Genomic DNA, 113218 nt, shown 5'->3' with positions numbered 1-113218 from the left:
GCCTGATCGCCTTGGCGGAGGACCTCCTCGACCGAGCCGGTTCCGGGGGTCCTTCGTTGCCGATCGAATCGCGTCCGGTCGACCTGGTGGACCTGGCCGCGCGCGTCGTGGAGCGGTTCCGGCCAGCCGCCGGGAACCGTGGCATCGAGCTGACGGCGCCACGACCCGTCGAGATCCACGGCGACGTCACCCGGCTCGACCGGGCCCTGTCGAACCTCGTCGACAACGCGATCCGGCACGGCGCCGGTGACATCGAGGTCGCTGTGAGTGCAGCGTCCGGCAGTGCGGTCATCACCGTCACCGACGAGGGCGACGGCTTTCCTGCAGACGTCTCGTTGCGACCCGGAGACTCCGGCCTCGGCCTGAAGATCGTCCGTGAGATCGCCCAGGCACACGGCGGCACGATCGACATCGATCGCGTCGGCGATCGCACCTGCGTACGGCTGGTGGTTGCGTCGCCGCAAGATCACTAGCCGGCCTCGATCGGCTGGCGTCGATTGCAGGTCACGCTCCTGGCATGGGGACCGCAGGTCGTTCGCGCCCGCTCATGGTCTCGGCGGACAGATCAGGATCGTCGCGATGCGGTGAGTCCAGATCCAGGCCGAGCCGATGTGGGTTTGATCGAGGCGGCTTCGGTCGAGGGTTGGGTCGCCCTGCCGAGACTCAAGCGATGATAAGGTTCCCTTATGACCGTGTTGGCTGCGTACCGCCAAGCGCGACATGAGGAAGAGGTCGCGCGGCTTCGGCGTGTGCTTGCGCTACGGGCGATGGTGGCATCGGGGATGAGCCAGCGGGAGATCGCCGCCGAGCTCGGAGTGAGCCAGCCAGCAGTCAGTCAGCAGCTGAAGGTGGCACCGGACCTCGCGCGGATTCACCCCGAAGCTCTGGTCGAGGCTGCTGGGCCGGTCCTCCGAAGTGTCGCCGAGGAAGCGGGCTACCGCAGACTCGCGGTCTTCGGATCGGTCGCTCGTGGCAACGCACGGTTCGACTCCGACATCGACCTGGTTGTCGAGGCGCCGGACGGAACGTCGTCATTCGGGTTCATCCGGTTCAAGAGGGTGCTCGAGCAGATCCTCGGCCGGGAGATCGACCTCGTCGACTACGGCGGTCTGAAGCCGCGGCTTGACGACGACATCCGACATGATGCGGTGCTGCTCTGATGGATCTCAAGGGGGCCAAGGAACTGCTGCCCGAAGGGAACGGCGAAGCCATGAACATGAACGAACCAGGTGTGGATCTGAGCATCGACGGTGTGGTGGCGACGGTGCTGCTGGACCGTCCCGACGTACGCAATGCCCAGCATCCGGCGATGTGGGCGGCGATCGCCGAGTTCCTCGAGTCCCTTCCGGCCGAGGTGCGGGTCGTGGTGGTGCGCGGGGCGGGCGGCACGTTCTCCGCGGGGCTGGACCTGTCGCTGGTCGACCCGAGTCAGACCGAGGTGGCGGGGAGCCTGGTCTCGACGCTGGCGCGGAGCGACCAGGAGGTCATCGACCTGATCGGGGAGTATCAGCGGCCGTTCGCGGCGCTGGCGGACCCGAGGTTCATCTCGATCGCAGTCGTCGAGGGGTACGCGATCGGGGCCGGTTTCCAGATGGCGCTGGCCTGCGACCTGCGGATCATGGCCGACGACGCCTGGGTCTGCATGAAGGAGCCTGCGCTGGGGCTGGTTCCCGACCTGGCCGGCACCAAGCCCCTGGTCGATGCCGTGGGCTACTCGCGAGCGCTCGAGATCTGTGCCACCGCGCGCAGGGTGGGCGCTGCCGAGGCCGAGTTGATCGGGCTCGCGCAGAGCGTCTTGCCGGCCGCTGAGATGGACTCGGCCCTCACCGACCTGGTCGGGTCGCTCGTCGCCCACGATGCGACCGCGGTGCGGCGTACGCATGAGCTCTTGGCGGCTGCGTCGAGCCGGAGCCTCGACGAGCAGCGTCTCGCCGAGCGCACCGCCCAGGTGGGCCGGCTCCGCGCCGTGCTCGGGCGCTGAGCCTGCGCCGAGCGCTGGCGGGAGCCGGCTACGACACCGGCTGTCCGTGGTCGACGAAGTCGATTCCGAGGGCCAGCTGGCGCAGCCGCGTGCCGAACCAAGCGGCGGCGAGGCAGATGACGAGGTACATCGAGACGGCCTGGGTCGCGTAGTTGGGGTAGTGGAGCACCCAGATCACGTGGTCGTCGCGCGAGGCCGGGTCGGCCCAGATGTAGGGCATCATCCAGGCGATGAAGCCACCGGTGAGCTGGGACGCGACGAAGATCAGCAGGGCCTCACCGGCGCGGCCCCACCACTGGCGAGGCAGCTCGCGACGGAGCGCGGGACCGACCTTGCGGACGAGCCCCGGCCGCCAGCCGTCGCCGGGCGCGACCCGGGCCGAGAGTCGTGGCGCCACCGCGATCAGCAGGAACGACAGCACCAGGAACGCGGTGATGCCGAACGAGGTGACCCCCGGGACCAGGGCAACCCGGCTCCGCATGAGCCCCGGGGTGAGCAGCAGTGCGGCGAGCGGAGCTCCGACGAGCAGTGCGGCGACGTAGCACCGGAGCAGGGCGCCGGCGAAGGTAAGTGAATCAGTGGTCGTCCGGGGTGGCGAGAGCTCGATCTCCATGGCTGGAGAATAACCTGTTATTTCACTAAGGTGAAACAAATTTCGGGAAGACGGGAGGGGCCGCATGTCCGAGGACGGAAACCGGCTCGGCTCCGAGCTGAGCCTTCGTGTGGTGATGTTCCACGAAGCCATCGCCCGCCGGCTGGGTGTCAGCAACAGCGAGCACAAGATGCTCGATCTCGTGGCCCGCCATCCCGACGGCATCACCCCCGGCGAGCTCTCGGCCGCGACCGGCCTCAGCAATGCGGCCGTCACGAAGATCGTCGACAAGCTGGTCGCCGCCGACTACGTACGGCGTGAGCGCAGCTCACGTGATCGCCGGTCGTTCCGGATCCACACCACGCCTCACTTCCAGCAGACCTCGCGCCCGACGGCCGCCGGGCTCGCTGGGCGGATCGAAGAGATGAACCAAGGATTCGATCAGGACGAGCTGGCCGCCATCGGACGATGGATCACCGGTGTGATCGAGGCGCTGAAGGCCGAGACCGAGCGACTGGAGTCTGGGGACGCCTGAGGGGGCGTCAGGCCGTGAAGGGTGTTGGTCCGAAGCGGCCGACGGCGATGAAGACGGCCAGGGCGAGGTAGACCACGTTGACCATGACCAGCTTCGCCTGGCCGAGACGGCCGTGGGTGATCATCGCGCCGATCATCAACGCGATCCAGCAGGCCGCGGTGATGGGCACGACAACAGGTGCGACACCGAGCAGGGCGGGAAGGGTGAGCCCGATCGCCGCCAGGATCTCGAGTACGCCGAGGGTCCTGACGAAGGACGGCCTGGAGTTACGGATCCATTCGGCGCCGTCGTGCTGGGCGAGCTTCTCCAGTGGCATGAAGGTCTTGGTGATGCCTCCTGCGAGGGCGACGAGAGCCAGCAGTCCGGCAGTGATCCATAGAGCGATGTGCATCAGTTCTCTCCTTGTCTGTGGGTTCACCACTGGAGACGAGACGGCACCACGCCGTGTGACACGACGGCGAGCCTTCCGCTCCGGTCGCGGTCAGAGAGAAGGAGGTCAGCGCTGCTTCTGGGAGATCAGGGCCGCAAGGGTCCGCGCGCCGGCCACGATGTCGTGGCCGAGGCGTACGGCGGGTTCGGGAGCATGTCCCTGCTGGGCTCCGCCGACGGCCACGAGGAGATCGGGGCGGTGGTCGTGCAGAGCGGTGATCACCGCGGAGGTGGCGATGATGTCGGCGGTGGTGGGGATCACGAGCACCGCGGCGGCGAGGTCGGGATCGTCGACGACGCCGAGCCAGTCGTCGATCGGCAGGTCGGCACCCAGGTAGTCGGTGTCAATGCCGTGCCGTCGGGCGGCGACAGCGAAGGCGAAGAGACCGATCTCGTGGCGAGCGTTGGGGGCCGTCCCGAGGGCGATGCGGGGCCCGTGGCCGTGGGCGGCCGCCGCCTCGTACGCAAGGGCGAGGCGCCGCATCAGCGCATTCGAGGCCAGGTGCTCGCCGGCGATGCTGACCCGGCCGTCGGCCCAGGCGTCCCCGAGCTCCTCCAGGGCGGGGAAGACGTGGTCGGTCATCACCGTCTCGAAGCCGCCGAGGGCGAACACCTGGTCCAGGGTCGCGGCCAGGTCGGTGGTGTCGAGTGCTGACGCGGCGGTCGTCAGTCGCTCCGCGAGGTCGGGAGAGGGGTTGGCTCCGTTGCCCCGCCCGTCCATGCCGATCTGGTGAGCGGGCTGCGCGCGATCGAGCCGGATCGCCTCGGCCGCGGCCAGGCCGGCCGACCATCCCTGGTCCACGAGCTGCTTCATCGAGCGCAGCACGGCGACGTCGTGGTCGCCGTAGAGGCGGTAGCCGCTCTCGGACCGGTGGGGAGCGATGACGCCGTACCGGCGTTCCCAGGCACGAAGCGTCGCGGTGGTGATGCCGACCCGCTGCGCGGCGTGCTTGATGGTGTACATCTGCTCGGCTACCGGCCCAGTCGATCCAGGGTCGTGCGCATCTGCTCGGACGCGGAGTCGCCCAGGCGGGTGAACGCGGGGGTCAGCAGTGGGGCCACCATCCTGGCCATGCCTTTCAGCTCGAACTCGGCCACGTAACGCACAGAGGTGCCGCCCGTGGCTGTCGGTAGGAAGGTCATCGTGTCATGGGCCACGACCGTCTTGTTCTCGCCGCGGAGCACGACGCGCGCGCCGGGTTCGTAGACCTCCACCACGTAGGTGAGATCGGTGTTGCGCCCGAGGAAACGAGAGGTGTTCGCGTACGCCGTGCCCACCCCTCCGTCTCCGGAGATGCGGTCGGTGCGAACCGTGCCCGGATCCCACTCCTCGGTGTTGGTGAAGTCGGCCAGGAAGTCGAACACCTGGGCGGTCGGTGCGGAGGTCTCCACGGTTCGATCGATCCTCATGTCGTGCCCCTTTCAAACCTTTGACATACCTTGTACAAACATTGTACGTTCGATCTCAGAAACTAGCCAGCGGCCATGCCGTTTGCCTGACGAGGGAGTTCCCATGAGCCGAGCGGCCCAAACACCGCGGCCAACGGTTGCCGTGATCGGTGGCGGAGTCTCGGGCCTGACCGCGGCGTACCTCCTCGGCCGCAGTCATGACGTCACGCTCTTCGAGGCCGAGCGGAGGCTCGGTGGCCACGCGCACACCCACGATGTCCCGACCGCGTCGGGTGCCGATCTCCGGGTCGACAGCGGCTTCATCGTGATGAACGAGCGCACCTATCCGAACCTGCTCCGCCTCTTCGGAGAGCTCGGCGTCGAGACTCGGCCGACCGAGATGAGCATGAGCATCGACTGCGACGACTGCGGGCTGTCGTACGCCGGCGGCAAGGGGCTGGGCGGCATCCTGGCCGACCCGCGTCGCCTCGGTGACCCGCGCTTCCTTCGCATGCTGGCGCAGGTGCCGCGGTTCCACCGTCGCGCCCGCCGTCTTCTCGAGACCGACAGCGACCTGACGTGGGGGCAGTTCCTCGACGAGGGCCGTTTCAGCGACTACTTCGTCCAGCACTTCGCCGTGCCGCTGGTCTCCTGCGTCTGGTCGTGCGGTGACGAGGACGCTGCCGCCTACCCGGCGCGGCACCTGTTCGCCTTCCTCGACCACCACGGGATGCTCCAGGTGACCGGGTCGCCGACGTGGCGCACGGTCGTGGGCGGCTCACGTGCCTATGTGGACAAGATCGCCGAGCAGGTGGGTGAGGTCCGTATCGGCGCAGCGGTGACCGCCGTGGAGCGGCACGCAGACGGGGTCGAGGTGCGCACCGAGGCCGGGTCCAGGCACTTCGACCGCGTGGTCCTGGCGACCCACGCCGACCAGACCCTGCGGCTCCTGGCCGATGCGTCCCCGGAGGAGAAGGCGGACCTGGCGGCGATCGGGTACTCGCGGAACGAGACCTGGTTGCACCGCGACGCCACCCTGCTGCCGGCCTCGCCCCGTGCCCGGGCATCGTGGAACTATCGCCTCGCCTCGTGCGGCGGTGGCGCCGACAAGGTCGTCGTCAGCTACTGGATGAACCGGCTCCAGGGTCTCGAGGACGACGACGAGCATGTGGTGACGCTCAACGCCACCGAGCACGTCGACCCGGCCAAGGTCACCGCACGGATGAGCTATGAGCACCCGGTCTTCACCACCGAGGCGGTCGCGGCAGCGGCCCGGCTGCGTACGGCCGGCGGACCTCGCCTGGCCTTCGCCGGTGCCCACCTCGGCTGGGGCTTCCACGAGGACGGCTGTCGCTCGGGCGTGGAGGCGGCAGAGTCGTTCGGGGTGACGTGGTGATCCCGTCGCCGGTCTTTCCTGAGGTTCCCGCGCTGGTCGTCGGTCATGTCGGCCACACCAGAGAGGTGCCGCTGCGGCACGCGTTCCGTCACCGCAGCTACCAGTGGCTCATCGACGTCGACGATCTGCCTCGACTGCCGTTCTGGCTGCGTCCCCTGGCCGGGTTCCGGGCCGAGGACCATCTCGACGGGGGCTCGTCAGGACGTGGTGTCCGTGGCGACCTCGGCGTGTTCCTCGCCGGCCGCGGCGTCGACCTCGCGCCGACCGACCGGGTGCTGATGCTGGCGAACGCCCGCGTTCTGGGCCATGTCTTCGACCCCCTCACCGTCTTCTGGGTGCAGTCGGACGACGGTGTGCTGCGCGCGGTCGTCTTCGAGGTGCACAACACCTACGGCGGCCGTCACGCCTACCTGCTCGACATCGATCGAAGCGGGCACGCCAGCACCGACAAGGCCTTCTACGTCTCGCCGTTCAACGACATGGCCGGGACCTATGACATCCGGCTACAGGTCGACCCAGGACACGTCTCAGTGACCGTCGGCCTCGACCGCGACGACGCCCGCGTGCTGACCGCGACCACCCGCGGGACCGCGGAGCCCGCGACGTGTCGTGCGCTGCTGCGGGTCAGCCTCACCCACCTGCTGATGCCCCACCGGGTCAGCGCGCTCATCCGGTTCCACGGGATCCGGCTGTGGCTGCGCAGGTTGCCCATCGTCCCCCGTCCTACCCCATCGAAGGAGGTCACATCATGAGTGCAGAGCCGGTCTCGCTCGAGCTGCCGGTGCAGAGGGAGCCCGCGGCCGCCGCGGGCCTACGAGCCGGTGTCGCCAAGCAGATTCTGCGTCTGGTCACCCGGCAGGTCCCGGTCGACCTCGTGCTCCCGGATGGCAGCCTGCTCAACCAGCGAGGCGGGTCGCGTCCGGAGGGGCGGCCGGGCATCGTCCTGCAGCGCCCGGAGTCGCTCTACCGACGACTCGCGGAGAACCCGAAGATCGGCCTCGGCGAGGCCTACACGGCCGGAGACTGGCACGCGGCCGAGGACACCGACCTCGCGGACGCGCTGGCGCCGTACGCCGAACGCCTCTCCGGGCTGGTGCCGGGCTGGATGCTGCGGCTGAGCCGCCTCGTCGACCTGCCGATCCCCGCCGACCAGCGCGGCGCCGTCGAGCACACCCAGGAGAACATCTCCGCCCACTACGACCTGGGGAACGACATGTTCGCCGCGTTCCTCGACCCCAGCCTCAGCTACAGCTCGGCGCTGTTCGACCGCAGCCGTCCGGTGGCCGATCAGGACTTGGAAGAGGCGCAGCTGCGCAAGGTCAACGCGGCCCTCGACCTGGCGGGCGTCGGTGCCGGTGACGAGGTCCTGGAGATCGGTACGGGGTGGGGGACCCTCGCGATCGAGGCAGCACGCCGCGGCGCCCGGGTCACCACCATCACGCTGTCGGTCGAGCAGGCGGCGCTGGCCCGGGAGCGGATCGAGGACGCGGGGTACACCGAAAGCGTCGAGGTGCTGGTGCAGGACTACCGGCACGTCGTCGGCACCTTCGACGCCGTGGTCAGCATCGAGATGATCGAGGCGGTCGGCGAGCGCTACTGGCCCGACTACTTCGCCGCCCTGTCCCGTCTGGTCCGTCCCGGCGGCGCCGTCGCCCTGCAGGCGATCCTGATGCCGCACCAGCGCTATCTGGCGACCCGGAACTCCTACGGCTGGATCCAGAAGTACATCTTCCCGGGCGGCCTGATCCCGTCCACCAGGGCGATCTCCGAGCAGGCCGGCCTGGTCGGCCTGAGCGTGACCCGCACCGACAGGTTCGGCGCCGACTACGCCGAGACGCTCCGCCGCTGGCGCTCCGCCTTCCTGGCCGCGTGGCCGGCGATCCGGTCCGAGGCGTTCGACGAGGAGTTCCGTCGCACCTGGGAGTTCTACCTGGCCTACTGCGAGGCGGGCTTCCGAACCGGAGCCATCGACGTCGCCCAGATCCGGCTGGAGGCCGGGGAACGGGACCACTCATGACGACGTCGGTGATGTGGTTCCGGCGGGACCTGCGGCTGGGAGACCATCCCGCCCTGCAGGCCGCAGCCGCCGAGGGGCCCGTGGTGCCGCTGTTCGTGCTCGACCCGCGCCTGGCCGGCTCCGGGCGGAGGTGGGAGCGGCTGCTCGCCTCGCTCGCCGCGCTGCGCGAGGAGATGGGCGGGGCACTGGTGATCCGTCAGGGCGACCCGGCCGAGGTGGTGGCCCAGGTCGCCGCCGAGGCCGGAGCGGGCCAGGTGCACGTCTCGACCGAGACGACTCCCTACGGCCGGCGACGTGATGAGGCCGTGGAGCAGCGGCTGGCGGATGCTGGCATCGGCCTGGTCGGCACCGGCAGCCCCTACGCCGTGACCCCGGACAGGATCCGGAACGCAAGCGGGGCCCCCTACCGCGTCTTCACGCCCTTCCTGCGGGCCTGGCGCGAGCACGGGTGGAGGGCGCCGGCCGGTGACGCCCAGGTCGAGTGGATGACGAAGCTCGAGTCGGACCCGCTGCCGGAACATCCCGAGCATCTGGACCAGGAGGCCGGCGAGCGGGCGGCACTCCACCGCTGGGAGGACTTCTGCGCCGAGGACCTGGCCGGCTACGCCTCGGCCCGGGACCGGCCCGACCTCGACTCGACCAGCCGCATCTCGACGGCCCTGAAGTTCGGCGAGATCCATCCGCGTACGCTCCTCGCCGATCTGGATCAGCACGGCAGCGGTGCCTCCGGAGAGGACGTCGAGCGCTTCGTCGCGGAGCTGGCCTGGCGCGAGTTCTATGCCGACGTGCTCTGGCACGACCCCGGGTCGGCCTGGCGTGACCTGCGGGACGGGCTGAAGGGCATGCAGTACGACGATGATCCCGAGCTGCTGGAGGCCTGGAAGGCGGGCAGGACCGGCTTCCCGTTCGTCGATGCCGGCATGCGTCAGCTGCTCGCGGAGGGCTGGATGCACAATCGGGTGCGGATGGTCGTCGCGAGCTTCCTGATCAAGGATCTGCACATCTGGTGGCCGGCTGGCGCCCGGCACTTCCTCGACCATCTCCTCGACGGCGACCTGGCCTCCAACAGTCACGGCTGGCAGTGGGTGGCCGGGACCGGAACCGACGCCGCGCCCTACTTCCGGGTCTTCAACCCGATCACCCAGGGGCTCCGGTTCGACCCGCAGGGTGACTACGTCCGGCGCTGGGTACCTGAGCTTCGCCACCTTCCGGGGGCATCCGCCCACGAGCCGTGGCGCCACTCCGAGGGCTTTACCAACGGCTACCCTGAACGCGTCGTCGACCATGCCGAGGAGCGCCGCGAGGCGCTGGCCCGGCTGACAGAGCTGAAGGACTCGACCCTATGACTTTGTTGCGTACGACGACCCACGAGTTCCGGCACACGGTGCCGGACGCGGCCGACGTCGTCTTCGGCTGGCACGGCCGATCCGGCGCGTTCCAGCGGTTGGTGCCCCCGTGGCAGCCGGTCCGGATCGCGGAGGAGGCCCAGGATCTCGCCGGAGGCACGGCGGTGCTCGACTTCCCGGCCGGCCGGCGCTGGGTGGCCCAGCACCTCCCCGAGGAGTACGTCGCCGGGCACAGCTTCGCCGACCGCCTGGTCTCGCGTCCTTTCCTGGTCCCGGTCTCATGGCACCATCGCCACGACTTCGACAGCGTCGGTGAGGGCACCACAGTGATCGACAGGGTCACGACGACATTGCCGAGGCGGCTGCTCGAGCCGATGTTCGCCTACCGGCAGCGTCAGCTCGCCGACGACCTGGCGGCTCACCGCTCAGTTGCCGGCACACCTCGGCTCACCGTGGCGGTCACCGGCGCATCCGGCCTAGTGGGAAGTGCGGTCTCGGCCTTCCTGACGACCGGCGGACACACCGTGGTCCGCCTGATGCGCCACCGGCCGACCGCTCCGGACGAGCGTGCCTGGGACCCCGACGATCCCGATCCGGCGTCGCTGGCCGGAGTGGACGCCGTCGTCCACCTGGCCGGGCACAGCATTGCCGCCCGCTTCACCGACAGGCACAAGGAGCTGATCCGCGGCTCACGCATCGGACCCACCCACCTGCTCGCCCGGGCCAGTGAGAAGGCCGGCGTGGGTGTCTTCGTCTGCGCGTCCGCGATCGGGATCTACGGAGCCGACCGCGGCGAGGAGGTCCTCACCGAGGACTCCACGCCCGGGGACGACTTCCTCGCCCGCGTCGTCCGCGACTGGGAGGAGGCGGCGCTGGCCTCGGCCGATGCCGGGATGCGGGTCGTCCCGGTGCGCACCGGGATCGTGCAGAGCCCGCGAGGGGGAGCTCTGCGGCTGCAGCGACCGCTGTTCGCCACCGGCCTCGGCGGCCCGATGGGGTCAGGGGAGCAGTGGCAGTCCTGGATCGTCATCGACGATCTCGTCGACATCTACCACCGGGCTCTGGTGGACGAGGGCCTCTCGGGCGCGGTCAACGCCGTCGCGCCGGAGCCTCTGCGGCAGCGTGCCTACGCCGCTGCCCTAGGCCGAGCGCTGCACCGTCCGGCGATCCTGCCGACGCCGTCGTTCGGTCCCCGTCTGCTCCTGGGCAGGGAGGGCGCGCAGGAGGTGGCCTTCGCCAACCAGCGGGTGGTCCCGCAACGACTTCTCGGGCTCGACCACCGCTTCCGTTTCGTCGAGGCCGAGCAGGCGCTGCGACACGTCCTCGGGAGTGTGCGCGCATGAGCGGGGCCTCAGCACCCGACCAGGGTCTCGACCGCCTGCTTGACCGCACGGTCGTGCTGGGCTACTCCCGCCTCGGCTACGCGATCCGTCGCCGTCGCTGGGCCGAGGGTGACCCGCGCCCCGAAGCGCTGGCAGGGCGGACCGCCGTGGTCACCGGCGGCGGTAGCGGTCTCGGCGAGGCCACCGTGCTGGGCCTGGCCAGGCTCGGTGCACGCGTCCACATCCTCGTACGCTCGCCCGAACGCGCCGCACCCGCGGTCGCACGGATCGAGCGTCTGCTGCGCGTCGAGGGGCGGGCCGCCGAGCTTCGGACGGAGCGCTGCGACGTCTCGGATCCGGCCATGATCGACGCGTTCGCCGAAGAATTCTGCGCGCGTGACGGCGGCCGCACCGCTCTGGACGTGCTCGTGCACAACGCGGGGGTCATGCCGCCCGAGCGGACCGAGTCGGTCGAGGGCCACGAGCTGTCCGTCGCCACCCATGTGCTCGGGCCGATCCGGCTGACCGAGCAGCTGCTGCCGGCCCTGCGCCGCTCGGAGCGCGGCGCCAGGCAGGTCTTCGTCGCCTCGGGCGGGATGTACACCCAGCCCCTTCCCGTGGACGACCCGGAGTTCGAGCAGGGCACCTACCAGGGCGCCGTGGCCTACGCGCGGTCCAAGCGCATGCAGGTGGAGCTGGCGCCGATCCTCGACCGGCGCTGGTCACCGGACCGGATCTCCACCTTCGTCATGCACCCTGGCTGGGCGGACACACCGGGCCTCGCCAGCTCGCTCCCCGCCTTCCGTACGCTGACCCGACCGTTCCTGCGACCGCCCGAAGCCGGCGCGGACACGGCGGTGTGGCTCGCGGCCACCGAGCCCGCCCCGCCGTCCGGCACCTTCTGGCACGACCGTCGCCAGCGGCCCACGAGCTATCGGTCAGCGACCCGCCCGGGTCGCGGCGAGGCCGAGGCGCTGTGGAGATGGGCGGCGGCCGCCGCCGGCCTGGAGAGGCCCTAGCTCCGATGTCACCCGACGCTTTCACCACCCCTACTGGAAAGGCCCGACCATGCGCTCCGCGCTAGCAGCTCTCGCACAACTCACCACGAGAAAGGCCACGGCATGGCTGGTCCTGGTGATCACCGTCCTCCTGGCCGGTGCGGTGATGGTCGTCGGATCTTCCCTGGAGTCCGCCAGCTCGGCGCCTGACCCGCTGCCGGCGGACGCCGAGTCGGCTCAGGTCGCCGAGCTCCAGCAGAGCTTCCAGGGCGGGGACGTGCTGCCCGCGGTTGCGGTGGTCGAGCGTGACGGTGGGTTGACCGCGGAGGACCGGGCGTGGGTCGCCGAGGTGTCGCAGCGTTGGGCCGAGATCACCGGGAACGAGGTCTCGCCGCCGATCCCGGCGACCGACGGCGATGCCCTGATCGTCGCCATCGACGTCGACGCCGACGTGACCGGACTCGATCTCACCGAGCTCGTCGGCGAGCTGCGGGAGACGGTCGACGAGGACCGGCCCGACGGCCTCACGGTCCAGCTCACCGGCGGTGCCGCCTTCGCCGCCGACATCTCCTCGGCGTTCGAAGGTGCCGACGTGCGGCTCCTCCTCGTCACCGCCGCGGTCGTCGCCATCCTGCTGATCCTGACGTACCGCTCGCCGGTGCTGTGGCTCGTGCCCCTGATCGTGATCGCGGTCGCCGATCGCACCGCCTCGGTGGCGACCCAGATCATCGCGGACTGGACGGGCAACGGGCTCGACGGCTCGACGTCGGGGATCACCAGCGTGCTGGTCTTCGGTGCCGGCACGAACTACGCGCTCCTGCTGGTCTCGCGCTACCGCGAGGAGCTCCGGCGACATGAGCACCACCGCGATGCCCTCGCCGCCGCGGTGCGCGGTTCCGCCGAGGCGATCGTGGCCAGCAACCTCACCGTCGTACTCGCACTGTTGGCACTGGTGTTAAGCGTCGCTCCCAACACCCGGTCCCTGGGGGTCTCGGCTGCGATCGGCCTGCTGGTCGCCCTGCTCTTCGCTCTCTTCGCCCTGCCCGCCGCGCTGTCGTTGTTCGGTCGTGGCCTGTTCTGGCCGTTCGTGCCGCGCAACGGCGAGGACGAGAAGTCTCGCGACGGCGTCTGGTTCCGGATCGCCCGCACCGTGGTGAGCCGACCGGCAGTGGTGCTGGCCGTGGCCGCGGTGATCCTCGGCGTACTCGCCTCCGGGCTGCTGGGCGTCAAGGTCGGGCTCTCGCAGACCGACCAGTTCCGTGTCGACGCCGAGTCCGTCGACGGTCTGGACACCCTCTCGAAGCACTTCCCGCCCGGTGCCTCCGATCCGGTGACGATCGTGGTCGGCGCCGACGAGGCCGACGCGGTTCTCGCGCAGGTCAACCAGATGGACGGCGTCGACAGCGCTCGCCCGTCGGGCGAGAGCGGCGACCTGGCGAAGATCACCGCGACGCTGGAGGACGCACCGGCGACCCCGGAGAGCATCGAGACGATCGAGACGATGCGCAGCGAGCTGGCCGGCACCGGCGCTCTGGTCGGTGGCAGCGTGGCCAAGGACCTGGACAGCCGCAACGGCGCCGAGCGTGATCTCAAGGTCGTCGTGCCGTTGATCCTGCTGGTGGTGCTGCTCGTGCTCTTCGCGGTGCTGCGGTCGATCGTGACGCCGCTGGTGCTCGTCACCATCAGTGTGATCGCCACCTTCGCCGCCCTCGGCCTGGGCGCCTGGATGAGCACTCATGTCTTCGGTTTCCCGGCGCTCGACGTCAGCACACCGATCTACGCCTTCCTGTTCCTGGTGGCGCTCGGCGTCGATTACACGGTGTTCCTCGTCCTGCGAGCGAGGGAGGAGACCGCCGAGCACGACACGGTCGATGCGATGGTCATGGCGGTCGGGCTGACCGGTGGCGTCATCACCAGCGCCGGCATCGTGCTGGCCTCGGTGTTCGCGGTGCTGGGTGTGCTGCCCCTGATCACGCTGACCCAGGTGGGCCTGATCGTGGGCCTGGGCATCCTGCTGGACACCTTCCTCGTCCGCACCGTGGTCGTGCCGGCGGTCTTCGCCCTGGTCGGCGACAAGATCTGGTGGCCTGCCGCGATCTCCCGCCGGCACACCAAGGAGGCGGCTGTCAGTAGCCCGCGGTGAGCACGCGGGCTGCCTCCCGGCCGGCGTCGGCGTTGAGGACGCCGGCACGGGAGCCCGCGAGCTTGGCGGCGATGTGCTCGTCGACGGTGACGTCGCGGTAGAGGCGGGGGTGCTCGGCGTCGACGAACCCCGGCAGCGGGCCGATGATCGCCTCGGCGTCGCCGTCGAAGAAGTACGCGGCCGACCGGCGTCGCTGGATGGTGCCGGCGACGATCGGCGGCTTGACCCGGTGCAGGGTCGAGAGCCACTGCTCGTTGGTCAGCCGGGTCGTGAGGTCGCCGAGGTTGATCAGCAGCGCCCCCTCGGCCGGGCTGACGTCGTGCCAATCGCCGCCGTGCAGGACCTGGAGACCTTTGACCCGGTCGGCCCACAGGATCGTGACGATGCCGTAGTCGGTGTGCTCGCCCATCCCGATCATGTCCTCGTCGACCTCGACCCGGGTGCCTTCCGGGAGGGCGTAGTTGTTCATCCGCAGGACCTCGATCGGGTGGGCCGCGAGGCTCGCGATCGCGCCGCGCTCCAGGTCGAGCGCGTCCTCGAAGATGGTGACCATGGTGCGCGCGACCCGGGCGGCCTCGGCGCGCCAGGCGTCGATGCGCGCCTGGAAGTCCGACACCGACGGCCAGGTGTTCTCCGCGTAGTGCGCCGCGACGAGATCGGCGTCGGGGTGGTCGGAGACCGACGAGCCGACGTTGAAGGCCTCGAAGAAGTCCTTCATCCGCGTCTCGGACTGGACGCCGGCGCTGAGCGCGAGCGTCTCCGACTTCGGCGGGGTGTAGCCACGGTTCTCGGCGGCCGGTCGGCGCCACCGGCCCTTCTCTGCCGGCGGCAGGGCGAAGAATTCGTCCATGGCCGTGGCGAGACCAACGGCCGCGGACGTAGCGACGCCGTGACCGAGGATCTGGATGAAGCCGACCTCACGGCAGGCGGCGTCGATGGCGGCCGCCACGGCCGCCTTCTCCTGGGGCGTTCCGCCCTGGACGTACGCAGCGATGTCGACGGCGGGGACGTGGAAGGTGCTCACGGGTGTTCTCCTTGCTCGGAGCAGACGGTGGTCGTGCCCGGAGGTGTCCGCTTTCCCGGCCAGGAGGCCTTGCTTTCCGTTGAACTCGGGCGCCTCTCACCATAAGGCGATGATGTTTCCATGCCATTTCCGCGTCGACGAGCACCCCAGGGAGGCTATTTGTCGACTTGGACAACAAACCTCCCGCTGATGTTAGTGTCGCTGCCATGACGAGCCAGACGACGGAGCATCTGCGTCGGCGCAACCTCTCTCGGGTGCTCACCGTGCTCCATGAGGAGGGTGAGCGGTCGCGAGCGGAGCTGACTCGAGAGGTGGGACTGAGTCGGTCCACGATGGCAGGGGTCGTCGCCGAGCTGGTGAGGCTCGGCCTGGTGACTGAGTCGACGCCTGCTCTCACCGGCGGAGCGGGGCGGCCGAGCGGCGTCGTCCGGTTCGCGGACGACGTTGCCGTGGTCGCGGTCAACCCGGAGGTCGATGCCGTGCACGTCGGGCTGGTCGGTCTCGGCGGGCGGGTGCTCAAGCACGCCCGGATCGAGACGCCGGACACGGACGTGGCAACCGTCGTCGGGCTCGCCGCGGCAACGGTCACGGGCATGCTCGCCGGCGACCCGGTCCGCGTGCTCGGCCTTGGGCTCGCGATCCCTGGTCAGGTGCGCATGCGCGATGGTGTCGTGCGCCAGGCCACCCACCTGGGCTGGAGCGAGGTGCCCATCGTCGAGGAGGTCGCCAAGGCGACCGGCCTGAGGTCGTGGGCGGCCAACGCGGCGACGCTCGCGATGCGCGCAGAGAGTCGTTTTGGTGCCGGGAAAGGCGTCGCTGACCTCGTATATCTGATAGGCGGGGCGAGCGGCGTCGGCGGTGGTGCGGTGATGGCGGGGCGGCTGCTGACCGGCGCCGCCGGGTACGCAGGCGAGTTCGGCCACACCGTCGTGCGACCGGGCGGAGCTGCGTGCCATTGCGGTGCCTCCGGCTGCCTGGAGGCCGAGGTCGAGCAGGCGACCTTGTTGAGCGCGGTCGGCCTCGACGCCGCCGAGGCCGGTCGCCTCGGTGAGCGGATGGCGGAGCGACTTGCGGGCGACGGCGATGCGGAGCTCGCGGCCCTGGTTGCCGAGAAGGCGGGGCTGCTCGCGGTGGCGGTACGTAACGCCGTCAACGTGCTCAACCCCCAGGCCATCGTGCTGTCGGGCTTCCTGGCCGCGCTGCATGGCGCGGCGCCCGTCGATCTGGTCGGTGACGCTGTGGCGGCGATCCGCGAGGGGATCGAGGTTCGTGATGCCGCGCTGGGGGAGGAACAGTTGATGATCGGTGCCGCCGAGCTCGTATGGGCCGAGCTGCTGGCGGATCCGGCCGGCTTCCTGGCAGATCCCTGATTGCCGACGTTGACGTACAAACTTCGGTAAATCCTTCGAGACTCTGGCTGCATGTGTCTTGCGTCACATGAACTCCGCCATTATGTTCTAGTCACGAACAAATGGCGGCGGTGCGCTGAGGACCGCCAGACGATGGAGGTACGCCATGCGCAGCACCAGACCCAGACTCGCGCTCGGTGCGGCCGTGCTGGCTGCAGCGCTGGTCCTGTCAGCCTGTGGCGGCGGGGGCACCAGCACCGACAGTGACGACGTCGACACCGCTGTGGACGGGAAGGGCCGCACGCTCACGCTGTGGCACTACGAGAACGAGACCAGCGCCATGGGCGTGGCCTGGAAGGCCGCGATCGAGCAGTTCGAGAAGGAGACCGGCGCGAAGGTCGAGTTCGAGAACAAGGCATTCGAGCAGATCCGCACCACCGCCAGCCAGGTGCTCAACTCCGACAAGGCGCCCGACGTCATGGAGTACAACAAGGGCAACGCGACGGCGGGCCTGCTCGCCAGCCAGGGCCTCCTGACAAACCTCGACGGTGCCGTCAACGCCTACAAGTGGGAGGACAAGCTCGCCCCGAGCCTGCAGACCACCGCGACGTACGACAGCAAGGGCGTGATGGGGTCGGGCAGCTACTACGGCATCCCGAACTACGGCGAGTACGTCGAGTTCTTCTACAACGAGGACCTCTTCAAGAAGCACGGGGTCGAGGTGCCCACCACCTTCGAGGAGCTCGAGCAGGCGATGGCCGCGTTCGAGGCCAAGGGCATCACGCCACTGGCCGAGTCGGCCGCGGAGTACCCGCTCGGACAGCTCTGGTACCAGCTGGCCCTGACGAAGGCCGACCGTGACTGGGTCGACAGCTACCAGACCTACACCGACAAGGTCGACTTCACTGGACCCGAGATCAGCTACGCCACCGAGACCATCAAGGACTGGACGGAGAAGGGCTACATCTCCGAGAACGCCACCGGACTCAAGGCGGAGGACGCAGGAGTCAGCTTCATCAACGGCGAGGCGCCGATGTTCTTCTCCGGCAGCTGGTGGTACGGCCGGTTCGTCGAGGAGGCGAAGTTCAACTGGAGCACCGGGCTGTTCCCCGGCGCCGAGATCTCGCCCGGCTCCTCCGGCAACGTGTGGGTCGTACCGACCCAGGCGAAGGAGAAGGACCTGGCCTACAAGTTCATCGACATCACGATGAGCCCGGAGATCCAGAACTTGATGGGCAACAACGGCGGGGTGCCGGTGGCCGCAGACCCCGAGGCGATCACCGATGAGAAGAGCAAGGAGCTCATCGCCAACTTCAACACCCTGACCGAGCAGGACGGGCTGGGCTTCTACCCGGACTGGCCGACCCCGACGTTCTACGACGAGCTCAACGCGGGTCTGCAGGAGGTGCTCAACGGCACCAAGACGCCCGACGAGGTCAACGAGGAGCTCGGCGGCCTCTACCAGGACGGCGTCGACAGCATCACCGGCGGCTCCTGACCTGATGACGCCCACGAAGACCCAGCAGCCGGCGGGCTACTGGTGGTATCTCCTGCCCGGGCTGCTGCTGGTGTCGGCGATCGTGATCATCCCACTGGGGATGAACATCTACTACAGCTTCACCTCCTACCGCGGCATCCTGCCGCCGCAGTGGATCGGGCTGGAGAACTGGCAGCGGCTCTTCGCCGACGCCAAGTTCTGGACGTCGTTCCGCAACAGCATCGCCATGATCGTGGCGATGGTGGTCGTGCCGACGCTGCTGGGCCTGCTCATCGCCTCGGTGCTGTTCGACCTGGTCGGGAAGCGGTTCGGCGGGAAGGTGGCCAGCTTCCTGCGGGCCACCTACTACATCCCGCAGATCATCCCGATCGTCGTGGCGGCCATCGTGATCGGCTGGATCGCGCGTCCCGACGACGGCGCCCTCAACTCGATCCTCGACACGATCGGCCTCGACGGCGCCGAGCAGAACTGGCTCGGCGACCCGACCTGGGCGTTGCCGACGATCATGGTGGTGCTGATCTGGGTGCAGATCGGCTATCCGGTGGTCGTCTTCATGGCGGCGCTCGCGCGGGTCGACCCCGAGCTCTACGAGGCCGCCGAGCTCGACGGGGCCAACTGGTGGCACCGCTTCCGGGCGATCACGGTCGCGGTGATCCGCCCGGAGATCTTCGTGGTGGCCCTGACCTGCACGATCGCGGCGCTGAAGGTCTTCGCCCCGGTCTACGCGCTGACTCGCGGCGGTCCGGGCACATCGACGATCGTGCCCAGCTACTACTCCTACAGCGAGTTCTTCCAACGTACGCAGGTCGGCTACGGCGCCGCGATCTCGACCGCGCTGACCGTGGTGATCATCGCCGTTTCACTGGTCTTCCTGATCGCGCAGCGGCGGGTCGAGCGAGAAGAGGAAGAGCGATGAGAAGCTCGAGGAACCAGAAGCCGCTGGACTGGGTGCTGCTGTGCCTCGCCGTGCTCGGGGCACTGGTGGTGGTCGCCCCGCTGCTGCTGATCGTGCTCAACTCGTTCAAGTCGCCCGACGACTACAACCAGGGTGGCCCGCTGCAGCTGCCCTCACACCTCTACTTCGACGGCCTGGCGCGGTTCTGGGAGGCCTCGGACTTCCCCACGAAGGTGTGGAACAGCATCTTCATCTCCGCGATGGTGGCGGTGCTGGGTGTGCTGGTCTCGCTGTTCAATGCCTACGCCCTCGGAATCGGCCGGGCCCGGGGCAGGTTACCGCTGCTGGTCGTGTTCCTGCTGGCCAACATGCTGCCGCAAGAGGCGCTCCTCTACCCGCTCTACAACATGTCGAAGGCGGTCGGGCTCTACGACAGCCAGTGGTCGGTGATCATCATCTTCACCGTCATCCAGAGTGCGTTCGGCACCTACCTGCTCACCAGCGTCTACAGCGGGTTCCCACGCGAGCTGCTCGAGGCGGCCTCGATCGACGGCGCCGGCCGATGGCGCACCCTGTGGCAGGTGGTCGTGCCGGTCTCGTGGCAGACGCTGTCGGTGCTGCTGATCTTCTTCTTCATCTGGACCTGGAACGAGTTCCTGATCCCGACGACCTTCCTGGTCAGCAACGACAAGCAGACCGTGCCGCTCGCGGTGGCCGCACTCCAGGGCGAGAAACTGATGGACGTCACCACCACGAGCGCCTCGGCCCTGCTCGGCCTGATCCCCACCCTCGTCTTCTTCCTCATCTTCCAGCGCACGCTCACCCGCGGGGTCACCGCCGGGGCGATCAAGTGAGAAAGGCTCACCCGTGAAGTTCACCGACGGTTTCTGGCGCACCCTGCGTGGCGTGGAGATGCTCTACGCCAAGGAGGCCTACGACCTGGAGGCGACCGAGGACACCCTGGTGGTCACCGCGCCGACCAAGGTCATCGAGTCCCGTGGCGACACCCTCAACCGGCCGACGCTGACGGTCACCCTCAGCTCACCGTTGGAAGGCGTCATCGGCGTACGCATCGAGCATCTGCGCGGGGCCCGCAAGCCCCGCGGGTTCGAGCTGGTCGGCGCGGAGGAGGGAGTGGCGAAGGCCGCCACCAGCGAGGCGGGCGGTGTGCTGCGCAGCGGTCCGCTGCGGGCCACCGTCGCGGCCGGAGCACCGTGGGAGCTGCGGTTCGAGGCCGACGGGAAGGTGCTGACCCACAGCGGCGAGCGGTCGGTCGGCTACGCCGTCACGGCCGGTGAGACGTACGTCCACGAGCAGCTCTCGCTCGATGTCGGCGAGCTCGTCTACGGCCTCGGTGAGCGGTTCGGGCCGTTGGTGAAGAACGGGCAGACCGTGGATGTGTGGAACGCCGATGGCGGCACGTCCAGCGACCAGGCGTACAAGAATGTCCCCTTCTACCTCACCAACCGCGGCTACGGGGTGCTGGTCAACCACTCCGGGAAGGTCTCCTTCGAGGTCGGCAGCGAGTCGGTCGAGCGGGTGCAGTTCTCGGTGCCGGGGGAGAGCCTGGACTACTTCATCGTCTACGGCCCGACGCCGGAGGAGATCCTGGAGCGCTACACCGCGCTGGTCGGGCGGCCGGCGCGGGTGCCGGCGTGGAGCTATGGCCTGTGGCTCTCGACCAGCTTCACCACCGACTACGACGAGGAGACCGTCGCCGGGTTCCTGGACGCGATGGCCGAGCGTCGCCTGCCGCTGTCGGTGTTCCACTTCGACTGCTTCTGGATGCGCGAGTTCAACTGGTGCGACTTCGAGTGGGATCCGCGGACGTTCCCCGATCCCGACGGGATGCTCGAGCGGCTGCACACCGAGCGTGACCTGCGGGTCTGCGTCTGGATCAACCCTTACATCGCGCAGCGCTCTCCGCTCTTCGACGAGGCCGCTGACCTGGGATTTCTGGTGCGGCGGGCGAGCGGCGAGGTCTGGCAGTGGGACATGTGGCAGGCCGGGATGGCGCTGGTCGACTTCACCAACCCGGACGCCACCGAGTGGTTCAAGTCGAAGTTGCGCCGGCTGGTCGAGCAGGGTGTCGACTGCTTCAAGACCGACTTCGGCGAGCGGATCCCGACCGACGTCGTCTATCACGACGGATCCGACCCCGTGCAGATGCACAACTGGTACACCCAGCTCTACAACCAGGCCGTGTACGACGTCCTGGTCGAGCAGCGCGGCGAGGGCGAGGCGGTCCTCTTCGCCCGCTCGGCCACCGTCGGCGGCCAGCGGCTGCCGGTGCACTGGGGTGGCGACTGTACGCCGACCTATGAGTCGATGGCCGAGACGTTGCGTGGCGGGCTGTCGCTGGCGATGAGCGGGTTCGGGTTCTGGAGCCATGACATCGGTGGGTTCGAGGGCACGCCGGATGCCGGGTTGTTCAAGCGCTGGACCGCGTTCGGGATGCTCTCCAGCCACTCCCGGCTGCACGGCAGCGGCTCCTACCGGGTGCCGTGGACCTTCGACGAGGACCCGGTGACCGGTGCCGTCGACGCGGGGCCGCAGAGCGCGGTCGCGGTGACCAGACGATTCACCGAGCTCAAGCTCTCCCTGATGCCCTATCTGTACGCCGCCGGGCTGGCCGCCAGCTCCCGCGGGGTCCCGATGATGCGGCCGCTGGCGATGGCCTTCCCCGATGACCTCGGGAGCGCGTACGTCGACCGGCAGTATCTGCTCGGTCCGGACCTCCTCGTCGCGCCGGTGTTCGCGCCCGACGGCTCCGTCGACGTCTATCTGCCGCCGGGCCGCTGGACCGACTGGTGGACCGGCCGGGTCGTGGAGGGCGGCGGCTGGCGCCGCGAGCAGTACGGCTTCGACACCCTCCCGCTCTACGTACGCTCCGGGGCGGTCGTGCCGATCGGAGCTCGCACGGACCGGCCCGACTACGACTACCTGGACGGTCTCGAGCTGCGCGTCTTCCCAGGTCTTGAGGCCGGCCAGGAGCGGGTGGTCGAGGTGGTCACCCCGGACGGGGTCTCGGCGACGTACGCCGTGGTGATGGGTGCCGATGGGCAGCCGCGGGTGACGACGACGTCGACCGCGCCCTGGCGGGTGGAGATCGTCATGCCTTACTGACGCCTTCGTCGCCGAGGTGTTCGCCGAAGAAGGCGAGGATGCGCCGCCAAGCGTCCTCCGCCTCGGGTTCGGAGTAGTTGAAGCCGACCACGCGTTCCAGGACCGGGGCCGGGGTGGGGAAGCCCCAGTCGTTCATGAAGCTGTGCCCGACGTCCGGATAGTCCTTGACGTCGTGGGGTACGTCGCCCGCGGCGAGCGCCGCCTCGACCTTGGCCGCGGCGCCGGGCAGGAGGCGGTCCTTGGCGCCGTAGCTCGCGACCATCGGGCACGAGGAGCTCAGCGCGGACAGGCTTCCGGGCAGCACCCCGTAGTTGGGCGCGGCAGCGTCGAAGATGCCCCGCGGAGCCAGCAGGAGCGTGAAACCGCCGCCCATGCAGAAGCCGACGACGCCGACCTTGCCGGTGCAGCGTGGATCCTCGGCGAGGTGGTCGCGAGCGGCGATCAGATCGTCGACCGCGGTGCCCTTGCCGGTCACCAGCGACTTCATCGTGCTGACGACACACCCGACCTTCGGGCCGCGCTCGTAGAGCGCCGGAGTCAGCGTCAGGTAGCCGTTGGCCGCGAACCGGTCGCTGATCCGCTTGATGTCCGAGGTCATGCCGAGGATGTCCTGCACGACCACCACGCCGGGCCAGGGCCCGGCACCCTCGGGCACCGAAAGGTAGCCACGCGTCGGACCCGCGGGAGCGGCATAGTCGATCATCGACATCTCATCACCTCGGTGCGATCCTCGCAGGTCCGACGATCCTGCAGGCCGGATGCCGCGCGACCCGATAGGATTTCGTGGTGATTCGCCAGGCTCGGGGTCTTGACGGAGGCCGGGGTGCGCCATGAGGACATGTTCGGTCCCAGGCTCCGCCGGCTGCGTGAGTCGCGTTCGCTGACACAGGGCGCGCTGGCGCGGGCCGCAGGGCTCAGCGTCGCCTCGATCCGCGACCTCGAGCAGGGGAGGACGAGGCGTCCGAGGGCGGCCTCGCTGCGTGCGCTCGCCGAGGCGCTGGACCTGAGCGCGGAGGAGACGGCCCGGTTCGCCGAGGCCTTCACCCCCGCCCGCGAGGCCGACGGCGCGGTGGTGAGCATCGCCGTCCTCGGGCCGACCGTCGTGGTCCGCGACGGAGTGCCGGTCGAGATGGCCGACCAGGTCGGCCTGCTGTTGCGGCGGCTGGCCCTGGAGCCGGGGGAGAAGGTCGGGCGCGACGAGCTGCTCGACCTGCTGTGGCCCGAGCTCACCTCGGCCGAGTCGGGCAGACGGCTGGCCCAGCTGCTCCGGCGTCTGCGCGCCCTCGTCGCGCCGATCGCGGTCACCCAGGACGGCAGCGCCCTCCGCCTCGACGCCTCGGCCGACGAGCTCGACCTGGTCCGCTTCCGTGAGCTGACCGCGACCGACGAGATGGCCCCGCTGACCGAGGCCGTCGGCCTGTGGCGGGGGCGTCCTGACGGGTTCGACCAGGCGCCCTGGCTGTCGAGCACCATCGAGGACGAGTACGTCGCGGTCGTGCTCAGATGGGCGACCCTCGGCGTTGCCGAGGGCTTGGCCATCGAGGCGCTCCCGGTCGTGGGCGAGCTCGCCCGGTTGCGGCCGCTGGACGAGCCGTTGTGGGCGGCGTACGTGAAGGTGCTGGCGGCGGCCGGGCGGCAGGCCGAGGCGCTCGCCGCCTACGAGACGGTCCGGTCCGTGCTGGCCGAGGAGCTCGGGCTGGACCCGAGCCCGGTCCTCGAGGATGTCCGCCAAGGGACGCTGGAGGGCCGCTGGCACACCCGGCGCCCGACGCTGGTCGAGGGCGCGCGCCGGCGGGACGTACCTCGGGAGGTGCCGGCGGCGCCGGCGCTGATCGGGCGTGACGCCGAGCTCGCGATGCTGGCGGCCGGGCTCGGCGAGGGCGGCGGTGCCGCGGTGCTGGTCACCGGGCCGGCCGGCTCCGGGAAGAGCGCGCTGGCGCTGACCGCCGCGGCCAGGCTGAGCGGCGACTTTCCCGACGGCCAGCTCTACGCCGACCTCCATGGCGTCTCGGGCGAGCCGGTCGACCCCGGCACGGTGCTGCGGCGCTTCCTGCGCTCGCTCGGCCTCTCCGGCCAGCAGATCCCGACCGACGCCGCCGACGCCGCGGCCCTGCTCCGCAGCGAGCTCTCCGACCGCCGGATGCTGATCGTGCTGGACAGTGTCGACAGCCCCGGCCAGGTCATTCCGCTGCTGCCCGGGCTCGGCGCCAACCGGACGATCCTCACCAGCCGCCACCGGCTGCCGGCCCTCGCGGGCACGATCGACCTGGGCCGCCAGATCCACCTCGGCGAGCTCAGCACCGACGTCTCCGTCCAGCTCATCGGTGCGATCGTCGGCCATGAGCGCGTCGCCGCAGCGCCGCACGCGAGCGAGTCGCTGGCGCTGGCGTGCGGCCGTCTCCCGCTGGCGCTCAGGATCGCCGCGGCCAGACTGCTGAGCCGCCCAGAATGGTCGATCGAGACGTATGCCGACCGGCTGAGCGAGAGCTCCCACCGGCTCGCCGAGCTGGCCGTCGGCGAGGTGAGCGTGGCAGCCAGTCTCGAGATCTCCTACGCCGCGATGCCCGCCGAAGCGCGGCGCGCGTTCCGGCTGTGCTCGCTGATCTCGGCCTACGACTTCGACCCCGCACCCGCCTGCGCCGTCCTCGACCGCGACCCGGACACCACGCAGCGGCTGCTCGAGGACCTGGTCGACGCCAACATGCTGCAGACCGCCGACTCCGCCGACGGCGTCGGGCGCTACCACTACCACGACCTGCTCCGGCTCCACGCCGGCGATCTGGCCACGGCCGACCAGGAGCAACCGAAGGCGCAGCGCCGGCTCGCCGACTGGCTGCTCGACACCACGGTCAGCGCCGCCGGCACCGCCTATCCGGGCCGCCTGCGCGCGCTGGAGATCGAGCCTTCGCCGGGCAGCCGCTTCGACTCGGCCGACGACGCTCGCACCTGGCTCGACCGCGAGGCGCAGCTGCTGATCGCGTTCGCGAAGCAGGCAGCGACCGACCCAAACCGGCGTCACTACGCCTGGAAGCTCGTCGACCAGGCCCGGATCCACTACCGCACCCGCCTCGACGTGACCACCTACCTCGAGCTCGTGACGGTCGGGGCCGAGGCCGCCATGCTCGAGGACGAGGCGCGGGCCGAGGCCTTCCTGCGTACGCTGAAAGCCGATGTGCTCGGGGTCCTGGGGCGGATGGAGGAGGCCTGGGCGGAATCGGACCGCGCCTGGAGTCTGCTCGACACGAGCGGATGGCCGCAGGGGCTGGCGTTCGCGTCGATCGTCGACGGCCACCGCCACCGGGTCGCGGACTCCGGCCGCGAGGCCGAGGTCGCCTACACGCACGCGCTGAAGATCCTCGGCGACGTCGAGGGCACCGAGGGGCTGCGGTCCTGGGCGCATCAGGCCCTCGGCATCGCCTGCACCGAGCAGGGCCGATTCGAGGAGGGACGCGTCCACCATCTTCAAGCGGTCGAGCTGAGCGAGGTGCAGGGCAGCGCGACCCCGCTCGAGCTCGCGACCCTGGCGGCGGCCGAGCGCGCCCTCGGCCTGCTCGACTCAGCCGGCGACCGGTTGGAGTCGGCGCTGGCGCAGGCCACCCGCAACCGGAGCCCGTTCGCCGAGGCCAACGCGCTCGAGGAGCTCAGCCTGCTCGCCCTGGTCCGTGGCGACCACGCCTCGGCGCTCGAGCTCGCCGAGCGGGCCCACCGGACCGCGCGGGCCCACGGGGACGTACGTTTCGTCGCGTCGACGGCGTGCAGCTATGCCGCCGCCCTCGATGCGACCGGGAACCACCGCGACGCCGCCGAGACGTATGAGTACGCGGTCCGGCTCAGCCACACGCACGTCGCCTCCTTCACCGAGACCCGTGCCCGGATCGGGCTGGCCGAGGCGCTCCATGCCGAGGGCGACACCACGGCAGCAAGGGTCCACGCCCGCCGGGGGCGGCAGCTGGCCGCCGAGCACGGCTTCGCGCCGTTGCGGCGCGAAGCCGACCGGGTGCTCGGGCAGCTCTAGTCGACCTTGGACGGGTGCTTGGCCAGCGGGGTGACCTGGACGTCCATGTAGGGGAACAGCGGCAGGCCGGAGAGGATCTGGTGGAGCTCGTCATGGGACTCGACGTCGAAGACCGAGAAGTTGGCGTACTCCCCGGCGATCCGCCACAGGTGCGGCCACTTCCCGGCGCGCTGGAGCTCCTGGGCGTAGGCCTTCTCGCGGGCGATCGTGTCGTCGCGGACGTCCGGATCCAGGTCGTGCGGGATCCGGACGTCCATGCGTACGTGATAGAGCATCAGCCGCGAACCGGGTCGAGCACGAAGCCATAGTCGACGCTCACCGAGCCGTCCCCGTTGGCCACGGGCGCGAGCACCAGCTCGGGCTTGACCGCCGAGGCGATGTCGTCGTCGTTGTGCTCGTCACCGGGGAAGTAGAGCTGGGCGGTGAGCAGCTCGTGACCCGGGGCCGACACCTTGACGTGCAGGTGCGCGGGACGCCAGGCGTGCCAGCCGGCGGCGGCGATGAGCTTGCCGCAGGAGCCGTCGGTCGGGATCTGGTAGGGCGCCGGCTGGATCGTGTGGATCTCGAAGGCGCCGTCGGCCACGACGGTGAAGCTGCCACGCAGGTTCCACTCCGGGATGCCGGGGGCGAACTGCGAGTAGAAGCCGTCGGCGTCGGCGTGCCACAGCTCGACCTTGGCACCGTCGAGCGGGGTGCCGTCGGTGGAGGTGATCGTGCCGGTCCAGGTCAGCGGGGTGCCGGCCTCGCCGTCACGCATCGGAATGGTGCCGTTCGCGCCCTGCTCGGGGGCGTCGGGGACGTAGTAGGGGCCCTCGATGGTGCCCTTGTTGCCCTCGCGGTGCTCGGTGGCGACCTTCTCGATCTCGTGCTCGACCCAGACGTCGAGGAAGAGCGGCCATTCGCCGTCCTGGCCGACCTGGATCAGCCACGCCTTGAGCGCGTTGTACTCGTCGTAGCTGACCTTCTCCTCGCGGATCGTGTCGTAGACGGCGTTGAGCACGCGCTTGGCCAGCGTGTCGACGCGCTCCGGCGGGGTGTCCTTGACTGCGTCGAAGGGCGACTTGTCGGCTGCAAAGCGCTCGGTGGCGGAGGCGCCCGAGGCGGCCGCGGAAGCGGCCTCGGTGGCTGCCTGGGTGGACTCGAGGGTCTGGTCGGTGGTCATGGGTGTGTCCTCTCGTGTTGCGGTGGGGTCAGGTGTTCAGTTGTCGGTGCGGTAGCGATCGAGCTTCTCCGGATCGATCTCGACCCCGAGGCCGGCACCAGGACGTACGGCGAGCTCGCCGTCGCGGATCTCGAGGGGCTCGGTGAGCAGGTCATCGGCCATGTCGAGGAAGTTGGAGAGCTCACCGGCGCGGCGGGAGGTGAGCCGGTGGGCCGCGCCGAAGGCGATCGAGCAGGCGCTGCCGAGCTGGCCGTCGATCTGGTTGCCCATCACGACCTCCAGCCCGAGGCCTTCGGCCAGATGCAGCACCTGCTGTGACCCGGTGAAGCCGGTGCGCGCGGTCTTGATGCTGATCGCGGTGGCGGAGCCACCGAGCACCTCGCGGGTCACGTCGGCAGCCGTCGGGACCGACTCGTCGGCGATGAACGGCACATCGAGCTGGCTGACCAGCCAGCGCCGCCCGAGCACGTCGTCGGCGGGGTTGAGCTCCTCGGCGAAGAGCAAGTCCAGGTCGGCCATCTGCTTCATCGCGCGGGCGGACTCGGCCGCGGTCCAGCCGCGGTTGCCGTCGACGTACAGCTCGATCTCGGCGCCGAACCGCTCGCGCAGTGCACGGACGACGGCGGTGTCGAGCTCGATGGGGGAGCGGCCGACCTTCACCTTGAACGTCGAGATCCCGTACGTCTCCCGCATCCGCTCCGCCTCGGCGACCATCGCCTCGGGCCCGTCGAAGCCGAGCATGTGGGAGACCCGCATCCGATCGGTGAAGGCACCGAGAAGGTCGACGACCCGCAGGTCCAGGGTCTTGCCGAGGGCATCCCACATGGCCATGTCGACGGCGGCCTTCGCGGTCGGGTTGCCGACGGTGCGCTCCATCAGGACACGGGCGGTCTCGCGCTCGAGCAGGGTGAGCCCGGCGAGCTGTGGGGCGAAGAGCTGGTCGATGACGGCGATGATCCCGGTCTGGGTCTCGCCGTAGGTGAACGGCCGCGGCGGCGCCTCGGCGACGCCCACGACGCCGTCGTCGGTGTGCACCCGGACGAGCACGTGCTGGGCGGTGTGGACCTCGCCGGAGGCGAAGCGCAGCGGCTTGCGATAGGGGATGGCGAACGGGATCGCCTCGATCCTGGTGATCTTCATGACCGGGGAGCTTCCAGACGGGGTGCGGTGAACAGGTCGGCGGCCTCGAGGACCTCGATGACGGCGTCGACGACGGGGTTGTCGTCGTCGGTGCGATAGGCGAGGGAGAGCTCGACGCTGCCCGCGTCGAGCAGGTCGCGGAAGATCACGCCCTCCAACGGAAGGGCCCGGACGGAGGCCGGGACGACCGCGACGCCGAGGCCCGCGGCGACCAGCGCCAGCAGGACCGCGGTGCTCGGTGCCTCGTGCTCGCGGCGCGGCACGAACCCGGCCTCGCGGCAGCTGCGCAGGACCGCCTCGTTGACCGCCGAGTCGCGGGCGCTGTAGGCCACGAACGGCTCGGTGCGCAGGTCGGCCAGGGCCACGACGGGCTCGACGGCGAGCCGGTGGTCGACGGGGATGGCGAGCGCGAGGGGCTCGACCTCGAGGGTGCGCAGGGTCAGTCCCTCGCCCGTGGCGGGCGGTCGCAGTACGCCGAGGTCGAGCGCCCCGCTCTGCAGCCGCTCGCACTGGGCCGGGGTGAGCAGGTCGGCATGGATCTCCAGCGCCACCTCGGGCAGCTCGCGCTTGACCACCCGGGCGATGCCCGGCAGGTGCGAGAACGAGGCGGTGCCGGTCAGTCCCAGGCGGACCAGGCCGTGGCGGCCGGCCCCGATGCGGCGTACGCCTCGGACGCTGTCGTCGACGGCGGCCAGGACCCGGGCGGCCTCGGTGCGGAGGAACTCGCCGGCCGGGGTGAGGGAGACCTGGCGGGTGGTCCGGGTGAACAGGGTGACGTCGAGCTCGGACTCGAGCTGGCGGATCGCCTGGGAGAGCGCCGGCTGGGCGATGTGCAGCTGCGCCGCGGCCTGCCCGAAGTGGCAGGTCTCGGCGACCGCGGCGAAGTACCGCAGGTGGCGTAGCTCCATGAAGCGCTCCTCACGAGGTGGTGATGACCGCCACACTAGGTCTGCGATAGATAAACAACAAGGACGAAACTGCCGCCTATTGATTGATTCGAATGATCAATGGGTGCCTAGGTCGGAACTGGGCATTCGCCTGGTGTGACGGCCGCCACGTCTTGCGAGGGTGTGGTGACCGTCACCCGTTGGAGGCATCACCATGACCGCACCGCTCACCGAGAGCCTGGGCCACATCGAGAACGTCCTGTCGGACGCCGTGGTCGAGGACCGCGAGGCCGGGATCTACCGCGCCAACCGCCGGATCTTCACCGACGAGGAGGTCTTCGAGCTGGAGATGAAGCACATCTTCGAGGGCAACTGGATCTACCTCGCCCACGAGAGCCAGGTGCCCAACCCCGGCGACTACCTCACCACCTACATCGGGCGGCAGCCGGTGATGATCACTCGCGACAAGGACGGCGAGCTGCACTGCATGATCAACGCCTGCGCCCACCGTGGCGCGATGCTGTGCCGGCGCAAGACCGACAACCGGATGACCCTGACCTGCCCGTTCCACGGCTGGACGTTCCGTAACGACGGCACCCTGCTGAAGGTCAAGGACCCCGACGACGCGGGCTATCCGGAGAGCTTCAACACCGAGGGCTCGCACAACCTCACCCACGTGGCTCGCTTCGACAGCTACCGCGGCTTCCTGTTCGGCTCGCTCAACCAGGACGTACTGCCGCTCGAGGAGCACCTCGGTGACACCGTCAAGGTGATCGACATGCTCGTCGACCAGTCGCCCGAGGGGCTCGAGGTGCTGCGCGGTTCCTCGACCTACACCTACGACGGCAACTGGAAGGTCCAGGCGGAGAACGGCGCCGACGGCTACCACGTGACCGCGACCCACTGGAACTACGCGGCGACCACCTCGCGTCGCAACACCGGCGAGTCGAAGAACACCACCAAGACCGTCGACGCCGGCAGCTGGGGCAAGGCGGGTGGCGGCTACTGGTCCTACCCGAACGGCCACCTGTGCCTGTGGACCTGGGCGGCCAACCCCGCCGACCGGCCGCTGTGGGACCAGATGGACGTGCTCAAGGAGAAGTTCGGCGAGGCCAAGGGCGAGTTCATGGTCAAGGGCTCGCGCAACCTGCTGCTCTATCCGAACGTGTACCTGATGGACCAGTTCTCGACCCAGATCCGGCACTTCCGCCCGATCTCGGTCGACAAGACCGAGGTCACCATCTACTGCATCGCCCCGAAGGGCGAGAGCCCTGAGTCGCGGGCCTGGCGGATCCGGCAGTACGAGGACTTCTTCAACGCCTCCGGCATGGCCACGCCCGACGACCTGGAGGAGTTCCGCTCCTGCTTCCTGACCTACCAGGCCTCCGCCGCGCCGTGGAACGACATGAGCCGCGGTGCCGAGCACTGGCACACCGGCCCCGACGAGGTCGCCGAGGCGCTGGAGATGCCGGGCGTCATCTCGGCCGGCGCGAAGAACGAGGACGAGGGCCTCTACCCGGTCATGCACGCGCAGTGGACCGAGCAGATGCGCGCGGCCATCGCGAACGAGAAAGGCAACTGACGATGACGATCACGCAGAACGCCGCTCCCGCGGGGGCGAAGCTCATCACCCACGGCATGATCGAGCAGTTCCTCTACCGCGAGGCGCGCTTCCTGGACGACCGCGAGTTCGAGAAGTGGCTCGAGTGCTACGCCGACGACGTCGTCTACTGGATGCCCTGCTGGGACGACGCCGACCTCCTCACCGAGGACCCGCAGACCGAGATGTCACTCATCTACTACCCCAACAAGGGCGGCCTGGAGGACCGGGTCTTCCGGATCCGTACGGAGCGGTCCTCGGCCACCTCTCTCCCCGAGCCGCGTACCTCGCACAACATCAGCAACGTCGAGGTCATCGAGCGCCGCGGCGACCTGGTCGACGTGCGCTTCAACTGGCACACCATGTACTTCCGCTACAAGACCGTCGACCCCTACTACGGCACGTCGTTCTACACCATCGACTTCTCCGGCGAGCAGCCGCTGATCCGCCGCAAGAGCGTGGTGCTGAAGAACGACTACATCCACCACGTCGTCGACATCTACCACGTCTGAGGCGCCTGCGATGACTGCAATCGAGACCGAGATCGCGACCCATCAGGTGGCCCTCTCCTTCGAGGACGGGGTGACCCGGTTCATCACCGTGCGTGAGGACCAGACCGTCGCCGACGCGTCCTACCGGCAGCGGATCAACATCCCGCTGGACTGCCGCGACGGCGCCTGCGGGACGTGCAAGGCGCTGTGCGAGTCGGGGGAGTACGACGGTGGCACCTACATCGAGGACGCGCTCTCCGAGGCGGAGGCCGCCGAGGGGTACGCCCTGCCGTGCTCGATGAAGCCGCGCTCGGACCTCGCGCTGCAGATCGCCACCACCTCCGAGGTCGCCAAGACCGGCGCCGCCAGCTACACCGGCACCGTCGTCGGCCTGGACCGGCTGAGCCCGACCACGGTCGAGCTCTCCATCGACATCCCCAACCGGGGCGAGCTGGCCTTCCTGCCGGGTCAGTACGTCAACATCGCCGTGCCGGGCACCGAGGTGACCCGTTCGTACTCCTTCGCGAACGCCCCGCACGAGGAGCGGCTCGTCTTCCTGGTCAAGCTCACCCCGGGCGGTGCGATGTCGACCTGGCTGACCGAGCGCGCCGCCGCGGGTGACGAGGTCACCTTCGCCGGGCCGAACGGCTCCTTCTTCCTGCGCGAGGCACGCCGGCCGGTGCTGATGCTGGCTGGTGGCACCGGGCTCGCACCCGTGCTTTCGATGCTGCGCCAGCTCGAGGTCGACGGCTGCGACCGCGGTGGCCGCCTGGTCTACGGCGTCAGCACCGACGACGACCTGGTCAAGCTCGACGAGGTCGGTGAGCTGGTCTCGCGGCTGCCCGGGTTCAGCTGGGACCACTGCGTCTCCGACCCCGCCTCGACCGCGGCCAACAAGGGCTACGTGACGAGCCTGATCGGCGAGGACGACCTGCACGACGGCGACGTCGCGATCTACCTGTGCGGCCCGCCCCCGATGGTCGAGGCGGTGCGTACGCACGTCGCCGCTGCGGGCCTCCAGCCCACCGGGTTCTACTACGAGAAGTTCGCCCTCGCCGTCCCCGCCGGCTCTGCCGAGGCGTCAGCCCCGTCGGCCGAGACGTCGCCCGCGTCGGCCGAAGCGTCACCTGCGCCTGTCGAGCTGGAGACCCACCCGGACGCGCGGGCCATCGCGGGGCAGGAGATGCTCCCGGCGCTCGACCTCGGACCGAGCGGATCGGCCACCGTGGCTCGCGACGACGGCGATGTCGTACGCCGGATCGCCGGTCAGCTGGTCGCGCCGGCCGCACTCGACGGAGTCGACGGTGTCGTGCTCGAGGACGACGGTCTGACCGTGACCGATGACGCCCGGCGGATCGGTGGTCAGGAGGTGTTCCCGCCCGGTGATGACCACTCGTCCGACGCGACTGACGCCTCGGCCGACGCGGGAGACGCCTCGACGACGGCGGACGGCTACACGATCGGTGAGGAGCATCCGGACCTCTCGGCCTCGGATGCGATCTTCGAGGCCCGAGCGGCGCTGGAGGTGGGGGCGCTCGATCTGACCATCGGACGGCTCGACTCCCAGCAGCTGGCCGGCTACCGGCTGCTCGCCGAGTCCACCCTGCCGTACGTGGACGGTGACCGGTTCCTCGACGCCCACGGCTACACCGAGTCGAACGCGGCCTTCCATGACTACCTGTTCACCCTCACCGGCAACAGCCACCTGCTGGCCGCCTACCAGGCGCTCGGGGTCAAGGGCCGGATGGAGGACGTGCTGCGCAACGCCACCTGGTGCCACCCACGGTGCACCCAGGACCACCTCGACATCGTCGAGGCCTTCGAGTGCGGCGACCGGGCGGCAGCCCGCGAACTGATCAAGGCCCACAGCGAGCGGTCGCAGGAGACGATGCGGCGCGCCATGGCCGAGTCGGCCACCGCGACCAGGCCGCGGTTCATCACCCCGGGCCGGTTCGCCGGCCAGGTCGTGGTGGTCACCGGCGCGGCCCAGGGCATCGGCGCCCAGGTGGCCCGCCGGGTGGCCGCCGAGGGCGGAAAGGTCGTCCTCGCCGACCGCTCCCCGCTGGTCGCCGAGGTCACCCACGAGCTCACCGGCCAGGGCGCGAGCGTCACCGCGGTCGAGTGCGACCTCGAGCACTACGAGGGCGCGGCCGCGCTGGTGGAGCGGGCCCTGGAGACGTACGGCCGGATCGACGTGCTGATCAACAACGTCGGCGGCGCGATCAACTTCAAGCCGTTCACCGAGTTCACGCCTGCGCAGATCGACGCCGAGATCACCCGGTCGCTGATGACCACGCTGTACGCCTGCCGGGCCGCTCTGCCGGGCATGGTCGAGCGCGGCCACGGCGTCATCGTCAACGTCTCCTCGGCCGCGACCCGGGGCATCCACCGGATCCCGTACTCCGCGGCGAAGGGCGGGATCAACGCGATCACCGCCTCGCTCGCGCTGGAGTACGCCGGCTCGGGCGTCCGGGTCACCGCGACGGCCCCGGGAGGTACGGAGGCTCCGCCGCGCCGGATCTCCCGGGGCACACCACAGCCGCGTACCGACACCGAGAAGGCGTGGTTCCAGGCCCACATCGACCAGACCCTCGAGACCTCACTGATGCACCGCTACGGCACGCTCGACGAGCAGGCCGCCGCGATCTGCTTCCTCGCCTCCGAGGAAGCCTCCTACATCACCGGCACGGTCCTTCCCGTCGCCGGCGGTGACCTCGGCTGAGCCACCAGGTCCTCTCTCGGGGCCGTCCCTCCCTTCGCGAGCACGCTCGCGTCACCCATGGAGATGACCCATGTCCGAAAACTCCGATGAAATCACTCGGGCCAAGACCGGGCGCCAGCTCGCCTGGGTCGTCGCGCTCTCCGCGCTGGCCCTGATGTTCGACGGCTACGACCTCGTGGTCTACGGCACGGTGCTGCCGACCCTGATGGCCGACCCAACCCAGATCGGGCAGCTCTCTGCGGGCCAGGCGGGCACCCTGGGGAGCTATGCGCTGGTCGGGGTGCTCGTCGGCGCGCTGAGCGCCGGTGCGGTCAGCGACCGGATCGGCCGCCGGAAGGTCGTGCTCGCCAGCATCACCTGGTTCTCGCTCGGGATGGCCGCGACCGCGTTCGCCCAGTCGATCGCCGTCTTCGGCATGCTCCGCTTCCTCACCGGCATCGGGCTGGGCGCGATCCTGGCGACCGTCGGCGCCCTGGTCGCCGAGTTCGCGCCGCCGGAGCGGAAGAACCGGCTCAACGCGATCGTCTACAGCGGCATCCCCGCCGGTGGTGTGGCCGCCTCCGTGATGGCGCTCATCATCGACCCGAGCGGCTCCAACTGGCGGATCCTGATGGCGATCGGCGCCGCCCCGCTGGTGCTCCTGCTGCCCTTCGCGATCGCCAAGCTGCCCGAGTCGCAGCTGTGGCTCGACTCCCGCGGCCGGGTCGCGTCGACCACCGCCCAGGAGGCGGTCGGCTTCAGCGCCCTGGCCCGCCGCCCGCTCGCGTTCCCGACCATGGTGCTCGGGCTGATGAGCTTCTCCGGCCTGCTGCTCACCTACGGCCTGAACACCTGGCTGCCGAAGATCATGGAGGACAACGGCTACGGCAAGGGGTACGCCCTCACCTTCCTGCTGGTGCTCAACGGTGGCGCCATCTTCGGTGGCCTCCTCGCCTCCTACGTCGCCGACCGCACCGGCGCCAAGAAGGTGGTCTCGACGACCTTCGTGCTCGCCGCCCTGATGCTGTTGCTGCTGCCCCTCGGGCTGCCGCTCGCCGTCCTGTTCCCGGCCGTCGCGATCGCCGGCGTCGGCACGATCGGTACGCAGGTGCTCATCTACGGGCTCGTCGCCAACTACTACCCGACCCGGGCCCGCGGCGCGGGCGTCGCCTGGTGTGCCGGATTCGGTCGGCTCGGCGGGATCGTCGGACCGATCATCGGCGGGGCACTGGTCGCCGCCGGGGTCGGCGGCACCACCGCCTTCCAGATCTTCGCGGCCGTCGCGGTGCTCGGTGCCGTGGTCGCCTCCGCCGTGCCGCGGTCCCCGGAAGAGACCGTCGTGAGCGTCACGCTCGACGACGGCGTACCAGCCTGAGAGGGGCCTAGGGTGTGACCGTGCTCATCGAACGAGCTGGGTGTGTCGGTCGCGAGGAGGAGCTCGTCGAGCTCACCTCGCGGCTGGCCCTCACCTGCACCGCCGGCTCCGCCGCCGTTCTTGTCCTCGGAGACCCGGGGCTGGGGAAGACCGCGCTGCTGCGCGGCCTGGCGGACCGGGTCGCGACGCCGTCGCTGAGGGCCCGCGCGGGCGCGTGGGAGCAGGACTCGCCCGGAGCGGTGCTGCGCCAGCTGCTCGGTACGGAGCCGCCGGCCGACCCGGTCGCCGCGGCCGATGACCTGGTCGCGCGAGCCCTGGCCGGGTGTGCCGACGAGCCCGGGCTGATTCTGGTCGACGACGCCGACCTCGCCGACACGCTCTCGCTGCAGGCGATCGCCTCCGCGCTGCGCCGGCACCGCGACGTGCCGGTGCTCGTGGTGCTCGCGGCCACGCGCACAACCTCGTTCCTCGGCGAGATCGCCGCCGAGACCGTACGCATCGAGGGGCTGGACGCGGCCGCGGTCGGCGAGCTCGCCGCGCTGCGCGGACGGGTCCTGCACCCGTCGATGGCCGAGGTCCTCACCCGCCATACGGCGGGCAGCCCGCGCGACGCGGTCGCGCTGCTCGACGAGCTCCCGCCGACCCGCTGGGCACGGCCCGACACCCAGCTGCCGGCACCGGTCCACGTACGTGATGAGGTCCAGCTCGCCCTCGCCGGGTGCGGTGCCGCCGGACGCTCGCTCGCCGAGGCCTTCGCGATCCTGGGAGAGGACGCGTCGCTGGGCCAGGCCGCGGCCCTCGCCGGGCTCGAGGACCCGCTCTCCGCGGTCGACGCCCTGGCCGCGGCCGGGCTGGTCGAGACCACCCGCGACCACCGCCCCCGGTGGCGTACGCCGCTGGTCGGCGTCGCCGTGCTGGCCACGATGGGCGCTCGCCGGGCCGCCGACGCGCACCAGCGCGCCGCCGCGATCGTCGACGACGAGGTCCGCCGGGCCCAGCATCTCGTCGCCGCGACCCCGCTGCCCGACGCCGACCTCGCCGACGAGGTCGCCCGGCTGGCCCAACGACGCGGTGACGAGGGCGCCTGGGCGGAGGCCGCGGCTCTCTACCGCGACTCCAGCCGACTCACCGAGGACCCGGTGCGGCGCGACGACCGGCTGATCCGCTCCGTCGACGCGCTGGTCGCGGCGGGCGACGGCATGGGCGCCGCGGCGCTGGTCCCCATCGTCGAGAGCCTGCGCGAGACGCCGCTGCGCGACGCGGTGCTCGCCTATCTGGCGATCCTGCGCGGCCGTGCCACCGAGGCCGACGTCCGGCTCAAGCGCGCCTGGGACATCGTCAACGCCGACCGGGAGCCGGAGACCGCCGCGCTGATCGCCACCCGGCACGTCCTGCACTCGCTGGCGCTGTGCCGCGGTGACGAGCTGGTCACCTGGGCCGACCGGGCGATCTCGCTTGCCGGCCGGGACTCGGCGGCAGGAGTCGAGGCGGCGGCGATCCGCGGGCTCGGGCTGGCGATGGCCGGGCGGTTCGAGGACGCCCACGAGGCGTACGCCCTGGCCGCCCGCCGCGTCGGGCACAGCGCTCAGACCCAGCGGGTCACCATGGGCCGCGGCTGGCTCGACGTACTCTCCGACGAGCCCGACGAGGCCCGCAGCCGCCTGGAGGGGGTCACCGACCCGCGGGTCCTCGGCGGCTCGACCCGGATCTCGATGTGGGCCCTGGCCTGGCTGGCCCGCGTGCAGTTCCTGACCGGTGAGGGCGACGCCGCCCTGCAGACGGTCGCGGCCGGCCGGGCGCTGGCCGCCGAGTCAGGCATCGCCCTGGTCACCCCGCTGCTGGAGTGGACGGCCACCGAGACCCACCTGCTGCGCGGCAGCTGGGAGGACGCCGCCCGCACCGCCCGCGCCGCGGAGATCGGGGCGCAGGGCTACGAGATCATGCGCGTGCCCGCGCTGCTCGCCCGCGCCCACATCGCCGAGGCCCGCAGCGACTTCCGTGCCGTCCTCCGCATCCTCGAGCCGCTCACCCAGGCCCCGGCCGGCAGCGCGCTGACCGAGCCGGCCATCTGGCCCTGGGCTGAGACGTACGCCGCCGCGCTGATCGCGGAGGGCCGGCTGGAGGAGGCCGACGGCTTCCTCCGCCCCCATGAGACCCGCGCCCGCGAGGAGCAGCACCGCTCCGCCCAGGCCAGGCTGGCCGCCGCCCGTGGCCGCTGGCACGGCGCGCGTGGCGACCTCACTGGGGTCCGGGACACGTTCGACCGCGCGCTCGGCCTGCTCGACGGGCTGCCGCTGCGCTACGAACGCGCCCGGGTCACCTTCGCCTACGGCCAGGCGCTGCGCCGGGCCGGCCGCCGTCGCGACGCCGAGGCGCTGCTCTCCTCCGCGCGCGATCTGTGGGACGGGATCGGGGCCCTGACCTATGTCGACGCCGCCCAGCGCGAGCTGCGCGCCGGGGGAGTGCGGGCGCCGCGAGGCCAGCGTGGCCCGGTGGACCTGACCCCGCAGGAGGAGACCGTCGCCGAGATGGTCGCCTCGGGACTCTCCAACCGCGAGGTCGCCGCGCAGCTCTTCGTCTCGCCCAAGACCGTGCAGTACCACCTGACTCGCATCTACGCGAAGCTCGGCGTACGCAGCCGGACCGAGCTCGCGGCGATGGCGGCCGAGCCGACGGAGGAGCCATGAGCACCGACCTCGACGACCTCGACGTCCGGGAGTCCAGGGCCGGCCTGCGGCGTGACCTGGGCCGTCACGAGCTGGTCAACGGCTTCATCGGCTTCCTGTTCTCCTGCACCGGCCCGGTCGCGGTGATTCTCGCCGTCGGCCAGGGTGCCGGGCTCTCCGCCGGTGTCGTCGCCTCCTGGGTGAGCGCGGTCTTCTGTCTCAACGGGGTGCTGACGATCATCGCCTCGCGCTGGAGCCGGCAGCCGCTGGTCTACTTCTGGACGATCCCCGGCACCGTGGTCGTCGGTCAGGCGATGGCCGCCGGCACGACCTGGCCGGAGACGGTCGGCGGCTTCGTCATGGCGGCGCTGCTCCTGGTCGCGCTGGCCCTGACCCGGCAGGTCGACCGGGTCATGCACCTGCTGCCGATGCCGATCGTGATGGCGATGGTCGCTGGCGTCTTCCTCCGCTTCGGCACCGACCTGGTCCTCGCCGTCGACCGCGACCTGGCGATCGCCGGGCCGATGGTGGTCGCCTTCGTCGTCGTCAGCGCGGTCCCACGGCTCGCCCGCTGGCTCCCGGCGGTGCTGGTGGCGCTGGCGGTCGGCGCGGTCGCGGTGAGCCTCGCCGACCGGCCGGCCGTCGAGGTCTCCGGCCGCTGGATGATCGACCCGGTCTGGACCACGCCGGCCTTCACCGGGTCCGCCTTCATCGAGCTCACCATCCCCCTGCTGATCACCGTCCTCGTCGTCCAGAACGGCCAGGGCATGGCGGTCCTGCGGGCCGCCGGCCACGACCCGCGGATGAACCAGGTGACCGGCTGGTGCGGGGTGACCTCACTGGTCGCGGCCCCGTTCGGCGGCGTGTCCACCTGTCTGGCCGGGCCGACCAACGCACTGGTCACCGCCTCGGGCGAGCGCCGACGGCACTATGCCGCGGCGATCTGGTGCGGCGTACTCGCGATCGGGTTCGGCCTGCTCGCTCCCGGCATGGTGCGGGTCATCACCACCATGCCCGAGGCGTACGTCGCCGTGCTGGGCGGCCTGGCCATGCTCAAGCCGCTCCAGGGCGCCTTCCAGACCGCCTTCAGCGGGCCGTACGTCACCGGCGCGCTGGTCACCTTCCTGGTGACCGTCGCCGACATCACCGTCTTCAACATCGGCTCCGCCTTCTGGGGGCTGGTGGTCGGTGTCGCGGTCAGCGTGCTGCTCGACCACGACGGCCGAAACAACACCAGGGAGAAGTCATGACCACCACCGACACCACCTATCCCGACGCGACGATGCGCTACGGCGCCACCGCCCGTCAGGTCGCCGACGTCTTCGAACCGGCGGAGGCGACCGACTCGCTCGTGCTGCTGCTCCACGGCGGGATGTGGCGCGACTCCGACCGGATGCGCACCTGGTCGGCCGGCCGGGCGCTGGCCGCGGCGGGCCATCTGACCGCGACGGTGGAGTACCGGCACGGCCCCGGCCAGTGGCGGCAGGCCTTCGAGGACGTCGAGACCGCGATCGAGTCGATCCAGCTCAGCGGCCGGGAGTGGACCATCCACAACGACGCACCCCGCCGGATCACCCTGGTCGGACACTCGTCGGGCGGCCAGCTCGCCCTGTGGGCGGCCTCCCGCGAAGGCACCCTCGTCACCGGTGTCGTGGCCCTGGCTCCCGCCGCCGCGCTGGCCGCGATGAGCCAGGAGGGTCTCGGCGACGGCGCGGTCGAGGAGTTCCTCGGCGGCACCCCGTCCGAGACGCCCGAGGCGTACGCCGCCGCCGACCCGCTCGGCCTCGCGCCTCAGATCCCCGTGCGGATCCTGCACGGCGCCGCCGACGGGGTGATCCCGATCGCGATCTCCGAGCGCTACGCGGCAGCACACCCCGGCGTACGTCTGGAGGTGGTCGACGGCGCCGACCACGCCACCTGGGGCGACCCGACCTCGGCGGCCTGGTCGCACCTGCTCACCGCGGTCAGCCAGGTCTGACGACGACGTCGTCGGCCTTGTCGCCGACGCTGGGGTAGAGAGCCAGGATCAGGAGTACGCCGGCGACCAGGCCCAGGAGCTGCGCGAGGATGAACGGGGCCACCGAGCCCGGTGCGATTCCGGCGAAGGTGTCGGAGAAGACCCGCCCGATCGTGACCGCCGGGTTGGCGAACGACGTGGAGCTGGTGAACCAGTAGGCAGCGCCGATGTAGCCACCGACCGCAGGAGCTGCGAGGGCGCCGCGGTCGCTGCGTACGAGGGCGAAGATCAGGGCCACGAGACCAGCCGTGGCGACGATCTCGGCCACGAAGTGACCGGTGGAGGCGCGGTCCTTGGTCGAGATCGCCTGGTCGACGTCGAACATGACGTTGGCCAGCAATGCGCCACCGATCCCGCCCGCGACCTGGGCCACGACGTAGGCGCCGACCTCGGCGAGCGAGAGCCCCTTCCCGGTGCGGCGGCCGAGAAACCAGTCGGCCAACGAGACCACCGGGTTGAAGTGCGCTCCCGAGACCGGGCCGAACATCAGGATCAGCGCGGCCAGTCCGAAGACCGTCGCCATCGAGTTCTCCAAAAGCTGCAGGCCGACGTCGTCGGGGGAGAGCTGCTCGGCGGCGATGCCCGAGCCGACGACCACGGCGACGAGCAGGGCAGTGCCCAGGAATTCGGCCAGCAGGCGGCGCGGGAGGGAAGAGATCACGTCCGCATTCTTGACGTTCGACGATGACTCAGTCAACATTGAGTCAATGGAGGTTGAGAGACAGCCGGAGCTGGTACGCCGGGCCAAGATGCACGCAGCGCTCGGTGATCCGGTGCGACTTCGGATCGTCGACAGCCTCCAGATGAGTGATGCCTCCCCCACAGAGCTCGCCGGGATGCTGAATGTCCCGTCGAACTTGTTTGCTCACCACGTGCAGACTCTGGTGAGCGCAGGCGTCGTGTCCCGTCATCATTCCGAGGGCGACGGGAGGCGCACGTACCTGCACCTCGAGCAGGATGCGCTCGAGAGCCTGGGCACCGCGTCCCCCGTGGCGGTGCCCAGGCGTGTCCTGTTCGTGTGCACCGGCAACTCGGCCAGATCCCACCTGGCCGCGGCGCTGTGGCGCCAGGTCAGCCCGATCCCGGCTGCCTCCGCCGGCACCCACCCAGCCGAGCAGATCAATCCAGGGGCGGTCGAAGTCGCATCCCGCCACGACCTGGAGCTTCCCATCGTCGATCCCCGTCATCTCGACGACGTGCTCGACCCGGACGATCTGGTGGTCACCGTCTGTGACCGCGCGCATGAGACCCCGAAGGTCCGCGGCGAGCTGCACTGGTCGATCCCTGACCCCGTGGGCAACGGCCCCGAGGCCTTCGATGCTGCGTACTTCGAGCTCGAGCACCGGATCAGGACGCTCGCCTCCCGTTTCGACTCCTGACCCCATCCCCCACGCAAGGAGACCACTCGATGAACACCGACGGATCAGCGACGGACGCCAAGCCGGGCGTCCTCTTCCTCTGTGTCGAGAACGCCGGCCGCTCTCAGATGGCGCTCGGCTTCTTCGCCCACTACGCCGGCGACCAGGCGATCGGCTGGTCCGGGGGCTCGGCTCCGGCCGCGGCCATCAACCCGGTCGCCGTCGAGGTCATGGCCGAGCTCGGGATCGACATCTCCGGGGAGTTCCCGAAGCCCTGGACCGACGAGATCGTCCGCAGCGCCGACGCCGTCATCACCATGGGCTGTGGCGACGCCTGCCCGTTCTACCCCGGGAAGCGCTACGAGGACTGGAAGGTCACTGATCCGAAGGGTGGCGGCATCGAGCACGTACGCGGCATCCGCGACGAGATCGAGCAGCGGGTGCTCACCCTGCTCAGCGAGCTCGGCGTGACCCCGGAGCGCTCGATCACGAGAGGGTGATCGGCGCCCGGCTGATCGTGAAGATCTCCTCGCTCGGGGCAGGGGTCCCGCAGCAGCCGCCGCTCTTGGTGCTCTCCGGGTCGTCGAAGACCCCGGCGCCGCCGCAGACCCCGGTGTCGGGGAGCTCGAGCTCCACCCGGGCGGCCGCGTCGTGGTCTCCGGCGAGCTCGGCCACCACGCTGCGTACCTGCTCGTAGCCGGTCATCGCCAGGAACGTCGGCGCGCGACCGTAGGACTTCATCCCGACGAGGTAGAGGTCGGGCTCGGGCTGGGCGAGGTCCTTGGCGCCGGTCGCGCTGACCGATCCGCAGGAGTGCAGGTTGGGGTCGATCTGGACCGCGATGTTGCGCGGCGCCTCCAGCGTCGGGTCGAGGTCGAGGCGCATCTCGCTGAGGAAGCCGAGGTCGGGACGGTAGCCGGTGAGCACGACGATCTGGTCGGCCTCGATGGCGCGACCGTCCTCGGCGATGACGGTGGCGCCGTCCACCCGCTCCGTGCGGAACCCGGTCACCAGCTCGACCGAGCCATCCTGGACCGCCTTCCTCGCGCGTACGCCGAGGGCGCCCCGCTCGGGGAGCTCGTCGGCCTCGCCGCCACCGAAGGTGTTCGTCGAGACCGCGCGGCGGATCGCCCAGGTGATCTTCGTTCCCGTGTGGTCCCTGGCGATCGCGGCGAGCTCGTTGACGGCGTTGAACGCGGAGTCACCCGCGCCGATCACGACGGTGTGCCGGCCTGCGTACGCCTCAGGGTGGGCGCGGTCCGGAACGGCGTAGCCGAGCGCGCCCGCGGTGTGCGCCGCACGCTCCCCGAGTGCCGGAAGCCCGTCGGCACCGGCCGGGTTGGGCCGGCGCCAGGTGCCGGAGGCGTCGATGACGGCCCGCGCCTCGATGCGTTCCTCGGTGCCGTCCGCGCCGGTCACGTGGACGACGAACGGCTGCTCGGCACGGTCGGCGTCGACCAGGCGGTCACGGCCCTTGCGGGAGACGCCGGTGACCGTGGCGCCGTAGCGGACGTGGTCGCCGAGGGTGTCGGCCAGCGGGGCGAGGTAGCTCTCGCGCCACTGCGCACCGGTCGGGTATCCCTTCTCGGGCGCGGCCCAGCCGGTCGGCTCCAAGAGCCGGGCGGCAGCCTTGTCGACGAGCTCTGGCCAGGCCGAGAACAGACGTACGTGGCCCCACTCGGCGACGGCTGCCGCGGGCTCGCTCCCTTGCTCGAGCACGAGCGGGGTGAGGCCACGCTCGAGGAGATGGGCAGCGGCCGCGAGGCCCTGGGGGCCGGCGCCGATGACGGCAACGGGAAGGTCGGTCATGATGCTCCTCAGATTCAAGAACGTCGATATGACGGCGACCTTAGGCTACGTATCGACGTTCGTCAATATCATTCGGTAGACTCTTCCTCATGACCGTTCTTCCCGTGCTTCCGTCCGCCGCCGTCGCGTGCTGCTCGCCGGTGACCGCAGGCGTCCTCGACGACGACCAGGCCGAGGCGCTGGCGCGGATGTTCAAGGCGCTCGGTGACCCCAACCGGGTCAAGCTGCTCTCGATCATCGCCGCCGCCGAGGACAAGGAGGCCTGCGTCTGCGACCTCACCGAGCCGGTCGGGCTCTCCCAGCCGACGGTCTCCCATCACATGAAGCTGCTGGTCGAGGCCGGGCTCGTCACCCGCGAGCAGCGCGGCCGGTGGGCCTACTTCTCCATCGTCCCCGGCGTCCTCGACTCGCTCGCGGGCGCGCTCGCATCCAGCTCCTAGCGTGCTGGGCGGGGCTCACCGGGTCGCCGCGGCGATGACCTCCAGCAGCCGGCGGTGGAGCTCCATGAGCTCGTCGACGCTCATGTCGAGGCGCTCGACGATGGCGGGTGGGATCTTCTCGGCGTCGTCGCGGAGTGCGCGACCGCGCTCGGTCAGGACGACGGCGAGCGAGCGCTCGTCGAGCTTGTTGCGCTCGCGACGGATGTAGTCCTGGGCCTCGAGGCGCTTCAGCAGCGGCGAGAGGGTGCCGGGGTCGAGCTGCACCTTGCGGCTCAGCTCGGAGACACGGAGAGGCTCCTCCTCCCAGAGGGCCAGCATGACCAGATACTGCGGGTGGGTCAGCCCCATGGGCTCGAGCAGGGGCCGGTAGAGGCCGATGACGCTGCGTGCGGCGACGGCCAGGCCGAAGCAGACTTGTTGATCGAGTGCGAGCGGGTTCTCGATCTCCGAGAGGGAATCCTTCTTCGTCGGCATGTGAGTTAGCGTACCAATAGTTGGTGCGCAAACAGTTGGCCTGGTAAGTATGAGACCGTGAACGATCAACCGCGACGACCACGCCACCTGATGGACCCGGACAACCCGATCCGGCCCGTCAACGACAAGTCGCTCACCCACGTGAAGCAGTGGGTCGCGTCCGTCCTCGTCGTGTTCACCGTCGCCCACCTGGCGGTCGGGCTGGTCATCGGGGCCGTGGCGATCGACCCGGTCTACCAGAGCTCGCGGATCGGGCTGTGCATCATCGCGGCAGCCTTCGGGGTGCTGGGCCTGGCCGGCGGGTTCCTCATCCACCGGCGCAGCCCGTTCACACCCTGGCTGATCCTCGGGATCCTGCCCGCCGCCGTGGGCCTCTGGATCGTGCTGCGCTGAGGGCAACGCCTGATCTAGGGCGTCCGATCGAGGCGCCGCCCTCAGCGGGGAGCGGGTCAGAACAGGTCCGGCACGGTCCAGCCGTCCAGGTCGTACTCGGCCAGGAACTCCTCGGCGAGCCCCTTCATCGCGTCCGCCCCGCCGCGGTTCTGGGCGGCGAAGAGGAGCTCGGCCTTCACGTTCTCGTGGTTGCCGGAGTAGTTGCGCTCGTAGAGCTCGTGACGGCCGCCGAACTCGGAGCCGATCGAGTCCCACAGGGCCTTCATGACCTTGACCCGGTCGACGGCGGTGATGCCGTTGGAGCCGCGGACGTACTTGTCCAGGTACGGCCGCACCTCGGGGCTCTTGAAATCGGCGGCGCCGGAGGGCAGGTAGATCAGCCCGGAGGCGACGTCCTGCTCGATGATCTCCTTGACCCGCGGATAGCCGTGGATCATGAACATCCGGTACGTCAGGCCGTACTCCAGCTTCGGGATGACCGCGTCGCCGACCCACGGCTCGGGGTCGCGGGCCATCGACTCGGTGAGCGACCAGAACAGGTTGCGCCAGCCGATCACCTCACCCACCCGGGTCTGTACGCCGCGGAAGCCGCCCGAGCCGGTGGCGTCGAGCGCCTTCATCAGCAGGCCGGCGATGAAGTCGAGCTTGACGGCCAGGCGGGTGCAGCCCTGGAAGGTGAACCGCGGCAGGAAGCCCGACTGCGGGAAGAACGAGTTGATCCGCTCCACGTCGCCGTACATGAAGACGTTCTCCCAGGGCACGAGCACCTTGTCGAAGATGAAGATGGTGTCGTTCTCGTCCATCCGGCTCGACAGCGGGTAGTCGAACGGCTCGCCGTTCTGCGCAGCCTGCTCGGTGTAGGAGGAGCGGCAGATCAGCTTGATGCCGGGGGAGTCCATCGGGACGGTGCAGATCAGCGCGAACTGCTTCTTGCGGATCGGCAGGCCGTAGTGGGCGATGAAGTTGTAGTTGGTGATCGCGCTTCCGGTCGCCACGACCTTCGCACCGGAGACGATCAGGCCGGCGTCGGTCTCCTTCTCGACCTTCATGTAGACGTCGCCGACCTCGTCCGGCGGCAGCTGGCGGTCTACCGGCGGGTTGATGATCGCGTGGTTCCAGTAGAGGACCTTCTCCTGGGACTCCCGGTACCAGCGCTCGGCGTTGTCCTGGAACGGGGCGTAGAGCTCCTTGTTGGCGTGCAGGGTGCCGAGGAAGCTGGCCTTGTAGTCGGGGGAGCGGCCCATCCAGCCGTACGTCATCCGGGCCCAGCGTGCGATCGCGTCGCGTTCCTTGAGCAGGTCGGCCGAGGACGTCGGGGTCTTGAAGAACGGCATCGTGATGCCGCCGTTGCCGGTGTCGGTCGGCACGGTGAGCTCGTCGACGTGCGGACCGGTGTGGAGCGCGTCGTAGAGGCGCGCGGTCATCCGCACCGGGTTGCGGAAGGCCGGGTGCGTGGTGACGTCCTCGATCCGCTCGCCGTGCAGGTAGATCTCGCGGCCGTCGCGCAGGCTCTCGATGTACTCATCGCCGGTCATCGGGCGGGAGGCGAAGTTGGTCTGCTGGTTGGCAGGCGAGCCGGCGGCCGGGTTGATGGTCGGCGGTCCGTCGGGCTGGGTTTCGGGGGCGAGGGTGTCGGTCATGGTCGTTCTCCTTGGATCGGGTCTCGGTCGGATCAGTAGTGGGTGGATCGCGGGATCGCGGGGACTTCGATGGCGGTGAACGACGTGGTCGCGTCGAACCAGCCGGTGCTCGGGTCGTCCTGGCAGCCGAGCCAGACGACCTCGGAGGACGGGTTGCCGATGTGGTGGAAGGCGCTGTCGTGGAAGAGCAGCGGCTTGCGGTCGGTGGTGATCACCTCGACGACCTCCCCGAGGAACAGCAGGTGGTCCCCGCCGTCGTCGGTACGCCACGGGCGGCACACCAGCGTCGCGGCCGTCCCGCCCAGCCGCGGCGCCGTCGCACCCTCGCGCCAGGGGAGCGGGTCGCTGCCGGGGCGGCCGGCGAAGTGCATGGCGACGTCGCTCTGGTCGGCGGCGAGGACGTTGACCGCGAAGGCCGCGCCCTCGAGATAGGCGGCCGCCTTGGACGTACGTGTCAGGGCGACCTGCACCAGCGGCGGATCGAGCGAGATCGGGGTGAACGCCGTGACCGTGGCGCCGTGGTGGGCGCCGTCGGGGGTGCGGCAGGTGATCACGGTGACGCCGGTCGCGAAGCGGCCGAAGGTCGACCTCAGCGTGCGTGGGTCCATGGAGCTCCTCCTTCGTCGGGGCCGCAGGATGTGTGCCGGCGGTCACGTCGGAGGACGACGCTAGATCCGGATCACGAGGGCGGCGATCCGCTCTGCGAACGGGCTGTCCGGATTGCGCACCGGGTTTCCGGACGCCCTCGGCGAGGGGTGAATGCGCTGTTAATGTGAAGGACGTCACTAGGGGGTGACAGATGAGCACCGGCACTCTCACCGCATCGTCCGGCGACATGGAGAGCTTCTCCGACGAGGTCGCCCGGGCGTACTTCCCGCATGCCCTGACCATGCGCGGCCGACCCGCGCGCCCGGCGGAGCTGCGTGCGGTCGACCTCGGTCCGGTCCGGCTGACCCGGATCGGCTGGGGCGCGGAGGTGTCGGTGGAGTCGGACCACCCGGGTGCCTGGGCGGTCAACGTCCCGCGCAGCGGCGTGCTCGAGGCCAACGTCGGTGGCGCCCACGTGCTCTCGCTCGACGGCCAGGCGACCGTGTGCCCGCCCGACCGGCAGACCAAGATGACGCGCTGGTCGGCCGACTGCTCCATCGTCGGCATGCGGGTCGAACGTGACTACCTGGTCGAGGAGGTCGCGGCCCTGGTCGGCCTGCACACCGACCGGCTGCCCGCCCAGCTCGACCTGCGTGCCCATGGCGCCCGCGCCTGGATCGGGCTGCTCGGCTCGCTCGGCACGGAGGCCATGCGCAACCCGGCGCTGGTGGGCGACGAGCGGGTCAGGACGCGGCTGGCCGGGACGCTGACCGCCGCCTTCGTCGCCGCCTGCTTCCCCGAGGAGCCGGCCGTGGGCTCCGTCCGGCCCCGCATCGTCTCCCGCGTCGTCGAGGCCATGGAGGCCGACCCGGCGCGCGAATGGGCCGTCTCCGATCTCGCCCGCGAGGCCGACGTCGGCATCCGCCGCCTCCAGCAGGGCTTCCAGCGCTACCTCGGCCGCACGCCGACCCAGAAGCTGCAGGAGATCCGCCTCGAACGGGTCCACGCCGACCTGCTCGCCAGCCGCGGCGACACCGTCGCCGAGGTCGCCTACCGCTGGGGCTTCACCCACCTCGGCCGCTTCGCCGCCGCCTACCGCCAGGCCTACGGTGTGACGCCTTCTCAGACCCTGCGCTGCCGCTAGTCCAACGCTTCTGGCGTGGGCGGCCGCGTGACGTCGAGCGGCAGGTTACGGTGGAAGACCGCCATCGCTCGACCTGGGCCGTTGTAGTCGTCGGCGACCTTCACCTCGAAGCCGAGGCGGCGGTGGAAGGCGATCGAACCGGTGTTCTCGACCGACGTGATCGCCTTCAGCCGCTGTGCGCCGACGCGTTCGGCCGCATCAGCGAACGCCGCGTACAGCCGATGCCCGAGACCGGTGCCGCGGGCGTCGTCGCGGGTGGCGATCAGGTGTACATACCCGGTGCTGTCCGGCGTGACGAACCCGAAGACGTACCCGCTAATCCCGTCGTCGGCTCGGGCGACCAAGCAGGTCGCGCTGAACTCCTGCACCATGGCCAGAAGGTGCAGCGAGCGGAGGTCGCGTTCGCCCCAGTAACGGGAGTGATCAGCCAGAACCTGGTGGAAGTCGGCCACTGCGGCTGGCTCGATGCGTACGCTCACGCCGACGATCATGGCAGGTGCGGCCGGCATCAGGCGGTGCTGAGGTCGGCCAAGACGGCCAGTGCCCGGGCGAGGAGCGGACTCTCGTCGCCGGCGCGGGTCGCGGCGACGAGCTCGACGCCGGGGGTGCCGGTGAGGGGGACGTACACGACGCCCGGCACGGCAAGAGCGGCGGTGGGCTCGGGCACGATGGCGACCCCGAGGCCGGCGGCCACGAAGGTGACCAGGGTGGAGGTCTCGGCGACCTCATGGGCGATATGGCTGCGGATCCCGGCGGAGTCGAAGAGATCCTGGATCATCGCGTTCATCGCCGAGCGGCCGCTGCCGGCGTGGATGACGAGGCCTTCGCCGTCGAGGTCGGCGATGCGTACGCGGCGACGGCCGGCGAACCGGTGGTCCTTCGGCATCGCGACCAGCAGGTTCTCCTGGCGCAGGTGGGTGATCGAGAGGCCGGGGCCCCCGGAGTTGCCCGTGGGCAGGGGGCGGAGCAGGCCGAGGTCGAGGGTGCCGTCGGCGAGCGCCGCGGCCTGATCCGGCGAGAGCATCTCGCCCCGGAACCCGAACTCCACCTCCGGCAGCTCGGCGCGCAGGGTGCGCGCCAGGGCCGGGAGAAGCGAGTAGGTCGCCGACCCGACGCACCCGATCAGCAGCCGCCCGCGCCGCCCCGAGGCGATGCTCGCGGCCTCGTGGGCGGCGGCGTCCACGGCGCCGAGGATCTCCCGCGCCCGTTCCAGGTACGCAGCACCAGCCGGTGTCAGGTCGACCCGCCGCGTCGTCCTGGTGAGCAGGGTCAGCCCCAGCTCGGCCTCGAGCTGGCGGATCTGCTGTGACAGCGGCGGTTGCGCCATGTGGAGCCGCTCGGCCGCCCGGCCGAAATGCCGCTCCTCGGCGACCGCGACGAAGTAGCGAAGATGGCGCAGCTCCATGCACTCATATTCGCAGAGTCTCAGTCGTCCGGCACTGATTCAGCCTGCCGAGGCGTCGCCCCCGTCGGCCGAGATGGCACCGCAGTGCCATCTCGGCCGACGCAACTGACGCCTCGGCTGTCGTGGGGCTCAGGTTGGCAGGGAGTCGCCCTGGACGGCCTGGATGTCCAGCTCCACCTTGAGGGTCGTGCCGATGGCGGCGATGCCGGCGGATACGGCCTGGTTGTAGTTCATCGCGAAGTCCTCGCGGCGCAGCTGAGCGGTGGCGCGGAAGGCGGCCCGGGTGCCGCCCCAGGCGTCCGGGCCGGTGCCGAGGTAGGCGACGTCGAGGTCGACGGAGCGGGTCTGCCCGTGCATCGAGAGCTCACCGTGGACGGTCCAGCGGTCCGATCCGGCGGGGGTGAGGCCGGTGGAGCGGTAGACGATCTGGGGAAACGCCTCGACATCGAGGAAGTCCCCGCTGCGAAGGTGGTCGTCGCGCATCCGGTTGCCGGTGTCGATCGAGGCGGCACGGATGACGGCCTCGACGCGGGATTTCTCCAGATGGTCCGGCGCGATCTCGACGACCCCGGCGAAGTCGGTGAACCGGCCGCGCACGCTGGAGATGCCCAGGTGCTGCGCGACCGCGCCGACGGTGGAGTGGGCGGGGTCGATCGTCCACGGCCCAGGGGCCGGGAGCGACGTGTCCCCCTGACGAGTCAGGGTGACGGTGCCGAGCGCAGCCGTCCCCGAGGCCGTGACGATCGCTGTCGCCGCGGTGGGGGACCAGCCGATCGCGGTGACGATCGCGACGTACGGCCCGGGGGCGAGGACGGTGTCGTCGGTGACGACACCGTCCTCGTCGGCCTCGGCGCGCAGCACCTGACCGCCGGCTGTGTCGGTGAGGGTGACGACCGCGTGCGCCACGGCCCAGCCGTCGCGGGTGCGGATCTTTGCGGTCAGTGCCATCGCGGATCAGTCCTCGGGGTGGGAGAGGACGATCTCGTGGCCGTCCACACCGTGGCCGGTGAGGCTCACGGCGCCGGCCGCCGGCGGGTAGCTGGTGGCCAGGACCGTGTAGTCCCCGCTGTCGAGATCGGCGAAGGCGTACGCCCCGTCCGGCCCGGTCGTCGCGGTCCCGGCCACGTTGCCGGCCGCGTCGACCAGCGTCACCCGGGCGTCGGCGAGGGGCCCGAAGGCCGCCTTGACGACACCGGTCAGGCGAGCGCCGGTGACCATCTCCACCTCGATCCGGGTCAGACCGGTGGCGCCGATCTCGATCGGCACCGCGCGCGGGCGGTAGCCCTCGGCGTTGACCGCGACCGTCGCCGGCCCCGGGACCAGCTCGTCGATGAAGAAGGCGCCGTCGGCGACGGTCGTTCCGGTGGAGAGCAGGTCGCCGCGTACGTCGGTCACGATCACCATCGCGTCCTTGACCGGCGCGCCGTCCTCGCCGCCGCGCACGATGCCCTTGAGGCCCGTGGTGCCGCTGAGCAGGAGGTCGTACGCCACCGGCTCACCGCCCACGACCACCGTGGAGGCCTGCGGCTGGAAGCCGTCGGCCGAGGCGATCAGGACGTACGTCCCCGACCCCGGCGCGTCCACCGCGTAGGAGCCGTCGGCGTGGGCGACCGAGCGGCCGAGCTGGCGCCCGGACAGCGAGATCAGCGTGACCGCGGCGTGCGGGATGGGGATGCTCCCGGCGCCGCGGACGAAGCCGTGCAGAGCGATCCCGTTGTTGACCGGCGCGAGGGCGGCAGCGTGCTGCTCGGGCACCCCGGCGACGGCCTCGGCGACCGCTGCAGGTCGGTCGACCTCGGCAGCCTCCGCGGCGGCCTGGGCGAGCCCGCCCTTGGTCTTCAGCGGGACCTCCTTGATGAACACCACGAACAGCAGTGCGATGACGGCTACGCCCGCGGCGACCATGAAGATGTCGGCGATGCCGTGCCCGTACGCACTCTCCAGCACCGACCGCAGCGGCTCGGGGACCTTGTCCATGTCCGGGATCTCGCCCGACGTGCCCTGCGCCAGCGCGGCGTAGCGCGGACCGAGGTCGGCAAGGCCGTCCTGGACGTAGTCGGTGACCCGGTGGGCCATCAGCGCGCCGAGCGCGGAGACGCCCATCGCGCCGCCGAGGCTGCGGAAGAACGTCACCATGGAGCTGGCCGCGCCGAGGTCGGCGGGTGCGACCTGGTTCTGCGTGGAGAGGACCAGGTTCTGCATCGTCATGCCGACGCCGAGGCCGAGGATCGCCATGAAGATGGCGACGTGCCAGTACTCGGTGTCGTAGCGGATCGTGCTGAGCAGGCCCAGCCCGCCGACGATGAGGGCGGCGCCGACGACGAGCCAGGCCTTCCACTTCCCGGTGCGGGTGATGACCTGGCCGGAGACGGTCGAGGAGAGGAACAGCCCTGCGATCATCGGGATGGTCATCACGCCGGCCATCGTCGGCGACTCGCCGCGGGCCAGCTGGAAGTACTGGCTGAAGAAGATCGTGCCGGCGAACATCGCCACCCCGACGAAGAGCGAGGCGAGCGAGGAGAGCGTGATCGTCCGGTTGGCGAAGAGGCGCAGCGGGATGATCGGCTCGGCGGCCTTCGACTCGACGAGGACGAAGATCAGCAGGAGCAGCACGGAGCCGCCGACCATGGCTGCGGTCTCCCAGGAGGCCCAGTCGTACTTGTCGCCGGCGAAGGTGACCCAGACGAGCAGCAGGCAGACGCCGGCGGCCATGAAGAACGCGCCGGCCCAGTCGACCTTGACGCCCTCGCGCTTGATGACGGGCAGGTGCAGGGTCTTCTGCAGCACGATGAAGGCGATCACCGCGAACGGGATGCCGACGTAGAAGCACCAGCGCCAGCCGAGCGAGTCGGCGTCGGTGATGACCCCGCCGATCAGCGGGCCGCCGACGGTGGCGACCGCGAAGACGGCGCCGAGGTAGCCCGAGTAGCGGCCGCGCTCACGTGGGGAGATCATCGCGGCCATGATGACCTGCGCCAGAGCGGTCAGACCGCCCATGCCGATGCCCTGGACCGCCCGGGCAGCGATGAGCTGACCCGGGTTCTGGGCGAAGCCGGCGACGGCCGAGGCCGCCACGAAGAGGACCAGCGCGATCTGCATGAGCAGCTTCTTGCTGAACAGGTCGGACATCTTGCCCCACAACGGGGTGGTGGCCGTCATGGTCAGCAGGGAGGCGGTGACCACCCAGGTGTAGGCCGACTGCCCGCCGCCGATGTCGGCGATGATCTCGGGCAGAGCGTTGGAGACGATCGTGGAGGAGATCATCGCCACGAACATGCCGAGCAGCAGGCCCGAGAGCGCCTCCATGATCTCGCGGTGAGACATCTCGCCATGGGAGGTGGGTGAGCCCTCGGACGGGCGTCCCGGTGGACCGGCGTGAGTCCGCGCGGCTGTCGTCGTTGCCATGGACTTCCTTTCTGGTGGTGCTGCCTAGTTGCTGGTGGTGCCGCAGTGGCCGAGGCTGTCGCGGAGCTTGGTGACGAGCCGTACGAGTTCATGTACGTCGCGCTCGTCCCAGCCGCTGAGCCGGTCTGCGATGAGGTCGGTGAGCTGGTGGGAGGCGTTGTCGAGCAGGTCGCGCCCGGCGTCGGTGAGACGGAGGATGCGGGAGCGGCCGTCGGCCGGGTTGGGGGAGCGCTCGATCCAGCCCTGGTCGGCGACGCACGCCACGTGTCGGCTGGTCACCGAGATGTCCACGGCGAGCAGCTCGGTGAGCTCGCTCATGGTCATGTCGCCGTGCCGGCGCAGCATCGTCAGCACCCCCGCGGAGCCGGCCGACAGCTCGGGCGGAAGCCTGCGTACGAGGCCCTTCCGTACGGCTCCGACCTCGCTGAGCTGATGGATCAGCTCCTGGTACGTCGCGTGCCCGATCATCATCCCTCCAAGTTGGTTGACTTTTACAACCATATGGAGGATAGGGGTCCAATGCAAATCCGGCAGGACCGGGCGTGTTGCTAGGCGACGGTGCCGCGGGCCGCCCAGGCCGTCGCGGTCACGGTGAACGGGCCGTTGCCGAACCGGCGCCGAGCGACCTCCTCGAGCGCGGTGCGCCCGGCGTCGTCGAGGGATTGCACGTAGTCGCCCGCCGGCCCGACGCCGAAGGTGTACGGGTCCCACCAGTCCTCGAACGTGGGGTGGGTGATGCGGACGACCAGGCCGCTCGGCTCGACCTTGCGGAGGCCGACCTTCTTGAACAGCTTCTCCAGGTCACCCAGCCGGGAGCCGGCGAGCAGGGCCTCGTCCTCGGCCTCCGGGTCGATCTCGTGCACGCAGGCCCAGAACGGCGCGACGGCACCGGTGTCGCCGTCCCAGACGCACGCCGCGACGGTGCCACCGGGCCGGGTGACCCGGACCATCTCCCTGATCCCGGCCTCCGGGTCGGTCATGAAGTGCACGACGAGCTGGGCCAGCGAGACGTCGAACCAGTTGTCGGCGAAGGGGAGCGCCTCGGCCACGCCGGTGTGCACATCGACCCTGGCCAGCTGCCGTGCGACCGTCTCCATGAACGGTGGCGAGGGGTCGATCGCGGCCACCAGGTGGGCCTCGGTGAGGGTCACGAGATGGCGGGTGAGCGTGCCCGGTCCACAGCCGACGTCGAGCACCCGCTGGCCCATGCTGACCCGGGCGAAGTTCGCGAAGTGGGGTGCGAGGGGTTCGGCGTAGCGGCCCATGAAGCGGGCATACCTCTCCGCCGCAACGTCGAACCCCATGCTTCAGGCTAGGTCCGCCGTTGGCTACGCCGACAGCCCCAAGTTCGGTATCTCCAGGCGCAGGCGCCCTAGTGCGTCGAGGGCGTCGTCGGGATCTCCGAGCGGTCGTCGGACCACAGCGTGTGGAAGGTGCCGTCCTTGTCGACGCGCTTGTAGGTGTGGGCGCCGAAGAAGTCCCGCTGACCCTGGATGAGCGCGGCCGGGAGCCGGTCGGCGGCGAGCGAGTCGAAGTAGGCGAGCGCCGAGGAGAACCCCGGTGCGGGTACGCCGGAGGCGGCCGCGATCCCGACGACTCGCCGCCACGCCTCCTCGCCGGACGCGACCGCGTCGGCGAAGTAGGGGTCGACCAGCAGCGTCTCCAGGTCGGGCTTGGTGGCGTAGGCATCCACGATCCGGTTGAGGAAGCGCGCCCGGATGATGCAGCCGGCCCGCCAGATCTTGGCGAGCGCACCGAGGTCGATGTCCCAGCCGTACTCCTTCGCCCCGGCCACGATCAGGTCGAACCCCTGCGCGTAGGCGACCACCTTCGAGGCGTAGAGAGCCGCGCGTACGTCATCGACGAACGTGTCAGGCACCGCCGGCGCCTTCGGGCGGTTGGTCACCGAGGCCCGCATCGCGCCGCGCTGGGCCGGCTTGGAGGAGACCGCGCGGGCGAAGACGGCCTCGCCGATGCCGGAGACCGGGATGCCGAGGCCGAGCGCGTTCTGCACCGTCCAGACGCCGGTGCCCTTCGAGCCGGCCTCGTCGAGGATGACATCCACGAGCGGCTGGCCGGTCTCGGCGTCCTTCTGGGCGAGCACCTCCGCGGAGATCTCGATCAGGTAGGACTCCAGGTCGCCGGTGTTCCAGTCCTTGAAGACGTCGACGAGCTGCTCCACCGAAAGCCCGCCCACCCGCCGGAGGAGGTCGTAGGCCTCCGCAATCAGCTGCATGTCGGCGTACTCGATGCCGTTGTGGACCATCTTCACGAAGTGGCCGGCGCCGTCGGTGCCGACATGGGTCACGCACGGCTCGCCCTCGGCCACCGCGGCGATGCTCTTCAGGATCGGGCCGAGCGTCGTCCAGGCCTCGGGCGAGCCACCGGGCATGATCGAGGGGCCGTTGAGCGCACCCTCCTCGCCACCGGAGATGCCGGTGCCGACGAAGTTCAGGCCACGCTCGCGCAGCTCGCGCTCGCGCCGGATGGTGTCGTTGAAGTTGGCGTTGCCGCCGTCGACGATGATGTCGCCCGGCTCGAACCGCTCGGCCAGCTGCTCGATCACCGCGTCGGTGCCCTTGCCCGCCTGGACCATGATGATCGCCGTACGCGGCGTGGCGAGCGTCGCCACGAAGTCGTCGATCGTCTCGGAGGCGAGGAAGCCGGCCTCCGGGTGCTCGGTGATGAGCTCCTCGGTCCGGGCGTAGGTGCGGTTGTAGACCGCCACGGTGTTGCCCTCGCGAGAGGCGAGGTTGCGGGCCAGGTTGGACCCCATCACGGCCAGTCCCACCACGCCGATGTTCGCGCGGCCATTGTCGTTGTTCGGCATCGTGCTCCTCGGTTGAGTCGGTGATGCCATTCAACTCTGCTCGTCAAGCAGCGGCGGTCGGCGGCTCGGCACGGAAACGCGCCGGCCGTCCATCCACGCCGAGCACCTTCCAGGACCACCGCGTCAGCGGCGTACGCAGCCCGAGGTTGTCGAAGAGCATCCGGACGTCGGCGAAGAGATGACGGCGGAACGCGGCGGCCTCGGCGCCGGTGCCCCAGACCTCGCGGACGACCGAGTCGGGCAGTCCCATGAGCTCGCGGTCGGCGCGCGAGGGGATGATGATCGCGTCGGAGCCCAGCCGCATCGCGAGTGGGGTGAGGATGCCGAGGGCCAGGCGCGAGACCGGGTTGAGCGAGGGGGCGTGCTCCTCGAGCCAGGCGTGCGCGAAGCCGATGTGGCGGGCCTCCTCGGCGATGTGGATGGCCATGATCTGGTCCAGGAGCGGGTGGGTTCCGCCGGCGCGCATGGCCTCTTTCTGCACGTGGTCGATCGGCTCCTCGCCGGCCAGGATGATGGCGAAGAAGAGGGCGGGATAGAGCCCGCCGAGATGTCCCACGAGCGGGATGGTGCGCATCAGCCAACCCGGTGCGCCCGCGACGTCGGGGCAGACCCGGTTGGTGAACTCCTGGAACATCTGGATGTGATGGGTCTCCTCGGTGAGCTCGTGCATGAAGTAGCGGAACTCGGGGTCGCCGTTGTCGACGCCCATCAGGAACTGGGTGCCGCCGAGGAGGAGCAGCTGCTCGAACTGGGAGCCGGTCTTCACCATGGCGGTGAGCCGGTGCCGGCCGACCTCGATCTGCCGTGCCTTGGGCAGCGACTGGTACCACGGGTGGGCGCCGAGCGGGTCGAGCGTGGGCAGGATCCACCGCTCGTCGTCCTCGGGCAGGGCCATCTCGGGCGCGTCCCAGGCGACGTCCTTGAAGGCGTTGAAGTACATCTCGACCGACGCCTCGGACAACGTACGCAGCGTCTCGTCGTACTCCCTGCGCGGCTCGGGCCTGGTCGGCGTGATCATCCGGACCGGGGTGCCGGCGACCGCACCCACGTAGCCACCGATCGAGCGAAGTGTCTGCACAACCATCCGAGCCTCCTTGCACGACGTTGATACGTCCTCAAGGTACATGGGATTTGTGTACCAGGAAACAGGTTCGGCCCGCGTGTTCCGCTCAGCAGATCTCGGCGGCGAGGGCCTTCCGGACGCCGGCGACGAGGTCCTCCGGCGTCCTGGCCGGGCGGTCGAAGGTGGTGCGTGCGCTGTGCGCCCCGCCCTCGTCGACCCACTGGAACTCGAAGCCTTCGGCGCAGAGCCCGGTGATCTGGGCGGCGAGGATCGTGTCGACCGGGATGTAGGAACGGGTCGCGACCGCCTCGCGGAGCTCGTTTCCGTGGTGGTTGTTGAGATGGTCCTGGTTGCGGTGGAGCACGCCGTCGTTGAGGTCGAGGTCGCGGTCGGTGAAGGCGTCGAGGGGGATCGGGACGGCCTCGCCGGTGCGGCGGACGAGCATCACGTTGGAGACGTCCATGACGACCTCCTCCCACTCCGTCTCGCAGCACGTGCAGGCATCGGTACGCAGCCACCTCAGGCTCCCGGTCAGGCGGACCGCCTCGCCGTTGCCGAGCACGCCTTGGAGGACCAGCACGACATGGCTGCCGCGGCGACCGGCGTACGCCATCCGCTGCTCGGGTGGGCACAGGAAGGTCGGGCGGCCGCCGTCGTCGGCGAAGCCCTGCATCTCCAGCTCCTCCATCGAGTAGGGGATGCCGTCGATCACCACGCTGCCGCCACGGGGGCATGACAGGATGCTGCGGGCAAGGCTGGCGGTCGAATCCATGGCACCTCCTGTTTAGGTAAGGCTTACCTAAACACGACTACGGCTGATCGAGCAAGAGTTGCTGCTCACATCGTGAGGGCGATCCCTACCCAATCCCGGTGAGCGACGATCGCCGCCACCCGTCGCTGCCGGGTAGGCCCCATAGCGTGGTCCTACTCTCTGAAAGCAGTCGACCATGGTCACTGAGCACACCGCCGCGTCCACCAGGATGCGAGCGATCGTCCAGACCAGATACGGCGACGCCGGCGACCTGCACCTAGACCGCATCGACGTTCCCGAGCCCGACGTCGACGAGGTTCTCGTCCGCGTCCACGCCGCCGGGCTCGACCGCGGCACCTGGCACCTGATGACGGGCAAGCCGTACGTCATGCGGATCGCCGGGATGGGTTTCAGGGGGCCCAAGGACCGGGTGCCGGGTCGCGATCTCGCGGGCGTCGTCGAGGCGGTCGGGTCCGCGGTCACGAAGTTCGCGATCGGCGACGAGGTCTACGGCATCGGCCGCGGCACCTTCGCCGAGCACGCGGTGGCACCGGAGGACAAGCTCGCCCACAAGCCCGCTCGGCTCTCCTTCGAGCAGGCCGCAGTGGTGCCGATCTCGGCCGGCACCGCGCTGCAGGCCCTGACTGACCAGGGCCGTCTCGAAGCCGGCCAGTCGGTGCTGGTCATCGGCGCGTCCGGTGGCGTGGGCAGCTATGCCGTCCAGATCGCCAAGGCACTCGGTGCCGAGGTCACCGGCGTCGCCGGCACGGAGAAGCTGGACCTGGTCCGCTCGCTCGGCGCCGACCACGTCATCGACTACACCCATGCCGACTTCGCCGACGGCACCAGGCACTACGACCTGATCCTCGACATCGCCGGCAACCCCGGCCTGTCCCGGCTGCGGCGCGCGCTGACCCCGACCGGCACCGTGGTGCTGGTCGGCGGTGAGCACGGCGGCAACCTCACCGGTGGCATGAATCGGTCCCTCCGGGCGCTCCTGCTCACGCCGTTCATCGGGCAGCGGTTCGCCATGTACGTCGCCAAGGAGCGCGCCAGCGACCTGGAGCGCCTCGCCGGCTTCCTGGAGGACGGCACCGTCGTACCGAGCCTCGGCCACACCTTCCCGCTCGACCGGGTCCCGAAGGCGATGCGTCTCCTCGACTCCGGCCGCGTACGCGGCAAGGTCGCCGTCATCACGACCTGAACGTCCCGTCTCGGATTCGACAATCACGGATTCGAGGCACGCTCCATGAACACCATGGCCACCTCACCACCCGCCGGCACACGTGCCCGGCGTCTCGACACCGGCTCCCGGATGTGGGCCTCGCGCCTGATCGGGGCTCTGTTCCTGGCCGGGTTCGTCGTCTACGGAACAGGCTCGTTCCTCGTCACCTCGGTCCTCGACGGCGACGACTTCCTCGCCGGGATCGGTGCCCAGGAGACCACTCTCGCCCTCGGCGCGTTCCTGATGATCGCGACCACGGCGATCGACATCGGCAAAGCCGTCATCTTCTTCCCCGTCCTGGAGCGCAACGGCAGACGTACGGCCGTGGCCTACCTGGCCACCATGGTCTTCGAGATGGCGATGATGACGGTCGGTGTGCTCGCGCTGCTCATGGTCATCCCGCTGGCCGATCGTGCTGGTGAGATCGGCGCCGACACCGCCCAGGCGCTCGGGTCGCTCGCGGTCGAAGCGAACGAGACTGCGTACCAGATCGGGCAGCTCTCGCTCGCGTTCGGCGCTCTGTTCCTGTGTGCGCTCCTCTTCCGCACCGGTCTGGTTCCCCGGTGGCTGGCGGCGCTCGGGCTGCTCGGCTATGCGCTGCACATGCTGGGCTCCGGCGCCGAGCTCTTCGGTGCCCCGATCAGTCTCGTGCTCCTCATTCCCGGAGCCATCTTCGAGATCACGCTCGCACTCTGGTTGATCATCAAGGGATTCGACCCGGCTGCGTTCGACAGGCCGGCTCAGTGAGGCGCCATGCACGGTAGAACCGCGCTCATCACCGGTGGCACCGGTGGCATCGGGCGGGCGACCGCCATGGGACTGGGCCGGTTGGGCGCGAACGTCGCGATCACCGGCCGTGATGCGGAGCGTGCCGAGGACGCCGCGCGGGAGATCCGCGAGGCCACCGGTGCGACGGTCCTCGTGTTCCTGGCAGACCTGTCCAGCCAGGCCGAGGCACGCCGGCTGGCCGCGGAGGCGCTCGACCGCCTGCCGACGATCGACGTGCTCGTCAACAACGTCGGGGGCTACTGGGACACCCGCCAGCTCACCGTCGACGGGATCGAGCGCACCCTCGCCGTCAACCACCTCGCCCCGTTCCTGCTGACGGAGCTGCTGCTGCCTCGGCTGAAGCGGAGTGCGTACGCCCGGGTGGTGACCGTCGCGTCCCAGGCGCACGCCCAGGGGTGGATCGACTTCGACGACCTCCAGGGCGAGCGCGCCTACTCCGGAGCCCGTGCCTACAGCCAGTCCAAGCTCGCCAACATCCTGTTCACTCACGAGCTCGCGCGGCGCCAGCCGAGGGTGACGGCCAACGCGCTGCATCCCGGCGTGGTGAGCACCGCCTTCGGCGCCGAGGACCCCGGGCGTACGCAACGGATCCTCGTCCCCTTCCTGAGGCCGTTCATGAAGAGCGCCGCCAAGGGCGCGGAGACCTCGATCTACGCGGCATCCGCCCCGGAGCTGGTGGGGGCCACGGGCGGCTACTTCGCCAACAGCAGGTCCCGGCGTTCCGCCCCACTCAGCTACAACCAGGATCTCGCCGCACGCCTGTGGCGGGTCAGCGAGGATCTCGTCAGAGTGCGCTAGGAACCGGCCGCTTCAGATCGTGAACTATCCGGCGGGTGGCGCCGTGGCTAGCGTCGAACGTGATCCGGTCGACCGACCGGACCTTCTCGGGCACACGAGAAGGGGGGATTCACCAATGACCGTCACCGACATCGACACCGACAAGCTGATGGCGTTCGTCTTCAGGGCTGTCGACGAAGTGGGTGCGACGCTCAACGCGGCTCTGGTCGTGATGGGCGACAAGCTCGGCTACTACCGCGACCTCGCGGCCCACGGGCCGTCCACGGCCGAGGAGATGGCCCGGCGTACCGGAACCGTCGAGCCCTACGCCCGGGAGTGGCTGCGCGCGCAGGCCGCCGGCGACTACCTGACCTACGACGCCGAGACCGACCGCTTCACGCTGCCTCCCGAGCAGGCCGTGGCGCTGACCGTGGAGGACAGCCCGGCGTTCCTGCCCGGCTTCTTCCAGATCGCCCTCGGGACCGTGCACGACACCACGCACATCATCGAGGCGGCCCGCATGGGGACCGGCGTCGCGTGGGGCGACCACGACACCGACGTGCACAACGGCTGTGAGCGGTTCTTCCGCCCTGGCTACAACGCCAATCTCATCCCGGACTGGCTGCCCGCGCTCGAGGGAGTCGTGCCGAAGCTGGAGGCGGGCGCGACCGTCGCCGACGTCGGCTGCGGCCACGGGGCCTCGACGATCCTGATGGCGAAGGCCTACCCGCGCTCGAGCTTCGTGGGGTACGACGCCCACGGCCCGTCCATCGAGATGGCCCGCCAGCGCGCCGCCGACGCCGGCGTCGGCGACCGGGTGCGCTTCGAGACGGCAACGGCCCAGTCGTTCGGCGGCGAGGGCTACGACCTGGTCACGATGTTCGACTGCCTCCACGACATGGGCGACCCGGTGGGCGCTGCCCGCCAGGTCCGCGCCAAGCTCGCGGACGGCGGCACGTGGATGATCGTCGAGCCGAAGGCCGGGGACCACGTCGAGGACAACTTCAACCCGGTCGGGCGGGCCTACTACGGCTTCTCGACGCTGCTCTGCACGCCGGGGTCGGTCTCGCAGGAGGGCGCCGCGGCACTGGGCACCCAGGCGGGACCCGCGCGGATCCAGCAGGTGACCGCCGATGGCGGGTTCAGCTCCTTCCGCACCGTCGCCGAGACGCCGTTCAACCTGGTCTACGAGGTCAAGGCCTGAGGCATTCGGGGCTGTCTGGTCACACGCTGACCAGGCGGTCCCGCGGGCCGATCAGAAGCCGATCGGCAGACCGGCGTAGTTCTCTGCGAGCCCGGCGGCGGCGTGCTCGCTGGAGGTCACCCAGCGCAGCTGGGAGAGCTGGAGCTGGGTGTCGAACGGGTCTTCAGCAGTGTGCAGCATCGTGGTCATCCACCAGGAGAAGTGGGTGCAGCGCCAGACGCGGCGCAGCGCCGTCTCGGAGTAGTCGTCGGCCAGTCGCGGGTCGCCCTTGAGCAGCGCGGCGAGCGCGGGCGCCAGCAGCGCGACGTCCGCGACCGCGAGGTTGAGTCCCTTGGCGCCGGTCGGCGGGACGATGTGGGCGGCGTCGCCGGCCAGGAAGAGCCTGCCGTGGCGCATCGGTGTGGAGACGTGCGAGCGCATCGGGAGGACGCTGCGGTCGGTGATCTGGCCCGGCTGCAGGCTCCAGCCGTTCTGGCCGTGGCCGAGCCGCGCGGCGAGCGCGTCCCAGATCTGGTCGTCGGACCAGGTCGCCGGGTCGGTGCCGTTGGGCACCTGGAGGTAGAACCGCGACACGCTCTCCGAGCGCATCGAGTGCAGTGCGAAGCCGTCGGGGTGCCAGGCGTAGATGAGCTCGTCGGTCGAGGGCGCGACGTCGGCGAGGATGCCGAACCAGCTGTAGGGGTAGGTGCGGTCCCAGCTCTCCCGGGCCGGGATCGCGGCGCGGCTGGGGCCGAAGGAGCCGTCACAGCCGACGATGACATCCGCCCGGATCCGCTGGGGGAGCCCGGCGGCGTCGGTGAAGGTCACCGACGGCCGGTCGGACTCGATGTCGTGCAGCGCGGTGTCGCTGACCTCGTAGTGGACGACCTGCCCGGCGGCGCGCCGGGCGTCGATCAGGTCCTTCTGGACCTCGGTCTGGCCGTAGACGTAGACCGCCCGGCCGACCAGGTCGACGAAGTCGAGGTGATGGCGCTCCTCGGGCCACTGCAGGTAGATCCCGCGGTGCTTGTCGGCGTCGCGGGCCAGCCGGTCGCCGAGACCGACCTCGGTGAGCAGATCGACGCTCGACTGCTCCAGGATCCCAGCGCGGATGCGGGCCGCGACGTACTCCTCCGACCGGGTCTCGACCACGACCGAGTCAACTCCGTCGGCGGCGAGGAGATGGCTCAGCAGCATCCCCGCGGGGCCGGCGCCGACGATCACAACCTGCGTACGTTCTTCTGCCATGGGGGTGAGTCAACTCCTGTTCGGGCGGCTGCCGCCAGAGCGCTCTTCCACTGAATGGAAAGCGCGCCGCTGGGTGGATTCCCAAATAGCGCGGACGGGCTCTTGTGTCCGTGCCAACTCGTCCCTACGGTCGAGGCACCCCGATTGTGACCCGAGTCACAAACCACAGAAGGAGCGCCCCGATGCCCGACGTCCTCGCCGACCGCGCCGCCATCGAGTCCCAGATCGGCGACCAGACCATGGTCGACGTACTCACCAAGGTGGTCGCTGACCGCGGCTCCGAGCCGGCCTTCTCCGACCGGCACACCCCGGACGGCACGGGCTGGCGCACCCTGACGTGGGGCGAGCTGCACCAGCGTGCCCGCGAGCTGGCCGCCGCCTACATCGCTGCCGGTCTCCAGCCGGGGGAGTCGGTCGCGATCATGGCCGCCAACCGCATCGAGCACGTCGTCGCCGACATGGCCACGGTGCTCGCCGGCGGTGTCCCGATCAGCATCTACAACACTCTCGCGCCCGACCAGGTCGGCTACGTCGCCCAGCACGCCGACCCGCGGATCGTCGTGCTCGAGACCGACGACCACGTCGCCCGCTGGGCGCTCGGGCTCAAGCGCGAGGAGGTCGTACGCGTCGTCACCATCGACACCGCCGTGGAGGGCGACCCGCGGGCGGTCGCCTGGGACGACTTCGTGGCCTCGGGTGCAGCGGCGCTGGCCGAGGTCGGCGAGGAGCTGGACGCACGCAGTGCCGCGGTGACCCCTGACGACACCGTCACGATGCTCTACACCTCGGGCACGACCGGGCAGCCGAAGGGCGTGGTGCTCACCCACCGCAACATCGTCTTCGAGACGACCAGCTCGCTGACGGTCTCCGGCGTCGAGGAGCCCGGGGTGCTCGTCTCCTACCTGCCGTTCGCGCACATCGCCGAGCGGGTGCTCAGCCTCTACATCCCGCAGTTCAACGGCGGCCACGTCTATCTGGTCCAGGACCCGGCATTGCTGCTCGGCACCCTCCAGGAGGTGCACCCGACCAGCTTCTTCGGGGTGCCGCGGGTCTGGGAGAAGATCCGGACCGGCGTCACCGCGCTGCTCGCCGCCGAGACCGACGAGACCAAGAAGGCCGGTGTCGAGAAGGCGATGGCGGTCGGGCTGGCCTATGTGGAGTCGCAGCAGTTCGGGCAGACCACCTCACCCGAGCTCCAGGCACAGTTCGAACAGGTCGACGCGGCGGTCCTGTCGATGATGCGCGCACTGCTCGGTCTCGACAAGGTCGAGTGGGCGGCCAGCGCGGCCGCGCCGATGCCGATCGAGGTGGCGAAGTTCTTCGCCGGCCTGGGACTGAAGATCTACGACGTCTACGGCATGACCGAGACCACCGGGGCGGCCACCGGCAACGGGCCGGAGGCCTTCCGGCTCGGCACCGTCGGCCGCGCCCAGCCCGGGATCGAGCTGCGCATCGCCGAGGACGGCGAGATCCTGTTCCGGGGCCCGATCATGACCCCGGGCTACGTGGGCCGACCCGACGCCACCGCCGCGCTCTTCGACTCCGAGGGCTGGCTGCACACCGGCGACATCGGCTCGATCGACGAGGACGGCTTCCTCACCGTGGTCGACCGCAAGAAGGAGATGATCATCAACTCCGCGGGCAAGAACATCGCCCCCTCCAACATCGAGAACCTCCTCAAGGAGAGCCCGCTCGTCGGCCACGCCATGGTGGTCGGGGACGGCCGTTCGTACGTCGTCGCCGTCCTCACCCTTGACGGCGAGATCGCTCCCGTGGTCGCTCAGAAGCTCGGCGTCGAGGCCGGCTCGCTCGCCGAGCTGGCCCAGCACCCGGTCATCCGGGGCGCCGTCGCCAAGGCCGTCGACGCCGCCAACGCCCGCCTCTCCCGCCCCGAGCAGGTCAAGGCCTTCGAGCTGCTCAGCCAGGAGTGGACCGCCGAGTCCGAGGAGCTCACCCCGACCCTGAAGCTCAAGCGGCGCGTGGTGAGCAAGAAGTACGCCGACATCATCGACGGGCTCTACGCCGCGCAGGAGTGAGTGCTGCCGCTCGCCGCAGGTAGTCCGGGACGATCCGGTCCGTTACTCATGGGTAGATGGGCTGGAACGTCCCGGACTATCTGTCGCGGACTTGCGTCGAAGTGGGCCGCCGCAGGTCGGACATCGTGTTGGCCCAGCCGCCGTCGCGACGGATCTGCACGACCGCGATCACGACCAGGAGTGCTGCGGTAGCGAAGTGGATCACCGCGTCGGTCACGTGGTCGGGCATGTGCATGACCCACATGACCTGGGGTGATGCGAGCGCCCAGATGCCGGGGACGGTGCCGGCGACGGCGGCCGCCAGGAGGTAGAGGACGGACCAGGATTTGCGGCGGCACAGGAAGAGGCCGGGCGTGAACAGGGCGAGCCCGGCGACCGCGTGCCAGCCGTTGTAGTCCATGCCGAGCACCTTCGCCGTCGGTGCGTGATGGCCGATCTCGAAGCTGGGTTCGGCAATGAACCCGGCGATCGCGACAGGCGCTACCGGAAAGATCAGCCGATGACCAACACGCGTATGCGGATCCTCGAGGCCAGCACCGAGCTCTTCCGCCGGCAAGGCATGTCCGGCACCGGACTCAAGCAGATCGCCGAGGTGGCCAAGGCGCCGTTCGGATCGATCTATCACTTCTTCCCCGGGGGCAAGGACGACCTGGCGGGCCAGACGATCCGGCGCGCGGGTGGGGAGTACCGTGACCTGGTCCTGGCCTTCTTCGTCGGCCCCGACGACCTGGTCACCAACGTCGAGACCGCGTTCGCGGCCGCCGCCGCCGTGCTGGTCGAGACCGACTACGCCGACGCCTGCCCGATCGCCACCGTCGCGCTCGAGGTCGCGAGCACCAACGAGGCCCTGCGGCAGGCGACCGCCGAGGTGTTCACCGATTGGATCGAGGTCGGCGGGCGGCATCTCGAGCAGCGGGGAGTCCCGCCCGAGGCCGCCCGCGGCCTCATCATCGGCTTCATCACCAGCCTCGAGGGCGCCTTCGTCCTGGCTCGGTCGCTGCGTTCCACCGAGCCGCTGGAGGTGGCCGGCCGGACCTTACAGGCCGCGGTGCGGGAGGCGTTGGGCGCCGCGGCCTAGAGGTCAGCGCGCCACCGGCGCGGCGACGCCGTTCAAGCGGCTCACCTCCTCGTCGGTGAGCCGGAGGGCGCCGGCGGCGATGTTCTCCTCGAGGTGGGCGGGGTCGGCGGTGCCGGGGATGGCGAGCACGTGCGGGCCCTGGTGGAGCGTCCAGGCGAGGCGTACCTGCGAGGGGGTGGCGGAGTGCGCCGCGGCGATGGCCTCGACGACATCACGACCGGTCTCGTCGGGTGCGGCGCCGGGGACCGCGCCGGCGACGGCGGCGCCGATCGAGTTGAAGGGCACGAACGCGACCCCGTGCTCGCCGCACAGCCGCAGCAGGGCGTCGTCCTCGCGGCGGGTGGTGAGCCCGTACTGGTTCTGTACGCAGGCCACCGGCCCGATCGCGAGCGCCTCGGTGAGCTGCTCGGGGCCGATGTTGGAGAGGCCGACGTGCTCGACCAGCCCCGCCTCGCGCAGGTCGAGCAGGGCGCCGAAGTGGTCGGCGATCGATCCGGTGCCGCGCTCGCGCCCGACTCCCCAGCGCAGGTTCACCAGGTCGAGGTGGTCGAGGCCGAGCTGGCGGATGTTCTCCTCTACCTGGTCGCGCAGCCGCTCGGGCCGGGGCTCGGACTGCCAGGCGCCGTCGCGGCCGCGCGGGGTGGGACCGACCTTGGTCGCGATCAGCAGGTCCTCGGCGTACGGCTGGAGGGCGGTCGCGATCAGCTCGTTGGCAGAGCGCGTCGGGGTGAAGTAGATCGTCGCGGTGTCGATGTGGTTGACGCCGAGCTCGACGGCGCGGCGGAGGACGGTGATCGCGTTCTCGCGGTCGGGAGCGATCGGGGTGGACAGGTTGCCGATCAGGCGCATCGCGCCGAAGCCGATCCGGTTGATCCGCTTGTCGCCGAGCTGCCAGGTGCCGGCGGCACCGGCGGTGATGTGGTTCGTGGTCATGCCCTCCAGCGTCGCGACCGGATGCCGCGTACTCACGCCGTTGGCAGGTTGTTGCCGATTGCCGGCTCGCGACTTGGTGGGCGGGGGAGAATCGATGCCGTGACCAACACGGTGGGGACGATCCGGACGGGCGGCACCGTCGCCGTCGTACGCGGCGAGGAGGAGCTCGTGCGGCGCACCTCGCACCTGTTCGCGGCCGCCACCGACATCGCCTGTGCCGCGATCGACCTGCGCACCTGGTCGGCTGCGCGCACCGAATCCGGTATCAGGGCCGCGCTGTGCGGCCGCGACGGCGCCGAGGTGCGGCTGCGGAAGGTCTACCGGCCCAACGTGCTGCTCGACCCGGTCTCCGCCGCCCATCTGCGCGAGATCCGCGACGTCCGCGGCGCCCAGATCCGGATCACTCCCGACGAGATCAACGAGACGATCCTGATCGACCGCCGGGTCGCGATCCTCGCCGGCGACCCGCGCCTGGGCGAGCGCAGCTTCAGCATCGTCACCCAGCCCGAGGTGGTCCAGGGCGTCACCTCGCTCTTCGACGCGGCCTGGCGCTCGGCGACGACGGTGGACGCCTACGACGCCCGGATCGCCGAGCTGCGCGACATCGCGCCTCAGGTGCTCGACCTGCTCGGCCGGGGCGTGAAGGACGAGGCCGCGGCGCGCACCCTCGGGCTCGGCGTACGCACCTACCGGCGCCGGGTCGCCGAGCTCATGGAGGCGCTCGGAGCCGCGTCCCGGTTCCAGGCGGGCGTACGCGCCCGAGAGCTCGGGCTCGTCTGACCGTTCCGGTCAGCGGTGTCCGGATCCTGACGCCGGAGTCTCTTTTCTCAGGGGCCGCCCGGTAACGTCGAGAACGACTTGTTCGGGCGGGTCAGGAGGTCTGTAATGCGTTGCTTCATCGTCGTCAAGGAGCGCAGCGACGCCGAGAGATGGGACTGGGTCCTGGCCGGTCCAGGGCTGCAAGCGGCGGGATCGCTGGGCGCCCGTGGGACCGAGGACGCGATCATCGCGGCGGTCGGAGCGGCGTACGACTCGCTGGAGTCGCTCGCACCGGTGCAGGTCGTGGTCGCGCTGCCGTCCAACTCGCGGTTCTGGATACTGACCGACGAGATCGCGGACGCCTATCCCGGGGTCACCGTGGTCCCGTTCGCCGACGAGGACGCGGGCATCCGCGCCGACGCAGTGGAGGCGATGGCGATCCATCGGGCCGGCCCGATGCCGCCGCTGGTGGTGGCGACCGACGGCTCGGCCCATCGCGGGTTCATCGGCTGGGGATGGCTCGCCGGCGACGGTCAGCACGGCTTCGGCCGGCAGGTGCCCAACGCCCGGATCCGCGACCCCCAGTCGCTGGTGGTCCTGGCCGAGCTGCAGGCGATCGCGGAGGCGGTGCGGGCGCTGCCCCGCCGCACGCTGACCATCCGGACCGACTCCCGGGTCGCGCTCGCGATGATCGAGGACTGGCTCCGAGGTGAGCTGTCGATGCCGAAGGGCTATGAGAGCGAGCACCGCGCCGAGCTCGCCGGCCTGACCCGGATGCACGACGACCTGTGCCGCGAGTCCGATCGGCTCTCGTTCGAGTGGGTGCGCGGCCACGTCGGCGAGGCGCTTAACGAGGGTGCCGACTCGCTCGCGAAGCTCGCCCGGCGTTTCGCCGAGGGGACCTGGGGGCTGACCGCCGACGAGGTGCCCGGGAGGGCACGCGCGATCGCCGAGACGTTCGCTGCGCCCGTGGCCTCTGGCTCCGCCACCGCCGGGTAAATTCGGCCCTCGTGAACCCTCCGACCCTCACCATCGCCCCTGACGAGCCCGCGCAGCTCCGCGCGCGGCTCGATGCGCTGGGCCTGGACGGCATCTTCGACGTACACACCCACTTCCTGCCCGCGCGGATGCTCGACAAGGTGTGGGCCTACTTCGATGCGGCCGGGCCCCTGACCGGTCAGCCGTGGCCGATCGCCTATCGGCACTCCGAGGAGGAGCGGCTCCGGGTGCTGCGGGATCTCGGCGTACGTCACTTCTCGGCGCTCACCTATCCGCACAAGCCGGGGATGGCGGCGTGGCTGAACCAGTGGGGCGCGGAGTTCGCGGCGGACAAGCCGGACTGCCTGCAGTCGGCGACGTTCTACCCGGAGCCGGGTGCGGGGGACTATGTGCGCGAGGCCGTCGAGGCGGGTGCGCGGATCTTCAAGGCGCACGTCCAGGTCGGCGACTACGACCCCAACTCACCGCTGCTCGACCCGGTCTGGGAGGTGCTCTCGCAGTCGCGTACGCCGCTGGTGATCCACTCGGGTCACGGGCCCGCTCCGGGTCGCTTCACCGGGCCCACCGGCATGGAGGCGTTGCTCGGCCGCTATCCGGATCTGGTGCTGATCGTCGCTCACATGGGCCTGCCGGACTACTCGCGCTTCCTCGACCTGGTCGAGAAGTACGACGGCGTGCGCCTGGACACCACCATGGCCTTCACCGCTTTCACCGAGGCGTCGACGCCCTTCCCGGCCGAGGAGCTGCCGCGGCTGAAGGCGCTGGGTGACCGGGTCCTGTTCGGGAGCGACTTCCCGAACATCCCCTATCCCTATCTCGAGGCGGTCGACGGGGTCATCGGTCTCGGGCTCGGTGACGAGTGGACGCGCGGGGTGCTCTACGAGAACGCCGCGCGGCTCTTCGGGTTGCCGCCGGCCGGCTAGTGGTGCGTCCTGGAAGTTCCTGGATGCTTGGCGTCGTCAGGGTGCGTGCATCGCAAGGCGGCGTCGCGAAGTCATACCGGGCGTCTTCCGAGCGGCGCCAACGCGGCGAGGTGCGTGCCATGGCGGCGCGAAGCGCCCAGGAACTTCTGGGACGTGCCACTAGGCCACGGCGGTCTCGTCGTAGCTGTCGGTGAGGAGCTGGACGATGTCGGGGACGCCGAGCGCGAGCCGGTTGAACCGCGGCGACTCGGCGGCGACCTCCAGGTGCTTGGCGAGCTCGACCTCGTCGCGGGCCCAGGGGATCAGCCCGGCACGGTCCAGGTTGGCCGAGTTGGCGGCACCGTGACCGGAGATCGAGCGGTAGGTGATCACCGGCGTGCCCGAGGCCAGGGCCTCGAGCGAGGTGAAGCCGCCGGCGTTCTGGACGACGCAGTCGCTGGTCGCCATCAGCGCGCGTACGTCCGTGCGCCAGCCGAGCGCCACGACACCGGGGATCCGCTCCAGGCGGCGCTTGAGACAGGGGTCGGTCGCGCAGAGAACCACCGGGGTCATGTCGCTGTGCTCGAGGATGTCGCGGGCGGTCTGCTCGAGCGCACCGGCGCCCAGCGAGCCGCCGGTGACCAGCGCCCGCGGACCCTCCAGGTCGAGGTCGGCGAGTGGATCGGGGAAGACCCGCCCCGGGACGTACGCCGCCCCCGGCGGGACCAGCGGCTGGACCACCGCCGCGTTGCCGCCGAGCATGCGCGCCTCGCGTGCGGCGACCTCGTGGATGGCGAGGTTGAGGTCCATGCCGGGGTTGATCCACATCGCCGGGACCGCGGCGTCGGTGAGGTAGGTGACCGCGGGCACGGCGAGCTGTCCGCTGGCGCGCAGGTGACCGATGACCTGGGAGCAGAACGGGTGGGTGGAGATGACCAGGTCGGCGCCGCGCATAGCCTCGGTGAGGTTGCGCGTGGAGAGACGCAGGAGCTGGTTGAACGGCTTGTGGAGCGGGCGTCCCGGCATGACCAGGCTCATCGTGGTGCCCCACGAGTCGGGGCTGACCTGGAGCTGCATCTTGTAGCCGACCTTCAGCCCGTGCCCGAGCCGCCAGGGCATCAGGTCGACGAAGTCGAAGATCTCGACGTCGCACCCGGCCTCCCCGAGTGCTCGTGAGATCTCCCGGGAGGCCGAGTTGTGGCCGGCGCCGTAGCTCGCGGAGATGATCGCCACGCGGGGAGCCGTGCCGGGCCGGATGTGAAGGAGGGGCCCGAGCCGCTCCGAGTCGATGGACATGCGCCGGATTCTGTACGCACGGTGTGACGTTGTGGTGAACGGGGGCACCCCGGCGCATCACTCTTCACCATCGGTTCGTCTCCCCGAACCTGCGGGCGTTCTATGGTTCATCCTGTGATCACGCCCCGGGCACTGCGCACTCGAGCGCGGTCGGCGGTTGCCGAGCTGGGCGGCGGCCCCTCGGCGGTGGCGGCGGTGATGCGCAGCGTCGTGGCGGGGTTCGCGCGGGCACGGGGGATGGTGCTCACCGATGCCGCCCTCGACGCCGCTGGGTTGTTGTCGTGCGCGGACGGTCCGAAGTCGGATCATCTGCTGTCGAACTATCTGTTCCTGGATGGGACCGCGGTCGATGATCTGGTTCTGGAGGAGATCGGTTACGTCTACGAGGCGCTCCTCGAGGTCTCCTCGCGACGCGACAACGGCGCCCACTACACCCCGCCCGAGCTCGCCGACGAGGTCGTCGCCCACGCCCTGGCGCCGGTCGCCTCGGCAGACGCGGCCGTGGTCGACATCGCCGCCGGCACCGGCGTCTTCCTCCTCGCCTCCGCCCGTTATCTGGCGTCCTCGTGCGAGCGGCCCGTGGCCGAGATCGTCACTCGCTGCCTCTACGGTGCCGACATCGACCCGGTCGCGGTCGACATCGCCAAGCTCTCTCTCTGGCTGCTCTGCGAGGACCCCTCGCTCCCGCTGACCTTCCTCGACGACCGGATCCTGTGCGGCAACTCGCTGGTCGGGCTCGTCGACGCGGACGAGCTGCCTGCCGGCGTGGACGACCCCCAGGCGTACGCCGATGCCATGGTCGCGGTCGCGCTGCCGCTGGGCGGCCGGCCGGGGAGACGGCTGGAGGAGGCGTACGCAGCGCTGGGCCGGTGCCGGCGTCTGCCCGTTCCCGCCGTCCGGCCGATCCACTGGGCGCTGGCCGCGCCCGAGGTGATGGCGCGCGGCGGCTTCGACGCGGTGGTCGGCAACCCGCCCTACCTCGGGGTGAAGCGGGTGCGGGACGCGATCGGCCAGGAGTTGCGCGACTACCTCGCGCACACGCTCGCCGCCGGCACCACGAGGCGGGCCGACTACGTCATCTACTTCCTGCTCCGGGCAGCCGCTCTCACTCGCGGCGAGATCGGGCTGATCACGACCGACTCGATCAGCGAGGGTGACACCGCGCGCTTCGGCCTCGGTGCGCTGTTGGATCGCGGCTGGCAGGTCGCCCGGGCGGAGCGCTCGGCCCCGTGGCCGACGGCGGGCGTGCGGTTCGCGAAGATCTGGCTCACCACCCGGCCGCTCGACAGCGCGTGGCTCGACGGGCGCTCGGTCCCGGCGATCACCGGGACCCTCGAGGACGGCTTCTCGCTTCCGGAGCCGGCACGGCTGGATCTCGACGTACCGCTACCGCACGGCTACCAGGGCACCATCGTGCTCGGACGCACGCTCGTCCTGACGCAGACCGAGGCGGAGGCTCTCGGACGCGGTCCGCTCGGGCACACCGTGCGCCCCTATCTGAGTGGCGAGGACCTGGTGACGCCCTGCGGCTCGACCGCCTCCCGCTTCGTGCTCGACGTCGGCAAGCTGGGCCTCGAGGAGCTCGCCGAGGACCGCGCGCTCGCGCGGCTGGTGCGGTCGAAGGTGCGTGCCGAGCGCCGCCGCCAGTTCGTGAAGTACCCCCAGCTCAAGGAGCGCTGGTGGGGCTTCCTCAGCCCAGTCGACGAGCTCTACCGCGACGCCTCCGGGCTCTCGCACGTCATCGCGTTCAGCAAGCACAGCAAGCACCTGTGGCCCGTCCTGGTCGGTGCCGACCACGTCTTCTCCAACGGGCTGGTCGTCTACCCGACGCAGGATCCGGCGGCGTACGCGTTCCTGGCCTCCGACCTCCATCGCGTCTGGGCCGTACGTGCCGGCGGCACCATGCTCAACACCGCCTACCGCTACAACCCCTCGCGCCTGCGCGCCACCTACCCGTTCCCCGCGGACCTAGGGCCGCTCAGCCCGGCCGGCGTCGCGCTCCTGGCTGCCCTGGACCGGGTCGGCGAGGAGCGCCGGCTCGGCATCACCGGCGTACTCAACCTCGTCGGCGACCCCGACGCCCACGACCCCGCGACCACCGACCTCCGGCAGGCCATCGCCGACGTCAACCACGCGACAGCCCGCCTCCACGACATCGACGAGTCCCTGGCCACCCCCGACCTCACCCCCTCCGGCTTCGGCCTCACCCCGACCCGCCAGCGAGCCCTCATGGCCGCGCTCGTCGACCAGAACCTGGCCCTAGCCGAGAAGGCACAAGCGTCCGCCGAGACGTCAGGTACGTCGGTCGAGACGTCACCACGATGACATCTCGGCCGACGCGAGTGACGCCTCGGCCGACGGGGGTGACGCCTCGGCTAGACCGGGGTGGCGGGACCACCCTCGCCCGGAGCGGTGAAGTCGACGGTGCGCTTGGCATTGGCCAGGGCGGTGACGGTGGCGGTGCCGATGGTGCCCTCGCGGTCGAAGACCTCGGCGGTGCCGACGGAGATGCCCTCGTGGGCGACGTGGTCGATGGTGGCGAGGCCGACCTCCATCCCCGCCGGCCGCCGGGCGAGGGCGAGCGAGATGTCGGTGTTGATCCACTCGACGCCGTTGCTGCCCCAGTTGGTGACCATCGAGGTGGCGTCGGCGATGGAGGCCACGGTCTGGAACGGGGTCATCGGCTCGCCGGCAACGGTCGGAACCGCGACCTGCCAGGTGACGTGGCGCCCGGCGTTCTGGTGCTTGCCGAAGTCGTCGGACCAGGGGTTCTCGGAGACGAAGAACGGTACGTGCGGCTCGGAGGTCGGCGGCGCGACCTCGAGCGGCGGGGGAGTGGCGCGCTCGGTCGCCGACCAGACCTCGCCGGCCGGGTTCTCACCGGCGAGCAGATAGGTGCAGGTCGCGCGGGCGACGACCCGCTCCTCGCCATCACTGGAGGACTGGACCATCTCGGCGTCGAGCAGCGCGATGCGCGGGCCGTTGCGTACGACCCTCGTGCGGATCCGCGTCGGCACCATCCGCGGCGGTCGGAACAGGTCCACGTGATAGCGGGAGGGCACCAGTTCCGAGGCACGTCCGAGCTCCTCGATCTGGTCCTCGAGGCCGCGAGCGATCAGGCCGCTGGCGGCCACTCCGTGCATGTGGTCCTCGGCCCACATGCTGCGAGCCATCGGCGTAGGCTCGAAACCGTCATCGGTGCGCCGGAAGAATGCAAGATCCATGCGGACATTCTAGAACGTGTCCTAACTTCGGATTCAGTTGCGAAAACCGGTAAAGAGTAACGGTTCCGTCATCAAAAGCGCTCCAAGACCACGTACCATCGCACCAAAAGCAGCCCCCGATCGAAGAGGATGACGATGAGCACCACGCCTCCCTACCAGGTGACCGACCCCGCAACGGGCGAGGTGATCGAGACCTTCCCGTTCGCCACCGACGCCGAGGTGGAGGAGGCGCTGGAGCGGTCCAAGAAGGCGTACGAAGCCTGGCGCTCGACCCCGATCGAGGAGCGTTCCGCGATCGTGAAGCGCGCCGCGGACCTCTTCACCGAGCGGGCCGCGGAGCTCGGGAAGATCATCCGCACCGAGATGGGCAAGAAGGCCTCCTCCGGCGCCGGCGAGGCCGAGTTCTCCGGCGAGATCACCGCCTACTATGCCGATCATGGCCCCGAGCTGCTCGCGGAGACCGACCTGCCCGGCCACGAGGGCAAGGCGGTCATCCAGCGCCTCCCGCTCGGCCCGGTGCTCGGTGTCATGCCGTGGAACTACCCCTACTACCAGGTCGCCCGCTTCGCCGCGCCCAACCTGGTCGCCGGCAACACAGTCATCCTCAAGCACGCCGAGAACTGCCCGCGCTCCTCGGCCGCGATCGCGAAGATCTTCGAGGACGCCGGCCTTCCCGCGGGCGTCTACCAGAACCTCTACGCCACCCACGAGCAGATCGCCACGATGATCGCCGACCCGCGGGTCCGCGCGGTGTCCCTGACCGGCTCCGAGCGCGCCGGCACGGCGGTCGCCGAGGCCGCCGGCCGCCACCTGAAGAAGGTCGTCCTCGAGCTCGGCGGCTCCGACCCCTACATCATCCTCGACTCCGACGACATCGACGAGGCTGCCGAGACCGCCTGGGCGACCCGGTTGGAGAACGTCGGCCAGGTCTGCAACGGCAACAAGCGGATGATCGTGAACGAGGGCGTCTACGACGACTTCGTCGCGGCCCTCACCAAGCGCGCCGCCGCGATGAAGCCGCTCGAGGGTGAGGACGGCGACGACACCGTCTACTCCCCGCTGGTGGCCCGCAAGGCCGCCGAGGCACTGCGCGACCAGATCGAGGACGCGGTCTCCAAGGGCGCCACGCTCCATGCCGGCGGCGAGATCTCCGACGGTCCCGACGCCTTCTTCGCCCCCGCCGTCCTCACCGGTGTCACGCCGGAGATGCGCGCCTACACCGAGGAGCTCTTCGGCCCGGTCGCCGTCGTCTACAAGGTGAGCACCGACGAGGAGGCCGTCGAGCTGGCCAACGCGGTGGAGTACGGCCTCGGCGGCGCCGTGTTCTCCACCGACGAGGCGCGCGCGATCGCCGTCGCCCAGCAGCTCGAGGTCGGCATGGCCAACGTCAACACGCCGGCCGGCGAGGGCGCCGACGTTCCCTTCGGCGGCACCAAGCGCTCCGGCTTCGGCCGCGAGCTCGGCCCGCTCGGGATCGACGAGTTCCTCAACAAGCGACTCTTCTACGTCGAGCGCTGAGCAGACCCGGGCAAGCCTGCCGGATTCTGAGAGAATCCTGGCGTGGCTGAGAAGGTGACCTTCAAGAGTACGTCCGGACCCATGCTGGCCGGTCTCATCGACCTGCCCGAGGGTGAGGTGCGTGGCTGGGGCGTGTTCAGTCACGGCTTCACCCTCGGGAAGGAGTCTCCGGCCGCCGCGCGGATCTGCAAGCAGCTCGCGGCCGAGGGCATCGGGATGCTGCGCTTCGACAACCTCGGCCTGGGCGACTCCGAGGGCGACTGGGGCGACGGCTCCTTCACCCACAAGGTCGCCGACACCGTCGAGGCGACCCGCTTCATGGCCGAGCGTGGCACCCCGGCCGAGCTGCTCGTCGGCCACTCCTTCGGTGGTGCGGCGGTCCTCGCCGCAGCCAACGATGCCGTCGGTGTCGACGCCGTGGCCACCGTGGGTGCCCCGTTCCAGCCGGCACACGTCGAGCACAACTACGACGCGGTGCTCTCCCGCGTGCTCGAGGACGGCCAGGCGCCATGGATGGCCGGCGGCAAGTCGCTGACCCTGCGCAAGGACTTCGTCCATGACGTACGCCGCGCCGACCTGCGCCAGAAGATCATGCAGCTCAAGAAGCCGCTCCTGGTCATGCACAGCCCGACCGACACCACGGTCGGCATCGAGAACGCCTCCGACATCTTCAACACCGCCCGCCACCCGCGCTCCTTCGTGGCGCTGGAGGGCTCCGACCACCTCCTCACGAAGAGGGGCCAGGCCCAGCGCGCCGCCCGGATCATCTCGGCCTGGGCGGATCAGTACCTGATCGACTGAGGCTCATTCGAGGCCTGCCTGAGCCCCGTGTTTGATCAATTGACAGAAAACGCGGAACGAGACTTCCGCTAACGGGTGTGGGTGGGGTTACACTCGCTGCAAGCGCCCGGCTCGTGGACGTTCGTCGTGGGGACCGAACGAGTCACTGGCCCGGTCGATGAGGCGCCGATCGCGCGTATCCGCTGTTTGGACGCGGTCGTCAGTCGTCTGCCATCGATCTGCGTGAGCCCTGGGAGGGCGACCGGCCGATGAGGGTCGGCATTTGGACATGCCACTCACCCGTGCGTGGCCCCAAGGAGGATTCAGTTGGCTCAGGGAGCCGCTACCCGGCGCAACAACCGGTCCGGCCGTTCGCGTAGCAACGGCAATGCCGGCAAGTCCGGGCAGAACGGTCGCCGCAAGGGCGTCCACAAGGACAACGAGGGCATCATTCCGGTGCTCGCGCAGGTCGTCCGCGAGGTGGAGTCGGCCGTGCAGCGCCGCTCGGCCATGCCCGACGTACGGACCAAGTTCCAGGTCGTCGCGCTCCTCGCCCGAGACGAGCGCCACCGCGTGCTCGAGGACGAGACCCTCAACGAGGGTCGCCGCGCCGAGCAGCTCAAGCGTCTGGACGGGATCGCCACGATCCTCGCCAAGACCGCGACCATGGACTCGCGCCTGTTCGAGCTCCTCGCCGAGGACGCCGAGATCTCCGACGCCGCCGTCGACCTCAAGCACGAGCTGATGGCCCGTGGTGGCGTCGACGTGCCGGAGGACGAGGAGGAGGACGAGGACGAGATGCCCACCGTCGTGGTCCACGACAAGCGCGTGGTCCCGACCAGCGTCATCCAGCGCCAGCTCTCCAACCCGTTCCTGGTGCCCGACTTCACCAACGCCCGCCCACCGGTGCACGCCCGCCGCCTGTCCGGCTGGGAGCTCCTCGGGCCGCTGTTCCGAAGCTTCGAGTACGCCGACTCCGGCCCCTCCTGCATGCCGCTGCCCGAGCCGCCGGCCTACGGCCCCGGCCACATCGACGCGCCCGGCACCCGCGAGCTCATGCACCACCAGGCGCAGCTGGTCGCCTCGGCGGCCGAGGGCCACCGCTCCTACCTGCTGGCCGACGAGCCCGGCCTCGGCAAGACCGCGCAGGCGCTGCTGGCCGCCGAGGCAGCCGACGCCTACCCGCTGCTCGTCGTAGTGCCCAACGTCGTCAAGGCCAACTGGGCGCGCGAGGTCGACCTCTGGACGCCGTCCAAGAAGGCGACCGTCGTCCACGGCAACGGCGAGGACATCGACGGCTTCGCCGACATCATCGTGGTCAACTACGAGATCCTCGACCGCCACGTCGGCTGGCTCGGCGACTTCGGCTTCAAGGGCATGGTCGTCGACGAGGCCCACTTCATCAAGAACAAGTCCTCCCAGCGCTCCCAGCACGTGCTGGCACTCTCGGAGAAGATCCGGCAGCGTACGGCCAACCCGCTGCTGATGGCGCTGACCGGCACCCCGCTGATCAACGACATCGAGGACTTCCGGGCGATCTGGCAGTTCCTCGGCTGGATCGACGACGTCAAGCCGCTCAACGGCCTGCTCGAAGGGCTCGAGGAGACCGGGCTGACCCCGCAGGACAACAGCTTCTACGGCGCAGCCCGCCGTGTCGTCGTCAACCAGGGCATCGTGCGCCGCCGCAAGATCGACGTCGCCAGCGACATCCCGGCGCGCCGCGTGGCCGACCTGCCGGTCGAGCTCGACGATGCCGAGGGCCGCTCGATCCGGGCCGCCGAGGCCGAGCTGGCCAAGCGGATGATGCAGCGTTACGACACCGCGATCGAGACCCGGGTGACCGGTGCCAAGCCGGCCCCCGGCGAGCTCGACCTCGAGCTGGTCCGCCGCGTCGCCACCTGGGAGCGCGAGGACCAGGACGCCTCCACCGGCGAGAACGTCTTCGGCATGATGCGCCGCATCGGTCGCGCGAAGGCCTCGCTGGCCGCCGACTACGCCGCCCAGCTCGCACGCAACGTCGGCAAGGTCGTCTTCTTCGCCAAGCACATCGAGGTGATGGACGCCGCGCAGAAGCTCTTCGAGGATCGTGGCATCCGCTACTCCACGATCCGCGGCGACCAGACCTCGAAGGCGCGCGAGAAGGCCATCGACGAGTTCATGAACAACCCCGAGGTCGAGGTCATCGTCTGCTCGCTCACCGCCGCAGGTGTCGGCATCAACCTGCAGGCCGCCTCCAACCTGATCCTGGCCGAGCTCTCCTGGACCGACGCCGAGCAGACCCAGGCGATCGACCGTGTCCACCGCATCGGCCAGACCGAGCCGGTCACCGCTTGGCGCATCATCGCCTCGCAGACCATCGACACCCGGATCGCCGAGCTGATCGATTCCAAGGCCGGCCTCGCGGCTCGTGCCCTGGACGGTTCCGACGAAGAGGTCACCGACTCCGCCGACGTACAGCTCGAGGCCCTGGTCTCGTTGCTCACCGACGCTCTGCGCAAGCGCGAGTCCGGCCGCCGCGGCCGCCGCGCCGCCTGACGCCGACCCGGGACTCATCCGGGCCCCATCTCAGGGGTAATCCTGAGGTGGGGTCTGGGTGGTCCGGCGTACGCTGGATCACATGTTCTGGATTATCTTGCTGGTCATCGCAGCGGCTGTCGGTGGATACGTGTTCCGGGTTCCGATCGTCGCCAAGCTGACCGGGCAGCCACGCAGCCGGATCGAGCGGCAGATCGGGCCGAAGGCCAAGCGCCTTCCCTGACCGGACCAGCCCTGATCCCACGAGGAATCCGCACGGGGAATCCTCGGCGGGGCACGTGCGTTGAGACGTACGTGCCTGCCGATCCGGCGCGCACCGACCCCATACCGGAAGTGAGAGCCCCATGCCCACCGTCGAGCTCGGCGCAGAGAACTTCGAGAGCACCGTCAGCGACAACGAGATCGTCCTCGTCGACTTCTGGGCGTCCTGGTGCGGCCCGTGCCGCCAGTTCGGCCCGATCTACGACGCTGCCTCCGCAGAGCACCCCGAGATCGTCTTCGGGAAGGTCGACACCGAGGCCGAGCAGGCGCTCGCCGGTGCCGCCAACATCACCTCGATCCCGACGCTGATGGCCTTCAAGAAGGGCAACCTCGTCTTCTCCCAGCCCGGTGCGCTCCCCGCGCCCGCGCTCAAGCAGGTCATCGACGCCGTCGTCGACCTCGACATCGACAAGGCACTCGCCGAGCAGTCGGCCAAGGAGTCCGGCGAGTAAGACTCGCCGGCGCTCCGGGCCTCGCATCAGGTTTGATAGCGCTGTGACCGAAGACGCCCACGACGAGCTCCTGCGCCTGCGCGGCAGCATCGACAACCTCGACGCCGCCCTTGTCCACCTTCTCGCCGAGCGCTTCAAGTGCACCGAGCAGGTCGGCCGGCTGAAGGCGCGCGCGGGCTTCCCGCCTGCCGACCCGAGCCGCGAGGCGGTCCAGATCGAACGGCTCCGCCGGCTCTCCGACGACGCAGGTCTCGACCCCGAGTTCGCCGAGAAGATCCTCAACGTGATCATCGCCGAGGTGATCCGCAACCACCGCCAGTTCGTCGAGGACTGAGCGAGCCTCAGCCAAGCACCCGGTCCAGCCAGGCGTTCCAGAACCGGCGGTCCGGGTCGAAGCGGCGTACGAGGTCCCTGAAGTCGTCCCAGCGTGGGAACTCGGCGCCGGGGTCCTTGGTGGCGAAGAGCTTGCCCCAGTGCGGCCGGGTGCCGGCCGGAAGCCGCTGCTCCAGGTCGGGCAGGAGTTCGCGTACGCCGACGGGGTCGGCCTTCCAGGTGAAGTGCAGCGCCACCGTGTCCGTGCCATTGGCGGGGGAGAGCCACAGCTCGTCGGCGGCGACGGCGCGGATCTCGCTCACCTGCAGGAGCGGCCGGACCCGGTCGGCGAGTGACCGGACTGCGTCGACCGCCTCCTGCGCGCGATCGAGCGGCACCAGGTACTCGCTCTGCAGTTCCGCGCCGACGCTCGGCTGGAAGTCGAGCCGGAAGTGGGGCAGCCGCTCGTGCCACGGTCCGGGCACGCCGAGCTGCTCGGTGCACGGGGCCGGGTCGAGACCGGGGATGACGTGCTGCGGCCGGGTCGCGAGCACCGTCCCGGGGAGGTCCGGCGTCGTCGAGCGCGACTTCACCCAGACCCTGGCGACCGACCCGTCCGGCTCGTCGGCCCAACGCGTGAAGATCGACACCGAGTAGGCCGCGCCGAGGATCTCGGTGAGGTGTTCTCGCAGGTCAGCGTAGGTGAGACCCTCGTGGACCGTCTGTGCGACCTGGTAGGTCGGCGAGGTCAGCAGTTCGAGATGCGTCACGATCCCCAGCGCGCCGATGCCGACCACGGCCCCGGCGAAGTCGGGCGAGCCGGCCTCCAGCCGCACCAGGTCGCCGCGCCCGTCGACGATCTCCAGCGCGGTCACGGAGGTGGCCAGCGAGCCGTTGCCGACCCCGGAGCCATGGGTGCCGGTTGCGACCGCGCCGGCGACCGAGATGTGGGGGAGCGAGGCCAGGTTGGGCAGCGCCCGGCCATGCTCCTGCAGCCAGGCGGCGAGCTCGCCGTAGCGCATCCCGCCGGGCACCCGGACCACGTCATCGGCCAGGCTCGGCGAGCTCTCCAGGTCGAGTGAGACCAGCACCCCCGGTGTGTCCGCGAGATCGGTGAAGGAGTGCCGAGACCCCAGCGCGCGCAGCCGCGGCTCGCGCTGCACGAGGTCGCGTACGTCATCCACGGAACGCGGTCGCACCAGTTCGCGCGCGGTGTAGTCGTAGCTGCGGGCCCACGTCGATCCGGGAGCTTCGCGGGCAGAGGTCTCGATGGGCATGGACCGGATCGTAGCCGGGATCCAGCTTCGGCGCCCGCCTTCAGAAAACGTTATCGACAACGATTGACAAAGCCGTGAGCCCTCGCCATCCTGATCCCTGTCTGTGATGCCGATCACACTTAGTGCACCTGGAGGCACCGTGAAACTTCGTCACATCGTCGTGACCGTGACCGCGGCCGCGACCATCGCGGCCACCGCGTCATCCATGGCCCAGGCCGAGCCACGTGGCTTCCGGCCCCCGTCCGACTCGCTCCGCTCCTACGCTTCCCAGATCGGGCTGCACCTCGGTGTCGCAGCCAATCCCGAGGTGCTCGCCGACGAGGAGCTCGCCGGTATCGCCGCGAACGAGTTCTCCAGCATCACGCCCGAGAACGAGATGAAGTGGGAGACCGTCGAGCCGGCTCGTGGCACCTACGACTGGTCCGGCGCCGACGAGGTCGTCGAGTTCGCCCGCGCCCACGGCCAGAAGGTGCGCGGCCACACCCTGCTCTGGCACAACCAGAATCCCGCCTGGCTGACGGAGGGCGTCAACAACGGCACCATCAGCAACGACGAGCTCCGTGGGATCCTCAAGAAGCACATCACCGACGAGGTCGCCCACTTCCGCGGCAAGGTCTACCAGTGGGACGTCGCCAACGAGTTCTTCACCGACACCAACCCCTCGCGGCTCAACCCGGACAACTTCTGGGTCTCCCGGCTCGGACCCGAGGTGGTCGCCGACGCCTTCCGCTGGGCCCATCGGGCCGACCCGAAGGCGCGGCTGTTCTACAACGACTACAACATCGCTGGCGAGGACGGCCACAACGCCAAGGCTGACGCGGTCTATGCCTTCGTCAAGAGCCTGGTCGCCCAGGGCGTACCCATCCACGGTGTCGGCAATCAGGGCCACCTCGACACCCAGTACGGCTTCTCCGGCGAGCGCTTCCGCGCCGACCTGCAGCGCTATGCCGACCTCGGTCTCGAGGTCGCGGTCACCGAGGCCGACGTACGCACCTTCGTCGACTCCGCCGAGACCCAGGTCCCGACGGACAACCTGGCGCTCTTCGCCCACCCCTACGAGTTCTCCCAGATGCTCCAGGCCTGCCTCGCCGTACGAGCCTGCACATCGTTCACGGTCTGGGGTATCGACGACACCCACTCCTGGGTACCTGGCTGGTTCGAAGGGGAGGGCTACGCACTGCTCTGGGATGTGAACCGGCAGCCCAAGGAGGCATACACGACCCTGAAGCAGGATCTCCGCCTTGCCCTGGGGGCACCACGCCGGCGCTGAGCCACAGCGATCCGTGGCGGCACCCGGGTGGCGGTGGTCTACTGGAGACCGAGCACACGGATCGAGCTGAGCGAGGGTAGATGAGCGAGAACGCAGCAGAGGCAGACCTCGAGGAGCAGGCGACCGATGTCGTGAAGGAGGCCGTCGACGACGAGGCGCCCCTGGACGCCGAGGAGACGGTGACCTCGACGCCTGACGACGTCAACGAGGCCGACTACGCCGAGCAGAAGCTCGACGCAGCCGGCCCCGACGACGACTACGACTACTAGATCTCTCAGGAGTTCTGCGGGAACCCCAGGTTGATCCCGCCGTGCGACGGGTCCAGCCACCGGGTGGTGACCGCCTTCTCCCGGGTGAAGAAGTCCAGCCCCGCGGGGCCGTACGCCTTCGCGTTCCCGAACAGCGAGGCCTTCCAACCACCGAAGGAGTGGTAGGCGACGGGCACCGGGATCGGTACGTTCACGCCGACCATCCCGACCTGCACCTCGCGCTGGAACCGGCGGGCGGCGCCGCCGTCGTTGGTGAAGATCGCGGTGCCGTTGCCGAACTGGCCGGAGTTGATCAGCTCGAGCCCCTCCTCGTAACCGGAGACGCGGATGACCGAGAGCACCGGGCCGAAGATCTCCTCGGTGTAGACGGTCGAGGTGGTCGGCACCCGGTCCACCAACGTCGGCCCGACCCAGAAGCCGTTCGGGTCGCCGTCGACCTCGATCCCACGTCCGTCGACGACGACCGTGGCCCCGTCGGCCGCGGCCACGTCGACGTAGCTCGCCACCTTGTCCCGGTGGGCGCCGGTGATCAGCGGCCCCATGTCGGTGTCCCGGGTGCCGTCGCCGGTCTTGAGCGTGGCCATCCGCGAGGTGATCTTCGAGATCAGGCTGTCGGCGACCGAGTCGACCGCGAGCACCACCGAGATCGCCATGCAGCGCTCGCCGGCTGACCCGAAGCCCGCGTTGACCGCCGAGTCGGCGACCAGGTCGAGGTCGGCGTCGGGCAGCACGAGCATGTGGTTCTTGGCGCCCCCGAGCGCCTGGACCCGCTTGCCGGCGGCGGTGCCGCGCTCGTAGACGTAGCGGGCGATCGGGGTGGAGCCGACGAAGGAGATCGAGGCGACGTCGGGGTTGTCGAGGAGCGCGTCGACCGCCTCCTTGTCGCCGTGCACGACGTTGTAGACGCCGTCGGGCAGCCCCGCCTCGGACCACAGCTCCGCGATCCAGCTGGACGCGGTGGGGTCCTTCTCCGACGGCTTGATCACGACGGCGTTGCCGGCCGCGATCGCGATCGGGAAGAACCACATCGGCACCATGGCGGGGAAGTTGAACGGGCTGATGATGCCCACCACGCCGAGCGGCTGCTTGAGCGTGGTCACGTCCACGCCGGAGGAGACCTGCTCGGAGACCGTGCCCTTGAGCAGGTGGGAGAGACCGCAGGCGAACTCGACGACCTCGAGCCCGCGGGCGATCTCGCCGGCGGCGTCGGAGAGCACCTTGCCGTGCTCGGCGGTGAGGATCTCGGCGAGCTCTCCCTTGCGGGCGTTGAGCAGCTCGCGGAACTTGAAGAGCACGGCCGTACGCCGGGTGAGCGAGGTCTCGCTCCACTCTTCGAACGCCTTCTTGGCCGCGGAGACAGCGGTGTCGACGTCAGCGGCCGAGGCGAAGCGTACGCGCTTCTGGACGGTGCCGAGCGCGGGGTTGTAGACGTCGCCGAGACGGGTGCCGGTGCCGGGGTTGGTGGCCCCGCCGATCCAGTGGTCGAGGATGGGGAGGTCGGTCATGTCATGCGTCCTTTAGAGAGCTGTTACAGCGAGCCGAGCACGTCGTCGTAGATCGAGATCGCCTCGGCGACCTCGTCGGGGGTGACGACGCACGGAGGCACCACGTGGATGCGGTTTTCCATGATGAACGGGATCAGGTTGCGGGCGATGAGGTCGGACTTGATCCGGCCCACCGTGGCGGCCGGCAGCGGCTCCCGCGTCTCGCGGTCGGCGACGAGCTCGAGGGCCCAGAAGACCCCGGTGCCGCGTACCTCGCCGATCACGTCGTGCTTCTCGGCCAGCGAGGCGAGGCCGGGGGCGATGTGGTCGGTGCCGATCGTCGCGGCGTTGTCGACGATGCCCTCCTCGTTCATCGCCTCGATGGTCGCCACGATCGACGCCATCGCGAGCGGGTGGCCGGAGTAGGTGAGCCCACCGGGGAAGACCAGGTCGTCGAAGGTGGCCGCGACCGGGTCGGAGATGATCACCCCGCCGGCAGGTACGTAGCCGGAGTTGACGCCCTTGGCGAAGGTGATCAGGTCGGGAACGACGCCGTAGGCATCCAGGGCCAGCCACTCGCCGGTGCGGCCGAAGCCGGCCATGACCTCGTCGAGGATGAGCATGATCCCGAACTCGTCGGCCAGCGCCCTGACCCCGGGGAGGTAGCCCGGCGGCGGGATCATGATCCCGGCGGTGCCGGGGATGGTCTCGAGGAGGATCGCCGCGATCGACGCGGGTCCCTCGGACTCGATGACGCGGCGCAGGTGCTGAAGGGCGCGCTCGGCCTCCTGCTCCGGCGTGGTCGCCCAGAACTCCGAGCGGTAGAGGTAGGGGCCGAAGAAGTGGACGTGGCCGCGGGCGTACTCGTTCGGGATCCGTCGCCAGTCGCCCGTCGCGACGATCGCCGCTCCGGTGTTGCCGTGGTAGGAGCGGTAGGTCGAGAGCACCTTGTCTCGGCCGGTGTGGATGCGCGCCATCCGGATCGCGTTCTCGACCGCGTCGGCGCCGGCGTTGGTGAAGAAGACCTTGTTGAAGCCCACCGGCGCGATGTCGGTGATCCGCTCGGCCGCCTCGCCGCGCGTCAGGTTGGCCGTCGTCGGCGCGATCGTGGTCAGCGTCTCGGCCTGCTTCTTGATCGCCTCCACCACCCGGGGGTGCTGGTGGCCGATGTTGGTGTTGACCAGCTGGGAGGAGAAGTCCAGGTACGTGTGCCCGGAGTCGTCCCAAACCCGCGAGCCCTGCCCGCCGGCGATGACGAGCGGTTTCAGCGACCCCTGGGCGGACCAGGAATGGAAGACATGGGCTCGGTCGAGGTCATAGGCACGGGCGTCGCTGGCGCTGGTCAAGGCTGTCCCCTGGGGTGCGTGGATGGACATGGATCTGGCTCCTCACTCTACGCCGGAAACGGCAACGTAGCCGCCGAACCGGAATACCGATTACGACGGTATATCAGGTCGACGGCTACGCTTTCGTTACATCTCGGTGCCTTACGCGACTGAATCACGCGCCGCCGGCTGTTACCTCCACCTCGATGGGCTCGAAGTCGGTGCCCTTGGAATCGACGTCATCGCCGAGCTCGTCGAGTGCCTTCTCGATGTACTCGTTGGAGTAGGCCGTCTCCGGCGGTGCCTTGGTGATCAGCTTCTCGCCCTTCTCGTTGGTCGCCGCGAGCGCGCCGTCGACGGTCTGCTTCCAGGCGGCCTCGTCGATGACCCCGACCCCGTTCTCGGCCGGCCAGATGAGCTTGTTGGTCTCGTTGAGCATCCACAGCTCGTGCGAGGGACCCCAGGTCGACTCGTGCTCGGCCATGGTCGGGGCGACCTCCTCGGCGTTGTCGCGGGCGTAGGCCCAGCCCTTGACGACCGCCTTGAGGAACTTGACGGTCGTATCCTCGTAGTCCGTGTCCGACGACAGCCGTTCGGTGTCGGCCCACAGCGCATCCTGGAGCATCGCGCCTTCGGTGTCCTCGTACGAGATGACGTTGAAGTCCGCGGGCTGGTAGAGCTCCCCGGTCTCGGGGTTCTCGGCCTCCAGCAGCTGGGCGTACTCGTTGTAGGTCATCGCCTGCGCCGCGTCGATGTCGCCCTGCAGGAACGCGTTCATGTTGAAGTCCTGGGTGACGATCGAGACGGACTTGGAGTCGAGTCCCTCCGCGGCCATCGCGGCGAAGATCTCCCACTCGTTGCCGAAGCCCCACGAGCCGATCTTCTTGCCCTCGAAGTCCGCGACCGACTCGATGCCGGAGTCTGCCCAGGAGACCTGCAGCGTGCCCGAGCGCTGGAAGATCTGGGCGACGTTGGTCAGGTCGGCGCCGCTCTCGATCGAGCCCAGCACCTTCGGAACCCAGGCGACCGCGTAGTCGACGTCGCCGTTGGCCAAGGCGTCCTGCGGCACGATGTCGCCACCCGAGGGGATGATCTCTACGTCGAGCCCCTCGTCCTCGAAGAAGCCCTGGTCCATCGCCGCGTAGTAGCCGGCGAACTGGGCCTGCGGCAGCCACTGCAGCTGCAGCTTGACCTGGGTGAGGTCGCCGTCGCCATCACCCTCGCTGTCGGAGCCGCCGCACGCGGCGAGCCCCAGGGTCAGTGCCACGGCAGCCGCGGCAGCGAGCCCTTGTCGTATGAAACTGTTCATATCTCCTCCGGTGGTCCAGCTTGTCGAGACCTCCGCGCGACGCTGCGAGAAGGAGGCGGTACGCCGCCTAGCGGCTCTCTCCTGACGGATAGGCCCTGTGCGCCAGCCGCTCCAGAGCGGCCGTGATCGCGAAGACCAGCAGGCCGAGCACGATCGCGCCCCCGACGTACGCGAATGCTCGGGCATGGTTGGAGGTCGCGGCGTTCTTGATGGCGCTGCCGAGACCGTTGTTGACCCCGCCGAAGTACTCCGCGACCAGCGCCGAGATGACCGCCAGCGAGCCGGCAACGCGCAGCCCGGTGAGGGTGTATGGGATCGCGACCGGAAGCGTGACGGTGCGGAAGCGCTGCACCGGCCCGGCGGCGTACGTCCTCATCAGATCGCGCTGCAGGGGAGTGGTCTGCCGCAGGCCGCGGAGGGTGCTGATGAAGACGGGTACGAACGCGGCGATGCCGCCGATGATGCGCCGCGGTGTCTCCTGGTCGGTGCCGAGCATCGTGTAGAGCAGCGGCGCGATCGCGACGATCGGGATGACCGCGAGGATCGCGACCAGGGGTCCGAGCATGCCGTCGAAGAGCCGGATCGTGGCGGCGATGCCGGCGAAGGCGACGCCGAGGACCGCGCCCACAGCAAGGCCCCACAGCGAGTTGATCGCGGTGACCCAGAAGGCTGCGCGGATCGGTTCCCAGCTCTCGCCGAGCGCGGTGACGACCTCGCCGGGACCGGGGAGGAAGAAGGTGCCGATGCCGAGCACGTCGACGACGAGCGCCCACAGGGCGAGGCCGAGGAGCCCGACCACGAGCGGGGCGAGCAGGCGCGAGGGCGACAGCGTCATGAGCCCGCTCCGGAGGCGGGCCGCGAGTGCAGCGCCTCGCGGACCTCGGTGACCAGCTCGTAGAAGCGCTCCGACTCGCGCAGCACCTCGTCGCGGACGATGTCGGGGCCGAGGCCGGTCGGCACGATCCGGGTGATCCGGCCCGGCCGTGGCGACATCACCACGACCCGCTCGGAGAGGAAGACCGCCTCCGGGATCGAGTGGGTGACGAACACGACCGCGGCACCGGTCGTGCGGACCAGCCGGGACAGCTCCGTCTGGAGGCGCTCGCGGGTCATCTCATCGAGCGCGCCGAACGGTTCGTCCATCAGCAGCAGCCGCGGCTGCTCGGCGAGAGCGCGGGCGATCGCCACCCGCTGCTGCATGCCGCCGGAGAGCTGGTCCGGGTAGTGCCCAGTGAACTCCTCCAGCCCGACCAGGGCCACCAGCTCGGCGACGCGTTCCTGGCGGCGACGTCTGGAGACCTTGTGCAGCTCCAGCGGCACCGCGATGTTGTCGGCGACCGTACGCCACGCCAACAGCCCTGACTGCTGGAAGGCGATCCCGTAGTCCTGGTCCTTGCGGGCGCGCGCCGCGGTCTTGCCGAACACCTCTACGGTCCCCGCCGACGGGGTCTCGAGATCGGCCACCAGCCGCATCAACGTCGACTTTCCGCAGCCCGAGGGCCCGATGAGCGAGACGAACTCGCCCGGTCCGACGCTCAGGTCGATGTCGGCCAGCGCCTGCACCTGGCCCTGCTTGCTCGCGAACTGCTTGGTCACTCCCGTCAGTGAGACTGCGGGGATGGCCGGTTCGTCCCCGTTCGCGGATGTGGGGGAGGTCGAGGGGGAGGTCATGGTGGCCTTTTCGTCGTCGATCATGTCGCCTCACCCCGCCGGTAGCGCCGCAGTGCGACACCGACGAGCCAGACCACCCCAGCGGCGAGCAGCCCCAGCACGGCCGCGCCGAAGATCGGCGCCCAGGCCTTCGCAGGGTCGCCGGAGGCCTGGCCGCCGTAGCCGATCAGCTTGCGTCCGATGCCGTCCAGATAGGCGATCGATCCCTCCGCCACCACCGTCCCGACCACCGCGGCGGCCGCTGCCAGACGTAGCGAGGAGAGCAGGTAGGGAACGGCGGCGGGCAGCTTGACCTTGCGCAGCGTGGGCCAGTAGCCCGCGTCGTACGTCCTGAAGAGCTCACGCTGCTCCACGGTCGGTGCCTGGAGCCCCCGAAGCGCTCCGACGGCGACCGGGAAGAAGGCGAGATAGGAGGCGATCACGGCGACCGACATCCACGCCGGCCACTGCCAGGCGCCGATGGCGATGTTCGAGCCCCACGACTTCACCATCGGTGCGAACGCGATCAGCGGCACCGTCTGGGACAGCACGATCCACGGCAGCAGGCCGTGCTCGGCGAGCTGGAACCGATCCATGGCCAGCGCCAACGCGAGTCCGACGACGGTGCCGACGAGCAGCCCGACACATGCGATCCCCAGTGACACCAATGCCGCCTGGAGGATGACCAGCCACAGCGGTGACGAGGTCGAGGCGGAGGTCTCCGGCTCGAGGAGCCGGGTGACCATCTCCCACACGTGCGGCATCGCCAGGTCGGTCGCCCGCGGCAGGATCCGCGCCTCCCCGATGCCCCAGCCGGCCTCGGGCCCGAACTGCTTGTAGGCCTCCCACAGCGCCACCACCAGCGCCAGCCCGAGCAGCCCGGCCACCGTCCGGGTGACCCCGGTGACGACGCGAGCCACCTCAGGCCTTCGCAGTCGCGGGCCGGTTCACCCGCGGGATCACCAGATCGCCGTACGCAGCCAGGGTCTGGTCCATCGCGTCGTGCTGCAGGTAGACGGCGAACTGGTCGACGCCGAGGCTCTTGAGCTGCTCGAGCTTGGCGACCTGCTCCTCGACCGAGCCGAGGAGGCAGAACCGGTCGACGATCTCGTCGGGCACGAACTGGGTGTGGGTGTTGCCGGCCCGCCCGTGCTCGTTGTAGTCGTAGCCCTCGCGGTTCTTGATGTAGTCGGTGAGCGCCTGCGGGACCACGTTGGTCGAGCTTGTCGAGACCCCGTACTTGGAGACGATGTCGGCGACGTGGTTGCCCACCATCCCGCCGAACCACCGGCACTGCTCGCGGGCATGATCCAGCGCCTCGGGCGACCCGTCGGTGACGTACGCAGGTGCGGCCACGCAGAAGGTCAGCGACTCCGGGTCGCGGCCGGCGTCGGTGGCCGCCTTCTTGACCGCCCCGATCATCCACTCGGTGATGTCGGGGTCGGCGAGCTGCAGGATGAACCCGTCGCCGACCTCCCCGGCGGCCTTCAGCGCGAGCGGGCCGTAGGCGGCGATCCACACCTCCAGCTCGGAGCGCTTGGCCCATGGGAACTGCAGCGTGGTGCCGTTGATCTCGACCGGGCGCCGGTTGGCGAGCTCGCGGATCACCCGGGTCGCCTCGCGCATCTCGCGGATCGTCGACGGCTTCCCGTTGAGCACCCGCACCGCCGAGTCGCCGCGCCCCATCCCGCAGACGGTGCGGTTGCCGTACATCTCGTTCAGGGTCGCGAAGACCGACGCGGTCACCGTCCAGTCGCGGGTCGCCGGGTTGGTCACGAACGGGCCGACCTTGATGGTGCGGGTCTCGGCGAGGATCTGGCTGTAGATGACGTACGGCTCCATCCACAGCAGGTGGCTGTCGAACGTCCAGACGTAGTCGAAGCCGTACGCCTCGGCCTGCTTCGCCAGGGAGACGACCCGCCAGGCGGGCGGGTTGGTCTGGAGGACGACACCGAAGTCCATCACGTCACACCAGGTACTGGGAGAGGTCGCGCTTGAGGTAGCTGCCGTGGCCCTTGGTGCCCTTGAACTCACCGTCGGCGACGACCACGGAGCCTCGGGAGAGCACCACGTCGACGTGTCCGTCGATCTCGTAGCCCTCCCAGGCGGAGTGGTCCATGTTCATGTGATGGGTCTTGCCGACTCCGATGGAGGTGTGGCCGTTCGGGTCGTAGACGACGATGTCGGCGTCGGCGCCCGGTGCGATGACGCCCTTGCGGCCGTAGAGCCCGAACATCCGCGCCGGTGTGGTCGCGATCAGCTCCACCCACCGCTCGAGCGTGATCTGCCCGGTCACCACGCCTTGGTAGAGCAGGTCGACGCGGTGCTCGATCGACCCGATCCCGTTGGGGATGGCCCGGAAGTCGTCCTTGCCGAGCTCCTTCTGCTCCTTCATGCAGAAGGGGCAGTGGTCGGTGGAGACCATCTGCAGGTCGTTGGTACGCAGCGCCTGCCACATCGCGTCCTGGTGGCCCTCCTCGCGCGAGCGCAGCGGCGTCGAGCAGACCCACTTGGCGCCCTCGAAGTCGCCCCACTCCTCCGACCTCGCGCCGAGCTGGTCCTCGAGGGTGAGGTAGAGGTACTGCGGGCAGGTCTCGCCGAACACGTTCTTCCCGTGGTCGCGGGCCGCGGCCAGCTGCGCGACCGCCTGCTTGGCGCTGACGTGCACCACGTAGAGCGGGGCCCCGGTCACATCTGCGAGCATGATCGCCCGGTGGGTGGCCTCTTCCTCCATCTGCCAGGCACGCGCGATGCCGTGGTAGTAGGGAGACGTCTTGCCGGACTCGGCCAGCTGCGCGGCGAGCACGTCGATCGCCGGCCCGTTCTCGGCATGCATCATGGTCAGCAGCCCGTGGTCGGTCGCCTTCTGCATCGCCCGCAGCACCTGCGCGTCGTCGGAGTAGAAGACACCCGGGTAGGCCATGAACAGCTTGTAGGAGGTGATCCCTTCGTCCACGAGCGTGTCCATCGCCTTGAGCGAGTCGTCGTCGACCCCGCCGATGATCTGGTGGAACCCGTAGTCGATCGTGCAGTTGCCGGCGGCCAGCTCGTGCCAGTGCGCCAACCCGTCCTGTACGCGTTCGCCGTAGCGCTGCACTGCGAAGTCGATGATCGTCGTGGTGCCGCCCCAGGCCGCGGCCCGGGTGCCGGTCTCGAAGGTGTCGCTGGCGTTGGTGCCACCGAACGGCAGCTGCATGTGGGTGTGGGCGTCGACGCCGCCGGGGATGACGTACTTCCCGCCCGCGTCGATGGTCACGTCGGCCTCGATCGTCCCCAGCGGAGTGCTCCCGGGGGAGATGAGCGCGACGATCTTCTCGCCGTCGACGAGCACGTCTGCCTGGGTGCGCCCGGTCGCGGAGACGACCGTGCCACCCTTGATGAGCGTGGTCATTCCGGCAGTCATGGGTAGAGCCTCCTCAGGGTCGGGGGATGGCGGTGTACGAATCGGGCCGCCGGTCGCGGTAGAACTGCCAGTCGTCGCGCATCTCCTGGACCATGCTCATGTCCAGGTCGCGTACGAGCAGCTCCTCCTTCTCGCCCGAGCCGAGCTCGCCCACGTAATTGCCGCGGGGGTCGACGACCTGCGACATCCCGTAGAAGTTGACCGCCTCCTCGCCGTACTCGTTGTCCTCCAGGCCGACCCGGTTGGGTGCGAGCACGAAGTAGCCGTTGGCGACCGCGGCGGCGGGCTGCTCGATCTCCCAGAGCCGGTTGGAGAGCCCGGGTTTGGTGGCGTTGGGGTTGAAGACCATGTGGGCCCCGTTGAGCCCGAGCTCGCGCCAGCCCTCGGGGAAGTGGCGGTCGTAGCAGATGTACATCCCCACCTTCCCGACCGCGGACTCGAAGACCGGGTAGCCCAGGTTGCCGGGGCGGAAGTAGAACTTCTCCCAGAACTTCTCCACGTGGGGCAGATGGTTCTTCCGGTACTTGCCGAGGATCGTGCCGTCCGCGTCGACGAGCACCGAGGTGTTGTAGTAGACCCCGGTGTCGGCCTCCTCGTAGATCGGCAGCACCATCACGATGCCCAGCTCCTTGGCCAGGCTCGCGAAGCGCTGCACGATCGGCCCGTCGGCCGGCTCGGCGTAGCGGTAGTACTTCTTGTCCTGGGTGATCCCGAAGTAGGGCCCGTAGAAGAGCTCCTGGAAGCACATCACCTGGGCGCCCTGGGCGGCGGCGTCCCGCGCGAAGCCCTCGTGCTTGTCCAGCATGGAGACCTTGTCCCCGGTCCAGGTGGTCTGGCTGATTGCGGCTCTGACGATCGTCATGCAACTACCTCCCGCTTCACATACAAGCACGCCGCCGCGACCCGTGGGGTCGCGACGGCATTTTTGCTTCAGACGATGAGGTGGTTGAAACCCTGTTGCGCTAGGCGGCGGTCGCCGGATGACGTACGACTACGTGCTCGACCGCCCTGGCGAGCTCCTCGCGGAGCTCGGGCGCGAGCTGAGGGCAGTCGACGGAGAGGAACAGCTCCATCGCGGAGCGGGTCGCACGGGCCCGCTCGCCGGGCGTGCCCTCTGAAAGGGTCGGCGCGATCTCGGCGAGATGGGCACTGGTCTCGACCACGGTGTTGCAGTCGTGCGGGGTGAGTGGGGCGCGGGCCTCCCGGCCGGCGCGGACGAGGACGCTCAGAACCTCCACCTTGGCGGCGGTGGTCAACGACATAGCGCTCCTCGACGAGTCGAACAGATGCGACCCCACACCGTCCGCGTTGTGCGACGACATGTATCTCCTCGGTGGGACGTGTGCCTCCCCCGAGGCACTCTCGCCCACTCCAACGAGCAGGGGAAGGGATCGGTGACGCCCTTGGGTGCTTTGTAACTGACCTGTGGGCCAACCCGTGAGTAGCCTATAGAAATGCTGGTCCTGGTGTTGCAGATCGCCTCGCGTGGCACGACCCGGCACAATTGAGCCCATGAGTTCTCCTGGGGGCGCCGGCATCGGCGGCCTGATGGTCGAGACCGAGGCCGATGTCGTACGCCGCCAGGCACTGCGCCGCATGCGCTTCGTCGCCACCGGTCTCCTGGTCGTTGCCGCCATCGTCTATCTGTTGACCCTTCGGCTGGATGGGTTCTGGGGTTTCGTGAACGCCGGTGCCGAGGCGTCCATGGTCGGCGCGATGGCCGACTGGTTCGCGGTCACCGCGCTGTTCCGCCACCCGCTCGGGCTGCCGGTGCCGCACACCGCGCTGATCCCGAAGCGGAAGGACGAGCTCGGTGCCAGCCTGGAGGAGTTCGTCCAGGACAACTTCCTGCAGGAGGAGACGATCCGCGAGCGGCTCGGTGTCGCGATGCCGTCGCTGCGGCTCGCGCTCTGGCTCGCCGAGGAGCCCAACGCCAAGCGGGTCGTCGACGAGGTCTCCACCGTGGTCGCCGACGGGCTCTCCCGGATCAGCAACCGGCACATCGTCGAGATCATCCAGGACGGGTTCGTACCTCGCCTGCGCGAGGAGCAGATCGCACCGCTCCTCGGCGGCACGCTGCAGGCGGCGCTGGACGACGGCGTCCACCACGGCCTGGTCGACCTGGCGCTGGTCGAGCTGCACGGCTGGCTCGAGGAGAACGAGGAGATCGTCACCGAGGTGCTCGGCGAGCGGGCGCCGTGGTGGACGCCCCAGGTGCTGCGCGAGCCGGTGACCGCCCGCATCCACGTCGAGCTGGTCCGCTGGATCGCCGACATCCGCGACGACCCCGAGCACCGTGCCCGCAAGGCGATCGACACGATGCTCGCCGACCTCGCCGACAACCTGCAGCACGACCAGGCGACCATGGAGCGCGCCGAACGGCTCAAGGAGCGGGTGCTCGACCACCCCGGCGTCATCAACACAGCCATCTCCATCTGGGACGCCCTGCGCCGTGCGCTGACCACCTCGCTGCGCGATCCCGACGGCGTCGTCCGTCGCCGCGCCCTGGACGAGGTCGTCCGCTACGCCCAGAAGGTCGTCCTCGACGAGAGCCTCCAGCGCCGCTACGACGCACTCGCCTCCGACGTGGCCGTCTACGTCGTCAAGCGCTACGGCCGCGAGGCGACCACCGTCATCACCCACACCATCCAGCGCTGGGACGGCAAGCAGGCCGCCCGCCGCATCGAGCTCTTCGTCGGCCGCGACCTGCAGTTCATCCGCATCAACGGCACCATCGTCGGTGGCCTCGTCGGTGTGATCATCCACACCGTCGCCATCCTGATGGAGTGACCCGCCGAGGCGTCGGATACGTCGGCCGAGAGGTCACCCGCGTCGGCCGAGGCGTCACTCAGGTCGGCCGAGAGGTCACGTACGTCGGTCGAGCCGTCATCGCGTGCCAACTCGGCCGGCCGCGCTGACGCCTCGGCCGTTTTTGGTGACGTCTCGGCGGGCGGGGGAGGATGGCGGTGTGAGCGAGCCCTTCGACGTACCCATCTCCGACGAGGTCATCCGCCTCGGTCAGTTCCTCAAGCTGGCCAATCTGGTCGAGACCGGCTCCGAGGCGCGCCCCGCGATCACCGCCGGCGAGGTGAAGGTCAACGGTGAGATCGAGCTCCGCCGCGGCCGCCAGCTCCGTGTCGGCGACGTCGTGGAGTACGCCGGCCAAGCGGCCAGGGTCTCCGACGAGGCCGACTTCGACGTTCCTTGGTAGTGCGGAGGCATACCCGGTTAACCGGTGAAACCTGCACTTCTCTGGCGTTGCATTGCCTGAGAAGTGCAGGAATACCCGGTTAACCGGGTATTCCAACCCGCTACTTCTCGACCTTGACCAGGTCGCAGACGAAGATCAGGGTCTCGCCGGGCTTGATCGCGCCGCCGGCGCCGCGGTCGCCGTAGCCCAGGTGGGGCGGGATGACGAGCTGGCGGCGGCCGCCGACCTTCATGCCGAGGATGCCCTGGTCCCAGCCCTGGATGACCTGGCCGATGCCGACGCGGAAGTCGAGCGGCTCGCCGCGGTTGTAGGACGCGTCGAACTCCTCACCGGTGGACAGCGCAACGCCGACGTAGTGGACCGATACGCGGTCGCGCTCGGTGGCCTCCTCGCCGTCACCGATGGTGATGTCCTTGATGACGAGGTCGGTCGGAGGGGTGGGGTCGACGAAGTCGATCTCAGGCTTCTGGCTCATGAATTCAGTCTACGTATCGAGACTCGCTGGGGCACACCACCGTCGCCTCGGCCGTCCCGGGGTAGATCGTGGTCAGGCCGTCGGCCCGCTCCCGGCCGAGGTTCCACTCCAGCCAGTCGCCCTCGCGATCGCTGGGCCCGAGCACACAGCTGCGCAGGTCGTCGGGGAGCTTCTTCAGGGCCGGCACCGCGTCGTCGCTGAGCTCGGCGAGGAAGTCGGTGTCGATCTTGCCGGTCTCCTCATAGCGCGAGACGTTGTGCTCGGCGATCCACGCGTCCGGGTTGATCGCGGCGATCCCGAGCAGCGCGACAGCGCCGCTGACCAGCGCGAACCGGCCGAGCCAGAGCCCGCCGGCGATCGCCGTGCCGGTCACCGCGGCGACCAGCCCGGCGACGACCAGCAGGCCCAGCCAGGCCTCGAAGACATCGACGAGCAGGCGGAGCTGGGTGAATCCGTACGCCTCCTGGTAGAGGTGCATGCGGTAGAGCGCCGACCCGACGACGACCAGTGCCTCCGCGGCGAGCAGCCCGAGCGCGATCCGCAGCCACAGCCGGTCGGCGACGGTCTCCACCGGCGCCTTGCGCGCCGCCGCCCAGATCACCAGCAGGGTCAGTGCGGTCGCGACGGTGAGCTGGCCGAACCCCTGGTGGACGTATTCGGCGTACGTCAGCCCCGTCGTCTCGCGCAGGTAGTCCTCGCCGCCGAAGACAGCGGTCGCCTGTGCGATCAGGAACGCGGCGAAGACGGCGACCACGACACCGACCGGAGCCAGCCACTCGTAGCGGTTGGCGACGGGCTGGGATGTACGCTCGTTGCGGTCGATCCGGGGCGGGTTCACGGCCAGGTACGCAGCGCCCATCACGACCCCGAAGACGAAGACGGTCATGAAGATCCGAGCCGCGAAGGTGTCGGGGCGTACGTCCGGCACGAACTGGTCGACCCAGCTGCCCAGCACCGCGTCGGCGGTGGTGAACAGGAGCCCGAAGATCACCAGGCCGAGCAGCGAGAGCACCGTGGTGCGGGCGACCGCAGCCCCGTGACCCTTGCCGGAGACGCTGGTCAGCGTCCGGCCCAGCCACGGGATCCCGCGCAGCCCGGCCAGCGGCCAGGAGATTCCGGTCAGCACGATCCCGAGCAGGGTCTTCGCCTGGGTGGAGGCACACAGGATCACCGCGATCGCCGTGAGCAGGCACAGCACGACGAGCCACTCGGCGTCGCGGAACACCGCGACCGAGGAGAGCAGTGCGAACAGGACGTAGCAGACGATCGGGAACAAGCTGCGACGTTTCTCGCTCGCCAGCATCACGACCCCGCCGGCGGCCAGCAGCACGATGACTGTGCCGAGCCCGGCGTTGCGATCGGGGATCAGCAGGCCGCCGAGCAGACCGGCGACCACAGCGCCGATGAAGAGCCCGAACCGGCCCGCGACACCTGAATCGGGCCAGTAGGTGCCGAAGATGTCGTCGAGGACCGACGGGGTGGCATAGGCGGCCTTGGGGTCGGCGCTGGGGGCGTCGACCGGCTGGGCCGGTTCGGCGGGCTCGGCCGCCGGGGGAGTGGTGGGCATCTGGCTCTCCTCGTGGGTGGGGGTGAGATGACTGGAGACAGGACGTACAGGTGGGCGCAGCGGAAGGTCGACGCGCACGCGGGCGCCGGCGGCGCCGGGGAGCGGGTCGAGGAAGGCGATGGAGCCGCCGTGCAGGTCGGTGACCCACCGGGCGATGGCGAGCCCGAGCCCGGTCCCGCCGCCTTCGCCGGAGGAGCTGAGCGTGCCGAAGGGCTCGAAGACGCGCCCGCGGTCGGCGACGGGGATGCCGGGCCCGGAGTCGAGGACCTCGAGGTGGTAGCGCTCGCCGTCGATTCCGGCGCGCACGGTGACCACGCCGCCGCGGGGACTGTGCCGGGAGGCGTTGTCGAGCAGGTTGACGACGAGCTGGCTGAGGCGATCGGGGTCGGCGTCTACGACCAGGTCGGCCGGTGCGTCGATCTCGTAGGTGACCGGCCGCGCGTTGGCCAGCGTCTCCGCGACGCAAGCCTCCAGCAGCGGGCCGAGCTCGACCGAGACGGTGCTCAGCGGCGCCTTGCCGGCGTCGACGCGCGCCAGGTCGAGCAGGTCCTCGACCAGCCGGCTCAGCCGCTCGGCCTGGCCGAGCGCGGTCTGCAGCGCGGTCGGGTCGGATCCGACGCCGTCCACGAGGTTCTCCAGCACGACGGTGAGAGCCGCCAGCGGCGTACGCAGCTCGTGGGAGACGTTGGCGACCAGGTCGCGGCGCTGGCGGTCGACGGCGCCGAGGTCGCTGGCCATCGTGTTGAACGCACGGCCCAGCTGACCGACCTCGTCGGCACCGACGGCAGGCACGGAGACCGAGTAGTCACCCCGGGCCATCCGACGAGCCGCGACGGTCATCTGCCGCAGCGGGGACGTCATCCCGGCCGCCAGCAGCTGGGTGACCGCGAGCGCGATCCCGATCGTGACCGGGATCGAGATCCACGGGGAGACCCCGGTGATCCGCCCGACGGAGGCGACGACCGCCGCCACCAGGGCGCTCGCGGCGACCAGGAGCCCGAGCTTGACCTTGATCGAGGAGACCCGCTCCAGCGGAGTCATTCGCCGGCCTCCAGGGCATAGCCGACGCCGTGCACGGTGCGGACCCGCGCGGACCCGATCTTGGCGCGCAGCCCTTTCACGTGGCTGTCGACCGTGCGGGTTCCGGAGGCGTCGTTCCAACCCCAGACCTCGGCGAGCAGCCGCTCGCGGGTGACCACGGCGCCCGGGTCGGCGGCCAGGCAGACGAGCAGGTCGAACTCGGTCGGGGTGAGCCTGACCTCGTCGCCGTCGACCCACACCCGTCGGGCCGCCGGATCCATCCGGAGCCCCCCGATCTCAGCCGTACGCCGCGGCGACCCGGCCAGTTCGGCGGCCCGCTCCACCCGCCGCAGGAGCGCGTTGACCCGGGCCACCAGCTCGCGGGCCCGGAACGGCTTGGTCAGGTAGTCGTCGGCCCCGACGCCGAGCCCGACAAGCACATCGGCCTCGTCGACACGCGCGGTGAGCATGAGCACCGGCACCGGGCGTACGGCCTGGATCCGGCGGCACACCTCGAGACCGTCGTAGCCGGGCAGCATCACGTCGAGGACGACCAGGTCGGGCGAGGTCTCCTCGAAGCAGGAGACCGCCCCGGGGCCGTCCCACGCCCGGACGACGTCGTATCCCTCCGCCTCGAGCCGGTCCGAGACGGCCTGGTTGATGACCGGCTCGTCCTCGACGACGAGGACCCGGCGTGTCACGGTCACATGTTCTGGCACATGCTCAGGCTAGAAGCCCGAGCCGCCGGAAAGGCTGCAGAAGTTGTGCAGGTCCTGTGAAGGTCAGGTCTGGTGGACGTACGCCTCGAGCTGGTCGCGCTCGAAGGCGAGCTGGTCGATGCGGTGCTTGACCAGGTCGCCGATGCTGACGATGCCGACGAGACCGCCGTCGGGGGAGACGACCGGCATGTGCCGGATCCGGCGGGTGGTCATGATGCCCAGGATCTCGTCGATGGTGGCCTCGGGGGCACAGGTCTCGACCTCGGCGGTCATGATCGAGGAGACCTCGGCGGCAAGCAGCGCGTCGTTCTCGTGGAGCCGCCGGACCACGTCGCGCTCGGAGACGATCCCGGCGACGGCGGTGCTGTCGCTGCTGACGACACAGGCCCCGATGCGGTGCTCGGCGAGCACCCCGAGCAGGTCACGCACGGTGGCGGTTGATGCGATCGTGACGACTTCTGCGATCGCCTTGCGAGTGAGTACGTCCGCGATCTTCATGCACCAACGGTAGCGGCCGTGACATGCGTCACGCCAGGGTCTGTTCCGGAACGCGCCTACTCGGTTCCCGGACGGCGGAACGCGGTGACCGATCCGGGCTGTGCGGCCGGCCAGTCGGCGTCGTTGTTGCCGTCGGGCAGCCCGCCGAGGAAGGAGAGCACGGCGTCGTGCAGGTGACCGTTGGTGGCCAGCGCGTTGCCGCCCCACGGCCCCGGGTCGCCAGCCAGCGAGGTGAACTGGCCGCCGGCCTCACGCACGATGATGTCCAGCGCGGCCATGTCGTAGAGCTCGAGCTCCGGCTCGACCGCGATGTCGACCGCGCCCTCGGCGACGAGCATGTAGGACCAGAAGTCGGAGTAGGCACGGGTGCGCCAGCAGCTGCGCATCAGCGCCAGGAAGTCCTCGAGCCGATCGCGCTCCTCCCAGCCGTGCAGCGAGGAGTAGGACATCGAGGCGTCCTCCAGGCGGCGTACGTCCGAGACCTGGCATCGGGTCGACTTCATCAGCGACTTGCCGGTGTGAGCGCCCTGGCCCTTCGCCGCCCACCAGCGCCGCCCGAGCTGCGGCGCGGAGACGACCGACATCACGACCTCGTTGTCGACCGCGAGCGCGATCAGGGTCGCCCAGACCGGCACGCCGCGCACGAAGTTCTTCGTGCCGTCGATCGGGTCGACGATCCAGCGGCGGCTGGACGAGCCGGAGGATCCCGACTCCTCGCCGGTGATCGCGTCCCGCGTACGCGCGCGGGAGAGCGTACGCCGGATCGACTCCTCCACGGCCTTGTCCGCGTCCGAGACGGGGGTCAGGTCGGGCTTGGTCATGACATGCAGGTCGAGCGCCTTGAACCGCGACGTCGACAGCGAGTCGGCGTCGTCGGCCAGCAGGTGCGCCAGCCGCAGGTCGTCGTTGTAGTCAGGAGTGCTCGCCACGAGGATCCACTCTAGTGGCTCCGCTCGCCGTGCGAACCCTCCCCTGGTAACCGGTTCCCCACGAAAACACCGGTCCGGGCATCGAGGGCTCGACCTGTCAGAGAGCGTACGTCGGCACCGACCGCGCCTCGAGCAGGCGACGGAACGAGGCGACCCGTTCCGGATCGAGCCTGCCGTCCTCGACGGCGGTGTCCAACCCGCACTCCGGCGCATCGGCGGCGTGCGAGCAGCCGCGCGGGCACTCGGCCGTCGCCTCCTGCAGATCGGGGAAGGAGACGATGAGCCGTTCCGGCTCGACGTGAGCCAGCCCGAACGTACGGATCCCCGGGGTGTCGATGATCCAGCCGACCCCCGGAAGCCGCAGCATCAGCGCCGAGGTGGAGGTGTGCCGCCCCCGGCCGGTGACCGCGTTGACGTGCCCGACCTCGCGCCCGGCGTCGGGAACGATGGCGTTGACCAGGGTCGACTTGCCCACGCCGCTGTGGCCGAGGAGGACCGACGTACGTCCGTCGAGCTTGTCCCGCAGCGCACTCATGTCGCCGCCGCGCTGGGTCACCACCCACGGCACCCCCAGCGACCGGTAGATCGAGACCAGCGACTCCGGGTCGGCCAGGTCGGCCTTGGTGATGCACAGCAGCGGGTCGATGCCCGCCTCCAGGGCAGCCACCAGCGCGCGGTCGATGAACCCCGTGCGCGGCTCGGGGTCGGCGATCGCGGTGACGATCACCAGCTGGTCGGCGTTGGCGACCACGACCCGCTCGACGGGGTCGTCGTCATCGGCCGTACGCCGCAGCACCGTCTCCCGGGGCTCGAGCTCGACGATCCGTGCCAGCGCCCCCTCGGCGCCCGAGGTGTCGCCGACGACCTTCACCCGGTCGCCCACGACCACGCCCTTGCGGCCGAGCGGGCGGGCCTTGACCGCCCACACCTCGACGTCGGGGGCCTCGTCCATGACCAGCGTGAACCGGCCACGGTCGACCGTGATCACTCGCCCGAGGTCGGCGTCGTCGTAGCTGGGCCGGTCCTTCGTCCGCGGCCGGGTGCGCCGCCGGGGACGGTCGTAGTGCTCGACGTCCTCGGTCCCGTAGCGCCGCTGTGCCTTGGCCATCAGGTGCTCAGAAGAGTCCCGCCCAGAAGGGCGCGAAGTCGGTGAAGGTCTTGCTGGTGGTGGTGATGTTCTCGACCAGGACGTCCTCGACGGTCGCCCCGATGATCACGCCGGCGTGGGCCATCCGGTGGTCGGCGTAGGTGTGGAACACCCCGCCGTGCAGAGCCGCCGGCCGGATCGTCAGCCCGTCGGGATGCTCGGTGACGTCGGCCCCGAGCGCACCCAGCTCGCGCGCGAGCGCGGCGAGCCGGTCGGTCTCGTGGCCGCGGATGTGGCCGATGCCGGTCAGGTGCGACGGCGTCGAGGCGAGCGCGCACAGCGCCGCGACGGCGGGGGTGAGCTCGCCGATGTCGTGCATGTCCAGGTCGATCCCGGTGAGCCGCTCCGGCCCGGTCACGGTCAGTCCGTCGTCGGTGACCCGCACCTCGCAGCCCATCAGCGAGAGCACCTCGCGCAGCTGGTCGCCCGGCTGGTCCGTGGCCTGCGGCCAGTCGCGCACGGTCACGGTGCCGCCCGAGACCGCGGCCAGGGCCAGGAACGGGGCCGCGTTGGACAGGTCCGGCTCGATGGTGCGGTCCAGCGCCTTGATCGGTCCTGGTGCCACGGTCCACCGGTTGGCGTCTGAGTCGTCGACTGCGACGCCGTGCTCGCGCAGCATCGCGACCGTCATGTCGATGTGGGGGAGCGACGGCACAGGCTTGCCGTCGTGGCGTACGTCCACACCCTGCTCGTACCGCGCACCCGCGAGCAGCAGCGCGCTGATGAACTGGCTCGAGGCCGAGGCGTCGACCACCACGGTCCCGCCAGGCACGACGCCCTGCCCCTGGATCGTGAACGGCAGCCCGTCACCCTCGATGTCCACGCCGAGGTCGCGAAGCGCACGCAGCACCTCGTCGACCGGCCGCTTGCGCATGTGCGGGTCGCCGTCGAAGGCGACCGTGCCGGTGGAGAGCGCGGCCACCGGAGGTACGAACCGCATCACCGTCCCCGCCAGCCCACAGTCGACCTCGGCATCGGCGCCGAACGCGCCGGGCGTCACGACCCAGTCGTCTCCCGAGGTGTCCACCTGCGACCCCAACGACGTCAGCGCTGCCGCCATCAGCAGCGTGTCGCGGGACCGAAGCGCACGACGTACGACGGACGGCCCCTCCGCGATCGAGGCGAGCAGCAGCGCCCGGTTGGTGAGCGACTTGCTTCCGGGCAGCGAAACCGTCGCCGTCACCGGACCGTGCGCACGGGGCGCCGGCCAGGGGTCGGCCGGCCCGTTGGCAGGGTCAGCGGCACGGTCGGTCGTGGTAGTCACAGGTCCAACTTTAGAGGTTCCGCCGGCAGAGGCGGCCGTCGGTCACCGGGGATGAAATCACTCGATCCCGAGCGCCTTCAGGAAACCCTTCCAGGTCAGTCCGCCCGTTGCGGCGCCGCGCTCGACCTCGGGCGTCGCGCTCGGGCTGGCGCTGGGCACGTCAGGACCCTCGGGCATCGAGGGGCTGCCGCTGGGACTGCCCGGGATGCTGGGAAGGTCCGAGGACGGTGTCGGCACCTGCGGCACATCGGGAGTCGTGGGCGGTGTAGGCACCTGCGGCACGTCGGGAATCGTCGGCGGTGTGGGCACCTGCGGCACGTCCGGCGTCGGGGTAGGCGACGGCTCAGGGGATCCGGTGCCCGCGGCGCTGACACCGTTGTTCCCGGGCTCGGGGTCGGTGTATCCCACAGCGGTGAGGCTCGCCTCGAACGTCCACTCACCGTCGGCGATGAAGTCGAAATGGAGTACGGCCTGGCCGTTGTTCGTGCTGGACAGGGTGCACTCGCCGTCGACGACGCCGCCTTGCGGCACGGGCGGAACGGCAAGCTGCGAGCATGCCCACATCGATTGTGGGTTCGAGGACTCCGGATACGGCTGCGTGACGCCGGTCGCCTTGTATCTGAAGGTCGCGGTGTAGTCCCCTTCGGGGATGCCTTCGGCCGTGACCTCGACGTGCTCGTACCCGTCATAGGGCAGGTGGTCCAGGGCGATTCCGGCATCGTGCACCGGCGGAGCTTCCTCGAAGGTCACCTCCACCGTGCCGACGTCCGTGCCGCCATGGCCGTCCGAGATCTGGTAGCTGAAGGTGTCGCTGGTCCCGGTGTAGTCGGGCGCCATGGTGTAGACGACCTGGTCGTCCTCGATGACCGCCTCGCCGTGAGCGGGCTTCTCGGTGATCGTGACGAGCCGGAGCACGTCGTCGTCGTTGTCGTCGGTGTCGTTGGCGAGCACGTCGATGGTGGTCTTGGCCGAGCGCTCCTCGCCGCCGTTGCCGACGCCGTTGTTGGCGTCGTCAACGGTGACCGTTGCCGTGGCGGCGTCGTCGACGGCCTTCGGGTCGGCGTTGGGAGTGGTCACGTCGACGGTTCCGGCGACCTCGCCGCCGTTGCCGTCGGTGAGGACGTACTCGATGGTGTCGGTGCCCCGCCAGCCGAGGTCGGGCTGGTAGGTCACCGTGGTGACGGGCTCGTCGGCCATCCGCAGGCCACCGAAGATCGCGCCGCTGACGCTGCCGCCCTTGCCACCCGAGGTCGACGCGCCGCCTTTGGTGACGGTGCCGTGGGCGGGGGAGGCGACGGTGGCCTCCTTGACAGAGAGCGGGTCACCGTTGGCGTCGGTCGCCCCCTCGGTCAGGTCGATGACGGTCTTGCCACCGGGCTGACCGTTCACGGTCGACAGCGGCTGGCTGATGACCGGCGCCTGCTGCGTCTGGGCGGGAGCCGGGTCGGCAGGCGGGTCGGCCGGCTGGTCGGCGGGAGGCGCCGCTGCGGGAGGGGGCGCCGCGGGGTTGTCGGCGGGAGGCGCGGCCGGGTCGGCCGGAGCAGCCGGAGCGGGGTCGGCCGGTGCCTCGGCGGCAGGCTCGTCGGCGGCCGGGACCTTCGGAGCCGGGTCGCCGCCGGTGAGTACGAGCCCTGCGGCCACGGCCGCAGCGGCGGCGACACCGGCACCCGCACCGACCGTACGTCCCACCGGATCGCCCAGGACCCAGTCCCTGACTCGCCCGAAGAAGAGCACCACGCCACCCTTGGCGGCGACGCCACTTCCGACGGCGAGGTAGCCCGCGCCCGCGGCGCCGAGCAGGGCCGGAGCGAGCCAAGCGCCCATCCCGGAGTTGACCTCGGTGAGCTCGAGGTAGATCGCGGTGCACGGACGGCAGTCCTGCAGGTGGTCGTCGACCTTCGTCGAGTCACGCTTGGACAGGCCGTTGCGGATATAGGCACCCAGGTTGGCGCGCGTGGTGGCGCAGGCCTCCTCGCCGGCGTCCTGCGCGTGCATCGAGATGAACGCCTGCTTGAGGCCCTCGCGAGCCCGGTAGGCGAGCGCGGAGACCGAGTTGGCCGACATCCCCAGCATCGGCGCGATCTCGGCCGGCTTCTGGCCCTCGACCTCGGTGTGCCACAGCACCTGCTGCCAGCGCTCCGGAAGCTGCTGGAACGCCTTCGCCGCGGCCTGGTTGTCGAAGCCCGACACCGCGGTGTCCTCGAAGGGGACACCCGGGTCGAAGGGCGTCAGGTCGTCGGTGGTGGTCAGCTTGGAGGCGGCGCGGATCTTGTCCACGTGGAGCCGGCGCAGCGAGGTCAGCAGGTAGGCGCGGAAAGCCAGGTCCGGGCCGCCGCCTCGCTGCAGCACGTTGAGCACCTTGGCGAACGCCTCGGAGACGAGGTCGTCGGCGTCACCGGGCGACACCAGCTGGCGGGCGAGGCGGCGGGCGGCCTCGACATGGCGCTCGAACAGCGTCCCGTACGCATCCAGGTCACCGCCACGGACAGCGGTGATCAGCTCGGCGTCGCCAGGGGCGTCGAGGGTAGATAGAGAGGTGGGGGTCGATTCGCTCACAGCACCAGAGACGTTAGAAGGACGGAGGTATGACGCGGGTTGCGCCGACGGGAGACATGCGTTGTGCTAACGACTACGGAAGCCCGCACGTCACGCCCCTCCCCGGATCTGACAACAAGTTTCGCGAAACCCAGAAAATGTGGGTCGCTACCGCGTCATGGTTGCCGATTTAGTACGTCAAGTCCATGTGGGCACGCGGTAGATCAGCGCGCGCACCACTGTATCCGTGACCCAGCAACTTCGGACAAGGAACGACACCAACGCCAGGAAACACGAGGAAAGAGGTGAGTTGTGCGGCTGTTCTCCCGAGGTCGGCGTGCGCCTGCATCGACCTCGCCTGAGATCACAGAGCTCTCCGACGAGCAGCGCGCGGCGCTCCCGCCGCGGTTCGAGGCCGTCGCGGAGGCGCTCGTCGAGCGCAGCAGTTACGTCGCCGAGGCCTGTTGGGTCGCCGGCCTTGACCTCGCCGAGTCAGGCGTGTCTCTCGGGGAGAGCCTCGAGGACCTTCGGATGACGACTCAGGCCATGGAGGATCGCGACCCGGCGTTCACCGAGGTGCACGCGCTGTCCGTCGCCTGGAGCGAGGCGACGCTGGGCTACCTGCACACCATCTCCTGCGCCGACCCGCTCACCGGCCTCGCCACCCTCGCACACCTGCGCGAACGCATCTCGGACCTCTACCGGGAGGCCACGGCGCGCAGCCACGCGCTGGTCGTCACCGACGCCCACCTCCCGGGCGCCGCCGGCGGGAAGACCGACAGCATCGCCACCGCCCGCCGGATGTCGCTGCTGGGCCAGACCGCCCGCTCGGTCTTCGCGACCGCCGCCGCGGTCGGACAGGTCGGCCACAGTCGGATGGTCGTGGTCGCCCCGCGTGACGAGACGCTGGTCAAACGGCTCGGGCTCCTCAAGCGGATGGTCGAGCACAGCGCCGACCGGATCTGGATCGAGGGACTCCCCGAGAACGACAGGTCAGCGGGCATCCTGCTCGACGAGCTCGCCCGCGGAGCCTAGAAATACCTCCGAACACCACCGGCGCCCGGCGCTAAGGTGAACGTATGTGCGGTCGTTACGCGTCCAGCCGCCAACCCGACGAGCTGGCCGAGGAGTTCGAGATCGATGAGCTGCGCCTGCAGGAGCCGCTCACCGAGAGCTACAACGTAGCCCCGACCGACGATGTCTATGCCGTCGTCGAGCGTCCGCCGCGCGAGGACGGTGATGCGTCCAGCGAGCGCCAGCTCCGTTCCGTACGTTGGGGCCTGGTCCCGTCCTGGGCCAAGGACGTCAAGATCGGCAACCGGATGATCAACGCCCGGATGGAGACCGTGGGCGAGAAGCCCGCCTACCGCCGGGCCTTCGCCAAGCGCCGCTGTCTGCTGCCGGCAGACGGCTACTTCGAGTGGTACGCCACCGAGGCCAAGGACGCGAAGGGAAAGCCCCGCAAGCAGCCGTACTTCATCACTCCTAAGGACGGGGGAGTGCTGGCGATGGCCGGGCTCTACGAGCTGTGGCCCGACCCCGCCAAGGCCGAGGACGACCCAGGCCGGTGGCTGTGGAGCTGCACGGTGATCACCACCGAGGCGGAGGACTCCCTGGGGCGGATCCACGACCGGATGCCGCTCATGGTGGAACGTGAGCGTTGGGACCAGTGGCTCGATCCGACCCGTCCGGGCGACCTGGATCTGCTGACCCCGGCGGCGCCCGGCCGGCTGGAGGCCTACCCGGTCTCGACGCTGGTGAGCAACGTACGCAACAACGGCCGCGAGCTCGTCGAGCCGCTGCCGATCGAGGAAGCCTGGGGATGACATGGGTGGAACCACGACGCAGATGATCGACACGCCCTACGGACAGGGGCGGCTCTACACCCGCCGGGCGCGGCGACCACAGGCGACCCTGCTGCTCTCCCACGGCGCCGGCAACGGCATCGACACCCACGATCTGATGGCGCTCAACGACGCGCTGCCGGCCCAGGGCATCACCGTGGTCCGCTTCGAGCAGCCCTGGCGGGTCAAGGGGAAGCCGGTGGCCACACCGCCCAAGTCGCTCGACGCGGCGCTGACCCTGGCTGCCAACTGGATGCGGGTGCGCACACCGCTGGTGGTCGGAGGCCGCTCCGCCGGGGCCCGCTCGGCGGTCCGTACGGCGCGCGGGTTCGGCGCCGCCGGGGCGCTCTGCCTGGCCTTCCCGCTGCATCCGATCGCCAAACCGGGCATCTCGCGCGCCTACGAGCTGCTGGAGTCCAGGGTGCCGACGCTGGTCCTGCAGGGCACCCGGGACAGGTTCGGCAAGCCCGAGGAGTTCCCGGAGGGGATCGAGGTCACCCCGATCCCGGGGGCGGACCACTCCCTCATCGTCGGCAAGCGTGGCCCGATCACGCAGGCCGACGCCGACGCGATCCTGATCGAGTCCACCCTGGAGTGGCTGGTCCGCGAGGTCATCGTCTAGCGGGAATGTTTGTGGGCCGTCGCGGCGTTCATGCAACATGACCATTCTGCTCGAACGCCCGGTGGCAAATATGTCGCCGATGAGCGCCCCGATGGTCGCGCGCGTACCCTGGGACGTGATGAGCGACAACAACGATGATGAGGTCGTCGACCTGGCCACCGAGACACCCGAGGAGCGCGCGCTGCGCTTCGAGCGGGACGCGCTGCCCTTCCTCGACCAGCTCTACTCGGCGGCGATGCGGATGACCCGCAACCCGTCCGATGCGGAAGACCTGGTGCAGGAGACGTTCGCCAAGGCCTACTCCTCCTTCCACCAGTTCAAGCCCGGCACCAACCTGAAGGCCTGGCTCTACCGCATCCTCACGAACACCTTCATCAACACCTACCGCAAGAAGCAGCGCCAGCCGCAGCAGTCGATGTCCGAGGACGTCGAGGACTGGCAGCTGGCGCGGGCCGAGTCGCACAGCTCGACCGGTCTGAAGTCCGCGGAGATGGAGGCGCTCGAGCACCTGCCCGACTCTCAGGTGAAGGACGCGCTGCAGCGCCTCCCGGAGGAGTTCCGGCTCGCTGTCTACCTCGCCGACGTCGAGGGATTCGCCTACAAGGAGATCGCCGAGATCATGGAAACCCCGATCGGCACCGTGATGTCGCGGCTTCACCGCGGCCGGCGCCAGCTGCGCGATCTTCTCTCGGACTACGTCCGCACCAACGACCTCACCGGCGCTCGTGGAGGTGCGTCATGAGTGCCCACAAACATGACGCGTCACCGACCGACTGCGCGGACTTCCTCGAGCAGATCGTCTTCCTGATCGACAACGAGCTCACCGCGGCGGATGCCGACCAGGTCAAGCTCCACCTGCAGAGCTGCAATCCCTGCCTGGAGACGTACGACCAGCAGCGCATCGTCAAGGCGGTCGTGGCACGCTCGTGCACCGAGGTCGCCCCGGGCGACCTGCGCGCGAAGATCATGGTTCAGATCCAGGAGCTCCGCACCAGGTCCTGAACCGGCCACAGACGCGACGAGAGCCCCAGCCGATTGGCTGGGGCTCTTACGTCTTGACAGCTCTGACCCTTGAAGAGGGACAGCGGTCAGGCGTTGGGGCGCTTGCCGTGGTTCGCGCCCTTCTTGCGGCGCGCGCGGCGCTTGCGGCCAGTCTTGCCCATGATGATCTCCTCCATTGGGGTACGTAGACCCCGAGGGGCCTCGGCACAGTCTCTCAAACCCAGGTGCGGGAGGGCGAATCTCGACCGGCCGTCAGGTCAGGTAGGTGGCGTTCGACTTCTTCAGGGCCGCGACGACGACCAGCAGCAGATCGCCGCGGATCTGCGGGATGTCGTTGCTGAGCGCGAGCTGGATGTAGAGGGCCCGCAGGAACGCCTCGGCGTTGCCGGTGAGCAGGAACGGGTCGCGGTCGGGCGTCTCCGGGGTGGCGGTGGCGACGGTGACGATCCGGTTGATCCACGGCTCCATGATGTTGAGCGGCACCAGGTTGCGGCGCAGCACGGACATCGTCGCCGCCGCCAGCCGGTCAGGCTCGCCGTGAGCGTAGATGGTGTCCCCTCGGGCGAGTACCCGGTCGGCGACCACGTCGAGGATCACCGTCAGCTCGGGCTTGCCGAGGTGCTCGGAGGCGGCCAGGGTGCCGAGCGCGTCGGCACCGCGGGCAACCGCGTGCGCCCAGCCACGCTCGGGAACGAAGGCGCGCAGGTCACGCTCGCGCAGCAGCCAGGTGGCGATCCGGTCGCCCCACTCCAGCACCTTCTCCGCGCGCACCAGCGAGCGGGCGTTGTCGCGGGCGATGCACTGGGCCAGAGCCTCGACCGAGGAGGCCCGGCGGAAGACGCCGTTGTTGCCGGAGTCGCCGAGACCGACCACGAGGCCGGCCGCCATGCCGTCGCCCAGGCCCCCGAGCAGGTCGTCGTAGACACCGCGCTGGATCCACGTCGACAGGGCCGGCACGGCCAGCCCGCTGCGTACGTCCGGATCCGGGTCGCCGAGCATCCGGGTGAGCTCGATGGTGAGGTCACCCAGCGGCCGGTCGGTGGGTACGGCGAGACCGGTTGAATGAACCTCCCGCCAGTACGCCTCCGACATGGGGAACATCCTGCCAAACCCGGCCACGCGCCGACCACCGACCCGCGCAATGCACTACCAAGGTCTACATCTACGCTGTCCGCGTGCCCACCCTGAGTGAGCTCGCCCAGAGCCACACCGAACTCGACAGCGATGATGTCGAGTGGCTTCAGTTGCTCATGGCCGACTGGCAGATCCTCGCCGACCTGTCCTTCGCGGACCTGGTGCTGTGGCTGCCGGACAAGTCCGGGAACGGCTTCTGGGCGGCCGGTCAGATGCGTCCCACGACCGGTCCCACGGCCTATGTGGACGACATCGTCGGCATGTTCGTGCCGAAGGGGCGCCACGCCACCCTCGACGACGCCGTCGACGCCGGCAGGCTCGTCCGCGAGGGTGACCCGGAGTGGCGCGACGACCTCCCGGTGCGGGTCGAGACCATTCCCGTACGCCGCGCCGGCCGCATCATCGCGGTGCTGAGCCGCAACACCAACCTGCTCGGCGTACGCACGCCCTCGAAGCTCGAGCTGTCCTACCTGCAGACCGCCGCCGACCTGACCCAGATGGTCGCCAACGGCTACTTCCCCGCGGTGGGCCAGCGCAGCGACCACACCGACACCCCTCGGGTCGGGGACGGGTTCGTGCGGGTGGATGCCGACGGCGTCGTCGACTACGCCAGCCCCAACGCGCTCTCCGTCTTCCGCCGGCTGGGGCTCTCCGGCGACCTCGCCGGCCAGTCCCTGGCCGGGATGACCCGCGCCCTGGTGCCGCCGCGCAAGCGCCCCGACGAGGAGACGCTGAGCGCTGTCCTCGGCGGTCGGGCGCACCGCGACACCGAGATCGACACCGGGGTGATGGCGATCATCATGCGTTCGATCCCGCTGCGGCCACGTGGTGAGGCGATCGGTGCGCTGGTGCTGCTGCGCGACGTCACCGACCTGCGTCGGCGTGATCGTGAGCTCGTCACCAAGGACGCGACGATCCGCGAGATCCACCATCGAGTGAAGAACAACCTACAAACCGTGGCCGCGCTGCTCCGGATGCAGTCGCGCCGGGTCGACTCCGGTGTCGCACAAGATGCGCTGAACGAGGCCGTACGGCGTGTCGGATCCATTGCACTGGTCCACGAGATCCTCTCGCAGCAGGCCGTCGAGGAGACCGTCGAGTTCGACGAGATCGCCGACCGGCTCGCCTCCATGGTCGGAGAGGTCAGCTCGGTCGGCGTCGCGGTGCGGGTGCGCCGGGAGGGCTCGTTCGGGTCGCTGCCCTCGGAGGTGGCCACGCCGATGGCGATGGTCGTCACCGAGCTGCTGCAGAACGCAGTCGAGCACGGCTACCGCGGCAACGGTCCGGGCGATCCCGAGACCGGCAAGATCGTGATGTCCGTACGACAGCAACCCGCCGGGCATCTCCAGGTGACCATCGAGGACGACGGTCATGGACTACCCGACGGGTTCAGTCTCGACACATCGACAAACTTGGGGTTGTCGATCGTGAAGACTCTCGTCGAAGGCGAGCTCGGGGGCCGACTCTCGTTGGGGCCCCGGCCTGATGGCCATGGGGCGAGAGCTGCGGTCGAGCTGCCGTTGGAGCTCTAGGTGAATCGCTAGGGGTTGATGGCCTCTAGGGCTTGGTCAGACGGCGGTGCGGACACGGGAGCGAGCGTTGCGGCGCTTCAGCGCACGACGCTCGTCCTCGCTCAGTCCACCCCACACGCCGTGGTCCTGACCGGCCTCAAGAGCCCACTGAAGACACTGCTCCCGGACGTCGCAACGCCGGCAGACCTGCTTGGCTTCCTCGATCTGGAGGATGGCCGGACCGGTGTTTCCGATGGGGAAGAACAGTTCCGGGTCTTCATCGAGACAAGCCGAACGGTGGCGCCAATCCATGGCTGGGTAGACCCTCTTTCTGACGTAGGATGGGCAAGGCCCTGATGGTTCGAGACCCTGCGAGTCGGCACGTGGCGGGGATGTGTGAATGTCTTCACGTGCGTGCTGGTCTCTAGAGTTCCAAGAAATGGACGCCGAAACAACCCCTAACCAGTGTCTGGTTCGTCACCGGACCGTAACACTCAGTCTTCCTGGGGCTAGACAATTCGGTAACGCGGTGAGTTACCCGCAAATCCCGTGGTGTATGCTACTGCGAATTTTCTGACGCTTGGCGATGGTTCTAGGCTGCTGAGGTGACCGCGCCGCATCGCCCCTGGACCCTCCTGCTGACCGTGATCGCCGCAGGCGTCGAGACCGCGGCGATGCTGGTGTGGGGAGCGCTTGAGTTCGTACGCATCCCCGACGCCGCCTCGCTCACGACCGCGATCGCAGGCGGCCTGTTCTTCCTGCTCTGCGCCGCCGGCATCGGCTGGTGCGCCGCCATGTTCTGGCGACTGGAGTCGTGGGCCCGCGCGCCGTTGGTGCTCGTCCAGCTGATCGTGCTCGGTCTGGCCTGGAACCTGCGTGATGACCTCGCGATCGCGGGTGGACTGGCCGTGGTCGCGGTCGTCGCCCTCGTCGGCATCTTCGCGCCCCCGAGCATCGCCGCGCTCGAGGAGCGCCCGGGCGTGTCGCCCGAAGACGCGCCCTAGTCCTCCTCCAGCGCCTTGCGGAGCTGGAGGAGCGAGCGGTTGAGCAGCCGGGAGACCTGCATCTGGGAGACCCCGAGCTCGGCGGCGATCTCGGTCTGGGTCTTGTTGCGGAAGAACTTCAGCATCAGCACCTGCTTCTCGTGGGCGGAGAGGCTGTCGAGCACGGGCTTGATCGACTCCCGCACCTCGACGTCGTCCAGGCGCAGGTCGTGGGCGGTCAGCGAGTCGAGCATCGGCGCGGTCTCGTCGCTCTCGGAGTCGAGGGACAGAGCTGCGTACGCATTGCTCGACTCCAGGCCCTCGACGACGGTCTCGAGGCTGACCCCGAGCCGGGTGGCGAGGTCGCGGGCCGTGGGGGAGCGGCCGAGCTCCTGGGAGAGCTCGGCGGTGGCGTCCCGGAGGTTCTGCTGCAGGTCGCGAAGGCGGCGCGGCACGCTGACGGCCCACCGGCTGTCGCGGAAGTAGCGCTTGATCTCGCCGAGGATCGTGGGCACGGCGTACGTCGAGAACTCCACGTCACGGGAGAGGTCGTAGCGGTCCACGGCGTTGAGGAGGCCGACGACGCCGACCTGGACGAGGTCCTCGTGCGGCTCGCCGCGGCCGTAGAACTGGGAGGCGCAGTATTCGACCAGCGCCATGTTGAGGTGGACCAGCTCGTCGCGAGCGGCGGTCCGTTCCGCGTCGGGCAGGTCCGGCCCGGCGAGGGCCCTGAAGAGCTCCCGGGAGCGTGCGCGGGCGTCATCCACCTCGCTGGCGCTCCTGGACCTCGACGACCGAATCGTCTCCTGCGCCATGTCAGCGCGCGGCTCCAAGCGGGGTCGCTCCCGCGACCAGGGAAATCCTGAGCTGATCACCGTCGGGGGTGGCGGTGACCTCCCTGGCCAGCGTGGTGAGCACCTGCCAGGCGAAGCTCTCCTCGTCGATCTCCGCCTCGGCGTCGCAGGTCGTGGTCACGGTGACTCCGATCGTGTCCTCGCCGAGGTCGAAGACGACGTCCAGGTCAGCGGCCTCCGCGGCGCACTCCAGGCAGATCGCCGCCGCCTCGCTG

Annotated in this window: 109 protein-coding genes (2 of these 109 only partly in view); 56 read left to right on the top strand and 53 right to left on the bottom strand. The window is 69.9% G+C overall.

All coding sequences use genetic code 11. The annotated features are described in order from the left end of the window. From OG801_RS08920 to OG801_RS08910, 3 genes are all read left to right on the top strand, one after another. Positions 1 to 473 carry the 3' end of an ATP-binding protein gene (locus OG801_RS08920; protein WP_406035301.1) on the top strand. Its footprint begins 874 nt before the window's first position, so the window shows 473 of its 1347 coding nt (coding positions 875-1347); its start codon lies beyond the left edge, outside the window; its stop codon occupies positions 471 to 473. Positions 474 to 686: 213 nt separating this feature from the next. After that, positions 687 to 1160, top strand: a complete 474-nt coding sequence (locus tag OG801_RS08915) for a nucleotidyltransferase domain-containing protein (RefSeq protein WP_406035299.1) — start codon at positions 687 to 689, stop codon at positions 1158 to 1160. Next, positions 1160 to 1981 (top strand): enoyl-CoA hydratase/isomerase family protein, encoded by an 822-nt coding sequence (locus OG801_RS08910; protein ID WP_406035298.1) that lies wholly within the window; start codon positions 1160 to 1162, stop codon positions 1979 to 1981. Before OG801_RS08915 ends, OG801_RS08910 begins: the two co-directional genes overlap by 1 nt. Positions 1982 to 2009: 28 nt before the next feature. Here the strand turns inward: OG801_RS08910 and OG801_RS08905 are convergent, their stop codons facing one another. Next, on the bottom strand, positions 2010 to 2594 hold the full coding sequence (locus OG801_RS08905) for a hypothetical protein (RefSeq protein WP_355019267.1): 585 nt from the start codon (positions 2592 to 2594) through the stop codon (positions 2010 to 2012). Positions 2595 to 2658: 64 nt separating this feature from the next. Here OG801_RS08905 and OG801_RS08900 point away from each other — a divergent pair, with 64 nt between their 5' ends. Beyond that, a complete protein-coding gene (locus OG801_RS08900) occupies positions 2659 to 3108 on the top strand; it encodes a MarR family transcriptional regulator (RefSeq protein ID WP_355019266.1) in 450 nt (149 codons plus the stop codon). 7 nt (positions 3109 to 3115) lie between these two features. Here OG801_RS08900 and OG801_RS08895 read toward each other — a convergent pair whose 3' ends face one another. The 3 genes from OG801_RS08895 to OG801_RS08885 all read right to left on the bottom strand — a co-directional run bounded on the left by OG801_RS08895 (position 3116) and on the right by OG801_RS08885 (position 4947). Beyond that, positions 3116 to 3499, bottom strand: a complete 384-nt coding sequence (locus OG801_RS08895; RefSeq protein ID WP_355019265.1) for a DoxX family protein — start codon at positions 3497 to 3499, stop codon at positions 3116 to 3118. 105 nt (positions 3500 to 3604) lie between these two features. Continuing rightward, positions 3605 to 4501 (bottom strand): MerR family transcriptional regulator, encoded by an 897-nt coding sequence (locus OG801_RS08890; protein ID WP_406035295.1) that lies wholly within the window; start codon positions 4499 to 4501, stop codon positions 3605 to 3607. 8 nt (positions 4502 to 4509) lie between these two features. Then, positions 4510 to 4947: an SRPBCC family protein gene (locus OG801_RS08885; RefSeq protein ID WP_355019263.1), complete on the bottom strand. Its 438-nt coding sequence runs from the start codon at positions 4945 to 4947 to the stop codon at positions 4510 to 4512. Positions 4948 to 5050: 103 nt separating this feature from the next. Between OG801_RS08885 and OG801_RS08880 the strand changes: the two genes are divergently transcribed. The 7 genes from OG801_RS08880 to OG801_RS08850 are packed head-to-tail and all read left to right on the top strand — an operon-like array spanning position 5051 to position 14148. Continuing rightward, on the top strand, positions 5051 to 6322 hold the full coding sequence (locus OG801_RS08880; protein ID WP_406035293.1) for an NAD(P)/FAD-dependent oxidoreductase: 1272 nt from the start codon (positions 5051 to 5053) through the stop codon (positions 6320 to 6322). After that, positions 6319 to 7074, top strand: a complete 756-nt coding sequence (locus OG801_RS08875) for a DUF1365 domain-containing protein (RefSeq protein WP_406035291.1) — start codon at positions 6319 to 6321, stop codon at positions 7072 to 7074. The genes OG801_RS08880 and OG801_RS08875 overlap by 4 nt, the downstream gene beginning before the upstream one ends. Further along, a complete protein-coding gene (locus tag OG801_RS08870) occupies positions 7071 to 8339 on the top strand; it encodes a class I SAM-dependent methyltransferase (RefSeq protein ID WP_406035289.1) in 1269 nt (422 codons plus the stop codon). Before OG801_RS08875 ends, OG801_RS08870 begins: the two co-directional genes overlap by 4 nt. After that, entirely contained in the window at positions 8336 to 9685 is a 1350-nt protein-coding gene (locus tag OG801_RS08865; RefSeq protein WP_406035287.1) for a cryptochrome/photolyase family protein, read from the top strand. The genes OG801_RS08870 and OG801_RS08865 overlap by 4 nt, the downstream gene beginning before the upstream one ends. Beyond that, positions 9682 to 11028, top strand: a complete 1347-nt coding sequence (locus tag OG801_RS08860) for a TIGR01777 family oxidoreductase (protein ID WP_406035285.1) — start codon at positions 9682 to 9684, stop codon at positions 11026 to 11028. Before OG801_RS08865 ends, OG801_RS08860 begins: the two co-directional genes overlap by 4 nt. Beyond that, positions 11025 to 12026 carry an SDR family NAD(P)-dependent oxidoreductase gene (locus tag OG801_RS08855; protein WP_406035284.1) on the top strand — a complete coding sequence of 334 codons (1002 nt, stop codon included), beginning with the start codon at positions 11025 to 11027 and terminating at the stop codon, positions 12024 to 12026. Before OG801_RS08860 ends, OG801_RS08855 begins: the two co-directional genes overlap by 4 nt. A 49-nt stretch (positions 12027 to 12075) precedes the next feature. Further along, complete coding sequence (locus tag OG801_RS08850; RefSeq protein ID WP_406035283.1) at positions 12076 to 14148, top strand: MMPL family transporter; 2073 nt, start codon at positions 12076 to 12078, stop codon at positions 14146 to 14148. On the opposite strand, the gene OG801_RS08845 is transcribed toward OG801_RS08850, so the two are convergent. Continuing rightward, a complete protein-coding gene (locus tag OG801_RS08845) occupies positions 14132 to 15172 on the bottom strand; it encodes an isopenicillin N synthase family dioxygenase (protein ID WP_406035281.1) in 1041 nt (346 codons plus the stop codon). The two genes, OG801_RS08850 and OG801_RS08845, sit on opposite strands and share 17 nt — an antisense overlap. 206 nt (positions 15173 to 15378) lie before the next feature. Here OG801_RS08845 and OG801_RS08840 point away from each other — a divergent pair, with 206 nt between their 5' ends. The 5 genes from OG801_RS08840 (at position 15379) to yicI (ending at position 22040) form a co-directional block, all read left to right on the top strand. After that, positions 15379 to 16542 carry an ROK family protein gene (locus OG801_RS08840; protein ID WP_406035279.1) on the top strand — a complete coding sequence of 388 codons (1164 nt, stop codon included), beginning with the start codon at positions 15379 to 15381 and terminating at the stop codon, positions 16540 to 16542. Between the two features lie 145 nt (positions 16543 to 16687). Continuing rightward, positions 16688 to 18019: an ABC transporter substrate-binding protein gene (locus OG801_RS08835; RefSeq protein ID WP_406035277.1), complete on the top strand. Its 1332-nt coding sequence runs from the start codon at positions 16688 to 16690 to the stop codon at positions 18017 to 18019. A 4-nt stretch (positions 18020 to 18023) separates the two neighbouring features. Then, on the top strand, positions 18024 to 18935 hold the full coding sequence (locus OG801_RS08830; protein ID WP_406035275.1) for a carbohydrate ABC transporter permease: 912 nt from the start codon (positions 18024 to 18026) through the stop codon (positions 18933 to 18935). After that, positions 18932 to 19768, top strand: coding sequence for a carbohydrate ABC transporter permease (locus OG801_RS08825; protein WP_406035273.1), 837 nt, complete (start codon positions 18932 to 18934; stop codon positions 19766 to 19768). Before OG801_RS08830 ends, OG801_RS08825 begins: the two co-directional genes overlap by 4 nt. 13 nt (positions 19769 to 19781) lie before the next feature. Continuing rightward, on the top strand, positions 19782 to 22040 hold the full coding sequence (gene yicI, locus OG801_RS08820) for an alpha-xylosidase (RefSeq protein WP_406035271.1): 2259 nt from the start codon (positions 19782 to 19784) through the stop codon (positions 22038 to 22040). Here the strand turns inward: yicI and OG801_RS08815 are convergent. Next, a complete protein-coding gene (locus OG801_RS08815; RefSeq protein WP_406035269.1) occupies positions 22027 to 22749 on the bottom strand; it encodes a dienelactone hydrolase family protein in 723 nt (240 codons plus the stop codon). The genes yicI and OG801_RS08815 overlap by 14 nt on opposite strands. A 99-nt stretch (positions 22750 to 22848) precedes the next feature. Between OG801_RS08815 and OG801_RS08810 the strand changes: the two genes are divergently transcribed. Next, positions 22849 to 26055, top strand: coding sequence for a BTAD domain-containing putative transcriptional regulator (locus OG801_RS08810; RefSeq protein WP_406035267.1), 3207 nt, complete (start codon positions 22849 to 22851; stop codon positions 26053 to 26055). Here OG801_RS08810 and catC read toward each other — a convergent pair. Genes catC through OG801_RS08790 form a run of 4 tightly spaced genes read right to left on the bottom strand, consistent with a single transcriptional unit; the run spans position 26052 to position 29265 of the window. Beyond that, on the bottom strand, positions 26052 to 26330 hold the full coding sequence (gene catC / locus OG801_RS08805; protein WP_008361945.1) for a muconolactone Delta-isomerase: 279 nt from the start codon (positions 26328 to 26330) through the stop codon (positions 26052 to 26054). The two genes, OG801_RS08810 and catC, sit on opposite strands and share 4 nt — an antisense overlap. Then, positions 26330 to 27217 carry a catechol 1,2-dioxygenase gene (gene catA / locus OG801_RS08800; protein ID WP_406035265.1) on the bottom strand — a complete coding sequence of 296 codons (888 nt, stop codon included), beginning with the start codon at positions 27215 to 27217 and terminating at the stop codon, positions 26330 to 26332. Before catA ends, catC begins: the two co-directional genes overlap by 1 nt. Positions 27218 to 27253: 36 nt before the next feature. Next, positions 27254 to 28357, bottom strand: a complete 1104-nt coding sequence (locus OG801_RS08795) for a mandelate racemase/muconate lactonizing enzyme family protein (RefSeq protein ID WP_406035263.1) — start codon at positions 28355 to 28357, stop codon at positions 27254 to 27256. Then, on the bottom strand, positions 28354 to 29265 hold the full coding sequence (locus OG801_RS08790; protein WP_355019249.1) for a LysR substrate-binding domain-containing protein: 912 nt from the start codon (positions 29263 to 29265) through the stop codon (positions 28354 to 28356). The genes OG801_RS08795 and OG801_RS08790 overlap by 4 nt, the downstream gene beginning before the upstream one ends. A gap of 193 nt (positions 29266 to 29458) precedes the next feature. Between OG801_RS08790 and benA the strand changes: the two genes are divergently transcribed. The 7 genes from benA (at position 29459) to OG801_RS08755 (ending at position 40055) form a co-directional block, all read left to right on the top strand. After that, positions 29459 to 30826 (top strand): benzoate 1,2-dioxygenase large subunit, encoded by a 1368-nt coding sequence (benA, locus tag OG801_RS08785; RefSeq protein ID WP_355019248.1) that lies wholly within the window; start codon positions 29459 to 29461, stop codon positions 30824 to 30826. 2 nt (positions 30827 to 30828) lie between these two features. Beyond that, positions 30829 to 31356 (top strand): benzoate 1,2-dioxygenase small subunit, encoded by a 528-nt coding sequence (benB, locus tag OG801_RS08780; protein ID WP_355019247.1) that lies wholly within the window; start codon positions 30829 to 30831, stop codon positions 31354 to 31356. A gap of 10 nt (positions 31357 to 31366) precedes the next feature. Then, on the top strand, positions 31367 to 34057 hold the full coding sequence (benC, locus tag OG801_RS08775) for a benzoate 1,2-dioxygenase electron transfer component BenC (protein ID WP_406035260.1): 2691 nt from the start codon (positions 31367 to 31369) through the stop codon (positions 34055 to 34057). A 70-nt stretch (positions 34058 to 34127) separates the two neighbouring features. Beyond that, entirely contained in the window at positions 34128 to 35411 is a 1284-nt protein-coding gene (locus OG801_RS08770) for an MFS transporter (RefSeq protein ID WP_406035258.1), read from the top strand. A 20-nt stretch (positions 35412 to 35431) separates the two neighbouring features. Next, the gene (locus OG801_RS08765) at positions 35432 to 38098 is read left to right on the top strand and encodes a LuxR C-terminal-related transcriptional regulator (RefSeq protein ID WP_406035256.1); all 2667 of its coding nucleotides are present in this window, start codon (positions 35432 to 35434) and stop codon (positions 38096 to 38098) included. Next, positions 38095 to 39327: a benzoate/H(+) symporter BenE family transporter gene (locus OG801_RS08760; RefSeq protein WP_406035254.1), complete on the top strand. Its 1233-nt coding sequence runs from the start codon at positions 38095 to 38097 to the stop codon at positions 39325 to 39327. Before OG801_RS08765 ends, OG801_RS08760 begins: the two co-directional genes overlap by 4 nt. Further along, positions 39324 to 40055, top strand: a complete 732-nt coding sequence (locus tag OG801_RS08755; protein WP_406035253.1) for an alpha/beta hydrolase family protein — start codon at positions 39324 to 39326, stop codon at positions 40053 to 40055. The genes OG801_RS08760 and OG801_RS08755 overlap by 4 nt, the downstream gene beginning before the upstream one ends. Here the strand turns inward: OG801_RS08755 and OG801_RS08750 are convergent. Beyond that, positions 40042 to 40755 (bottom strand): aquaporin, encoded by a 714-nt coding sequence (locus OG801_RS08750; RefSeq protein ID WP_406035251.1) that lies wholly within the window; start codon positions 40753 to 40755, stop codon positions 40042 to 40044. The genes OG801_RS08755 and OG801_RS08750 overlap by 14 nt on opposite strands. Before the next feature lie 46 nt (positions 40756 to 40801). Here OG801_RS08750 and OG801_RS08745 point away from each other — a divergent pair, with 46 nt between their 5' ends. Then, positions 40802 to 41473, top strand: a complete 672-nt coding sequence (locus tag OG801_RS08745) for an ArsR family transcriptional regulator (protein ID WP_406035249.1) — start codon at positions 40802 to 40804, stop codon at positions 41471 to 41473. 29 nt (positions 41474 to 41502) lie between these two features. Beyond that, the gene (locus OG801_RS08740; protein ID WP_406035247.1) at positions 41503 to 41952 is read left to right on the top strand and encodes an arsenate reductase ArsC; all 450 of its coding nucleotides are present in this window, start codon (positions 41503 to 41505) and stop codon (positions 41950 to 41952) included. On the opposite strand, the gene OG801_RS08735 is transcribed toward OG801_RS08740, so the two are convergent. Beyond that, on the bottom strand, positions 41939 to 43261 hold the full coding sequence (locus OG801_RS08735) for an NAD(P)-binding domain-containing protein (protein ID WP_406035245.1): 1323 nt from the start codon (positions 43259 to 43261) through the stop codon (positions 41939 to 41941). The genes OG801_RS08740 and OG801_RS08735 overlap by 14 nt on opposite strands. An 89-nt stretch (positions 43262 to 43350) precedes the next feature. Between OG801_RS08735 and OG801_RS08730 the strand changes: the two genes are divergently transcribed. Continuing rightward, positions 43351 to 43701: a metalloregulator ArsR/SmtB family transcription factor gene (locus OG801_RS08730; RefSeq protein ID WP_357358906.1), complete on the top strand. Its 351-nt coding sequence runs from the start codon at positions 43351 to 43353 to the stop codon at positions 43699 to 43701. A 15-nt stretch (positions 43702 to 43716) separates the two neighbouring features. Here the strand turns inward: OG801_RS08730 and OG801_RS08725 are convergent, their stop codons facing one another. Then, on the bottom strand, positions 43717 to 44175 hold the full coding sequence (locus OG801_RS08725; protein WP_406035243.1) for a MarR family winged helix-turn-helix transcriptional regulator: 459 nt from the start codon (positions 44173 to 44175) through the stop codon (positions 43717 to 43719). Positions 44176 to 44232: 57 nt separating this feature from the next. Here OG801_RS08725 and OG801_RS08720 point away from each other — a divergent pair, with 57 nt between their 5' ends. Continuing rightward, positions 44233 to 44568 (top strand): hypothetical protein, encoded by a 336-nt coding sequence (locus OG801_RS08720; protein ID WP_406035241.1) that lies wholly within the window; start codon positions 44233 to 44235, stop codon positions 44566 to 44568. Positions 44569 to 44624: 56 nt separating this feature from the next. On the opposite strand, the gene OG801_RS08715 is transcribed toward OG801_RS08720, so the two are convergent. After that, positions 44625 to 46208, bottom strand: a complete 1584-nt coding sequence (locus OG801_RS08715) for a 4-hydroxyphenylacetate 3-hydroxylase family protein (RefSeq protein WP_406035239.1) — start codon at positions 46206 to 46208, stop codon at positions 44625 to 44627. Between the two features lie 32 nt (positions 46209 to 46240). Beyond that, a complete protein-coding gene (locus OG801_RS08710) occupies positions 46241 to 46816 on the bottom strand; it encodes a flavin reductase family protein (RefSeq protein ID WP_355019233.1) in 576 nt (191 codons plus the stop codon). A gap of 191 nt (positions 46817 to 47007) precedes the next feature. Between OG801_RS08710 and OG801_RS08705 the strand changes: the two genes are divergently transcribed. Then, on the top strand, positions 47008 to 47940 hold the full coding sequence (locus OG801_RS08705; protein ID WP_406035237.1) for an AraC family transcriptional regulator: 933 nt from the start codon (positions 47008 to 47010) through the stop codon (positions 47938 to 47940). On the opposite strand, the gene OG801_RS08700 is transcribed toward OG801_RS08705, so the two are convergent. The 9 genes from OG801_RS08700 to OG801_RS08660 form a co-directional block, all read right to left on the bottom strand. Next, positions 47937 to 48449 (bottom strand): GNAT family N-acetyltransferase, encoded by a 513-nt coding sequence (locus OG801_RS08700; protein ID WP_406035235.1) that lies wholly within the window; start codon positions 48447 to 48449, stop codon positions 47937 to 47939. The genes OG801_RS08705 and OG801_RS08700 overlap by 4 nt on opposite strands. Continuing rightward, a complete protein-coding gene (locus tag OG801_RS08695; RefSeq protein ID WP_406035233.1) occupies positions 48449 to 49345 on the bottom strand; it encodes a LysR family transcriptional regulator in 897 nt (298 codons plus the stop codon). The genes OG801_RS08700 and OG801_RS08695 overlap by 1 nt, the downstream gene beginning before the upstream one ends. Before the next feature lie 129 nt (positions 49346 to 49474). After that, on the bottom strand, positions 49475 to 50293 hold the full coding sequence (locus tag OG801_RS08690) for a YceI family protein (RefSeq protein ID WP_406035231.1): 819 nt from the start codon (positions 50291 to 50293) through the stop codon (positions 49475 to 49477). Between the two features lie 6 nt (positions 50294 to 50299). Beyond that, positions 50300 to 52669 (bottom strand): MFS transporter, encoded by a 2370-nt coding sequence (locus OG801_RS08685; protein ID WP_406035229.1) that lies wholly within the window; start codon positions 52667 to 52669, stop codon positions 50300 to 50302. A gap of 105 nt (positions 52670 to 52774) precedes the next feature. Beyond that, positions 52775 to 53218, bottom strand: coding sequence for a MarR family winged helix-turn-helix transcriptional regulator (locus OG801_RS08680; protein ID WP_355019228.1), 444 nt, complete (start codon positions 53216 to 53218; stop codon positions 52775 to 52777). A gap of 80 nt (positions 53219 to 53298) precedes the next feature. Beyond that, complete coding sequence (locus OG801_RS08675; protein ID WP_355019227.1) at positions 53299 to 54054, bottom strand: class I SAM-dependent methyltransferase; 756 nt, start codon at positions 54052 to 54054, stop codon at positions 53299 to 53301. Positions 54055 to 54122: 68 nt separating this feature from the next. Continuing rightward, on the bottom strand, positions 54123 to 55580 hold the full coding sequence (gene gndA, locus OG801_RS08670) for an NADP-dependent phosphogluconate dehydrogenase (RefSeq protein ID WP_406035226.1): 1458 nt from the start codon (positions 55578 to 55580) through the stop codon (positions 54123 to 54125). A gap of 43 nt (positions 55581 to 55623) precedes the next feature. Continuing rightward, complete coding sequence (locus tag OG801_RS08665; protein ID WP_406035225.1) at positions 55624 to 56664, bottom strand: diiron oxygenase; 1041 nt, start codon at positions 56662 to 56664, stop codon at positions 55624 to 55626. A gap of 85 nt (positions 56665 to 56749) precedes the next feature. After that, on the bottom strand, positions 56750 to 57415 hold the full coding sequence (locus OG801_RS08660; protein ID WP_355019224.1) for a DUF2470 domain-containing protein: 666 nt from the start codon (positions 57413 to 57415) through the stop codon (positions 56750 to 56752). 175 nt (positions 57416 to 57590) lie between these two features. On the opposite strand from OG801_RS08660, the gene OG801_RS08655 reads away from it, so the two are divergent. The 4 genes from OG801_RS08655 (at position 57591) to OG801_RS08640 (ending at position 61389) form a co-directional block, all read left to right on the top strand. Beyond that, positions 57591 to 58598, top strand: a complete 1008-nt coding sequence (locus tag OG801_RS08655; protein ID WP_406035223.1) for an NAD(P)-dependent alcohol dehydrogenase — start codon at positions 57591 to 57593, stop codon at positions 58596 to 58598. A 45-nt stretch (positions 58599 to 58643) separates the two neighbouring features. After that, complete coding sequence (locus OG801_RS08650; RefSeq protein WP_406035221.1) at positions 58644 to 59366, top strand: DUF4386 domain-containing protein; 723 nt, start codon at positions 58644 to 58646, stop codon at positions 59364 to 59366. Between the two features lie 6 nt (positions 59367 to 59372). Next, positions 59373 to 60206 carry an SDR family NAD(P)-dependent oxidoreductase gene (locus OG801_RS08645; RefSeq protein WP_406035219.1) on the top strand — a complete coding sequence of 278 codons (834 nt, stop codon included), beginning with the start codon at positions 59373 to 59375 and terminating at the stop codon, positions 60204 to 60206. Between the two features lie 115 nt (positions 60207 to 60321). Continuing rightward, positions 60322 to 61389: a class I SAM-dependent methyltransferase gene (locus OG801_RS08640; protein ID WP_406035217.1), complete on the top strand. Its 1068-nt coding sequence runs from the start codon at positions 60322 to 60324 to the stop codon at positions 61387 to 61389. A gap of 51 nt (positions 61390 to 61440) precedes the next feature. Here the strand turns inward: OG801_RS08640 and OG801_RS08635 are convergent, their stop codons facing one another. Continuing rightward, complete coding sequence (locus OG801_RS08635; RefSeq protein WP_406035215.1) at positions 61441 to 62616, bottom strand: 4-hydroxybenzoate 3-monooxygenase; 1176 nt, start codon at positions 62614 to 62616, stop codon at positions 61441 to 61443. 182 nt (positions 62617 to 62798) lie between these two features. On the opposite strand from OG801_RS08635, the gene OG801_RS08630 reads away from it, so the two are divergent. Continuing rightward, a complete protein-coding gene (locus OG801_RS08630; protein WP_406035213.1) occupies positions 62799 to 64652 on the top strand; it encodes an AMP-dependent synthetase/ligase in 1854 nt (617 codons plus the stop codon). 76 nt (positions 64653 to 64728) lie between these two features. Here the strand turns inward: OG801_RS08630 and OG801_RS08625 are convergent, their stop codons facing one another. Continuing rightward, the gene (locus tag OG801_RS08625; protein ID WP_406035211.1) at positions 64729 to 65208 is read right to left on the bottom strand and encodes a DUF4383 domain-containing protein; all 480 of its coding nucleotides are present in this window, start codon (positions 65206 to 65208) and stop codon (positions 64729 to 64731) included. On the opposite strand from OG801_RS08625, the gene OG801_RS08620 reads away from it, so the two are divergent. Then, a complete protein-coding gene (locus tag OG801_RS08620) occupies positions 65152 to 65730 on the top strand; it encodes a TetR/AcrR family transcriptional regulator (RefSeq protein ID WP_406035209.1) in 579 nt (192 codons plus the stop codon). The two genes, OG801_RS08625 and OG801_RS08620, sit on opposite strands and share 57 nt — an antisense overlap. A 3-nt stretch (positions 65731 to 65733) precedes the next feature. On the opposite strand, the gene OG801_RS08615 is transcribed toward OG801_RS08620, so the two are convergent. After that, positions 65734 to 66663 (bottom strand): aldo/keto reductase, encoded by a 930-nt coding sequence (locus tag OG801_RS08615; protein WP_406035207.1) that lies wholly within the window; start codon positions 66661 to 66663, stop codon positions 65734 to 65736. Positions 66664 to 66762: 99 nt separating this feature from the next. Between OG801_RS08615 and OG801_RS08610 the strand changes: the two genes are divergently transcribed. The 3 genes from OG801_RS08610 to OG801_RS08600 all read left to right on the top strand — a co-directional run bounded on the left by OG801_RS08610 (position 66763) and on the right by OG801_RS08600 (position 69344). After that, positions 66763 to 67443, top strand: coding sequence for a DNA-binding response regulator (locus tag OG801_RS08610; RefSeq protein ID WP_406035206.1), 681 nt, complete (start codon positions 66763 to 66765; stop codon positions 67441 to 67443). 105 nt (positions 67444 to 67548) lie between these two features. Next, entirely contained in the window at positions 67549 to 68421 is an 873-nt protein-coding gene (locus OG801_RS08605; protein ID WP_406035204.1) for an RNase H family protein, read from the top strand. Between the two features lie 11 nt (positions 68422 to 68432). Beyond that, the gene (locus OG801_RS08600) at positions 68433 to 69344 is read left to right on the top strand and encodes an amidohydrolase family protein (protein WP_406035202.1); all 912 of its coding nucleotides are present in this window, start codon (positions 68433 to 68435) and stop codon (positions 69342 to 69344) included. Positions 69345 to 69503: 159 nt separating this feature from the next. On the opposite strand, the gene OG801_RS08595 is transcribed toward OG801_RS08600, so the two are convergent. Beyond that, on the bottom strand, positions 69504 to 70619 hold the full coding sequence (locus OG801_RS08595; protein ID WP_406035200.1) for an MGDG synthase family glycosyltransferase: 1116 nt from the start codon (positions 70617 to 70619) through the stop codon (positions 69504 to 69506). 114 nt (positions 70620 to 70733) lie between these two features. On the opposite strand from OG801_RS08595, the gene OG801_RS08590 reads away from it, so the two are divergent. Continuing rightward, complete coding sequence (locus OG801_RS08590) at positions 70734 to 72944, top strand: Eco57I restriction-modification methylase domain-containing protein (RefSeq protein ID WP_406035198.1); 2211 nt, start codon at positions 70734 to 70736, stop codon at positions 72942 to 72944. A 50-nt stretch (positions 72945 to 72994) separates the two neighbouring features. Here the strand turns inward: OG801_RS08590 and OG801_RS08585 are convergent, their stop codons facing one another. Then, complete coding sequence (locus OG801_RS08585) at positions 72995 to 73843, bottom strand: acyl-CoA thioesterase domain-containing protein (RefSeq protein WP_406035196.1); 849 nt, start codon at positions 73841 to 73843, stop codon at positions 72995 to 72997. Positions 73844 to 73978: 135 nt separating this feature from the next. Here OG801_RS08585 and OG801_RS08580 point away from each other — a divergent pair, with 135 nt between their 5' ends. The 6 genes from OG801_RS08580 (at position 73979) to OG801_RS08555 (ending at position 79723) form a co-directional block, all read left to right on the top strand. After that, on the top strand, positions 73979 to 75361 hold the full coding sequence (locus tag OG801_RS08580) for an NAD-dependent succinate-semialdehyde dehydrogenase (RefSeq protein WP_406035194.1): 1383 nt from the start codon (positions 73979 to 73981) through the stop codon (positions 75359 to 75361). A 42-nt stretch (positions 75362 to 75403) separates the two neighbouring features. Continuing rightward, complete coding sequence (locus OG801_RS08575) at positions 75404 to 76162, top strand: alpha/beta hydrolase family protein (protein ID WP_406035192.1); 759 nt, start codon at positions 75404 to 75406, stop codon at positions 76160 to 76162. Between the two features lie 306 nt (positions 76163 to 76468). After that, a complete protein-coding gene (locus tag OG801_RS08570) occupies positions 76469 to 78676 on the top strand; it encodes a DEAD/DEAH box helicase (protein ID WP_355019206.1) in 2208 nt (735 codons plus the stop codon). 82 nt (positions 78677 to 78758) lie between these two features. After that, positions 78759 to 78899, top strand: a complete 141-nt coding sequence (locus OG801_RS08565) for a hypothetical protein (RefSeq protein ID WP_350659602.1) — start codon at positions 78759 to 78761, stop codon at positions 78897 to 78899. A 121-nt stretch (positions 78900 to 79020) separates the two neighbouring features. Then, complete coding sequence (gene trxA / locus OG801_RS08560) at positions 79021 to 79389, top strand: thioredoxin (protein WP_355019205.1); 369 nt, start codon at positions 79021 to 79023, stop codon at positions 79387 to 79389. 43 nt (positions 79390 to 79432) lie between these two features. Further along, positions 79433 to 79723 (top strand): chorismate mutase, encoded by a 291-nt coding sequence (locus OG801_RS08555; RefSeq protein ID WP_201451241.1) that lies wholly within the window; start codon positions 79433 to 79435, stop codon positions 79721 to 79723. A 7-nt stretch (positions 79724 to 79730) separates the two neighbouring features. Here the strand turns inward: OG801_RS08555 and OG801_RS08550 are convergent, their stop codons facing one another. Further along, positions 79731 to 80978, bottom strand: coding sequence for an FAD-binding protein (locus OG801_RS08550; protein WP_406035190.1), 1248 nt, complete (start codon positions 80976 to 80978; stop codon positions 79731 to 79733). 139 nt (positions 80979 to 81117) lie between these two features. Between OG801_RS08550 and OG801_RS08545 the strand changes: the two genes are divergently transcribed. Together OG801_RS08545 and OG801_RS08540 are read left to right on the top strand one after the other, a co-directional pair. Continuing rightward, positions 81118 to 82248, top strand: a complete 1131-nt coding sequence (locus OG801_RS08545) for an endo-1,4-beta-xylanase (RefSeq protein ID WP_406035188.1) — start codon at positions 81118 to 81120, stop codon at positions 82246 to 82248. Between the two features lie 80 nt (positions 82249 to 82328). Continuing rightward, positions 82329 to 82517, top strand: coding sequence for a hypothetical protein (locus OG801_RS08540; RefSeq protein ID WP_406035186.1), 189 nt, complete (start codon positions 82329 to 82331; stop codon positions 82515 to 82517). A gap of 5 nt (positions 82518 to 82522) precedes the next feature. Here the strand turns inward: OG801_RS08540 and OG801_RS08535 are convergent, their stop codons facing one another. From OG801_RS08535 to OG801_RS08490, 10 genes are all read right to left on the bottom strand, one after another. Then, positions 82523 to 84022, bottom strand: coding sequence for a CoA-acylating methylmalonate-semialdehyde dehydrogenase (locus OG801_RS08535; protein WP_406035184.1), 1500 nt, complete (start codon positions 84020 to 84022; stop codon positions 82523 to 82525). Positions 84023 to 84045: 23 nt separating this feature from the next. Then, entirely contained in the window at positions 84046 to 85377 is a 1332-nt protein-coding gene (locus OG801_RS08530) for an aspartate aminotransferase family protein (protein ID WP_406035182.1), read from the bottom strand. Between the two features lie 124 nt (positions 85378 to 85501). Further along, complete coding sequence (locus OG801_RS08525; RefSeq protein WP_406035180.1) at positions 85502 to 86635, bottom strand: ABC transporter substrate-binding protein; 1134 nt, start codon at positions 86633 to 86635, stop codon at positions 85502 to 85504. 67 nt (positions 86636 to 86702) lie between these two features. Then, complete coding sequence (locus OG801_RS08520; RefSeq protein WP_406035178.1) at positions 86703 to 87470, bottom strand: ABC transporter permease; 768 nt, start codon at positions 87468 to 87470, stop codon at positions 86703 to 86705. Then, positions 87467 to 88330, bottom strand: coding sequence for an ABC transporter ATP-binding protein (locus OG801_RS08515; RefSeq protein WP_406035176.1), 864 nt, complete (start codon positions 88328 to 88330; stop codon positions 87467 to 87469). Before OG801_RS08515 ends, OG801_RS08520 begins: the two co-directional genes overlap by 4 nt. Next, positions 88327 to 89205: an ABC transporter permease gene (locus OG801_RS08510; protein WP_406035174.1), complete on the bottom strand. Its 879-nt coding sequence runs from the start codon at positions 89203 to 89205 to the stop codon at positions 88327 to 88329. The genes OG801_RS08515 and OG801_RS08510 overlap by 4 nt, the downstream gene beginning before the upstream one ends. Before the next feature lies 1 nt (position 89206). After that, positions 89207 to 90247 (bottom strand): TIGR03842 family LLM class F420-dependent oxidoreductase, encoded by a 1041-nt coding sequence (locus OG801_RS08505; RefSeq protein ID WP_406035172.1) that lies wholly within the window; start codon positions 90245 to 90247, stop codon positions 89207 to 89209. Positions 90248 to 90251: 4 nt separating this feature from the next. Further along, positions 90252 to 91688, bottom strand: a complete 1437-nt coding sequence (hydA, locus tag OG801_RS08500; protein WP_406035170.1) for a dihydropyrimidinase — start codon at positions 91686 to 91688, stop codon at positions 90252 to 90254. Positions 91689 to 91701: 13 nt separating this feature from the next. After that, a complete protein-coding gene (locus OG801_RS08495) occupies positions 91702 to 92550 on the bottom strand; it encodes a nitrilase-related carbon-nitrogen hydrolase (protein WP_355019197.1) in 849 nt (282 codons plus the stop codon). A gap of 100 nt (positions 92551 to 92650) precedes the next feature. Further along, positions 92651 to 92950, bottom strand: a complete 300-nt coding sequence (locus tag OG801_RS08490; protein ID WP_141803049.1) for a hypothetical protein — start codon at positions 92948 to 92950, stop codon at positions 92651 to 92653. A 250-nt stretch (positions 92951 to 93200) separates the two neighbouring features. Here OG801_RS08490 and OG801_RS08485 point away from each other — a divergent pair, with 250 nt between their 5' ends. Together OG801_RS08485 and OG801_RS08480 are read left to right on the top strand one after the other, a co-directional pair. Next, positions 93201 to 94478 (top strand): DUF445 domain-containing protein, encoded by a 1278-nt coding sequence (locus OG801_RS08485; protein WP_355019196.1) that lies wholly within the window; start codon positions 93201 to 93203, stop codon positions 94476 to 94478. Between the two features lie 178 nt (positions 94479 to 94656). After that, complete coding sequence (locus OG801_RS08480; RefSeq protein ID WP_355019195.1) at positions 94657 to 94899, top strand: RNA-binding S4 domain-containing protein; 243 nt, start codon at positions 94657 to 94659, stop codon at positions 94897 to 94899. Positions 94900 to 94999: 100 nt separating this feature from the next. On the opposite strand, the gene OG801_RS08475 is transcribed toward OG801_RS08480, so the two are convergent. The 8 genes from OG801_RS08475 to OG801_RS08440 form a co-directional block, all read right to left on the bottom strand. Further along, positions 95000 to 95374: an FKBP-type peptidyl-prolyl cis-trans isomerase gene (locus OG801_RS08475; RefSeq protein ID WP_141795436.1), complete on the bottom strand. Its 375-nt coding sequence runs from the start codon at positions 95372 to 95374 to the stop codon at positions 95000 to 95002. Positions 95375 to 95378: 4 nt separating this feature from the next. Then, positions 95379 to 97982 (bottom strand): DUF4153 domain-containing protein, encoded by a 2604-nt coding sequence (locus tag OG801_RS08470; RefSeq protein WP_406035167.1) that lies wholly within the window; start codon positions 97980 to 97982, stop codon positions 95379 to 95381. Then, positions 97979 to 98662, bottom strand: coding sequence for a response regulator transcription factor (locus OG801_RS08465; RefSeq protein WP_355019193.1), 684 nt, complete (start codon positions 98660 to 98662; stop codon positions 97979 to 97981). The genes OG801_RS08470 and OG801_RS08465 overlap by 4 nt, the downstream gene beginning before the upstream one ends. Positions 98663 to 98743: 81 nt before the next feature. Then, entirely contained in the window at positions 98744 to 99178 is a 435-nt protein-coding gene (locus tag OG801_RS08460; RefSeq protein WP_355019192.1) for a CBS domain-containing protein, read from the bottom strand. A gap of 56 nt (positions 99179 to 99234) precedes the next feature. Further along, entirely contained in the window at positions 99235 to 100107 is an 873-nt protein-coding gene (locus OG801_RS08455; protein ID WP_355019191.1) for an inositol monophosphatase family protein, read from the bottom strand. Between the two features lie 97 nt (positions 100108 to 100204). Beyond that, entirely contained in the window at positions 100205 to 101215 is a 1011-nt protein-coding gene (gene rsgA, locus OG801_RS08450; protein WP_406035165.1) for a ribosome small subunit-dependent GTPase A, read from the bottom strand. Positions 101216 to 101222: 7 nt separating this feature from the next. Further along, the gene (gene aroA / locus OG801_RS08445) at positions 101223 to 102518 is read right to left on the bottom strand and encodes a 3-phosphoshikimate 1-carboxyvinyltransferase (protein WP_406035163.1); all 1296 of its coding nucleotides are present in this window, start codon (positions 102516 to 102518) and stop codon (positions 101223 to 101225) included. Between the two features lie 57 nt (positions 102519 to 102575). Next, positions 102576 to 105074, bottom strand: a complete 2499-nt coding sequence (locus tag OG801_RS08440) for a sigma-70 family RNA polymerase sigma factor (RefSeq protein ID WP_406035161.1) — start codon at positions 105072 to 105074, stop codon at positions 102576 to 102578. Positions 105075 to 105365: 291 nt separating this feature from the next. Between OG801_RS08440 and OG801_RS08435 the strand changes: the two genes are divergently transcribed. From OG801_RS08435 to rsrA, 5 genes are all read left to right on the top strand, one after another. Continuing rightward, positions 105366 to 106088, top strand: coding sequence for a hypothetical protein (locus OG801_RS08435; RefSeq protein WP_406035160.1), 723 nt, complete (start codon positions 105366 to 105368; stop codon positions 106086 to 106088). A 44-nt stretch (positions 106089 to 106132) separates the two neighbouring features. After that, entirely contained in the window at positions 106133 to 106879 is a 747-nt protein-coding gene (locus OG801_RS08430) for an SOS response-associated peptidase (RefSeq protein ID WP_406035158.1), read from the top strand. A gap of 1 nt (position 106880) precedes the next feature. Beyond that, positions 106881 to 107519 (top strand): alpha/beta family hydrolase, encoded by a 639-nt coding sequence (locus OG801_RS08425; protein WP_355019185.1) that lies wholly within the window; start codon positions 106881 to 106883, stop codon positions 107517 to 107519. A gap of 91 nt (positions 107520 to 107610) precedes the next feature. Further along, positions 107611 to 108261 carry a sigma-70 family RNA polymerase sigma factor gene (locus tag OG801_RS08420; protein WP_355019300.1) on the top strand — a complete coding sequence of 217 codons (651 nt, stop codon included), beginning with the start codon at positions 107611 to 107613 and terminating at the stop codon, positions 108259 to 108261. Further along, the gene (gene rsrA / locus OG801_RS08415; RefSeq protein WP_355019184.1) at positions 108258 to 108521 is read left to right on the top strand and encodes a mycothiol system anti-sigma-R factor; all 264 of its coding nucleotides are present in this window, start codon (positions 108258 to 108260) and stop codon (positions 108519 to 108521) included. The genes OG801_RS08420 and rsrA overlap by 4 nt, the downstream gene beginning before the upstream one ends. Positions 108522 to 108607: 86 nt before the next feature. On the opposite strand, the gene OG801_RS08410 is transcribed toward rsrA, so the two are convergent. Continuing rightward, positions 108608 to 108682, bottom strand: a complete 75-nt coding sequence (locus tag OG801_RS08410; protein WP_369797015.1) for a 50S ribosomal protein bL37 — start codon at positions 108680 to 108682, stop codon at positions 108608 to 108610. A 91-nt stretch (positions 108683 to 108773) separates the two neighbouring features. Then, entirely contained in the window at positions 108774 to 109613 is an 840-nt protein-coding gene (locus OG801_RS08405) for a DUF2785 domain-containing protein (protein ID WP_160027663.1), read from the bottom strand. A gap of 83 nt (positions 109614 to 109696) precedes the next feature. Between OG801_RS08405 and OG801_RS08400 the strand changes: the two genes are divergently transcribed. After that, positions 109697 to 111187, top strand: coding sequence for a histidine kinase N-terminal domain-containing protein (locus tag OG801_RS08400; protein WP_355019183.1), 1491 nt, complete (start codon positions 109697 to 109699; stop codon positions 111185 to 111187). A 36-nt stretch (positions 111188 to 111223) separates the two neighbouring features. On the opposite strand, the gene OG801_RS08395 is transcribed toward OG801_RS08400, so the two are convergent. Beyond that, the gene (locus tag OG801_RS08395; protein WP_008362075.1) at positions 111224 to 111478 is read right to left on the bottom strand and encodes a WhiB family transcriptional regulator; all 255 of its coding nucleotides are present in this window, start codon (positions 111476 to 111478) and stop codon (positions 111224 to 111226) included. Between the two features lie 293 nt (positions 111479 to 111771). Here OG801_RS08395 and OG801_RS08390 point away from each other — a divergent pair, with 293 nt between their 5' ends. Beyond that, positions 111772 to 112170: a hypothetical protein gene (locus tag OG801_RS08390; protein ID WP_355019182.1), complete on the top strand. Its 399-nt coding sequence runs from the start codon at positions 111772 to 111774 to the stop codon at positions 112168 to 112170. Here the strand turns inward: OG801_RS08390 and OG801_RS08385 are convergent. After that, positions 112167 to 112916 carry a SigB/SigF/SigG family RNA polymerase sigma factor gene (locus OG801_RS08385; protein WP_355019181.1) on the bottom strand — a complete coding sequence of 250 codons (750 nt, stop codon included), beginning with the start codon at positions 112914 to 112916 and terminating at the stop codon, positions 112167 to 112169. The genes OG801_RS08390 and OG801_RS08385 overlap by 4 nt on opposite strands. 49 nt (positions 112917 to 112965) lie before the next feature. Beyond that, positions 112966 to 113218 carry the 3' portion of an anti-sigma factor gene (locus OG801_RS08380; RefSeq protein WP_406035154.1) on the bottom strand. The gene runs 128 nt beyond the window's last position, so only the last 253 of its 381 coding nucleotides appear in the window; its start codon lies beyond the right edge, outside the window; its stop codon occupies positions 112966 to 112968.

Source organism: Nocardioides sp. NBC_00163 (assembly GCF_045206295.1).
Classification (GTDB): domain Bacteria; phylum Actinomycetota; class Actinomycetes; order Propionibacteriales; family Nocardioidaceae; genus Nocardioides.
Note: the sequence above shows the minus strand (reverse complement) of the source record. Positions and strands in the feature narration are given on the sequence as shown.

Bases quoted from the DNA above. Each gene is read 5' to 3' on its own strand.
- OG801_RS08475 (WP_141795436.1), bottom strand. From the start codon at position 95,374: ATGAGCCAGAAGCCTGAGATCGACTTCGTCGACCCCACCCCTCCGACC.
- trxA (WP_355019205.1), top strand. From the start codon at position 79,021: ATGCCCACCGTCGAGCTCGGCGCAGAGAACTTCGAGAGCACCGTCAGC.
- OG801_RS08890 (WP_406035295.1), bottom strand. From the start codon at position 4,501: ATGTACACCATCAAGCACGCCGCGCAGCGGGTCGGCATCACCACCGCG.
- OG801_RS08735 (WP_406035245.1), bottom strand. From the start codon at position 43,261: ATGACCGACCTTCCCGTTGCCGTCATCGGCGCCGGCCCCCAGGGCCTC.
- benA (WP_355019248.1), top strand. From the start codon at position 29,459: ATGACCGCACCGCTCACCGAGAGCCTGGGCCACATCGAGAACGTCCTG.
- OG801_RS08425 (WP_355019185.1), top strand. From the start codon at position 106,881: ATGGGTGGAACCACGACGCAGATGATCGACACGCCCTACGGACAGGGG.
- OG801_RS08795 (WP_406035263.1), bottom strand. From the start codon at position 28,357: ATGAAGATCACCAGGATCGAGGCGATCCCGTTCGCCATCCCCTATCGC.
- OG801_RS08815 (WP_406035269.1), bottom strand. From the start codon at position 22,749: ATGTCGATGATCGACTATGCCGCTCCCGCGGGTCCGACGCGTGGCTAC.
- OG801_RS08665 (WP_406035225.1), bottom strand. From the start codon at position 56,664: ATGGTTGTGCAGACACTTCGCTCGATCGGTGGCTACGTGGGTGCGGTC.
- OG801_RS08470 (WP_406035167.1), bottom strand. From the start codon at position 97,982: ATGACTCCGCTGGAGCGGGTCTCCTCGATCAAGGTCAAGCTCGGGCTC.
- OG801_RS08710 (WP_355019233.1), bottom strand. From the start codon at position 46,816: ATGGACCCACGCACGCTGAGGTCGACCTTCGGCCGCTTCGCGACCGGC.
- OG801_RS08850 (WP_406035283.1), top strand. From the start codon at position 12,076: ATGCGCTCCGCGCTAGCAGCTCTCGCACAACTCACCACGAGAAAGGCC.
- OG801_RS08460 (WP_355019192.1), bottom strand. From the start codon at position 99,178: ATGAAGATCGCGGACGTACTCACTCGCAAGGCGATCGCAGAAGTCGTC.
- OG801_RS08835 (WP_406035277.1), top strand. From the start codon at position 16,688: ATGCGCAGCACCAGACCCAGACTCGCGCTCGGTGCGGCCGTGCTGGCT.
- OG801_RS08660 (WP_355019224.1), bottom strand. From the start codon at position 57,415: ATGGATTCGACCGCCAGCCTTGCCCGCAGCATCCTGTCATGCCCCCGT.
- OG801_RS08635 (WP_406035215.1), bottom strand. From the start codon at position 62,616: ATGGCAGAAGAACGTACGCAGGTTGTGATCGTCGGCGCCGGCCCCGCG.
- OG801_RS08485 (WP_355019196.1), top strand. From the start codon at position 93,201: ATGAGTTCTCCTGGGGGCGCCGGCATCGGCGGCCTGATGGTCGAGACC.
- OG801_RS08405 (WP_160027663.1), bottom strand. From the start codon at position 109,613: ATGTCGGAGGCGTACTGGCGGGAGGTTCATTCAACCGGTCTCGCCGTA.
- OG801_RS08695 (WP_406035233.1), bottom strand. From the start codon at position 49,345: ATGGAGCTGCGCCATCTTCGCTACTTCGTCGCGGTCGCCGAGGAGCGG.
- OG801_RS08700 (WP_406035235.1), bottom strand. From the start codon at position 48,449: ATGCCGGCCGCACCTGCCATGATCGTCGGCGTGAGCGTACGCATCGAG.
- OG801_RS08505 (WP_406035172.1), bottom strand. From the start codon at position 90,247: ATGGACTTCGGTGTCGTCCTCCAGACCAACCCGCCCGCCTGGCGGGTC.
- OG801_RS08745 (WP_406035249.1), top strand. From the start codon at position 40,802: ATGGAGGTTGAGAGACAGCCGGAGCTGGTACGCCGGGCCAAGATGCAC.
- OG801_RS08895 (WP_355019265.1), bottom strand. From the start codon at position 3,499: ATGCACATCGCTCTATGGATCACTGCCGGACTGCTGGCTCTCGTCGCC.
- rsgA (WP_406035165.1), bottom strand. From the start codon at position 101,215: ATGGCCAAGGCACAGCGGCGCTACGGGACCGAGGACGTCGAGCACTAC.
- OG801_RS08870 (WP_406035289.1), top strand. From the start codon at position 7,071: ATGAGTGCAGAGCCGGTCTCGCTCGAGCTGCCGGTGCAGAGGGAGCCC.
- OG801_RS08830 (WP_406035275.1), top strand. From the start codon at position 18,024: ATGACGCCCACGAAGACCCAGCAGCCGGCGGGCTACTGGTGGTATCTC.
- OG801_RS08705 (WP_406035237.1), top strand. From the start codon at position 47,008: ATGAGCACCGGCACTCTCACCGCATCGTCCGGCGACATGGAGAGCTTC.
- catC (WP_008361945.1), bottom strand. From the start codon at position 26,330: ATGCTCTATCACGTACGCATGGACGTCCGGATCCCGCACGACCTGGAT.
- OG801_RS08880 (WP_406035293.1), top strand. From the start codon at position 5,051: ATGAGCCGAGCGGCCCAAACACCGCGGCCAACGGTTGCCGTGATCGGT.
- OG801_RS08825 (WP_406035273.1), top strand. From the start codon at position 18,932: ATGAGAAGCTCGAGGAACCAGAAGCCGCTGGACTGGGTGCTGCTGTGC.
- OG801_RS08915 (WP_406035299.1), top strand. From the start codon at position 687: ATGACCGTGTTGGCTGCGTACCGCCAAGCGCGACATGAGGAAGAGGTC.
- OG801_RS08620 (WP_406035209.1), top strand. From the start codon at position 65,152: ATGACCAACACGCGTATGCGGATCCTCGAGGCCAGCACCGAGCTCTTC.
- OG801_RS08530 (WP_406035182.1), bottom strand. From the start codon at position 85,377: ATGTCCATCCACGCACCCCAGGGGACAGCCTTGACCAGCGCCAGCGAC.
- OG801_RS08515 (WP_406035176.1), bottom strand. From the start codon at position 88,330: ATGATCGACGACGAAAAGGCCACCATGACCTCCCCCTCGACCTCCCCC.
- OG801_RS08550 (WP_406035190.1), bottom strand. From the start codon at position 80,978: ATGCCCATCGAGACCTCTGCCCGCGAAGCTCCCGGATCGACGTGGGCC.
- OG801_RS08725 (WP_406035243.1), bottom strand. From the start codon at position 44,175: ATGCCGACGAAGAAGGATTCCCTCTCGGAGATCGAGAACCCGCTCGCA.
- OG801_RS08595 (WP_406035200.1), bottom strand. From the start codon at position 70,619: ATGTCCATCGACTCGGAGCGGCTCGGGCCCCTCCTTCACATCCGGCCC.
- OG801_RS08840 (WP_406035279.1), top strand. From the start codon at position 15,379: ATGACGAGCCAGACGACGGAGCATCTGCGTCGGCGCAACCTCTCTCGG.
- OG801_RS08910 (WP_406035298.1), top strand. From the start codon at position 1,160: ATGGATCTCAAGGGGGCCAAGGAACTGCTGCCCGAAGGGAACGGCGAA.
- OG801_RS08630 (WP_406035213.1), top strand. From the start codon at position 62,799: ATGCCCGACGTCCTCGCCGACCGCGCCGCCATCGAGTCCCAGATCGGC.
- OG801_RS08495 (WP_355019197.1), bottom strand. From the start codon at position 92,550: ATGACGATCGTCAGAGCCGCAATCAGCCAGACCACCTGGACCGGGGAC.
- OG801_RS08565 (WP_350659602.1), top strand. From the start codon at position 78,759: ATGTTCTGGATTATCTTGCTGGTCATCGCAGCGGCTGTCGGTGGATAC.
- OG801_RS08490 (WP_141803049.1), bottom strand. From the start codon at position 92,950: ATGTCGTTGACCACCGCCGCCAAGGTGGAGGTTCTGAGCGTCCTCGTC.
- OG801_RS08615 (WP_406035207.1), bottom strand. From the start codon at position 66,663: ATGACCACGAACCACATCACCGCCGGTGCCGCCGGCACCTGGCAGCTC.
- OG801_RS08855 (WP_406035284.1), top strand. From the start codon at position 11,025: ATGAGCGGGGCCTCAGCACCCGACCAGGGTCTCGACCGCCTGCTTGAC.
- benC (WP_406035260.1), top strand. From the start codon at position 31,367: ATGACTGCAATCGAGACCGAGATCGCGACCCATCAGGTGGCCCTCTCC.
- OG801_RS08420 (WP_355019300.1), top strand. From the start codon at position 107,611: ATGGTCGCGCGCGTACCCTGGGACGTGATGAGCGACAACAACGATGAT.
- OG801_RS08905 (WP_355019267.1), bottom strand. From the start codon at position 2,594: ATGGAGATCGAGCTCTCGCCACCCCGGACGACCACTGATTCACTTACC.
- OG801_RS08790 (WP_355019249.1), bottom strand. From the start codon at position 29,265: ATGGAGCTACGCCACCTGCGGTACTTCGCCGCGGTCGCCGAGACCTGC.
- gndA (WP_406035226.1), bottom strand. From the start codon at position 55,580: ATGCCGAACAACGACAATGGCCGCGCGAACATCGGCGTGGTGGGACTG.
- OG801_RS08675 (WP_355019227.1), bottom strand. From the start codon at position 54,054: ATGGGGTTCGACGTTGCGGCGGAGAGGTATGCCCGCTTCATGGGCCGC.
- OG801_RS08395 (WP_008362075.1), bottom strand. From the start codon at position 111,478: ATGGATTGGCGCCACCGTTCGGCTTGTCTCGATGAAGACCCGGAACTG.
- OG801_RS08540 (WP_406035186.1), top strand. From the start codon at position 82,329: ATGAGCGAGAACGCAGCAGAGGCAGACCTCGAGGAGCAGGCGACCGAT.
- hydA (WP_406035170.1), bottom strand. From the start codon at position 91,688: ATGACTGCCGGAATGACCACGCTCATCAAGGGTGGCACGGTCGTCTCC.
- OG801_RS08520 (WP_406035178.1), bottom strand. From the start codon at position 87,470: ATGACGCTGTCGCCCTCGCGCCTGCTCGCCCCGCTCGTGGTCGGGCTC.
- OG801_RS08885 (WP_355019263.1), bottom strand. From the start codon at position 4,947: ATGAGGATCGATCGAACCGTGGAGACCTCCGCACCGACCGCCCAGGTG.
- OG801_RS08860 (WP_406035285.1), top strand. From the start codon at position 9,682: ATGACTTTGTTGCGTACGACGACCCACGAGTTCCGGCACACGGTGCCG.
- OG801_RS08730 (WP_357358906.1), top strand. From the start codon at position 43,351: ATGACCGTTCTTCCCGTGCTTCCGTCCGCCGCCGTCGCGTGCTGCTCG.
- OG801_RS08605 (WP_406035204.1), top strand. From the start codon at position 67,549: ATGCGTTGCTTCATCGTCGTCAAGGAGCGCAGCGACGCCGAGAGATGG.
- OG801_RS08655 (WP_406035223.1), top strand. From the start codon at position 57,591: ATGGTCACTGAGCACACCGCCGCGTCCACCAGGATGCGAGCGATCGTC.
- OG801_RS08690 (WP_406035231.1), bottom strand. From the start codon at position 50,293: ATGGCACTGACCGCAAAGATCCGCACCCGCGACGGCTGGGCCGTGGCG.
- OG801_RS08685 (WP_406035229.1), bottom strand. From the start codon at position 52,669: ATGTCTCACCGCGAGATCATGGAGGCGCTCTCGGGCCTGCTGCTCGGC.
- OG801_RS08650 (WP_406035221.1), top strand. From the start codon at position 58,644: ATGAACACCATGGCCACCTCACCACCCGCCGGCACACGTGCCCGGCGT.
- rsrA (WP_355019184.1), top strand. From the start codon at position 108,258: ATGAGTGCCCACAAACATGACGCGTCACCGACCGACTGCGCGGACTTC.
- OG801_RS08770 (WP_406035258.1), top strand. From the start codon at position 34,128: ATGTCCGAAAACTCCGATGAAATCACTCGGGCCAAGACCGGGCGCCAG.
- OG801_RS08430 (WP_406035158.1), top strand. From the start codon at position 106,133: ATGTGCGGTCGTTACGCGTCCAGCCGCCAACCCGACGAGCTGGCCGAG.
- OG801_RS08865 (WP_406035287.1), top strand. From the start codon at position 8,336: ATGACGACGTCGGTGATGTGGTTCCGGCGGGACCTGCGGCTGGGAGAC.
- OG801_RS08740 (WP_406035247.1), top strand. From the start codon at position 41,503: ATGAACACCGACGGATCAGCGACGGACGCCAAGCCGGGCGTCCTCTTC.
- OG801_RS08715 (WP_406035239.1), bottom strand. From the start codon at position 46,208: ATGACCGACACCCTCGCCCCCGAAACCCAGCCCGACGGACCGCCGACC.
- OG801_RS08760 (WP_406035254.1), top strand. From the start codon at position 38,095: ATGAGCACCGACCTCGACGACCTCGACGTCCGGGAGTCCAGGGCCGGC.
- OG801_RS08585 (WP_406035196.1), bottom strand. From the start codon at position 73,843: ATGGATCTTGCATTCTTCCGGCGCACCGATGACGGTTTCGAGCCTACG.
- OG801_RS08525 (WP_406035180.1), bottom strand. From the start codon at position 86,635: ATGAACAGTTTCATACGACAAGGGCTCGCTGCCGCGGCTGCCGTGGCA.
- catA (WP_406035265.1), bottom strand. From the start codon at position 27,217: ATGACCACCGACCAGACCCTCGAGTCCACCCAGGCAGCCACCGAGGCC.
- OG801_RS08680 (WP_355019228.1), bottom strand. From the start codon at position 53,218: ATGATCGGGCACGCGACGTACCAGGAGCTGATCCATCAGCTCAGCGAG.
- OG801_RS08580 (WP_406035194.1), top strand. From the start codon at position 73,979: ATGAGCACCACGCCTCCCTACCAGGTGACCGACCCCGCAACGGGCGAG.
- OG801_RS08535 (WP_406035184.1), bottom strand. From the start codon at position 84,022: ATGACCGACCTCCCCATCCTCGACCACTGGATCGGCGGGGCCACCAAC.
- benB (WP_355019247.1), top strand. From the start codon at position 30,829: ATGACGATCACGCAGAACGCCGCTCCCGCGGGGGCGAAGCTCATCACC.
- OG801_RS08755 (WP_406035253.1), top strand. From the start codon at position 39,324: ATGACCACCACCGACACCACCTATCCCGACGCGACGATGCGCTACGGC.
- OG801_RS08900 (WP_355019266.1), top strand. From the start codon at position 2,659: ATGTCCGAGGACGGAAACCGGCTCGGCTCCGAGCTGAGCCTTCGTGTG.
- OG801_RS08640 (WP_406035217.1), top strand. From the start codon at position 60,322: ATGACCGTCACCGACATCGACACCGACAAGCTGATGGCGTTCGTCTTC.
- OG801_RS08645 (WP_406035219.1), top strand. From the start codon at position 59,373: ATGCACGGTAGAACCGCGCTCATCACCGGTGGCACCGGTGGCATCGGG.